Genomic DNA, 115343 nt, shown 5'->3' with positions numbered 1-115343 from the left:
TTATCCGGGGCTATAAGGACGCGCATGGTTCCATCCTGCCAGCCGCCTCGCAGCCGGCACAGCCAGGACAGCTGGCGCCGGGAGTGTCAGTCCGCTGCGCCCTGCGGCCAAACACCCCGGGAGGAAAGGACCGCCGCCAGCTCATCGGCACGGTCTGAGACCAGCCCGTCGACGCCGAGATCCAGCAGGCCCATCATCAGTTCCCTGTCATTGACGGTCCAGACGTGCACCTGGACTCCTGCCCGATGGCAGCGGCGCAGGAAGCCCGGAGTCACCACGGGAAGCCTGCGGAAGCGCAGCGGCACCTGCACGCACTGGAACCGGCCCACCCGGGCCACGATCCGGCCCAGCCCGAAGGGCGACAGCAGCAGCATCAGCGCCATGGCAGCGGAACCGGCGGAACTGGCAGCCGGCCGGGTCAGCCGGCGCAGGCACCGCAGCCGGCGGCGGTCGGAGAAAGACGTAACCAGGACCCGGTCATGCGCCTGGTGCTTTTCGATCAGCGCGGCGAGTGCCTCTGCTCCGGCGGTGTCCTTGAGGTCCACGTTCAGGCGCATCCGGGGCCAGCGGACCAGCAGTTCCTCAAACGTGGGAACGGATTCAGTTCCTCCCACCCGGACCTCCCTCAGTTCCCGCAGGCTCCTGGCGGACAGCGGACCCCGGGCGTTGGTCACCCGGTCCAGCGTCTCATCGTGGAAGGCCATCAGGACACCGTCGCTGGTGGTCCGCACGTCCGTCTCCAGGTACCCGAATCCCAACTCGGCGGCGGCTTCGAAAGCCACCATGGTGTTTTCCAGGCCTTCCGGAGAGAAACCGCGGTGGGACAGGCCAAGCGGACCGGGCACGGCCCCGGCCGCTGGCGGGACGTAATACGGCAGTGTGTACGGCAGGGCAGGATTCACAGGGTGTACTTTATCCCCAGACACCGCGCCGGGACGGCCGGCAGGTCCGCTGTGCCGGGACCGTCACTACAATGGCCGCACCGGTACGGGCTGCGGAGCCCTGCGGCACCGCAGCCATGGAGGTGGCCGAATGCATAGTGGAGTTCCTGCCCGGCGCCGGGTCCCGCGGCTGGTCCGGTGGTTTGCCGACGCGCTGCGCGGAAGCCTGCGCCGGGCACCGGTGACGCTGGGTTTCGTGGTTTTGTTCTGGGTGCTCGGCCTCCTGACTTCGACCATCGCCTCCGGCCCGGAAGAACCGCTGCTGGACTGGGTCAGCGTATCCTCCGAGTCCCTGCCGGAATACTGGCCCTCCCTGCTGCTCTCCGCTCTGTGGGCGAACGGTCTGTCCGGGTACATCAGCGGGACGATCCTTGCCCTGGTGATGGGGCTGGCCGCGGAGGAAATCCTCGGGAGCCGGCGGTTTCTCGCGGCGGCTGCCGGCACCCAGGTGGCAGGTGCCCTGTTCGCCACCGGCTTCGCTGCCGTCTCAGGGTTTTTCTTCGGCGACTGGGGGCGGGAGCTGACAGCCGAGTCGTTTGTGGGCCCGGTGGCGTTCCTATGCGGGGCCGCCGCAGCAGCCAGCGCCGGGCTGGAAACCCTCTGGCGCCGACGCCTCCGCCTGTTCCTCTTCACCGTGCTGATTCTGCTGGCCCTGTATTCGGGTTCCTTCCAGGACGTGATGGCACTGGGCGCTGCCCTGGCGGGCGGATTCTGCGGCCCGCTGCTGTTCGGCCGCCGGCCCCGGATGCTGCGCAGAATTGCTTCCACCCGCCGGGAAGCCCGTGTGCTGGTGGCCCTGGCGGTGCTGGCTTCCGCCGTGGGCCCTGTCCTCGCTGCGTTGAGCGCCCACGCCGTGGGTCCGCTGTCGGTGCTTCGTTACCTCTTCACCTATGTGGAGACAACCAGCCCCCAGGATCTCGCTGACCTGTGTGCCGATGCCTCGCGCCGGACCGAATGCAGCGCTGCGCGCTTCGAGCTGCGTGCCGGACCCGCAGGGTTCTTCCTGGCCACTCTCCCGCAGGTCCTGCTGGTGGTTTTCTCGGACGGGCTGCGCCGGGGCCGCCGCTTCGCCTGGCTGGCCGCCCTGATCCTGCAGGCCGGCCTGACGCTGGCGGCGGGTTTCCGGATCTACCGCTATCTGACGGGAAATCCTGCCGGGGAACGGTACGAGTTTGGTGCCGTGGAACAACCGCTGGCCTTGCTGCTGCCCATGCTGGTGCCGGTTGCGGTCATGATCCTGCTGGCCGCCACCGGGAAGCTGTTTACCGTTTCAGCACCACCCGGGACCTACCGGCGGCTCACGGCCATCGTTGTTCTTTCCGCAGCGGTGCTCGCCGCTTGCTACGTTGCCGGCGGGTATCTGGTCCGCACCGGTTTTACTCCGGAGGCGACGGCCCGGGCCCTGGTGGCTGATCTGCCCCAACGGTTCCTGCCTCTTCTGGAACTGCGGAACCATTCTCCGGTGCTGCTTCCCCGGACCCTTCCGGCAGCCATCCTGTACGAGGGAGTTGGCGTGGTGTTCTGGGCGCTCACCTGCGTCCTGCTCATCCGGTCCTTCCTCCTTCCGGCGCCGGAGAGACACCCTGAGGATGTGGACCGCGCCCGGGCGCTGCTGACCAGCCAAGGCGGGAGCACACTGTCCTGGATGACGTTGTGGACCGGGAACTCCTACTGGTTCGCCCCCACGGGAAACTCCTACATCGCCTACCGGGAGGGCTTTGGCGTAGCGCTGACCGTCGGCGATCCGGTGGGTCCGGAAGCTGAACGCCGGGAGGTCATTGATGGCTTTACTGCGTTCTGCAGTGAGCAGGGCACAACCCCCTGCTTCTACTCGGTGGGTGCAGGCACGGAGGACATCACATCCTCGCTGGGATTTGCCAGCCTCCAGGTCGCTGAAGAAACAGTCCTGGAGCTCGGCTCACTGGCCTTCAAAGGGAAGAAATTCCAGGACCTGCGGACGGCCCTGAACCGAGCGGAGAAGTCCGGGGTCCGGGCCGAATGGACAACCTTCGCCACGGCGCCGCTGTCCGTGATTGACCAGCTGCACGTTATTTCCGAGGAGTGGGTGGCGGACAAGCACATGCCGGAGATGGGCTTTACCCTGGGCGGATTGGAGGAGATGGAGGATCCCAGCGTTCGCCTGCTCGTCGCCGTCGACCAAGACCGGACCGTCCACGGTGTCACGTCATGGCTGCCCGTTTACCGGGACGGAGAAATCCGTGGCTGGACCCTGGACTTTATGCGGCGGCGCAGCCGCGGGTTCCCGGCTGCAATGGATTTCCTGATCGCCTCGGCCGCCCTGTCCCTGCAGGAGGAGGGCTATCGGTTCCTCAGCCTCTCGGGCGTGCCGCTTGCACGGGCCCGGGACGGTGCAGGGGGTGAGGACAACCCTCCGGCACTGGACTGGCTGCTGGACCGGCTCGGCGCTGCCCTGGAACCGGTATACGGCTTTCGGTCACTGCTGGCGTTCAAGGCGAAGTTCCAGCCGCACTACGTCCCGCTTTACATGGCCTACCCGGACGCAGCGTCCCTGCCGGCCATTGGAAATGCCCTCAGCCGCGCCTATCTCCCCCGCGTCTCCGTGGGCCAGGGGCTGAGCCTTGCCCGCCGGATCGTCGGTACTCCGCGGTGAAGGGCTGGCCTCGATGAATATCCCGCTGACAACCGGGGTTGTTCCGGTGGCCGCACTATTGCTGGGGGTGCTCTCGGTGGCCTGGCTCTGCTGGGGGCGCAGGCGGCACTTTTCCAGGGTGATTCCGCTGGCTGCGCTGACCGCAGCTGCCTTCACCCTCCTGCTGTTCGTCCTCGCTGAGCTCGTTTTCCTGTGGTGGGACGCTTCCCTGCCGCGCTACCTCTACGTATATGCCTTTCTGGCCATATTTGCCGAGTTCCTCGCGGTGCGCCGGTTCCTCACCGCCCAGGGCTTCGCGGCGCGGGTCCTGCCGGTGCTCGCAGCGTTCCTGGTCCTCCTAGCCCTGTTCACCGGCGTAAACGTGGCCTACGGCCAGTACCCCACCATTGCCTCGCTCCTGGAACGGCCCGGCACAAGCGCTCCCCTGCCCACCCGCACACCCCCCGATCCCGTGCCGCCCCCGGCCACTGAATCATCGTGGCAGCCACCACCCGGGATGCCGGCGGAAGGCAGCGTCTACTCGGCAAGCATTTCGGAGTCAGGGTCCGGCTACCGCTCGAACCCTGCGCTGATCTACCTTCCACCGGCATACCTGGCTTCGCCGCCGGCGGAGAACCTTCCCGTCCTGGTCCTGCTCCATGGCCAGCCGGGGTCTCCCTCCGACTGGTTCACCGCGGGGCAGCTGGCGCAGGTGATGGATGATTTCGCCGCGGCCCACAACGGACTGGCGCCCGTCGTCGTCGTTCCGGATCTTTCGGCAGCAGGGGCTGCCAACTGGCCGCTGTGCCTGGACTCCGCGGCGGGCCAATCGGCGACCTACCTGGCTGTCGACCTTCCTGCCTGGGTCAAAGCGAACCTGGCATCGGGCCTCACGGATGCCAGCCAGTGGGCGGTGGGCGGCTACTCCTACGGCGGGACCTGCTCGGTGCAGCTGGCGGTGAACTTCCCGGAGGTTTATCCAACGTTCCTGGACATCGCCGGAGAGAGCGAACCAACAGTTCCCGGCGGACGCGGCGCACTGGTGGACACCTATTTCGGCGGGGACACCGCAGCATTCACGGCACAAAACGCCCTGGACAAGCTGAAGGTCCAGAGCTTCCCGGACACTGCGGGAATTGTGGTGGTGGGCCGGGACGATTCCGTTTACGCACCCCAGGGCCAGCAGGTGTACGACGCCGCCAAAGCCGCCGGGATGGACGTCCAGTTCCAGGAACTCGACGGCGGGCACTCCTGGGCGGTCTGGAAGGCGGGGCTGGTCAACAACCTCGACTGGCTGGGCGGGCGTCTTGGCATACTTGGACAATGATCGAGGCCGTCCGCAACCAGCTCCAGCGTCTCCTGGCGGCTGCCACCGGAGTGCTGGGCCGGCACGCCGTACTGGTGCTCACCCTCGTGGCCGGCCTGGTTCCGGCGCTGCTCCTGGCCCTTGCCGCCGCAGGCGTTTACGAGGCCGTTGCGGAAGAGGACGGTGTGGCCGGCCTGGACCAGCCGGTGCTGGAAGCCGCCATGGCAGCCCGCAGCCCGGCAGTGGATACCGCCGTCACCTGGCTGACCAACCTGGGCGGCACTGTGGGGCTGCCGCTGATCGCCGGCGCGGCGGTGCTGGCGCTGTGCTGGTGGAAACGCACCTGGACGCCCCTGGTCCTGGTGGCCACGGCCGCCGCCGGGTCCCTGCTGATCACCGTGGTGGGAAAGTCGATTGTGGGCCGGCACCGGCCATCCCTGGAAGACGCCGTCCCGCCCTACGAATACTCTGCGTCGTTTCCGAGCGGCCATTCCCTGAACACCCTGGCAGTCATCGGGACCCTGGCCTACCTTCTGGTCCTGTATCTTCCCTCACCCCGGGCGAGGACCGCGGTGATTACCGGCACCTCACTGTTTATTGCGGCGGTGGGTTTGAGCCGGGTCTACCTGGGCCATCACTGGCTCACGGACGTGCTGGTTGCGTGGACCCTGGGGCTGGCGTGGCTGGCCATCATTATCACCGTCCACCAGGTGCTGCACCGGCGGAACGCCGGAGGTGCAGGATCCGCAGCGGCGCCGCCGGCGGATAAAGGGGACAGAACCTAGAGCTCCCGGAGAAGATCCTCCAGGACCTGTGCCACACCGTCTTCGGCAAAGGGCGGCGCGATGGCGGACGCTGCGGCCCGCACCTGCGGGTGTCCGGAGGCCATGGCATAACCGCGGCCCGCCCAGCCCAGCATCCGCAGATCATTAGGCATATCGCCGAAGGCCACCACATCGGCGGGCTTGATTCCCAGCGACCCGGCGTATTCGGCGAGGGTCACCACCTTGTCCAGCCCGGACGCGGACATCTCCAGCAGCGGAACCGACGGTGCCGAGTGAGTGGTGGAAACCAGGTGGGCGACCGCCGGCTGGACGGCCCCCAGGAACTCATCCGGGTGGACGTCGTCCACCCGGGCCAGGAACTTCACCACGCGCGCATCGGCACCCAGGGAGGTTCTCAGCGGCGCCGGGGTCACTTCACCCAGCAGGTCAGCGCCCGTGGATTCCAGGAACCCGGGCTCCAGATGGAACCCCTCCACCGTCTCCGCGGCGAAGCGGACAGCGGGATACAGGCTGCGGATGATGCCCGCGGCCTCGAACATTCCGTCCAGTTCCAGCGAACGGGACCAGGTGATTTCGCCAGCTTCCAGGTCGTAGAGGATGGCTCCGTTGGAGCAGATGACGGTGCCGGTATGGCCCATCTGTTCCCGCAGCGGATTAAGCCAGCGCGGCGGACGGCCCGTGACGAAAACGACTTCGACTCCGGCGTCCACGCATTTCTGGAACGCGTTGACCGTCCGGTCACTGATCCTGTTGTCCGGTCCCACAATGGTCCCGTCCAGGTCACTTGCCACCAGCCGCATGCCCGCCCTTCCGTCGGCTTCCAGACTAGCCCGGCCGGCGTGGTTATGCGTCGGGCGCGCTGGCGTCCCGGCCGGACCGCCGATTCGCTAAAGCAGTTCGGAACGGTAGGGCGGGTCGGCCCCCGGGCGCGAGACGGTGATGGCAGCGGCCCGGGCGGCGTAGGTAAGGATTGCTTCGAGGTCCGCGACGCCGATCTTCCGCAGTTCCGGCCGGCGCGCCGCGCCGTCGAAGTCCCGGTCCATCAGCCCGGCCAGCAGCGCCGCCATAAAGGAATCCCCCGCGCCTACGGTGTCAGCGACGCTCACGGTGACGGCGGGAACCTCGCACACCCCGGCGGCAGCGACGGCCCAGGGACCCCGGGATCCGCGGGTCACAACAACGATTCCCGGGCCCATCCCCAGCCACCGCCGCGCCGAGGACTCCACCGGCTCGTCCGGGTAGAGCCAGGCGAGGTCTTCATCGGAGGCTTTGACGACGTCGGCCAGGCGGACAAACTTCTCCGCCTGGTCCCGTGCGTAGGACGCGTCGGTGATGATCGTGGGGCGGCAGTTCGGATCATAGGTGATGGTGGCCTGGGGATGCGCCCGCCCGACGGCGGTCAGGACCTCATCGGAGCCGGGGGAGAGCATAGTGGCGATGGATCCGGTGTGCAGCAGCGTGGTGCCCTCCAGCAGCCGGGGCAGTGCGTCGGCCAGTCCGGGAAGCGCCCACTCCAGGTCGAAGGTGTACCGCGCGCCACCGGCCGGATCAAGGGTGGCGGTTGCGACGCTGGTCGGCCGGTCATCGGCGGGAAACGCGTTCAGGACGGAGTTCGCCTTGAGGTGCTCCGCGATCAGCAGCCCATAGGCGTCCCGGCCGAACCTGCCCACGAACTGGACCGGGCGTCCCAGCCGCGCCACGCCCACGGCAACATTCATGGGGCTGCCGCCGGGATGGGATCTGCGGGGCGCGGTATCGCTGAGGACTTCGTCGACCAGGGCTTCGCCGATGACTGTGAGCACGCCCTCAACCTACCGACCGAACGGGGGCGGCGCTACCCGGCTGCGGCTTTGGCGGCGTCGGCGAGCCCCTGGAGCACGCCGTTCCACGCCGGTGTCCCGGGGGTGATCATGGCGTAGTGGTCGCCGGGAACCAGGCGCAGTTCCGCGGATCCGCCCGCGGCCACCGCCGCCGCGGCGTAGGACTCTGACAGTTCCAGCGGCACCGTCGTGTCCCGGTCACCGTGCAGGACGAAAACCGGGGCGCCCGCCGGGACCTGCAGCTTGGGATCGGCCAGCCGGTAACGCTCCGGATCCTCCTCCGGGGCGGCACCGAGGAAGCTGCTGACCGCGCCGGAGCTCAACCCCAGGTCCTGGGCCCGGCGCAGGTCCAGCAGCCCGGATTGACTGACGACTGCGGCCAGGGGCACCCGGATGCCCGCACTGCTGCCTCCTGCGCTGTGATCCCCTGTGCTGCGGGTACCGGCCGCCCAGACCGCGAGGTGGCCGCCGGCGGAGTGGCCCAGGGCGATGACCGGAGCCGGAATGGCTCCGCTTGCCTCCAGGAGGGCCGGCAGGTCCGCCAGCTTCTCGATCCCGGCCGCGATGTCCTGGAAGGTTTCCGGCCAGCCGCCGCCGTTTCCTGCCCTGCGGTACTCGAGGTTGACGGCGGCCCAGCCGCGGGCGGCGAGGTCGGCTGCCGCTGGACGGCCGAGGTCCAGGGTGTACCCGGAGCGCCAGTAACCGCCGTGGATGATCACCACGGTTCCCCGGAGGGGCCGCCCGGCCGGCAGGGTCAGCTCCCCGAACTGATCGGGGTGATCCCCGTAGTCAAACCGTTCCGGCATGCTGTCCCCTGTCCGTGGCGCCTGTTCCGCTGCCGGCCCCACCCGTGTCTCCGCCTCGCCCGGCCCCTGCAGCGGGTGCCGGGCAGGCGCGCCGCCCGGGCCGCCGTCGTCCTAATCTGGAGAGGAGCCTATCCGCACAGGGCGGGGCCAGCACTGCTCCGTCACCGGCGTGGCCTAGGCTGGCAGAAACGGCGAAAGGATAATCGTGAGCGCGTGGGACACCCTGGATGACCGGCTGCGGCCGATAGTCCAGGCCAGTACGGATGAGTACGCCCGGGTCCGCCCGGCACTGGAATCCGTGACGGCGGAGATGGAAGCCAGCCTGCGGGCCGTCTTCACGGACAGCCCGGTCAAGCCGCTGTTCATTGCTTCCCGGACCAAAACCGTGGAGTCCTTCCGGGATAAGGCGTCCCGGACCCTTCCTGCCGAAGACCCCACCGAAGTTCCGACCCTGCTCTTCCCTGATCCGCTGCGGAACCTGACGGACCTGGTGGGTGTCCGCATCATCATGACCCTGCCGCACGAGGTCGATGAGGCTGCGAACCTGATCAAGCGGCAGCGTGCCGAGTTCGACTGCCGGGGGGACCGGGAGAAGGACATCGGTTCGATCGAATCCGGGACCTACGGCTATTCCAGCCGGCACCTGATCCTGCGCACCATCCAGAATGAGACAGTGCGGGAGTTCCACCGGCTGCTGGAACCCACACAGAAGCCCAACGGCAGTTATCTCTTCGAAGTGCAGATCCGCACCGTGCTGGCGCACGCGTGGTCTGAAATCGAACATGACATCCGGTTCAAGGCCGGGGATCCGCGGGCCTGGAGCCCCTACTTTGACCGGCAGTTCATCGCCACGGCCGCCATGCTGGAAACGGTGGAGAACGAGTTCGCCGAACTTCACGAGCGGTATGAAACGGTCACCGGTTTCTGGGACGAGGAGGGCGAAGGCAGTGCGCCCCTGACGCCTAACCGGATCCGCGACGTCTGGATGACTCTCCTGCCCCACGTCAACCGCAAAGCCGGTGACGATTGGGGCTGGGCTGCCGAACTGCTGGCCGCCCACGGGCTGAAGACCACCATGGACCTGGCCGGCCTGCTGCAGGCCGACGCCATCACCCAGGTCCGCGAAGCGCTGGACCACCGCTACTCCCCAGGACCGGACCGCCTGCTGGATGACCTTCTGCTCTGGCGGTTCGGCAAGGCGCACATCGACCTCACCGCCGAACCGGAGGACGCCCCGGTCAAACCGCGGCGCGAGTCGCTGGGCAGGCGGTACCGGCAGATGCAGCTCTACCGGGCGCGGGAGAACTGACTTTCGGGATTCTGCGGCGGTGTGAGGCGCTGTCCCGGGAGGATCCTAGGCGGAGCCGCGTCTGACGAGAGTCGCTGGAGGCAGCAGCTGGTCTGCGGCCGCGGTTTGTCCGGCCGGAGGCTGCGCTTCCTCTGCCTGGCTGGCCGCGCCTCCCGCCAGGGGGGCTGTTGCGAGCTGAGCGAAGCGCTCCCCCAGCCGCCGGGCATCCACGCGCACCGTGGTGAGCGGCGGGACAGCCAGGCCTGCCAGCGGGATGTCCTCGGCTCCGATGACGGCCAGGTCCGCGGGAGCGGACAGGCCGTGCACTGCCAGGCCCGCCAGCAGGGCGAAAGCATATTCGTCGTCGAAGCCGCAGGCAGCAGTCACCGGATCCGGCCCTTGCCGCCAGCGCTCGATGATTGGCGCCGCACTCTCCGGGGAAAGGCTCATCGGCTCAACCGCGGGGTGTGGAAGACCGAGCCGGCCGCACGCCTCCCGGATGGCCGCCAGCCTGACCTCAACCCGCCATCCGTAACTGGGATCCTCCGGCACGGCCACCCCGATCCGCCGATGCCCGGCGGCTGCCAGATGCGTGATCTGCAGACCGCCGATCCCGAGGTCAGGGGCATTCGGATCCGCCAGCTGGCCCTGCATCGTTGCGACCGGAATTCCGGTGGCCCGCAGGGCTTTCAGCTCGGTGTCACCGAGCGGGGTGGTGAGGATCAGCGCGGCCGGCGCCAGTGAACGCACCAGGTCCACGGCACCTCCTTGGGCGGGCAGCCGGTGCGCGATCAGACGCAGCCCCTGCCGTTCCACCCAGTCGCTGGCGGCGTCGAGGACCATTGCCAGTGCCCGGCCCAGGGGCTCCGGCGGCAGGAGCATGAGCACCAGGTCGCTGCGTCCGCGGCGAAGGGTGCGGGCGGCTGCGGAGGGGGTATATCCCAGGTCCTGCGCCGCTGACAGCACCCGCTGCCGTGTGGCTGGCGAAATGCTCTGGGCTGAGCGGCCGTTCAGCACGTAGCTGACGGTGGCCCTTGAGACCCCCGCGGCTCGTGCGACGTCGTGCGATGTGACCTTGCGGTGCAATGGATTCCCTTATCTGCACTGGGCTTCTCTTGGACCTGCCCGGCCGTGCTCTTTTACCCTCCTGACGATACACTTTAGACACACGTTACTTACACGTGTAAGTAACGTTAATCAGACGGCCGCGCATCCACGGCTGCCCTTCGTGAAAGGAACGTTCCCGGTGGCAAACAATCCCCTGACAGCACAGAACACCATAGATGAGTGGCTTACCCACCCCGAGGGCGGTCCCATCCTGCGCGGTTTCCTTGCACAGAGCGGCAGCGACGAAGCCTCACTTGGCCCCGCCCGGAGCCTGAAGCTCCAGCAGCTCGTGGATCTCAGCCAGGGACAGATGCCGCAGGCCGCGGTGGATGAACTGGTTCGGCAGGCCAACGGTGGAGTGATGCCGGAGCTCGAAGAAACCGTCCTGCCCACCGTCGAAGGCCGTTTCGAAGGGCGCACCGTCATCGTGACCGGCGCCGGCTCCGGCATCGGGCGTGCCACTGCCGCCCGCATCGTCCGGGAAGGCGGCCGCGTGATCGCGGTGGATATTGCCGAAGACCGCATCAAGGAACTCGCCGGCGAACTGGGAGAAGCAGTTGTTCCCGTCGCCGCGGACCTCACCGACCTGGCTGCCGTTGACCGGATCATCTCCGCTGCTGGCGGCTCCATCGACGCCCTGGCCAACGTGGCCGGCATCAACGACGATTTCAGCCCGCTGCACGAGGTCTCCGATGCCATGTGGCAGCGCGTGTTCGCAGTGAATGTCGACGGCCTGGTCCGCCTGACCCGGGCCGTGCTGCCGACGATGCTGGAGGCCGGCCGCGGCTCGATCGTCAACGTCACCTCCGAGGCCGGCCTGCGCGGCTCCGCCTCGGGTGTGGCCTACACCGCCTCCAAGCACGCCGTTGTGGGCATCACCCGCAGCACCGCGTTTATGTATGCCAAGGAAGGCATACGTATCAATGCTGTTGCGCCCGGCGGCGTTGCGACCGGCATTCCGATGCAGGGAAAGACCTCCGAGTACGGTGAAGCCCGCCTCGGCCCTGCCCGGGTAAACATCCCGAGCATCGCTTCCGCCGAGGAACTCGCGGCGTCGATCACCTTCCTGCTCAGCGACGATGCCGTGAACATCAACGGCGCGATCCTGCCTTCCGACGGCGGCTGGTCCGCGGTCTAAAGACCCATAACGACGGCGGCCGGTTCCCCCCGCAGTGAAGGGAACCGGCCGCCGTCGTACCGCCGTCGAACATTGTGCGTTAGCCGGCGACAGCAGCCGCCAGCTTGTTCAGCGACTCCTCCAGCTCATCCTTGCTGATCATCGGGAAGGACACCTTCTTCAGGGTCTCCTTGTCGGTGACCTTGCTCCAGTCGTAGGTGAGCGTTACTTCAGTGGAATCCGGGCCCAATGAGGTCAGCTCCCACATCCACTCCCAGCCCGCCGGCTCGGTGCCGGCCACGGCGGTCTGCCAGGCCAGGAGCTTGTTGTGGTCAAACCCGGTGACGTGGTTGTCCGTCTTGTAGTCGCCCATTTTCTGGTTGTTCATGTTCATCGTGAACACATCGCCCACCTTGGCGATGCGGTCGGTCTTCTCATCCGAAACCACCATGCCGGCACCGTCGAGCTCGTGGTGCCGTTCGGGGTTGGACAGCAGGTGGAAAAGGTCCCCTGCCGCTGCGTCGATGACGCGGGAAACGGAAATGGTTGACTGCTCGGTGGACATATTTCTCCTTCGTGTAGACGGATCATGCCATCCCGGCACGGGCGGTTGCCCGGCGCGGGAAATCTAATCGGTGGTTGACCGCTGCGCCTCTTCGAGGTTCCAGCCGCTGATAAAGGGCGGGTCCTGGCCCTCGTCCCGGGTGTACTGGCAGCAGCGCTCCCGCTCATCCTGCAGCCACTGCCGGAATCCGGCCTGCGTGGATCCCAGCGACGGTACCCGGTCCAGCACGTCGATGGCCAGCTGAAACCGGTCGATCTGGTTCAGCATGGCCATGTCGAACGGCGTGGTGGTGGTGCCCTCTTCCTTGTAACCGCGCACGTGCAGATTGCCGTGGTTGGTTCGGCGGTAGGTCAGGCGGTGGATCAGCCAGGGATACCCGTGATAGGCGAAAATGACCGGCCGGTCCTTGGTGAACAGGGTGTCGAAGTCGCGGTCGGACAGGCCGTGCGGATGCTCGGCGGCGTCCTGCAGCCGCATCAGGTCCACCACGTTGACCACCCGGATCCGCAGCTGGGGCAGCCGCTCCTTGAGCAGGGCGGCGGCGGCCACGGTTTCCAGCGTGGGTACGTCACCGGCACAGCCCATAACGACGTCGGGATCCGGTTTCGCGCCCGGCCCGCTGTCCTCGCTGCCGGCGAAGTCCCAGACACCGATGCCGCGTTTGACGTGCAGCTTCGCTTGCTCGGGGTCCAGCCAGACCGGGGCCGGCTGCTTGCCGGAGATCACCACGTTCACCCGGTTCCGCGTCCCCAGGATGTGCTGCGCGACGGCCAGCAGGGTGTTGGCATCCGGTGGCAGGTAGACCCGGATGACGTCCGCCTTTTTGTTGACCACGTGGTCGATGAAGCCGGGATCCTGATGCGAGAAGCCGTTATGGTCCTGCTGCCAGACATGGCTGGAGAGCAGGTAGTTCAGCGAGGCGATCGGCTGGCGCCAGGGCAGCTCGCGGCTGACCTTCAGCCATTTGGCGTGCTGGTTGAACATGGAGTCGACAATGTGGACGAAGGCCTCGTAGCAGTTGAACACCCCGTGCCGGCCGGTGAGCAGGTAGCCCTCCAGCCAGCCTTCGCAGAGGTGTTCGCTGAGGACCTCGAGGACCCGGCCGCTGCGGGCCAGGTGTTCGTCAACCGCTTCAATGCGCTGCTGCCAGACCTTATCCGTGACGCCGTAGACCTCCTGCAGCCGGTTCGACGCCGTCTCATCCGGTCCGAAGATGCGGAAGTTCTCCGGGTTCAGCCGGATGATCTCGGCGAGGTAGCGGCCCAGGTTCAGCATGGGGCTGACCCGCTCGCTGCCCGGCCGGGCAGTCTCCACCGCAAAACCGGCGTAATCCGGCAGCCGCAGGTCACGCAGCAGGTGCCCGCCATTGGCATACGGGGTGGCGCTCATCCGGGCATCCCCCGCCGGCGCAAGCGCGGCGATTGTTTCGCGAAGCCGGCCCGCGCCGTCGAACAGTTCCTCCGGCCGGTAGGAGCGCATCCACTCCTCCAGCTGCTCCAGGTGCTCCGGATTGTCGTGGACCTCGGAGAGCGGCACCTGGTGGGCGCGCCAGGTGCCCTCGACCTGTTTGCCGTCCACGGTCTGCGGCCCGGTCCAGCCTTTGGGTGACCGGAAAACGATCATGGGCCAGCGCGGGGCATGCTCCCGGGTACCGGCGGCCTGCGGTGCACCAGCCTGCCCGTCCGCCGGCGGAACCGTTTTGGCGCCGGAGCGGTACGGCTCCTGGATCGCCCGGATCTCCGCAAGGCAGGTGCTCAGCGCGGCTGCGAAGTCCTCATGTGCGGCCATCACCGCCGCAGGATCCTCCACGGTGACCACGTGGGGGTGGAACCCGTAGCCCTCCAGCAGCTTGAGCAGCTGGGCTTCGGGCATCCGCGCCAGGACCGTGGGATTGGCGATTTTGTAGCCGTTCAGGTGCAGGATCGGCAGCACGGCGCCGTCCGCGGCAGGGTCCAGGAAGCTGTTCGAGTGCCAGCTGGCGGCGAGCGGTCCGGTTTCCGCCTCGCCGTCCCCTATGACGGTGGCGGCGATGAGGTCCGGATTGTCGAAGACGGCGCCATAGGCGTGGGCCAGCGAGTAGCCGAGTTCCCCGCCTTCGTGGATGGATCCCGGGGTTTCCGGAGCGGCATGGCTGGGGACTCCGCCGGGGTAGGAGAACTGCTTGAAGAGTGTGCGCATGCCCTCTTCATCCAGGCCCACATGGCTGTAGATCTCGGAGTAGGTGCCTTCCAGCCAGGCATTGGCAACGTTCGCCGGTCCGCCATGGCCGGGTCCGGTGATGAACAGGAATTGCTGCCCGGATTCGTTGATCAGCCGGTTCAGGTGGGCGTAGATGAAATTCAGGCCAGGTGTGGTTCCCCAGTGGCCCAGCAGCCGGGCCTTAACGTCAGCGGGTTCCAGCGGGCGGCGCAGCAGCGGATTGTCCCGCAGGTAGATCTGCCCTGCGGAAAGGTAGTTGGCGGCCCGCCACCACGCATCAACGCCGTCCAGTTCGGGTTCCGGCGGCACTGCTGTCCCGGGCAGCCGGGTCTGGGGTGTTCCGGTCTCGGTCATCGTGTGCGTTTCCTCCCGTTGCGGACGTGTGGACGGTTCGTGAAACTTCGGGGCCCTAGGGATCTTTCGCAGCTGCGGCTGCCGGCACTTCGGGCACCACGTCGGAGGGCCGCTTGTCCGGCCGCAGCCCGCGCCAGACCGGGTGGCGGAGTTTGCCGGTGCCGGTGCGCTCCGCATAGGTCACCTCTCCGACCAGGACCGGGCGCACCCAGCGGGCGTCGGAGGCGTCGGCACGGGGCACATCGTCCAGCGGCGGGGTTTTGCGGCCGAGCTTTTTCAGCCGGGCGCCGACGGCGGCCAGGTCCCGTTCGCTGAGCCCGGAACCCACCCGGCCGATGTATTTGAGGTCGGTTCCCTCCGGGACCGCGACCAGCAGGGAGCCCACCTTGTTCGCCCGGTTGCCCTGCCCGGGACGCCAGCCGACCACCACCACTTCCTGGGTGAGCTGGTTCTTGAGTTTGATCCAGCTCCGTGAGCGCCGGCCGGAGGAATAGTCCGAGGCCCGCCGCTTGGCCACCACACCCTCCAGCCCCAGCTCCTTGCTGGCAGCCACGGCCTCGTCCAGGGAGAGGTCCAGCGCGGGCGGCACCTGGATATGGCCGTGTGCATCGGCGGTTTCCACGGCCTGTTCCAGGATTTCCCGGCGCTGCTCGTAGGTGAGGTCCACCAGGGAGTTCCCATCCAGCCACAGCAGGTCGAAGGCCATAAACTGCACCGGCGTTTTGGCAGCAGCCGCCTCAGCGTCCTTGGCCCGGGACAGGTTCATCCGGGGCTGGAGCAGCCCGAAGTCGGGCCGGCCAGCCTTGTTTAAGGCCACAATTTCGCCGTCGAGCACCGCCCGCTCTCCGTTCAACCGGCCCCCCAGTTCCTGCAGCTCCGGATAGGCGGTGGTCATGTCGTTTCCGTTCCGGCTGATCAGCCGGGTTCCTTCCGGAGTGACTTCGGCGATGGCGCGCACCCCGTCCCATTTCATTTCGAACGCCCATTCGGCGTCGTCGTTTACGTCCGCCCGGGTACCCAGCGTGGCAAGCATCGGCTTCAGCCCGGGCATTCCGGACTCCCGGATGTCCGCCCTCACCGCCGCAGCGTCCGGCAGGGGCAGGGGACCGGGACGGGATTTCGCTGCGTCGGATACCGTCTGCACCGGATTTTCGTCCGAAGGCTCCGGCGTCCTTCCGCCGTGGGAGGAGCTGCTCTCCGGCTCGCCGGAGTGCTCCGCGGGCCCGGGCCGCTGGTCCTTCATCAGGTGCAGCAGCCAGTTGTTTTTTCCGTCCTCACCGCCGGTGTGGATGAAGGCGAAGCGCCGGTCCGCCGAACCGTCCCGGGCCAGTCCGCCGTCCGGCTGGCCGTGCACGGTGGCGATCACTTCCTCGCCCGGACGCCACTTCTCCGCTTCGTAGGTTCCGTGGTCCCAAATTAGAACTTCCCCGGCACCGTATTCACCTTTGGGGATGGTGCCCTCGAAACCGCCGTAGTCCAGCGGGTGGTCCTCGGTCTGCACCGCCAGGTGGTTCCTGCTCGGTGTGGTGGGCGGACCCTTGGGCACGGCCCAGGAAACCAGCACACCGTCCCGCTCCAGCCGGAAGTCCCAGTGCAGGCGCCGGGCGTGATGCTCCTGGATGACAAAGCTGTTGCCGTTTCCTTCCACGGCCACCGGCTCATGCGGCACGGGCTCGGGCGTCTTCGCCGCGTCCCGCATGCTGCGGTACTTGTGCAGCTTGTCCTGCGGACCTTCCGCAGGCAGGGCAGCCGCGTCCGCTTCCCCGCCGCGCATTCCCCCGAGCGGATCGCCGATGTCCTCGATCCGGTCCAGGACCTGCTCGTAGGTCAGCTGGTCCAGCTCCGGGTCCTCGAGCTCCGCCCAGGTGCGGGGCGCGGCAACCGTGGGGTGGAACCGTCCGCGCAGCGAGTACGGACAGATGGTGGTTTTGTTTGCGTTGTTCTGGCTCCAGTCCACCAGGACCTTGCCTTTGCGCAGCGTCTTCCTCATATCGCTGACCACCAGATCTGGGTGGTCGGCTTCCAGCGCCCGCGCCAGTTCATGGGCGACGGCGCTGACGTCTTCGGAGGTCTGGCTGCGGTCCAGCGCGGCATAGAGATGGATGCCCTTGGAACCGCTGGTGACCGGCCGGGCATCCAGGCCCATATCTGTCAGGATGCCGCGGGCCAGCCGGGCGACCTCGGCGCACTCGGCCAGCGAGGTCCCTTCCCCGGGATCAAGGTCCAGCACCAGCCGGTCGGGATTCTGCCTGACCCCGCGCGGACCAAACTGCCACTGCGGAACATGGATTTCCAGGGCGGCAAGCTGCGCCAGCCAGGTGAGCGTCGCCAGGTCGTTGACCAGCGGGTAAACGGTGGCGTGGTCCTTATGTTCAATCGAGTACCGTTTCACCCAGCTGGGCGCGGAATCGTCGATGTTCTTCTGGAAGAACACCTCTCCGGGCTTCTCCGGGGTTCCGACGCCGTTGACCCAGCGCTTGCGGGTCGCCGGCCGGTCCCGGGCATACGGGATCAGTTGGTCTGCGATGGCAGCGTAGTAGGACAGCACGTCAGCCTTGGTGGTCCCGGTTTCCGGGTAGAGCACCTTCTCCAGCGAGGTTAGGCGCAGGCGGTGCCCGTCCACATTGACCGTTTCCCGCTGCTGCGGGCCCGTTCCCGTTCTCGCCATGCCCCCTAGTCTTACCGGGATTGGGGCCCAAATGCCAGTAGACATCAGCATGCTTACAAAATGTTGCAGTGGTTTTCCCGGCTGCACCGTCAGCAGGCCCGCACCCCGCGCCGCGGTGTGTATGTTGGGAAAATGACTGATGCGCAGCGGGTCCTGGTTACCGGCGCCACCGGCTACATCGGCGGGCGGCTGGTGCCCCTGCTGCTGGCGGACGGCCATAAAGTACGGGTACTGGTCCGTTCCCCGGAGAAACTCAACGATGTGCCCTGGCATAACGACGTCGAGATCGTGAAGGGGGACCTGTCCGACCTCCGATCGGTGGAGTCGGCCTTCGCGGACGTGGATACGGTGTACTTCCTGGTTCATTCCATGGCCTCGGGCAAGGGGTTCGCTGCCCAGGAGGAAGCAATCGCCCACAACGTTGCGGCGGCGGCGGAACGGGCCGGCGTGAAACGCATCGTTTATCTCGGCGGCCTGCATCCGGATACGGGCGGACTTTCACCGCATATGGCCTCACGGACCGCCGTGGGGAAAATCCTGCTGGACGGCGCGGTACCGGCCGTCGTTTTCCAAGCCGGAGTCGTCATAGGTTCCGGTTCCGCCTCCTTCGAGATGATCCGGCACCTGACCGAGACCCTCCCGGTCATGCCGGCCCCCAGCTGGGTGCGCCGCCGGATCGAACCGATTGCCGTCCGGGACGTCCTGCACTATCTGACCCGCGCCGTCGACCTCCCCGATGGAATGAACCGCACCTTCGACATCGGAGACCGGGAGGTGCTGGAGTACGCGGACATCATGAACGGTTACGCCGAAGTGGCGGGCCTTCCCCGGCGCCGGATCTATGCACTGCCGCTTCCCGCCCCCAAGCTGGCCGGATTGTGGGTGGCACTGGTGACCCCGATTCCGCTGTCCATGTCCCGGCCCCTGGTGGAATCGCTGCAGCACGACGCGGTGGCCAAGGAATGGGACATCGACGAGTACATCCCGGCACCGGAAGGCGGTCTCACCAGCTACCGCGACGCCGTCACCCGTGCCCTGGGAAAGGAGGCGCGTGGTGAGGTGGAGACCACCTGGGCCAGTGCCTCTTCCGCTGCTGACCTGGCCTCGGAACCGCTGCCTTCGGACCCGGACTGGGCAGGGCAGACCGTCTACGTGGACCAGCGGCGGCGGCATTCCGCCGTCGACCCGGCGCACGTGTGGCAGGTGATCGAGGGCATCGGCGGCAAGAACGGCTGGTACTCGCTGCCCATGGCCTGGGCCATCCGCGGCGTGCTGGATAAAACGGTTGGCGGTGCCGGGCTGACGCGCGGACGCCGCAACCAGGCAACCCTGCTGACCGGCGACGTTGTGGACTGGTGGCGGGTCGAGCTTCTGGAACGCGGAACCCTGCTGCGCCTGCGGGCCGAGATGCGGGTGCCCGGCAAGGCCTGGCTGGAACTGCGGGTGGACCCCGACGGCGACGGCAGCGTCTACAGCCAGCGCGCCATCTACTTCCCGCGCGGGCTGCTGGGCCGGTTGTACTGGTGGCTGATCTATCCCTTCCACGGGCTGATCTTCCCGTCCATGGCCAAAAACATCACCCGTCAGGCAGCCCGGCTGGCGGAGCAGGAGTAAGGAACGGGCGGCTTGCGTATCGGCGCACTGTCAGGATGTCTGGCTAACGTAGGATAACTTTCAGCCAGACAAGAACGTAGGGGAACAATAGTGCAGGAAAAGAGCAACCGTAAGCGGTGGATAGCACTGGCCGCAGCGGCAGCAGTACTGGTGGTCGGCGGCGCAGTGGGTGTGGCCGTTGCCAGCGGTGCTTTCGACGGCGGAAGCTCCTCTGCACAGACACCTGGCCCGTCCTCCTCTCCCAGCGAATCTGCAGCACCGGCCGTTCCCGTCAAGTTCACGGCCGAACCCGCTGACCAGTCGGTGGAGGTCAACCCCATCACGGTTCCTGCGCTCAAGGTGGAGCACGGGACCATCGATTCCGTAAGCCTGGCGCCGCTGGGCGGAGGCGCAGAGGTCAGCGGCGACCTGGCGGGCGGGAAGACCGAATGGACGGCGTCCGAACCCCTGAAGTTCGACACGGAGTACACCTTCGAGTTCACCCTGGCGGACGCCAACGGCAAAACCACCACCTCTTCGCAGACGTTCCATACGGTGACCGCGCCGCATGAGGCCAACGCCTTCATGGGACCGCTGGACAAATCAGTGGTCGGCGTCGGGCATCCCATCGAAATCAACTTCAGCGAACCGGTGACCAACAAGACCGCGGTCGAAGAGGCCATCACCATCACCAGCTCGAGTGGTCAGGCCGGAGCGTTCTACTGGATTACGGACAACAAGGTCCGCTACCGCCCGGAGACCTTCTGGGAACCGAACTCCACCGTCACCGTGGACATGGCACTGTTCGGTGTGGACTTCGGCAACTCGATGATTGGCAACTTCAACGAGACGCGGACCTTCTCGGTGCATAACAGCAGGGTCGCCGTCGTCGATAACGCAACCAAGACCATGCAGGTCTTCATTGACGGGCAGCTCACCCGCACCTTCCCGGTAACCCTCGGCGACGAACAGTGGCCCTCACCCAGCGGCTATCAGGTGGTGATGAGCCAGCACGCCACGCTGCCCTTCCGGGCCGAGAGTATTGGCCTGAAACCCGGCGACCCGGACTATTACGAGCCTTTCGACGCGTCCTGGGCCAGCCGGCTGACCAACAGCGGCGTGTTCGTCCACCAGGCACTGCCGGGCGCATTGGGCGCATTGGGTGTCATTAATGTCTCCCACGGCTGCGTCGGAATGTCTCCCGAGGGCGCGAAGTACTTCTACGACACCTTTGAGCCCGGTGACCTGGTGCAGGTGCTGAACACAGGTATTGGCCCGGCAGCGGTGTGGGACGGCTACGGCGACTGGAATGTCCCCTGGACTGAGTATTCCACCCAGCCCAAGGCCTAATCCCGGCGGCGCCCGAACACGAAGTAGGAGATCGGGCCCACGAAGTTCACGGCGCAGGCAGCGCTCCACGCGGCCCGCGAACCGCGGATCTCGCTGCGGGGCCGGCGCCAGATATCCACCAGGGCGGCACCGGCCAGCAGGAACTGGACGGCGGAGAGTATGCCCAGGCCCTTCTTCTGCTCTGCGCTGAGGTCCTGGAAGGACTTTTTCTTACTCATGGGTTCTCCTTGTTGCAGTTCGGTAAGCGGTTAAGTCAGGGCGGCTGATCACCGGCCGGTGCGGAGCTTGAAAGCCTGCACCTGTTCGAGGACCAGCTGCACAACGGCGGTGAGGACTCCCAGGTTAATCAGGCTTGGGGCCGCATAGCGCAGTCTTTGGCTCCAAGGTTCAGTCACGTAACCGTAGCTGTTGGGCTGCAGGTAGGAAGGTTCGGGCGGGAAGATCAGGTCCGCGAAAAAACCGAACAAGCCCAGGAACAATAAGCCACCCGCCAGCACCCAGGCCACCATCCGGTATTTGCGCTGCCGAAGCTCCAGGTCCGCCCAGGCCTTCGGTGTGGCTCCCGGCTGGTGCTGCGGGGCATCACTGATTTCCACCACCTGCGGCGCCTCATCGACGGCGTCCCGGAAAACCCCGTCACCGCCGCCGCGCTGGTAGGCCTCGTCATACCGTGGATCGAAGTCGCTTTGTTTGCTGGTCATGGCGCGGCCATCCCCTCATTTGTGCGGACCTGGGCGGTCGAGGCGGCGGGCGGCAGAACCTTCCTGCCACCCGCCGTCGTCCGACCCTGCCCTCCCCCATTGATGCAGCAAACTGTAACCGATCCTCTCCCGGCCAGGCCGGAGCGGCGGCCCTACTTGGCCAGGAAGGCCAGCAGGGCTTCGTTGACCTCGGCAGCGTGGGTCCACAGCAGGCCGTGTGGGGCTCCCTCGATTTCCACATAGTCGGCGGACGGCAGGGCCTTGGCGAACTGCCGGCCGGTCGCATCGATGGGAAGGATGTTATCTGCCGTGCCGTGCACGATCAGGGCCGGAACATCGATCTTCGGAATGTCCTGCCGGAAGTCGGTCAGCCAGGTCGGCTGCGCTGCGGCCGCGGCCACCGGACTCGCCGAAACCGCCAGGTTCCAACCGGCGTTGATGACCTCCTGGCTGAGCCGCGGGGTGCCCAGCAGGTCATCGGCGTTGTAGAAATTCTTGAAGAATTCGGTGAAGAACGCGTACCGGTCCGCGGTCACCGCCGCCAGCAGGCCGTCAAACACCTCCTGCGGAACGCCCGTGGGGTTGTCATCCGCCTGCAGCAGGTACGGTTCCAGCGAACCCAGGAAGACGGCTTTGGCGATCCGTGCCGAACCGTAGGTCCCCAGGTACCGCCCTACCTCACCCGTGCCCATGGAGAAGCCGGCCAGGACGACGTCCTGCAGCTCCAAGGTGGTCAGGATGGTGTCCAGATCGGCGGCGAAGGTGTCGTAGTCGTAGCCGGTGGCCGGTTTGGAGGACTTCCCGAAGCCGCGCCGGTCATAGGTGATAACCCGGTAGCCGGCCTCCAGCAGCGCCGCCGTCTGCTTTTCCCAGGACGCCCCGTCGAGCGGATAGCCGTGGATCAGGACCACGGGCTGTCCCGCACCGTGGTCCTCGTAGTAAAGGTCGATGGAGGTGCTGTTCTCGCTGCCAACACTGATGTGGCCCATGGTGTTACTCCTGTCCTCGACGGCGGCGGAAACGGTCCTTCCCGCCGGTATCCCCACTGTAGGCAATGCTTGCCCTAGGGTTTGGTGTCCAGTTCCCGGACGACGCGGGCCGGATTGCCCACGGCGACGGCGTTCGCCGGCAGATCCTTCGTGACAACGGCGCCCGCACCCACCACTGTGTTCTCTCCGATGCTCACCCCCGGCAGCACGATCACTCCGCCGCCGAGCCAGACGTTGTTCCCGATGGTGATCGGCTTCGCGGCCTCCAGCTTGTCCCGCCGGGGTCCCGGCTCGAGCGGATGGGTGGGGGTCAGCAGCTGGACGTTCGGTCCGATCTGCACGTCGTCGCCTATGGTGATGGGTGCGACGTCCAGGGCGGTGAAGTTGTAGTTGATAAAGGTCCGTGCGCCGATGCTGATGTATTTGCCGTAATCGACGTAGAGCGGCGGCCGCACCTCGGAGCCTGCGCCAAGTGCTCCGAGCAGTTCGGTCAGGAGTCCTGCGGCCGCCTCTGGTTCCTGCGGCCAAAGGCGGGTGTAGCGGTCGGCCAGGGAGATGGCCCGCCGGCTGTCTGCGGCCAGTTCCGCGTCGTCGGCGATATACAGGTCTCCTGCCTGCATCCGCTCCCGCATGGACCGGTTATCTCCCTCGAAGTAGTCGGTCATGGCACTCCTTCCGGACGTTCTGAAGAGAAATCACTCCCTTCAAACCTATCTGTCAGGCAGGCTGAGGAAAATGTCAGGGGAGGGACATTCCGCCTTTGACCAGCACGTTTTCGTGCAGCTGCTGCCATCCTTCTTCGGTTATGTCATTCCGGTCGGTGTAGCCATCCACCACCAGGGCTGCTGTGCCGGCTCCGGGGACGCTGTGGGCGAGGACCAGGCCCTGCCCAAGCCCGCCGCTGCACCCGGCGGACCAGCTTTCATCCCGGTCCTCGAAGACGATGACCAGGCAGTGGTCGGTGCTGCTGCGGGAAACGTAATAACGCTCTGTCCCCCTGGTGGTGAGGTACCGGACCTCGTCGCCGCCGGTTTCCAGCCTCACCCAGCTGGGAAGAATGTCCTGTTCGCCGGCGTCGGCGTCGAAAATGCCGAACGGGGGCGGCGGCGCCGAACAGCCGCCCAGCGCCAGGGCACCCGCTGCAGAGAGGGCAGTCCACCCCGCCAAAACCGCGTTTCGGCGCCAGTGCGCACGCCGTACCGCCTCCTGTGATGTCCCCATTTCTGCTCCCCCTTTTGATGCCGCCCCCAACGGCCGCAGATTACCGGGAGACTACCACCGTTCCGCTGCGGTTTCCGGAGCCCCGTTACAGGGAGCTGCCAACCAGGCTGAGTGCCAGGACCACCATAAAAACACCGATAGCCAGGTCCAGGACCCGCCAGGCGGCGGGCCGGGCGAACACGGGGGCCAGGAGGCGCGCCCCGAAACCGAGGGCGCTGAACCACAGGATGCTGGCCGCGACGGCTCCGGCCGCGAAGACCCACCGGCCATCCGGGCCGTGGGAGGAGGCCAGGGAGCCGAGCAGCACCACGGTGTCCAGGTAGACGTGCGGGTTAAGCCAGGTCAGGCTCAGGCAGGTGAGGACCGCCGCGGCCAGTGTGCCCCGGCCCCCGCCCGTTGCCTCCAGTGCGGCCGGCCGAAAGGCACGTTTGAAGGACAGCACCGCATAAGCCAGCAGGAAAGCGGCTCCGGCCCAGCGGATGGCGTCCAGGGCCAGAGGGGCGGTTTCCGTGAGTTTTCCAATCCCAGCCGTACCCAGCAGGATCAGCACCGCATCGCTGAGGATGCAGACGGTGAGGACGGGGAGCAGGTACTCCCGGCGGATGCCCTGCCGCAGCACGAAGGCGTTCTGCGCCCCGATCGCGATAATGAGGGCCAGGCCGCTGCCGAGGCCGGTGAAGAAGGGGGACAAATCTACTGTGCTCACCCCTTGACGCTAGGCGGTGCGAGCCTCATGAATCCAACTAAAACTTCTAACGAAAGTTTAGAATTGTTAATGTGGATCTGAATTCCGAGCAGCTGCGTGCCCTTTCCGCCGTGATCGACCACGGCGGTTTCGAAGCGGCAGCTGCCTCCCTGCACGTCACCCCATCGGCGATCAGCCAGCGGATCAAGGCTTTGGAGAAGCAGGTGGGTGCTGTCCTGGTCCGCCGCGGCAGACCGGCCGCAGTCACGGAACCGGGGGCTGTCCTGCTGCGGCTGGCCCGGCAGGTGGCGGCCCTGGAAAGCGACGCCGCGCGGCGGCTGGGACTGGACGAATATGCAGGCCGGCCCCGGGTCCAGCTGGTCATCAACGCGGACTCAATGGCCACATGGGTCCTGCCGGCCCTTGCGCCCCTGCAGGACATCAGCTTCGAGTTCACCCTGGAGGACCAGGACTACTCAGCCGAGAGCCTGCGCAATGGCACCGCCATGGGGGCCGTAACCTCCAGTTCCACAGCGGTGCAGGGCTGCTCGGTGGAGCCGCTGGGCATTATGCGCTACCAGCCGGTGGCCAGCCCGGACTTCGCCCGGCGCTGGCTGGCGGAAGGATGGACCCGCGTTTCCGCCGCTGCGGCGCCCATGGTGGTGTTCAATCGGAGAGACTCCCTGCAGCAGAGATTCCTGTCGGATTGCTTCGGGCCCGGCATCGCCCCACCCCACCATTTCGTTCCGGCATCCTGGGATTTCCTGCAGGCAACCCGGCTGGGCTTCGGCTGGGCCGTTCTGCCGGATCTGCAGGCAGCACCGCTGCTGGCCGACGGTTCGCTGGTGCTGCTCGCGCCCGGGCGCACCCTGGATGTCCCGCTGTTCTGGCAACAGTGGCGGGTGGATCTGCCGGCCCTCTCCCGGGTTGCCGGAGCGCTGACCGGTGCTGCGGCCAGGGAACTGGCCTAGAACGGATTCACTGCAGGGCAGACTCACCGCTCAGCCGATGGTAGGTGCGGTCGTGGTAAACCAGGGGCGCGGCGGCCGGCCCGGTGTGAATATCCAGCACAGCGGCGGCGATCAGCGTCGAGCTGCCGGCCTGGGTGAGGGACAGCACCCGGCAGACAAGTGCCCGGGGCACTCCCTTGAGCAGCGGCTCGCCGCCCGGCAGTGTTTCCCATTCCAGGTCCGGCCCAAACCGCTCCGACCCACGGGCGGCAAAGAGGGCAGCCAGCCCGGCGTTTTCAGCGCCGAGCAGGTGCACCACGATGGTGCCGGCGGCGGCAATAACACCAGCCGAGCCCTCGGTCGAGGCCAGCGAGAACGCCAGGATGGGCGGAACCGCGGACACCGAGGTGACTGAGGACGCCGTCAATCCCACGGGCCCGGTGGGCCCTGCGGCGGTAATGATCGCGACGCCGGCGGGGTGGCCCCGGAACGCGTCCTTGAATTCATCCACCACAGGGTTGGTAACTGCCGTTGAAGTCATAACCCAAGCGTAGAACCTCAACAATAGTTGAGGTCAAATCTACGGTTCCAGATCTACGGTTCCAGCAGCGGTGCACCGTGCGAATGCAGCCCGGAAGCATCGTCCGGATTGACGAAGCTGCACTCGGCCAGGGTCAGGCAGCCGCAGCCGATACAGCCGCCCAGCCGGTCCCGCAGGGCCTCAAGCTGGTGGATCCGGCTGTCGAGGTCCTGGCGCCAGGCCATGGAGAGGCGCTGCCAGTCAGCTTGGTCCGGAACGCCGTCGTGAGGCAGTTCCGCGAGGGCGGAGGCAATATGCGACAAGGGAATACCGGCCCGCTGGGCAGCACGGATAACCGCCACCCTGCGCAGCACCGAGCGGTCGAAACGGCGCTGGTTTCCCGCCGTCCGGCGGCTCTGGATCAGGCCCTGCCGCTCATAGAAATGCAGGGCGGACACGGCCACTCCGCTGCGTTCAGCGACCTGTCCTACTGTCAGTTCACCGGGAACCCGGGTTTGTCCGTCCATATACCTGCACTGCCCTGCCTGCCGACACCGCCGGCTGCAGCTCAGCCGGTTGCTGAGTCCATTAAACCAAGGGGCGGGACGGCATGGCCGTACCGGAAGAGATTCTGCGGATCCCAGGCGGCCTTGGCCGAGCGCAGCCGCTCGTAGGCCTCCGGTTCCCACGCGCGGGCCCTGTCCTGTTCATCACCCGCGGGTCCATGGAAATTGATCAGGCTACCGGCGGCGTAGGGTTCAAAACCCGTGGCGAGGCGAACCAGCGCTGCCTCGACGGCATCCTCCGCAGGGAGCCCCGGAACCCCAAGGATGAAGAGGTGGAAGCCGGCACTCCGGCCGGATACTGCGTCCGGTACCGCGGGATCCGAGGCCAGGGCTCCACCCAACAGGCGAAGTTCGGCCATCACCAGGGGCGTGTCCGAGCCGGGACCGATGTGCCTGAGCAATTCCGCTGCACCCTCCTCACTGAAGTCAGCGAGCAGCATGCCGCGTTCCATGCTGGGCATCGGGCCCGCGGGATCGTCATGAATGGAATCCACGGCCCCGTAATCCATCGGGCCAACGGTGTCCCTGAGCAGCGGAAGCGCACGCATCGGCCCGATCAGTGCCTCGCCCTCTTCCCGGCCGCCAAAAAACCCAAAGCGCAGCAGGACCGGCGCGCTTCCCCGGAGCTCCTCCGGAACGAACGGAACATCCGGAAGGTGCATAAAGGCCAGCGACGCCGATGCCTCGTGGGGCAGGCCCGGTGCCCACTGCCGGAAAGCCTCCAGCACGTCTCCGGCGGCTGCTTCCGGGAACACCATCTGCCCGCCGTAGAAGTCCCCCAGCGGCACTGCCCCAAAAGTCATTTCCGTGACTATTCCGTAGTTGCCCTTTCCACCGCGCAGCACGGCGAACAGTTCCGGCTCCTGGTCCGGATCGACGCGGCGCACTGTTCCGTCCGGTGTCACGACTTCGAGGCTGCGCACATGGTCCGCAGCGAATCCGAGGGACCTGCCCATCAGCGGGAGCCCGCCGCCGAGGGTGTATCCGACTACTCCCACGCGCGAACTGGACCCATGGGCAGCGGTGAGTCCCAGGGGCACCAGTTGGTCCAGGACAGCGGACCACCGGACTCCCGCTCCCACTGTGACTGTCCCCGCCGTCTGGTCCACTGCGACGTCCTGCAGGCGTGAGGTGTTGATCAGCAGGCCTTCGTCCATGGGTGCCGCAACGCTGTGCCCGGTCGCCTGCACCGCGAGGGGGATGCCGCGCTGCGCGGCCCAGGCCACAGCGCCGGCAACGTCACCGGCGTCGAGCACGCCCAGGGCTGCGTCTGGCCGGTGGACCTGGGCCAGGTTGTAGGACGCAGTGTCCTCCGCGTACGCGGCGTCACCGGGCAGGCTCACGATGCCGCGGACGCTGCCGCGGAGTGCTTCAAGGTCTGGTTCCTGGATCATGGCTGCTCCCGGCGGTTGCGGTGGTTATCTTCGGTGCTGGCGGATACGCCCGGCCTGAGCACCGGAAATCTGCTCACAGGGTATGCACGCTCTCCGCGCACGCCAAGGGTGGGCGGGAAAGACCGTGCCGCCGCCGCCCGGGCCGCCCGCACCCGCGCCCGCGCGCACCAAAGTCTGGTATCTCTCAGCCTGCTTGGTGTTCACTTGGTACATGAGAGCCATCTGGAAGGGTGCCATAGCGTTTGGGCTGGTCAACGTGCCGGTCAAGGTCTATTCCGCCACCGAGGACCACGATGTCAGCCTCCATCAGGTGCACGAAAAGGACGGCGGCCGCATCCGGTACCAGCGCCGCTGCGAAATCTGCGGTGAAGTGGTGGAGTACAAGAACATTGCCAAGGCGTACGACGACGGCGAGCAGACCGTCGTCCTGACCGACGAAGACCTCGCTTCGCTGCCGGTGGAGAAAAGCCGGGAGATCGAGGTGGTGGAGTTCGTGCCCAGCGACCAGGTGGACCCGATTCTCTTCGACCGGACCTATTATCTGGAGCCGGACTCCAAGTCCACCAAGTCCTATGTGCTGCTCCGCCGGACTCTGGAGGAATCCGAGCGCACCGCGATCGTCCAGTTCTCCCTTCGGCAGAAAAGCCGGCTGGGTGCACTCCGGGTCCGCGGCGATGTCCTGACCCTGCAGACCCTGCTCTGGGAGGACGAGGTGCGCGAGGCCGCGTTCCCCTCCCTGGAAGAAAGCGTCCGCATTTCGGCAAAGGAGCTGGAAATGTCCTCGGCACTGGTGGAATCGTTCAGCTCCGATTTCGATCCCTCCGGCTTCACCGACGAGTACCAGGAGCAGCTGCGCACACTGATTGAAGCCAAGCTGGAAAAGGGTGAGGCCCTGGATACCCAGGAAACCTTTGGCGAAGAGCCCGAGGAAGAGGGCGGCAAGGTACTCGACCTGATGGAGGCCCTGCGCCGCAGCGTGGAGAAAAACCGCGGCAGGAAGGCTGGGTCCGCTGAGCAGAAGGACAGCGGGGGCAAGAAACCTGCGGCGAAGTCCGCCGGCAAAAAAACCAGGAAAGGTGCCTAGGCATGGCCATCACCAGATTCTTCCGCGACCGCACCGGGAGGCAGACTGTGTTCCAGCTGCCCAACCTGCCGCTGCTGGCCTGGGCCGGTTTCGGCGCGGCCTCCGGCATGGCCCTCACACCGCGCTACCGCACCCTGCTGCACCGGGCGAGCCAGGGCTCCATGCTGTGGTGGGCCGCCGGGGAAGCCTTCCGCGGCCGCAGCCCGTTCCGCCGGACGATAGGCGCCGCGGCGCTCGTGCGGTCACTGACCCGCTGACGGCCCAGCCCTACTGGCGGTAACCCTCGACTTCACTCACGGGCCTCACGGCCGCGTCGTCCGGGTTCTCTCCCACCTCCAGGCGGGCACGGCGCTGCCGGAGCAGGTCCCAGCACTGGTCCAGCTGTTCACCAACCCGGCGGAGCTGCTCGGCGTGCTGTTCCGGGTCTGTTGCGGGACCGGCGTCGCGCAGTGCCTGTTCGCGCTCCACCAGTTCCTGGATCTGCTGCTGAATTTCTGAAGTGTCCATCCACCAACGCTAGCCAGCAGCGAAGTCCTGCACCAGAGCCGGCTCCCTGGGCGGATCAGTTGAGCAGTTGCCGGAGAAAGCCCGAAAACCCTTCGGGTGTTCTGCCGTCACGTCTCCCGGAGGTCACCGCCCGGATCCAGTCGGTGGCAATCCAGGCCACACCCGCTGCTTTCATCCGTTCGGCCAGGTGGATGTCCTCGTGGGCCGCTTCGGGCCTAAAACCGCCGGCCGCGGAATACGCTGCGGCGGAAAAACCCAGGTTGGCACCGTTCACGTGCGGATGGCCTTCGATGAGCTGATGGCGTGAGTGCCACCTGGTCAGGTGCTCGGCGGTCAGATCGGCGGCGTCCGGGACGACGGTGCCCAGGATCAGCCCGTGCCCCGCGGCGGCCAGCTGATGCTGCGTCAGCAGCCAGTTGCCGGGGACCACGGTGTCAGCGTCGGTATTAGCGATCCACCCGGCACCCGCCCGCAGCATCGCGTCGACGCCAAGCGCCCGCGCTGCCCCGACATTTCCGGCGGCGGTCTCCAGCAGGTGCAGCTCCAGGCCGAGCCCGGCGCCTGCCTGCGCGGCTGCCTCCGCTGAGCCGTCAGTGCAGGAATCAAGGACGACGGCGACGCTCACCCGGAGGGGACCTTCGGCTGCCACTGTTTCGACGGCCGCCGCCACTGCGGCCAGGCAACGCGGCAGGAGTTCTTCCTCGTTACGGGCTGGAATGACGACGCCGGTGTGGCGTGGGGTCACAGCAGCCCTTCTCGTTGGGCCAGTGAGCGCACCGACGAGGCCGGCCCTGGGACCAGGACATCAATCCGGAAGTCAGCTTCGACGTGCTCGGAGAGCAGCGTCAGTCCGCTGCCGGTGCGGAACGCGTTATGCACGGTATCGCCGGTCAGCGGCCAGCCGTTATTCGGATGCCGCCAGTGGCACAGCAGCAGCACACCGTCCTTCGTCAGGGATGCGGCTGCCTGCTTTACTGTTTCCTTCAGCTGGCCGGCAGTCAGGAAATAGCCGATTTCGGAAATGAGCACCAGATCAAAGGTGTCCCGGGGCCAGTCAACCGGAATGCTCCCTTGGACAAACTCCACGCCGCCGGTCCCGGCGAGACGCGCCCGGGCAAGGTCCAGGGCACGGTCACTGATGTCCATGGCCAGCACCGAATCTGCACGTCTTGCCAGCTCGGCGGTAAGGACACCGATCGAGCATCCTGGTTCGAAGACTGAGTGGAAACGTTCCTGCGGCAGCATGGCCAGGGTCAGCGCGCGTTTGCGGTGCTCATAGAAACTGCCCTCGAAGTTCCATGGATCCTGCGAAGCGGAGTAGAGCTCATCGAAAACCCTGCGCGGCGGGCGCGGTGCCGTGACGATGAAACTCTCGAACGGCCGCTGGAAATGCGCCAGCACCTCAGGTGCCAGCAGCGCCTCATCTCCCGGTTCCTCCGACAGCCGGGATACCTGGCTGCGGTGCGCGGCCATTGCGCGTGCCTTGCGGTCCGCCGCTTCGGCATCCAGCGGGAAAAGCCGGAGTCCTTCGGGCAGATCCCGGGCGGTGCCCCAGTGCCAGAGCCAGATGGGATATTCCAGCAACGGCATACGCGCGGCCTCGGCCACCTCAGCGGCAACGGCACCCGCTGTGTCGTGGTCCGTGTGTCCGTCTGCCCGCGCCGGTGCCACAAGCCAGGTCTCGCCGTCGTGCTGTTCCAGGACCGCTTTGAGGGCCCGGGCCAGCTCTTCACGGTGGGCGCTCAGTTGACCGTCAGGAAGCCCCAGCAGGTGGACTGCCGCCCCGGGTGCCAGCTGGGCGACGGCGTCACCCAGCTCCTTCTCCCTGAGGTTGGAGAGCATCCTGGGCGTATGTGTCGGTGAGTGCGGATGCGAGGCTTCGCCGGCCGTCGCCACCACCACGTCGACGGCTGCACCGGCAGCTCCCATGGCCGCGATTAACCCGCCGGAACCCAGGGTTTCGTCGTCCGGATGCGCTGCAAGCACCACCAGCCGGCGGGGATTCCCCGGCAGGATCTCATGAACGCCGGGCACGCCTCTCAACAGGGGCAGCCAGGCTTCCTCGGTGCGGGTCGGATCCTGATGCGTGAAAGTCACCATGGTTCTCCCCCGCCGGCCAGGAGCGCCTTCCCCAGGGCCGCGTGGTCCCGTTCGGCGTGGTGCTGCCGCACATACACCTGAAGGTCAGCAACCCGCCTGGCGTACTCCTCGTCGGCGGTCAACGGACCCGGACCCAATCCATGCGCGGCCGCTGCGAGCACCCGCTCAGCAGCCCCGGCTGCCACGGCGCGGACACGATGCGCCAGGATGGCACCGGTGGCACCGTCCGCCCGGCCGGCGTCAACGTCCTCCGCTGCTGCGGCCAGCACCCGGCGGGCAGCATGCAGGGACGCATCCGCCTGGCCGATCAGCATGTGGGCGATCTGGTCCGGTTTCCGGTCCCGGCTGGCACTGACCAATCGGCGGGCAACTCCCACGGCACCGCCGTACCAGCAGGCGGCCACCCCCATCCCGCCCCAGGCGAATCCGCTGCGGTCCAGATACCAGTTGTCACCACCCACCGGAACGGCGGGAACGCCGTTAAAATCGACCGCGGTGCTTTCCACCGAGGCCAGGCCGCGGCTGACCCACAGCCCGCGCCCTTCCCGGACACCGGGAAGCCGGAGGTCGACGGCGAAGGCGCGGCGGGCCTGCGGTCCGGTGTGGGCGGTGACAACCGCGTAGTCCAGCTGCCCTGCCAGGGAGCACCATGGTTTTGTGCCGGTGAGGTGCCAGCTGCCGTCGTCGTGCTCCCGTGCGGACAGGACCGCCCCTGGTGCCTCCGCCGCATAAACACCCCAGGCGCCGGCAAAGGAATCCATTCCGTCTGCGGCATATCTCCCGTCCGATTCTTCCTCGGCAGCCTGCGCCAGGATGGCAGCGGCATCCAGATGGGGTTCAACCACGCGGGCCGCGGTAAGGTCCGCTGCGCCGAGGGTGGCCAGCAGCTCCCATAGCCGGAACGTGGACCCCTGCCCCGGCAGGGGGGCGAGAGCGCCTGCCGGCTTAATCAGCGACAGGGCCGCTACGGCTGAACCATTGGTGTCAACAGCCAGTGTTCCCAGGTCCGCGAGGGCAGCCACCTCATCGTCCGGAAGCGGGTCGAGCCGGAGCTGGACGGGGCGGATCATGAACCACCTCCGGTGCTGCGGCTTCCAGCGAGGGGCATCATGGACCCCATTGCCCGGGGAAAAGCAAGAGTCGGCTCGTTCGGCACGGACCCAGCTCCTTTCTAAGCGTGCTTCCTAATTTACAACCTGGAGAGGCAGGACGCCGAAACTGAGGTAACACTAAAATTGCCGGACCCCCGCCGGGAAATACACACATACGGAAGGCACGGCTTTCCAGCCGTGCCTTCCGTTGAACCTGCTGCTAGTTCGGAATGCTGCCTTCTCCGGGGGAGCCCCGGCTGCCGCTTCCGCTGCGGACGCGCTGATCCCCGAGAACGAAACCGAGAATGATCATCACGGCTCCCAGTCCAAGGTGCAGCCAGTTGTCCGCCCAGTTAAACGGCACAAAGTTCCAGGCCCCGTTCAGCGGAATGATCAATCCGTAAATAAACAGGAGCAGGTACAGGACGCCAGCACCGATGAGGTACGTCTTGGCGGATGAATGTGTTCTGGCCATCCACAACCCCAGGAATCCAAGGAGGAGGTGAACCACATTGTGCAGCACGGAAACCTGGAAAACTCCAAGCAGGACGGCCTCGGAATCGTAGCCGGAAAAGTAGAGCGCACTGTAGTTAGTGGTTATTCCGGGGATAAAACCAAGGACGCCGATCACCAGGAAAACAATGCCAAAAACAAGGGCTGCCACTTGGGCGGTTGTCCTTCGGGCGGAAAGCCCTTGACTGCTGCTTGCGTATGACATGGCCAACTCCTATCTCCGGCGGAGAGTGTGGACTCCGGCCATACGGAGGCCCGTAATCGTACGCATTAAACTGTGGCACAGTCACTGCCGGTTGGGAAGTAGGCTTACTATCTCCCTTCGGGGGTGGCGACCGGAGCGGGCAGGAACCTTGACGGATGGCCTCCGAACCTGTGGGCTGGAGGCCCGCCCAGGAAGGACCGTCATGGAGTCCCTTTGGATCGATACCGCGCCAGCCATTCCCACGGACCCCTTCGCCCCGGGCACGTCCTATGACACGGTGGTTATCGGAGCCGGACTCACCGGCCTGGTGTGCGCCGTCCTGCTGGCCCGGGGCGGCCAGCGGGTGGCGGTGCTTGAGGCACGCCAGGCCGGGGCGGTCACCACCGGCCACACGACGGCAAAAGTCAGCCTGCTGCAGGGCAGTGTGGTTTCCGCGGTGGCAAAGCATCACAACACCGGAACCGCTACCGAATACCTCGACGCAAACCGGCGGGGAAAGGATTGGCTGCTGCAGTTCTGCACCGATGCAGGGGTCAGTTATGAGGTGCGAGATGCCTGGACCTACGCCGTCACGGACCAGGGTGCGTCCGTCCTGGCGGAGGAACGGGATGCCTGCCGTGCTGCGGGCCTGACTGTTCAAAGCAGCAAGGAAACCGGGCTCCCCTTCCCCGTCCAGGCTGCCCTGAAACTCCCTGGCCAGGCCCAGTTCCACCCGATCGAAGCACTGGCTGCACTTGCCGCGGAATTGAGGCGGCGGTCGGGGGTGCTGGTGCAGGGAATCCGCGTCACGGATGTGAGGCATACCGGCGACCGGATACGGGTCGTGACTGCCGCGGGCGATCTGGAGGCCGATTCTGCCGTCCTGGCAACAGGAATTCCGATTCTGGACCGCGGCGGATACTTCGCCGTTGTGAAGCCGATGCGTTCCTACGCCGCAGCTTTCCCCGTGACCGGCCCGGTGCCGGAAGGCATGTACCTCTCCGTGGATCAGCCGGCCAGATCACTGCGGACGGCGGAAGCAGGAGGCGGCAGGTACCTCCTGGTTGGCGGGAATGGGCATCCTGTGGGCCGGGCCGCCCACACCAGGGACCGGCTGGCGGATATCTCCCGCTGGACCCGCGGGCACTTTGCTGTGGAGGAAGCGCACTATCAGTGGTCTGCGCAGGACTACCAGCCGGCGGCGGCCGTCCCGTACGTGGGAGAGCTCCCGGTGCTTGGACGGCGGATCTACGCTGCGACCGGGTTCAACAAATGGGGAATGACCAACGGCGTGGCTGCTGCCCTCTCAATCAGCTCCCGGATCCTGGGCGGGCCGGATCCTGCCGGGAATCTCTTTAAAGCCAGGATCAGCGTCCCCGATGCCGTGACGACCATGAAAGACAACACCGAAGTGGCACTGCAGATGATCAGCGGCTGGGCCGGTGGGCTGGCCCGCAGCACCGATGCCGCGCCAGGTGAAGGGCTTGGCATTGTTGTGCGGGAAGGCGGGTCCCCGGTAGCAGTTTGTACTATCAACGGCGTGACAACCCGGCGGTCCGCCATCTGCCCGCATCTGCATGGCATCCTTAGCTGGAATGACGCCGAAACTTCCTGGGACTGCCCACTGCATGGCTCGCGCTTCAGCGCCTCGGGTGAGCTGCTGGAAGGCCCGGCTGTCCGGGACCTGGACCCGGCCTGATGCCGAGTGCCCCTGATTACGACGGCCTGTGACCTGCGAATTCACCTTAAATCCGCAATTTTAGCGCAAGATACGGTAAAGCCCGGTTCATAATACAGATCAACCCCTGCACCCCTCGTAGAATAGTGCTGTTTGTATCCAAACCGCTCTTTGAACCTAACAAATTGCGGAATTTTTCTGGGGGCCCCTTTTGCGCAGGTTGCTTGCTCTGCTGCTGTCCTTTTCCGTTCTGGTAACCGGACTGGTGGTGCCGGCCCTGCCGGCCGCAGCTGCCGACACCGGGTTGTCCCTGGGGAAGGAGGCACCGGACACCGTCCTCGTTAATGGGTCCATGCCCTACACCCTCACGGCCACCAACACAGGCAGCGCAGCGCAGTACAACGTCTCCTTCCGGGATGTCCTGCCCGCAGGCGTCGGTTACGTCCCGGGGAGCACCACACCGGCAGGCAACGAGCCGCTGGTGATCGCAGACAAGCCCCTCCCAGGGTAAACCACCCTCATTTGGCGTGATGCCTTCGACCTGCAGCCCAACGATTCAAACGGAATCAGCTTCAGCGTTACCGTGGACCCCGCCAGCCATCCGGTGGGCAACACGTTCAGCAACAATGCCGATGTGTACTCCAACACGAACCCGCGCACGGTGCCCGCCTTCGCCCCGGACGGCACGGCCCGGACCACAAGCTTCTCCGCCTCAGCAGCCAGCGGCCCGGTATCAACGGCCGTGACTGCCCTGGAAGTTGCCAAGTCCGAGCCCAGCCCTGAAGCGGAACTCCTTCGCGGAGTGCATACCCAGACCACCGTGTACACGGTCAAGGTCACCAATAACTCCTTCGCTGCTACCGACGGTGTACTGGTCACGGACTATCTGCCCGCAAACCTCGAATTCCTCGGATGCGGAGCCGTGGATAACAGCGGATCGATCGAATATTCCGGAGCCCCCTGGCTGACCGGAACACCCGTTGTTGCCTCCTGCATCGTCCCGAAGTCGGTGGAGACGGTCCAGAATCCTGCGGGATACCCGGCCGGTGTTTACACGAAGGTTGTCTGGGAACTGGGCACCATGGCTACCGGCCAGGTCACCGAGATCCGTTATGCCGCCGGCGTACCGCTGCTGGAGAACACCCTGTTCACAAATGCTGCCGCCCCTGAAAGCCTGCTTCAGGCCGCCAACCTGGACAACAACACCGGCGCCCCGACCCGTCAGGTGGATGGTGGCGACGAGGCCACCAACTATGTGGAAGCCGCCGGCCGGTACTCCGGCAAGGTGGAAGCCGATGGTCCGCCCGCGGTGACGACAAAGGCCCAGCACACCGTGACCGTGCACGACCTGCGCATCCTCAAGTCCTCCAACGTGCAGAAATTCGATGCCGGCGAGGTCGTCACCTATACACTCCGGCTCGATGCCAGCGAGTACGCGTCCAGCAACGGCATCGTCATCACCGACGTCCTTCCTGACGGATTGTGCCCACTGGGTACCTACACCGGACAACCCGCTGATTGCGGGCTGAGCGGTCATGAGCCCTCGGTTCCCTACACCTCTGTCACCCATGACCCGGCGGCCGGCACCTTCACGCTGAAATTCGAACCGAACGTCCAGGTTGATGCCAACGGCAGCATCACGCTGACGTACAAAGCCCTCATGCGGAAGGACTACAGCGGCGGCTCGCTGAACAATACTCCGACCTCCGCCGGCGACTCCTTCGAAAACAAGGTCTCCCAGACAGCGGACACCACCCCGATCCCGGCGAATACCGTGGATGCCGGAACAATCAGCGTGACCGATCCGTCGTCGGCTGGCCTGAACACCGACGCCGAGTCGCTGACTAAGAGGATCGGACTCGATTCCGCTCCGATGACGTGTTCGAGCGCCGAGTACCGTGCCGACCCGACCGGGGCAGAGGACGTCACGTTCGCCAAGGGTGACCGCGTCTGCTTTGAGATCCAGGTGAAGTTCTCCAGCGCCGTGGAAACCCGCAACGCCGTTGTAACTGACTTCCTGCCCGCCAACCTCACCTACGAGGATGGCTCCGCCACGGTGTCCGGGTTCACCCCCCGGGCACAGTTCAGTGCGGACCAGGGCCTGCTCACCTGGACCTTGGGCGATGACGTCAGCGGAAGCCGGGTAGTTCCGGCCGGCAGCGTCTTCACCGTTGTCTTCAGCGCGATCGTTAATGCCGCTCCGGCCCAGACCGGGGACAAGACCGGGAACCTGGCCAAGCTGCGTGCCACTAACACCGCGGGCCAGGCCCGTTCGCACCGCGATGAGGTCAATTTCCTGACCGAAAAAACCCCGGTGAGCATCGCGAAGTCAGCGTCCTCGGCCCAGGTGCGGCAGGGAGACAACGTGACCTACACGCTTGCAGTGGGTAACACCTCCTCCCGTGCTGTGAGCAACGTTCAGGTCTGGGATGTGCTCCCGGAAGAAATCCGCTGCACCGACGTCACCAATCCGGGCGGCGGCACCTGCACCGACCCCGGAGCAGCCGGACACCCCACCTTCGCGGGCAATGCGGACCACAGCGCCTTGACCTGGAATATCGCTGACATCGCACCGCGTGCCAGCCATGATCTGACCTACGAGGTCACGATGCCCTCCTACCTGGGCGTTTCCGAGCGGTTGACGAACACGGCTCACGTCCGTTCCTACGAAGCAGCCACCAACCTGGGCGGCACCGTCACGCACTACCCCGGCGAGAACATTGACACTTCTGTGGACAAGTTGGATCAGGATCCCGACCCGGTCCGGGACGATGCGCTGGTCCAGGTTCCGTCTGCTGCCGTTGCCAAGGGCGTGACTTCGGCAGTAGGCGAAGCAGGCAACACCGGTTCGGAACCGGTGCCCGGGTCCACAACCCAGGCAACCATCGGGGAAAAGGTGACGTACACCGTCACCGCCCGCATTCCGGCAGGCACCACTGTGTACAACGGAGTGCTCAAGGACACCATGCCCGCTGGCCTCGCAGTGCTGCAGGACAACGGCCAGCCGAAGGTCAGCGCCACCGTTCCGGCGGGCTACACCGGGAGCACCACTCCAGCGGTGGGAACCGATGGCACGGTCACGCTGAACCTTGGGACCTATCAGAACAGCACACCCCAGGAGCAGGTTTTCACCCTGCTCATTGAGGCCGTGGTTACCGATCTCCAGGCCAATGCGGCCGGCACCATCCGGACCAACACCGCGACCCTCTCGAGCGGCGCCGGAACGTACCCGGGGGCGACCGGCCCGGCAGACCGGACCGCCACCGCCCAGACCGGCATTGTGGAACCGGCACCAGGAGTCACCAAAACCAACGACCGCCCCGCCTCCAGCCAGACGGTCAAGGGCGGCGATGTCATCACCTACACCGTTACCGGGCGCAACGCTTCCGGATCGGTGCTGCACAATGCGGTCCTGACGGATTGCCTGCCGGAAGGACTGCGGCTGACCAGCACCGGTTTGGACAACCGGGTCCTCACTGCCGCGGAGGCCGGCTGCGCGGCCGGCAGCACCCTCATCAGCTGGAATCTCGGCGACCTGGCCCCCGGAGCTTCGGAAGTGCGCACTTACACGGCCGAGGTGGAAAACGCGACGGCCGGGTCACTGATCTACACCAACACCGTCCGGCTCGCGGGCAGCAGCCTGACTGCTCCCCAGGCAGACGGCGATGTCCGGACCTACACCACCCAGGCAACAAGCGCAGTCAAGGTGGCTGGCGCAACCGTAACGAAGACGGCGAACCCTGCCTCAGCGCGCAAGGGTGAAACCGTTACGTACACGGTCACAACCACGGTTCCCGCCAACATCAACTTCTACAACCTCACAGTCCTGGATACCCTCCCGGCCGGAATCGACATCAACAGCATCACGCCTGTGGGTGCGAATACGACCTATCTGGGCGCCGACGGACAAAAGGCCGGCTTCCTGCTGGGCGATTTCACGGCAAGCCCCCAGGAACGGCTCCTCGTTGTGCAGTACACGGCAAAGCTGGCCACCACCGCAGCACCAGCAGCCGGGACAATCCTGACCAACACGGCCTACCCGGTCTGGGACACGGTCAGCCAGCCGGCGCCCACAACCCCGGCCTATCCCTTCGATGAGGAGGGCCCGAAGGCTTCGGCCACCGTCAAGGTCCTGGAGCCCAAGGTCAGCATCACCAAGGTGGTCTCCGACACCACGCCGGAACCCGGCGAGAACTTCACCTACACCGTCCGGGCAACCAACTGGAGCGGCGCCAACGCCAGCACCGCCCACAACGTGGTGGTCACCGACGTCGTACCTTCCAATGTCCTGGTCGACGCTGCCTCGCTGGGCAACGGCGGGACCCTGCAAGGCGCCGACCCCCAGACCGGGGGCGGAACCATCACCTGGACCATCTCCCAGATCGCACCTGGAGCAACGGTCCAGCTCACCTACAACGCCACGCTGGCGGCATCCGGGAAGCTGACCGCGGCGGGCCTGAGGAACACCGCCAAGGTTTCGTCCTACACGTCGCTGCCGGGAACGGACCCGGCTGACACTGGACAAACCTATACAGGCCCCGAAGCGACGGCGACCGTCACACCGGACTTCCCGAAGCTGGCCGCCGCCAAGACCACTCCCGGCGGCGGCATCGCTTACCGGGGACAGCCTTTCACCTGGCAGGTCACGGTAACCAACTCCGGCCGGGGAACGGCCTTCGCCGCCGGCGCCACCGACACGCTTCCGGAGAACTGGACCTACGTTGCCGACAGCGCGCGGGTCAGCGTCAACACCGGCGCTGCAGCCGCCGTCGAACCCAATATTTCCGGAGTCCGGAACCTGACCTGGGCAAGGCTCGGTGATCTGCCCTCCGGGCGGTCGCTGACGATCACCTACCAGGCCGTCCCGGCGACCGAGGCAGCGGTCGGCATGGCAACCGCACACCGCAACACGGCAACGCCCACAGGCACCGACCGGACAGGTGAACCCGGCAACCAGCCCGGGAGCTACTCCGGACCGCCCACCAGCGCGGAAGCGAAGATTGCCTCTGCTGACCTCTCGATCGAGAAGACGGTCGGCACGGCCCCTGTGGCCGGTTTGAACGGCTCCTGGGTCCTGACCGTGACCAACAACGGCCCTGATACAGCAGCCGGACCGTTCACAGTGAAGGACACTTTCGACCTGCAGAATACCGCCACGGTCACCGGTATGTCCGGTACGGGCTGGACCTGCCAGATCGGAACGATGGAGTGCACACGGACAGGGACACTGGCATCCGGTGCCTCGTTCCAGCCGATCACGGTCACCTACTCGGTCATCGGAGGCGGCCAGGGCGCCGTCCTGACAAACACCGCACGGGTCACCGGGCAAACCCATGACCCGGTCCCGGAAAACAACACCGATACCGCCACGGCAACCGTCACCGCCCATGCGGACCTGGTCCTCAGCAAGGAGCTGACCGGTTCCATGGTGGCCGGGCAGCAGGCCACGTACAAGCTGAGCGTCAGCAATGCGGGGCCGTCCGTTTCCCGTGGCGGGTTTACGGTCACGGATACCATTCCGGCCGGCACCAGTTTCGTTTCGGCCTCCGGAACTTACTGGACCTGTGGAGCGCTGACGGACAGCAAGGTCATCTGCAGCTATGGATCCGATCTGCGGGCCGGAGACAAGGCCAACGATCTGAGCCTCGTGCTGGCAGTGGATTCCAGCACGACGGCGGCGGTCACCAACACGGCCACCGTCACTCCGGTCACCCCTGAAGCTCCGGACGGAGAACCCCAGCCGACTGGAAACAACACGGATACCGCCACGGCAACTCCCGGACAGGTCACAGACCTTGGCATCACCAAGGTCCTGTCCTCCCAGGACCTGGTCGCCGGCCAGCAGGCCACCTACACCGTTGCCGTCACGAACTACGGGCCCTCCGCGGCCCGGGACGTGGTGGTCACAGATCAGCTGGATCCCCGCCTGACTTTTGTCTCCGCTTCAGGAAGTGACTGGACGTGCTCCGCCGTGGACCAGGATGTCTCCTGTGCCTACACGGCAAATGGAGGTGTGCTGACCCCGGCGTCACCGGCGGTCCCCACCAGCTTCGATCTGACCGTCCTGGTCTCCGCGTCCAGCGGCGGCGCCAGCATTGCCAACACGGCGTCGGTTTCCACCAGCACCCCGGAGACCGGTCCCGCGCCGAACACCAGCACCAGCACCGGGCCCACCACGGCCCGCGCCGATCTTGCGCTGGCCAAATCGCACACCGACGCAGCGGTAGCCGGACAAAACCTGGCGTACACCCTGGTGGTCAGCAACAACGGGCCGTCGAATTCGAGCCTTGCTGCCGGTGGCGGTTCCCTGGCCGTCACGGATACCCTGCCGGCTGGCATGTCCTTCGTATCCGCCAGCGCCGGCTGGAGCTGCACTACCGCAGGCCAGCTGGTTGCCTGCAACTATCCGGGCAGCCTGGCGCCCGGCGGGACAATCTCGCTGGTCATGACGGTGGCCATCGCCGCGGATGTCCAGGGCCAGCTTTCCAACACCGCCTATGTGACCGGTGACGGTACGGTTCCGGACCCGGATCCGGCCAACAACCACAGCACTGATCCGACCACAGTTCTCCGGGAGTCTGCGCTCTCGCTGGTCAAGACCCTGGACACGCCCGCACCGGTCGTCGCCGGAACCACCGCCCAGTTCACCCTGCAGGCGGCGAACGCCGGCCCCGGCAACGCCGAATCGGTGACAGTCCGGGACACCCTCCCGCAGTACCTGACCTTTGTCTCGGCGTCGGGTGCAGGCTGGTCCTGCGAGGCTCACGGCCAGGATGTCCTGTGTGAACGGCCGACGGCGGCGCTCGGCGCCCAGCCGCCGATCACGGTGCTGGCCGCAGTGGATCCGGCGGTTCCGGTATCCCCCGCCAACGGGGTCCTGACCGTCCAGAACGTTGCCGAACTGACCAGCGGCACGCCGTCGACCGTCACCAATCCCGCGCCGGTGGATGTACCGATCATTGCCAGCGCCGACCTGGAACTGACCAAGGCGCCTTCGGCCGCGGTCGTCGAGGCCGGAACAACCATGGACTGGGCCCTGGCTGTCAGCAACAACGGGCCAAGCACGGCAACCGGTCCGCTGACTGTCACCGATACGCTGCCCGCGGGCCAGAGCTTTGTGTCCGCAGCCGGCACCGGATGGATCTGCACTCCTGGTGCGGCGCCCACCGGCCACGATCCCCAGCAGTCCATCTCCTGCACCTATGCCGGTTCGCTGGCGCCAGGTGAGTCCGCGGAACCGCTGGTCCTGACCGTGATGGTTGCGGCGGACGCAGCGGAAGCGGACATGGTGAATACCGCCGTTGTCTCCTCACCCACGCCCGATCCCGCGCCGGCGAACAACACCGGAACGGCCACGGTATCTGTGGACCGGGTCCTCTCCCTGGACATTGCCAAGTCTCACGTCGGCAACGGCACGGTCGGAGAGGTGAAGGACTTCCGGCTCACGGTAACCAACACCGGAACGTCCGACGTCCAGGACGTCCAGGTCACTGACGTCCTCCCGGACGGACTGACGTTTGAATCCGCCACGGGGAACGGCTGGACCTGTACTGAGGCCAGCGGCACCATTTCCTGTGACCATCCGGGGACCCTCGCTCCCGGAGAGTCCGCGGATGACATTATCGTCACCGTGATGGTGGAACCGGCTGCCTACCCCTCGGCAGTCAATACGGCAGCGGCTTCCTCCACGGACCCGGACCTGCCCGGCAGCGTAACAACGGACGACCGGCTCGACGTCGATCCTTCAGCCGCGCTGGCACTGAACAAGGTCCACAACGACGGGTTCGCCGTCGGCAGCCAGGGAACGTACACCCTGACGGTTACCAACACGGGACCGACAGCAACTCCCGGGCCGGTGGTTCTTTCCGACGACCTGCCGGATTCCCTCCGGTTTGTCTCCGCGGCCGGTGACGGCTGGTCCTGCACCGCCACAGACCAGCTGCTTGACTGCGCGCTGCCGGGCGAGCTTGCCGTCGGTGCCTCGGCCGAACTGGTGCTGACTGTCGATGTTCTGGCCGCCGCGTATCCAGAGGTTGAGAACACGGCCACGGCCAGCGCTCCGGGCTCTCCTCCGGTGAGCTCCACCGACACGGCACCCGTCCTTCCGCTGGTGGACTGGAACATCAAGAAGGAACTGGCGGGCTACTCCAACCACCAGGCCGACTACCTGATCACCGTGACAAACACCGGCCAGAACACCTCCGTATCTCCGGTGCGTGTGACGGACAATCTGCCCGCGGGACTGGAGTTTGTTTCCGCAGAGGGAACCGGGTGGACCTGTCCGCCCGCCGGTTCACTGGTTGAATGTCTCCACGATGCCGGGATCGCGCCGGGCGAGAGCCGGGAGTTGACGGTGTCCGCGAAGGTAACCGCCGCGCCGGGAACCGTGGTCGAGAACGTTGCGTCCATCACCGGCGGCGGCGGGTCCTCGGCAGGCTTCCCGGTGCCGCCGGTGGAACCCGGGCCGGCGCTGCCGCTCGATAAGGATCCGTCAGCCGAAAGCGGTCCGGCGCTCGTGGAGGCTACCACCGACGGCAAGCTGGCGGACACCGGCAGCTCTGGAATGCTGATGCTCTGGGCCGGGCTGCTGATCCTGCTTGCAGGAGCCGGAGTCCTCTGGCTGGAACGCCGCCGGAGGGGAACACCCGCCTAGCCGGTCTTCCGGAGAAAGCCTCGGCACCGTGCGGTTGAGACCGCAGGTGCCGAGGCCCACCGTCTGAGCCGGCACACAAAAAGCCCGGTGTCCTTCCCTGAATCAGGGAGGGGCACCGGGCTTTTCGTTCCGGTTCGGGCAGGCTGCCGGCTAAATGCCGGCTGCCCTGGGGCCGCCCGACTCCGGATCATCGAGCGAGGGGTCGGCCGTTGGGGCAGCCTTCAGGCCCGGATCACCCGTGGCCGCCGTTGGGGCAGCGTCCACGTTTCCACGCCAGGAACCTGTCTCAGTTCCCCTTGACTCAATGAAGTCTTTGAACCGCTTAAGGTCTCCCTTAACCCGGTGGTCGTCAGCACCTATAACGGCGCCGACTTTTTCTGCGAAGGATTCCGGATCCCAGTCCAGCTGGACCGTCACCCGTGTTTCGGTATCGCTCAGGCGGTGGAATGTCACCACACCGGCGTGTGACTTACCGTCAGTGCTCTTCCAGGCGACACGCTCATCCGGGTGCTGCTCGGTAACGATGGTGTCGAAGGTCCGTTCCACCCCGCCCACCTTGGTGACCCACCGGGATTCCTTTTCGGTGACCTGGGTAACGGACTCGACACCCTTCATGAAGTGCGGAAAGGTCTCAAACTGCGTCCACTGGTTGTAGGCGGTGTTCACGGGTACTGCAACGTCAATGGATTCTTCTACGGTGCTCATACTGTCCCTTCGATCGCGGTTGCGACATTCCTGATGGAGCGAAAGTTCGATAGTGCTGTCCGATAGTAAGGGACCTTATGTGACCCTGATCCCCCACCTTAACGAACTGGACAACGGATCACAAACTGAAGGTAAGCTTGCTTATAGCGGCCCCGGCGGGGACGGAAGATTTCGCTCCCGGCCTTGGCCGGAAGTCAACATTTTTCGTCAACACTGGAGGAAACATGAAGGCATCAAAGCAGCTGACCACCAACCTGCAGTCCATCCTGGTGGACTTGATCGAGCTTCATCTGCAGGGCAAGCAGGCCCACTGGAATGTGGTCGGCAAAAACTTCCGGGACCTCCACCTGCAGCTGGATGAGATCATCGAGGACGCCCGCCTGTTCGCCGACGAGCTTGCCGAACGTATGCGCGCACTGCAGGCGGTTCCGGACGGGCGCAGCCAGGCCGTAGCCGAAGGCACCTCCCTTCCCCCCTTCCCGTCAGGCCTGGTTGACACCAAGGACACTGTGACGCTCGTCGTCGCCCTGCTGGAGGGCACCGTCAAGACCATGCGGGACGTCCATGACCAGGTTGACGAAGAGGATCCGACGACGGCGGATATCCTGCACGGATTCATCGGCAAGCTGGAGCAGTACGCCTGGATGGTCGACGCAGAGAACATCAAGCCGACCGCCAGTGTGGTGACGGCGAAGGGCGCCAACAAGGACGCAACCGTCTAGTCCGCACTGCCTCCCCGGCCGGGCCCCGCACACCGCGGGACCCGGCCGGTTCTCATTGGAGGGTCAGCCGTGAAGCCGGATCGCTTCCTCAACCTCAACGAGCAGCTCAGCCATCTGCGCGCGGGCCGCAGCCGGATCCTCCCGCCCGACGGCGTCAGCCACGCCGGCGTGCAGGTCCAGGGCTTCAGGGCGGGGGCCTGCCGGCATCAGGTTCTGCCGGCTCCGGCCGGACAGCACCTCCGCAAAGACCTCGCGGAGTGAGGCAAACATTTCGTTGCCGCTGGCCTGCAGAATCAGCGTGTGGAAGGCGATGTCTGCTGCGAGGAAGGCTTCAGGATCATGTGCGTCCCGGCGCATCCGCTCCGCTAAATCCTGCAGGGACCGGCGCTGCTCTTCGCTCGCAGCACGTGCCGCTCCAGCCGCGGCAAGGGGTTCGACGGCGATGCGCAGTTCAGTCAGCGAGCGGAACTGGCTGCTGCGTCCCGGCCCGGCCAGCCGCCACCGGATAATCCGCGGATCGTAGACATTCCAGCGTTCCGGCTCCAGGACCACAATTCCGATCCGCCGCTTCGAATAGACCAGGTTCATGGCCTCAAGGATCTGCATGCAGTCGCGAACCACGGTGCGGGAGACACCAAACTGTTCCTGGAGGCCAACAAGTGTGAGCCGTTTCCCGGGAGCAAGCACTCCGGTCACGATGTCACGGCCAACCACCTCGATGATCCGGCTGTTCATCACCTCGGCTGCAGGGCTGTCCTGCTCAAAAACTCCATTGTCCTGCAAGGCGCATCCTTTGCGGTCCGGCAAGGTCCGTGACCAGCCTCATCCAGCGTAGCCCTCAGGGGGCGTAACCCTCCCAGTCTATGGTGATACCTTTGACAGCACCATGGATCGAAGCGTGGGCATCCCATCTTCGGCGACAACGGCGTCCTGAGGAGCAGTACCGTGAATCACCCCACCCAGCATCTGGTCATTATGGGTGTCGCCGGTTCGGGAAAAACCACCACCGCCACCCTGCTCTCCGAACACCTCGGCTGGATCGCCGCCGAGGCAGACGAATTTCATCCCGCCGCCAATATCGACAAAATGACCTCCGGGATACCCCTGACTGACGACGACCGCTGGCCGTGGCTCGGCGCCATCACCGGCTGGATGAGCACCCAGGCCCGGAACGGACGCTGCACCATCATCACCTGTTCCGCACTGAAGCGCAGCTACCGCGAGATACTGGCGCAGGCGGACGGGCAGGTCCACTTCGTGCATCTGCACGGCGACACCGAACTGCTTGCCGAGCGGATGCAGTCCCGCCGCGGACACTTCATGCCCGCTTCCCTGCTGCCCTCCCAGCTCTCCGCCCTGGAGCCGCTGGCCGCGGACGAGCCGGGCATCACCGTCGACATCCTCAGGACTCCGGCCCAGATCACCGCTGAAATCCTGGACCAGCTCCTTCTGGACAACGCATAAGGGACCCTGAAGCACATCCGCATCGACCGTGCCGGACCACCTGCCGCTGCAATGTCAGTGGCAGGTGACAGCATGTAACACTGCCGGGATTCCGGCGCATGAACTGCCCGGAAGGAACGCAACACACCATGATGGGTGGCCATCACGCCGCGAGCGGCGCAGCGGCATGGGTAGCCGTAGCCTCAACCGCCCCCTACGCACTGGGCTGGTACCCGGTCACTCCGCTTGGCGTAGTCAGCGGAGCCCTCCTGACTGCCGGAGCCGCGCTGCTCCCGGACCTCGACCACCACAGTGGCACCATCGCGAATTCCCTCCCACCCCTGACCCGGATCCTGGCCCGCATCACAGAGCGGATCAGCGGCGGTCACCGCCGGGGAACCCATTCCCTGCTCGGGCTCGCCGTTTTCGTCGCACTGGCCGGTGCACTGGGCGAAATGACCACGGAGATTCCCGGACTCGGAACCGTGGAAATCGGCGCAGGCCTGCTTTCTGTCCTGCTGATGGGTTTCGCCCTGAAAGCCCTCAAAATCGCCGGCGGAGCGGCCCGCAGCTGGCTGCTGGCCATCCTTCTCTCACTGTTTATCGCGTTGTACGCGCCGGAAAACAACGGCTGGCTCCCCATCGCCGTCGGACTCGGTGTCGGAGTGCACATCATCGGCGATCTGCTGACCCATCAGGGCGTGATGGTGCTGTGGCCGCTGCGGATCAAACGCCCCCGGAAAATTGCCTCAATGCCGCTGCTATCCAAACTGTGGAAGGCCAGCGGCTCCCTTTCCCTGCCGATCATCGGCCGCGCCGGTTCCTGGCGGGAATGGGCAATCATGGTTCCGGTCTCCGTTTATGCCATCTACGGGGTCATTGAAGCCGGGTTCACTTCGCTCCGCGGGTGGCTGACCTAGGAACCGGGCAGGAAAGTCCGGGACAGGGCGCGCTAACTGCGTCCCTTCCCCGGGCGGCGCCGGGACCTGCTGCCGGCCTTATCCGATGTGCCGTGCTGGTTCTTCCCGCTTTTCTTAGCGGGCTTGCCTGCTCCGGGCCGGCCTCCGGTGGTTCTGGGAGCCGACTTTCCCTCGGCAGACTTTCCGGCCTTGGCTTTCCGGGTCTTCGCCGGCTCTGACTGTGCCGAAGGCTGGCGGGAGCTGTTAGCCGTGCGTCCGCGGACTATCCCGATGAACTCCTCAATGTCCGGGTCCTCGGCGTCCTCGCGCCAGGCCACGGCAATCCGGGTCCCTTCCACGCCATGCACCGGCCGGCTGATGATGTCCCGGCGCGAGTGGATCCGCGCCACGGGCATGGGCAGGATCAGCAATCCGGCTCCGGAAGCCACAACCTCCAGTGCCATTGCGGTTCCACCCAGTTCTGCTGCATCCATGAGGTTCTCGCCGGCGAGGTCGGCCAGCTCCACCTCTTCGAACGCGGCCACAGGATGGTCTTTGGGTGCTGCCACGACCGGCTGCTCGAGGTAAAGCGGAATTGCGTGCCGGCCCTCCGGCCGCTGGAATCCAGCTTCCGGGATCCGAAGGAACACCAGGTCCGCTGAAGCGCTTTCCAGACGCGCCAGAACAGCTGTTTCGTCAACCTGTTCGGCTTCGAGGCTCCGCTGGCGGCGTTCCATCCAGCGAGAGATCCATTTGCCCGGGGTCACTCCGGGAACATAGGCGATTTTCAGCGGCGGGGCTGCCGAACCGGACGGCTGCGGGGACTCTTGGGACACCTGTTCACACTAGCCCACCACCACCCGCGGGGACGCCGGATACCCTTAAGCCATGACGCCCCAAAAATCTTCCCAATCCATGAAGCCTGAGACGGCTGCCAAGAAGTTGGGCATTTACCTTCCCGCCGCGCCCAAGGAGTTCCAGGAGAACCCTGTTACCCGCGCCGAACTCGACGAACTACTGGCCACGCCTCCGGAATGGCTGACGGAACTCCGCCGCAACGGGCCGCATCCCCGTCCGGTGGTAGCCCAGAAGCTCAACATCTCCATCGGCGGCCTGGCCCGGGGCGGCATCACTGATCCGCTGACCACCGCGCAGATCACCGAACTGCTTGCAGCGCCGCCCCAGTGGCTCGTCGCCGAGCGTGCCAGCTTCGCTGCGGTCCGTGCCGAAGCCAAGCGGGTCAAGGAAGAAGCAGCCAAGAAGCCCAGCGCCTAGCGCTCCCTCTCCCGGCCGCCGCCTGTGTCTCTGTCTCTGCTGTCTCTCTCTGCGGAACTCTCCCAGGTGTGCGGCCGGCAGGCCCGGGTTAGGCGGCTTCAAGCCCTGTCACCCTGTCCCTGCCCCGCAAGTTGCCGGGAAACCAGGGGGCCGGGAGGCCCGGGTTAGGCGGCTCCAACGCCCGTCACCAAGTCCCTGCCCCTGTCCTTGCCCCGCAAGTTTCCGGGAAAGCAGGGGACCGGGAGGCCCGGGTTAGGCGGCTTTAATATTCCGGCGAGCTCTGCGAGCAAGGAATTTCGTTGCCGCCGTTCCGGGTCTCCCGGACCCCGGGCCCCGGGCCCCGGGTCACCAAGTTAGCCCAGGCAACGGGCCCGGCAGCGGACACAAAAAAATCACCCCGGCCAATTGACCGGGGTGATTTTCATAACGTGCGCGAGGGGGGATTTGAACCCCCACGCCCTTTCGGACACTGGCACCTGAAGCCAGCGCGTCTGCCGTTCCGCCACTCGCGCAAAGTGTCTTCCCGTGGAGGTAATGCGGTGAATGTCACCTTCAAAGATGAGATTCAGCATTCCGATTCCTCGGGAACAGCAGAATCAAGCATACCGGCATTTGCGCCAAACACCTAAACGGGGCTCCGACGGGTCTCCATGGCCCTTCCCCGGGGGCGCAGCGGGCCCGGAAGTCCGCCGAAAATCCGGGCTCCGGCGCCCCGTTGGTCCCGCACCGGCCAGGGCCACCGTCCGGGAAGCCGGAAATCAACGCTCCGGGACACCGCTAGGGTGTTAAGACATTTATCAGCTGACCCCAGTAGTATCGGATTGGATAGACATGGGTCCTGTCTGCACGCCTGCATTCCGGCGGGTTGGCAGGGCATGGCGCAGATACGTTTACGGATCACCACCGGGAGATTGGGTCGGAAGCAGGGCAGGACCAGGTCTTCAGCAGGCAGTGCAAACTCTAGGCATAGGGAAGGAGGCGGAGATGGGCCTACTCGACAACGTCGAACGCGGCATTGAACGGATAGTCCGGGGAGCGTTTTCCAGCGGCTCCTCAGGGCGCGTTGAACCGCTCGAACTGGCGATCGCCCTCCGCCGCGAACTGGACGAGAAGTCCATGACGCTGGGCCAGGGCCGCACGCTCGCGCCGAATGTCTTCACCGCCCGCCTTTCCGACGAAGACTTTGCCCGCGCCCAGGAATGGGGCGCGCCGCTCGCCGAGGAGCTCTGCGACGTCGTCATCAAGCACGCACGCAGCCAGACCTACACGCTGCAGGGTCCAGTCCGGGTTTCCTTCACCAGGGACTCTTCCCTTAAGCCCGGTTCGCTCGAGGTTGATTCCGCCACGGAGAAGTCCGGCGCAGCCGCCCCCCGCCACCCCCAGCCTCCGGCGCCGCGGCAAAGCCCCACCCGCATGCAGCCCGTGCTGGACATAGACGGCCAGCGCTATTCCCTGAATGCTGCCTCAGTTGTCCTCGGCCGATCCTCGGAAGCCGACATCCTTGTGGACGACACCGGGGTTTCCCGGCGCCACCTCGAGATTCGGACCGAGGGTGGCACCGTCCGGGCCGTGGATCTCGGTTCCACCAACGGCAGCTACGTCAATGGCCAAAAAGTACAGGGAGAAACCATCCTCACCGACGGCTCCACCATTGCCATGGGACGGACGCGCATTACCTTCCGTCTCCTTCCGATCCGGCCCGGGGGGCGCTGATGGACGGCTCCCTGACATTGACCCTGCTGCGCTATGGATTCCTGATTCTGCTGTGGGCCATGGTCCTGGGTGTCGTCGGCGCGATCCGGCGCGACCTGGTGCTGGGCCTGCGGAACCGCACCGGAACTCCCTCCGCACGCCAGGTCCGCAAGAATCCGGCGCTTGAACGTGAAGCTCCGGCGCCGGCGCGAGTCCAGGCCCGCCAGATGGTTGTCACCGAAGGGCCGCTTCGCGGAACAACCCTGGAACTCGCGTCCAGCCCCATTCTGCTGGGCCGTGCGCAGGAAGCAACCCTTGTGCTGGAGGACGACTACGCTTCCGGCCGGCACGCCCGCCTTTTCCCGCAGGGCAGCCGCTGGTTCATTGAAGATCTCGGTTCCACCAACGGAACATTCCTGGGTGGTTCCCAGCTGACCCGTGCCCAGCCCGTGGACCCGGGCGTGCCGATCCGCATCGGCAAAACGGTCATCGAATTGAGGCCTTAGCAGTGGCTTTGGTCCTTCGATACGCTGCCCGCTCGGACGTGGGTATGGTGCGGCTCAAGAATGACGATTCGGCCTACGTCGGACGCTACCTCGCTGTCGTCGCAGACGGTATGGGCGGCCACGCCGGTGGAAACGTTGCTTCTGCCTCCACTGTGCTGGACCTCGTCCACCTGGACCGGCCGGACCTGGATGACGAAGCCGTGACCGTACTGGCTGACGAGATCCAGGCGGCCAACTCGCTGCTGTCCGAACTTGTCACCACCTCCCCGGAGCTTTCCGGCATGGGCACCACCGTGACCGCCATGCTCCTGCAGGGAAACCGCGCCGCTCTTGCGCACATCGGCGATTCCCGGGCGTACCGGCTCAAGGACGGCGTCTTCGAGCAGATCAGTGTTGACCACACCTTTGTCCAGCGGCTCATCGATGAAGGCCGGCTGAAGCCTGAGGAAGCGGAGATCCATCCGCACAAGAACGTTCTGATGCGGGTCCTGGGCGACGTTGACGCCAGCCCGGAACTTGACCTGGCCACCTTCGAGGTCGCCGCCGGGGAAAAGTGGCTGCTCTGTTCGGACGGACTCAACGCCGTGCTGCGCGACAGCGACATCGAGTCCGTTCTCCGCGGATCGGCAGACATTGACGACGCCGTCGACACCCTGGTGGACCTGACGCTTGCCGGCGGCTCTCCGGACAACGTCACGGTGGCCATCGTGGAGATTACTGAGGAAACCGCGGCTGAGGTCAAGCACCCGCAGCGGGAGCCCGCGCCGGTCACCGGCGGAACAGTTATCCAGCACGCTGCTGCATCTTCCTCAGCCGAGGCGTCAGGGAACACGGCTGTCCCCGGTCCGGCCGCAGCTGACGGGCCGGCGAAGTCGGTTCCCGAGAATGACGGGGACCGAGACGTCGACAATCCTGTCCGGGCTGAGCTGATCCGCCAGGACCTGGCCTCCCGTCCGCATGTCCTGGTTGGCGCTGCCTCCCTGGCGACGGAAACCGGCCAGATCCCCATCGTCACCGAACGGACCGCGGAGCGCCGCGCTGCACGCATGCTGATGCATAAGGCGGACGACGCCGGTTCCCCGGACACTCCGGTGGAAACCGAGGCGCCGCCCAAGCGCAGGCGGTGGATCCTCGTGGTAGTGCTGGCGGTCCTGGCTGCCCTGTTGGCATCGGTGCTGTGGGTGGGGTACGCCTGGACCCAGACCCGCTATTACGTCGGTTCTTCGGATAACCGCGTCGCGATCTTCAATGGGGTCTCGCAGACACTTGGGCCGATCAAGCTCTCGCAGGTAACGGAGACAACCAACATTCCTGTCGACAGCCTGCCCGAGTACTGGCGCAGCCGGGTGAACGACACCGTCCCTGCCCGGGACCTCGTCCATGCCGAAGAGATCGTTGACCAGCTTCGGGGCACCGCCAAAGCGATCCTCTGCCCGGCCCCCTCGGAAACGGAACCTGCGCCGTCGCCGTCGGCCACCGTGCTCGCCGATGCTCTGGAGGCTACCGCGGACCCGGATTCCGTTCCCTCGGTCACCAACCCGTGCGGAGGACAGGAATGATGTCCGAACTCGCCGCTCCCGCCAAGTCCCGCCGCAACGTCGAGGCCGTTCTCCTGCTCCTCGCCCTCGGCGTGGGTGTAGGCGCCAACATGCTGGTCGGCATCGACGAAGACCGTGCCTTCGACTCAGATTTCTGGGTCCAGGGGGGCACACTCGTAGCCCTGGTCCTGGCATTTCACATAGTCCTTCGGTTCCGGGCCAAATATGCCGACCCGGTAATACTTCCCATCGTCACGGCTCTGAACGGCATCGGCCTGGCCATGATCCACCGGCTGGACATCGTCGAGGGAGACACGGCCGCCGACCGCCAGCTGCTCTGGAGCGCCGTCGCCGTCGCTGCGGCCATCGGTGTGCTGTTTGTGGTCAAGGACCACCGCATCCTGCGGCGGTACACGTACATCTCGCTGATTGTCAGCGCCGTCCTGCTCCTGCTGCCGCTCACGCCGCTCGGCTTGACCATCAACGGTGCCCGGATCTGGATCAATGTGGGCTTCGGAACCTTCCAGCCCGGCGAAATTGCCAAAATCACGCTTGCTATATTCTTTGCCGGGTATCTTTCCACGAACCGGGACCTGATCCTGCTCGCCGGCCGGAAGGTCGGCCCGCTGCAGTTCCCCAGGTTCAAGGACCTGGGGCCCATGATGGCTGCCTGGGGCGTGAGCATCGGTGTCCTCGTCTTCCAGCGCGATCTGGGTTCGTCGATCCTGTTCTTCGGTCTTTTTATGGCCATGATCTACGTTGCGACCAGCCGCGTCAGCTGGGTCCTGATCGGCCTGGCGCTGATCGGAGCAGGCGGACTCGTCGCCGTCCAGCTGTTCAGCCATGTGGCACTGCGCATCGACAGCTGGATCAACGCCTTCAATCCTGAAGTGATCGACCGTAATCCCGGCGGCAGCTGGCAGGTGGTGCAGGGACTCTTCGGCCTGGCCAGCGGAGGTATGACCGGAACCGGGCTCGGCCAGGGCCGCCCGGACCTGGTGACCTATGCGAACTCGGACATGATCATCGCCGCCCTCGGCGAGGAACTCGGGCTGATCGGCGTTTTCGCGATCGTGCTGCTCTTCGTGCTGCTGGTTTCGCGTGGATTCCGGGCCGCGCTTGGCACACGGGACGGGTTCGGCAAGCTGCTGGCTTGCGGATTGTCCTTCACCATCGCCCTGCAGTGTTTCGTGGTGATCGGCGGAGTCACGCGGATTATCCCGCTGACCGGCCTGACCACGCCGTTTATGTCTGCCGGCGGCTCCTCGCTGCTGGCCAACTGGATCATCGTTGCCCTGCTGCTGCTGATCTCCAACGCCGCCCGGCGCCCCGCCGCCACCGGCCTGATGAATGATATGGAGCCTGCTCTGGCCTCTCCAGCCGGCACCGGAAACCCGCTGCGCCGCCCCAGCACCGACACCACAGAGGTGAGGCGCGCATGAACCAGGCCATCCGCAACAGCTGGGTCGTGGCCCTGGCCATGTTCCTGGCCATCCTGGGGTCGCTGACCTATGTCCAGTTCTTTGCCGCCGAGGAGCTCAACGACAACCCGATCAACGTCCGCAGCCTCTACCAGGACTTCGGCCAGAACCGCGGGTCCATCCTGGTGGACGGTGTCCCTATCGCTGAATCCGTTCCCTCGAACGACCAGTTCAACTTCCAGCGGGTCTACAACGATGCGGAGCTCTACTCGGCCGTCACCGGCTACTTCTCCCTGGTCTATGGCGTGACCCAGCTGGAACAGGCCATGAATGACGAGCTGACCGGCAACAGCGACCAGCAGTTCTACGACCGCCTGGTCCAGCTGCTCTCCGGCGCCCAGGCCGAGGGGGCTTCCGTCGAGCTCACCATCGATCCTGACCTGCAGCAGATGGCCTACGACCTGATTCCCGACGGCCAGAAGGGCTCGATCGTGATGATGGATCCTAAGACCGGCGATATCCTGGCCATGGTGTCGAAACCCTCGTATGACACAAATCTGCTGGCAGGGCACAACACCGCCGAGGTAGAGGCCAACATGGAAGCGCTGCTGGGTGTTCCAGGGCTCTCCCCCTACATAAATCCGGCAACCCAGTCCCTTCTGGCCCCGGGATCGACCTTCAAATTGGTGGTCGCAGCAGCCGCGCTGGAAACGGGTAAGTACAACGCGGAGTCGGTCATTCCGAACCCTGCGGCCTTGCCCCTGCCGGGCACCACGATTTCGCTTCCGAACTTCACCAACGGTTTGTGCTCAACCCGCAGCGAAGCTGACCTCCAGTTCGCCCTCGAACAGTCCTGCAACACTGTCTTCGCCCAGGTCGCCTGGGACGTCGGCGAGGACGCCCTGGCTCAGCAGGCGGAGAAGTTCGGTTTCGGACAGTCGCTGAACATCCCGACGGATGTCACTGCCAGCCAGTTCCCCGACACGGAGGGCCAGGCCGAACTCGCTCTGTCCTCCATCGGACAGGGCAGCGTGACTACAACCCCGCTGCAGGTGGCCATGATCTCTGCGGCGATCGCCAATAACGGCGTGCAGATGACCCCAAACCTGATCAAGGCGGTCCGTGCGCCCGACCTGTCCATCATCGATGAGCCTGAACCCACGGTGCTCAACACCTCTGTCAGCCCGGGCACTGCCGCCCAGCTGACGGACTGGATGGTGAGCGTTGTGGACAACGGATCTGCCTCAGCCGCCCGTGTTCCGGGGTTCAAGGTGGCCGGCAAGACCGGCACCGCCGAAGTCGAGGGACGCGGCGACAATGCCTGGTTCACCGGCTTCGCCCCGGCAGATGACCCCCAGGTGGCCATTTCAATCGTCATGGAAGACGTTGACCTGACCACCGGATCCCAATTGACCACTCCAAGCGCGCAAAAACTCCTAGAGGCGGTGTTGAATAAGTGAGGCCTACTTCGGGTATCACCTTAGGCGGCAGGTTCCAGCTGACCGATCGTATAGCCATCGGCGGCATGGGCGAGGTCTGGAAGGCCCGGGACCTTGTCCTCGGCCGGATCGTTGCCATCAAGATCCTCAAGGAGGAGTACACCGGCGATCCGGGTTTCCTGAACCGTTTCCGCGCCGAGGCACGCCACACGGCCCTGCTGAACCACGAAGGCATCGCCAACGTGTTCGATTACGGCGAGGAGGAGGGATCGGCCTACCTGGTGATGGAACTTGTTCCGGGCCAGCCGCTCTCCAGCATTATCGAACGCGAAAAGGTCCTTTCCCCGGACCGGACCCTTTCCATCATTGGCCAGACGGCCACGGCACTGGCTGTTGCCCACCGCCAGGGCCTGGTACACCGCGATGTGAAGCCCGGCAACCTGCTGATCATGCCCGATGGGCGGGTGAAGATCACCGACTTCGGCATTGCGCGCCTTGCCGACCAGGTGCCGCTCACCGCCACCGGCCAGGTCATGGGGACCGCCCAGTACCTGGCACCCGAACAGGCAACCGGCCAGCAGGCCACCGGCTCCAGCGACATTTACGCCCTCGGTGTCATCGGTTATGAATTGCTGGCCGGCACCCGTCCGTTCTCCGGAGAATCCCAGATCGCCATTGCCCTGGCCCAGGTCAATGACACCCCGCCTCCGCTGCCGGAATCCATCCCCGCTCCGGTGCGTGCCCTGATCATGTCCATGCTGGCCAAGGACCCGGCGGACCGGCCGGCCGACGCCGAGGCCCTGGCCCGTGCCGTCGCGGCCATCCGCCGCGGCGATATCGGCGCCGCAGAGCAAGCCGTCCCGGGAATGCTCCTCTTCGGTGCCGCCGGCACAGCTGCCACCAGCACCGTCACGGCACCGGTTCCGATGCCGGGCAATACCTCCGCCACCCGCGTGGTGGACACGTCCCCCTCGACCTCCGCGCTTCCGGTGGCAGCCTCCGCAGCCAATGGCCAGGCAACCGGCGCGCTGGCCGCGTCCCGCGAATGGACCGACGAGGACGTCGATAACGACGGCGACGGCTACGGCAGCGATGACGACTATGATGACCAGCCCCGCCGCAAGAAGTGGCTGATCCCGCTGATCGTGTTCCTGTCCCTGGTCCTGATCGCCATCATTGCCGTGATCGCCGTGAACCTGAACTCCGATCCGGCAGGCGACAACCAGAGCACGAAGTCACCTTCGACGTCGAACTCCCCGTCCACATCGGCCAGTTCACCGCGCAGCAGCGCGTCACCGACCTCGAGCTCGCCCTCACCGACTACTCCGTCCGGCAGCCCCAGCACTACGGCACCGGAGATCACCATCAACGCCTCCCAATACCAGGGCCGCGATGTGAATGCCGTGTCGCAGGAACTCAGCGCACTCGGTTTGGCCGTGAGCCGCAACCCTGTGGCCTCTGACCAGCCGGAAGGCACCGTCCTCGACGTCAACCCCGTCGGCCCGCTGTCCCGCGGCGATGCCATAGCCATCACTTATTCCAGCGGCCCGGCAATGGTTACCGTCCCCGGTGGCCTGATGGATTCGCAGGCGTCGGCTGCCAGCCAGGCAATCGTGAATGCCGGGCTGGTTCCTAACCGGGTTACCCAGCCGGATCCCAAGCCCGAGGGCACCGTCATCAGCGTCAATCCAGGTGAGGGTGCCACCGTTGCCCAGGGATCGACAGTGACAATCGTGGTTTCCAGCGGGCCTCCCGCTGAAACCGCACAACCAGGTGCGGGAGCCTCCGGCCCCGCCAGCCCGTAACGACCATGAGCGCGGACTTCCTGAAAGGACACCCCACACTGAACACTGACCGTATCCTCAACGGGCGGTATGAGGTAGGTGAACTCATCGGCCGCGGCGGTATGGCTGATGTCTACCTCGGCCGTGACTCCCGGCTGGGACGCTCAGTGGCGATTAAGGTGCTCCGCCCGGACCTGGCACGTGATCCGCTGTTCCAGTCCAGGTTCCGGCGGGAAGCACAGGCGGTCGCCGGCTTGAACCACCCCTCCATCGTCTCCGTGTATGACACCGGTGACCAGGAGGCGGAAGACGGATCCCGCGACGAGGTCCGCCTGCCGTTCATCGTGATGGAATACGTTTCCGGACGCACCCTCCGGGACCTCATCAAAGCCGGCGAGATCAGCATTGATGCGGCTGTGGACTACACGCTGGGTGTCCTTGCTGCCCTCGATTACAGCCACCGCTCCGGGATTGTGCACCGCGACATTAAACCGGCCAACGTTATGGTCGCCGCTGATGGGCGGGTCAAGGTCATGGACTTCGGGATAGCCCGTGCCATCGCTGACTCGGCTGCGACGATGACGCAGACCCAGGCGGTCATTGGCACCGCGCAGTACCTCTCTCCTGAACAGGCGCGCGGCGAAACTGTCGATGCACGCAGCGACCTGTATTCCGCAGCCTGCCTGTTCTTTGAGATGCTGGCCGGACGACCGCCCTTTGTGGGGGACAGCCCGGTGTCTGTGGCGTACCAGCATGTACGTGAGCAGCCGCCCAAGGCCAGCAGCTTCAACCACGAGGTTTCGCCGGCACTGGATTCGGTGCTGGAACGCGGGCTGGCCAAGGACCGCGACGAGCGGTACCAGAGCGCCCATGCCTTCAGCGAGGCGCTGCAGGCCGCGCGCCGTGGCCAGCTGGAACCGGAACGAACCGGCGCCACCGAGGCCATCCAGATCCCCAAAACGACTGTGCAGCCCTGGCCCGACGAGGAACCACGGACCCGTGCCATGGCCCGGGTCATGGAGGGTGGGCCGCTGACGAGCATGTCCGCCGACGACCTCCAGGAAGAAGAAGGGCCGTCCCGGCTGTCCGTGGGCAATGAACAGGAGCGCGACCCCAAACAGAAGAAGCGCCGCCGGGCCTGGATGATCACGCTGTTCCTTGCCCTGGCGCTGCTTCTCACGGCCGGAGGCATCTTCGCCTACAACCTGGCCAACCAGCCGCCGCCTCCACCCGTGGCCGGGAGCATCCCGGACGTGGAAAACATGACCCAGACCGAAGCCATCAACGCCATAACCAGTGAAGGCTTCCGGGCACCCGTAATCGAGCCGCAGTACAGCGACACGGTCGAATCGGGCCTGGCCATCGGAACCTCTCCCTCTGCTGGCACGAACACGCTGTTCGACGCCGATATCACGCTGTTCGTGTCCCAGGGGCCGTCAGCGGTCGCGATCCCGGATACCCTGCCTGGCATGAGCGAAGCCCAGGCCAGGGATGTCCTGCGCCTTATGGGGCTGCAGGGCGGGAATACCGTCACCGCTAACAGCCCGGTAGTTCCCGAGGGGCGGGTCATCGAAACAAGGCCCGGAATCGGAACCTCGGTGCAGGTCGGCAGCACGGTGGACCTGGTGCTCTCCTCCGGGAAGGTCACCGTTCCCAATCTCGTGGACGTGAGCATCGAAGAGGCCAGGGCCTATCTGGCAGATCCTGCCTACGGGCTGGAAGTGACAGTGGAGGAAGTCGAAAACTCGGTGGTGAAACCGGGTACTGTCACGGCTCAAAGCGCCCCGCCAGGATCGGACGTTCCGCAGGGCAGCATCATCACGTTGACGGTTGCCAAAGAGCCGGCGAGCCCGTCGCCGTCGGCGTCGCCCAGTTCGTCTTCATCGCCGTCGAGCTCCGGTAACCGGCGGGACGACTAGCAGCGGCAGGCGCTATGAACCCGAACTGATCAGCGGGCTCAGCGTCGCTGCGTGTGCTGCGGCGCCTTCGAGGCCAAGGCCTTCCAGCCAGTTGCCCAGCATCTGGTAGCCGCCCTCGGTGAGCACCGATTCCGGGTGGAACTGCACACCGGACAGCGGGGCTGTCCGGTGCCGCAGTCCCATGATGATGCCGCTGGCGGTCCGTGCGGTGACTTCGAGCTCCGCCGGAATCCGGTCCGCGACTGCAGCCAGGGAGTGGTAGCGGGTGGCCGTCAGCGGGCTGGGCAGCCCGGTGAAGACATCCGTCCCGTGGTGCTCCACTTCCGAGGTTTTTCCGTGCATCAGTTCCGGGGCGTGGGTGACGGTGCCGCCGAAGGCTTCGGCCAGTGCCTGGTGCCCCAGGCAAACTCCCAGCATCGGCTTTGCGTTCTCCTTGCACCAGCGGATCAGGTCGATGCAGACCCCGGCGTCCGCCGGGGCCCCGGGGCCGGGGGAGACGAGCACGCCGTCCCGGGCTGCCGCCAGCTCTTTGGCTTCCGCCAGGCTCAGGTCGTCGTTGCGCACCACAGTTGTCTGGGCGCCCAGCTGCTGCAGATAGCCCACAAGGGTATAGACAAAGCTGTCGTAGTTATCGACCACGAGAATACGCGTGCTCATTGCCTCAGGAACCGCCAATCGTTGAATCCGTCAGTGGGCCCAGGAAACTGAATTCCGAGAACCAGGGAAAAACATAGACCATCAGTGCCAGCACCACGCCCGCGGCCAGCACTACGGACGTGATGATGCGTACCCACAGCGGGCCGGGCAGATGCCGGAAGATCCAAGCGTACATTTTATCCTTGTCCTCCTGTCTTGGCGGCTGCAATTTCTGCTATCTCAGCCGGAGGTCCCGCCGACGCAGGCTGCCAGGACTCCATCACTGCGTACGCAATAAAGCGTTCCTGCGAGCCGAACCGCGGGTTACACGTAGTCAGTGTCAGGATCCGTTCTGAGGGCGCTGTGCCGGGTTGAGTGGGGACCGGGGCCAGAACGTCCACCTGGTCCGGCAGGACAATCTGGCTGTTCCGGTAGACGTAGGTGTAATAACCCTCCGCTGTCTGCACATATATGCGATCCCCGGGAACCAGGGTGTCGACGGCGTCAAGGACCTGGCCGTGGGTTTGCCGGTGGCCCGCCAGGGCGAAATTGCCGACTTCGCCGGGCATGGCAGTTTCCGGGTAGTGGCCAAGGCCCAGGGTATCCAGGACCTCCGTTCCCACGCCCTGGGTAACCGGCCTGGCATGTTCCGGGCCGAACCGGGGGATATAGATCGCGGCAAAGGTATCGCCTTCAGCACCGGGGACGGGCAGCACCGACGGATCACCGTAGTTTTCCGGAGCCGCCGCGCCGGCGGAGGCAGGCGGGGTGTCGAACCCGGAAAAGAGTTGCTCCATCGCCTGTTCCTGCCGGCGGTCTGACTCGATATTGGTCCACCACAATTCCCAGACCACAAACAGGACCAGCACCAACCCTGCGGTGATCAGCAGTTCGCCAATCACCTGGACTGTCAGGGAGCCCCGTCCTCGCTTAGCTCCCTTCAAGGAGTTCCGCCGTGTCCGGCGGGTTTCGGGCGCTCTGGTTTCGATTCCCGCGATGTCATCCGTTGAACTGTGCAACCGGTCCCGGTCCTCTCTCTGCTCTGCCGGTGGTACCGGGCACTTTGGTGCTGGTCATTCGCTACGATTGGCAGAGGGGAACCTGCAAGCCACCCAGCTCACCGCCGATACCCAGCCAGGATATCGCTGCACCGGTCTGAGGGGCGAGGCACGCGGACCTTCCCACAGACCATAACCGCACCGGCATGAAGTGAGCCGGTTCCGCTAGGAGGATCCGTGCCCGAGTCAAAGTCCCGCAAGAAGCCGTCAGCCGCCGAGGCACCCGTTGCTGCCAAGGGAAAAACCGCACCGAAACCCAATCCGGTTTGGTACAAGCCGGTGATGTTCGGCCTGATGCTGATCGGACTGATCTGGATCATCGTCTTTTACATCTCCGAGGGCGTGTATCCGGTCCCAGCACTGGGATCAGGCAACATCCTGGTCGGTTTCGGACTCGCAATCGTCGGCTTCCTGATGACTACCCGCTGGCGCTAACCCTCCCACACACTAACCAGAACTCCCGGTACGCGGTCCTCCGCCTGCCGGGATTTCGTGTTTTAAACAGCCTTACCCACAGTGGGGCAACTTCTCCACAGGGCGTTATCCACAGGCGTGCATAAGCTGTTCAGAACGGCGCCGGCTGACTGGCAGCCACTCCGGCCGCCCCATCCCCAGCTTTTCCACAGGACGAGGTGGAAAAGCTGGGGATAACTTGAGTGAAACCAAGGCGAGGTTGTACCCACCATGTGCACAGAGTTATCCACAACTGTGGGTAACTCTGTGGTCAGTTCGAGCAGATTTGCCGTGTTTACGGGGAATATAGTTATCCACAGCTGTGGAATTACATGTGTGTAACTCAGACACAGCACTGGATAACTTCGGAAGAGAGTTACCCACCGAGTGTGCATAACTCTCAGCCAAGCCTGTGGATAACGTGGTCGGGTCCACAGAATGACCCGAATGGTGCCAGTTTCGGCACCTGCGGAGCGCTGAGTTACACGCCTGTAAGTTATTAACAATGTGGGTATCTCTGTGGATAACCATCCGGCTGTGGGGGGCAGGGCAGGGATGAGGCGGTTAACCCGCAGCAGGCCCCCGGCTTTACCGGAGGCCTGCTGAGAGAAGCGCGGCGGGCAGCTAGAAGCTGGGTGTCCAGAAGAAGGCGAGGCCAAGCAGCACCAGGGCGATCGCGGCGAGGCCGCCGAACTGCACCAGCGGCCTGCGCGGGCCCTTGGGCGCATACGCCAGCACCGCGGCACATGCAGCACCTGTCACCAATCCGCCCAGGTGCGCCTGCCAGGAAATACTCGGATAGACGAACCCCAGAACGAGGTTGATCCCAATGAGGATCAGCAGTGCCTTAACATCGCCGCCGCGCTGACGCTGTATGACGAACAGTGCGCCGAACAGCCCAAAGATGGCGCCTGAAGCGCCCACCACGGCTTGGAAGGCCGGTGCCAGCATGAGGACACCGATAGAGCCGCCAAGCGCAGAAATCAGGTACAGGAGGATAAACCGGACCCGCCCAAGCAGTGGTTCCAGGGTCCGGCCCAGGAGCCACAGCGCATAGAGGTTGAACGCGATGTGCAGGATAAACCCGGGGGAGTGCAGGAACGCAGCGCTGATCAGCCGCCACGGTTCGGACGCTGCGAGGATGGGAGCGAACAGGAACTGCTCCGCGAAGCCCGGCACCAGCCATTGAAGGGCGTAGGCGACTCCGCACAGGATCATGAGCGTTGTGGTGACCACCGGTTTTCCGGTCCGGGCGGCGCCGCCGTAGGGAGTCCGGTAGGCGGGGGTGTTCCGGCGGCTGTCCTGGAAACAGTCCACGCACTGGATGCCCACCGGCGCGCTGTGCTGGCACTCAGGGCAGGCGGCCCGCCCGCAGCGCTGGCAGCGGATATAACTGACGCGGTCGGGATGCCGCGGGCAGACAGGTACTTCAGGGGCCGGCGGGCCGGCCGGAATTCCGTAGGACATGTTGGGTTGGGCTCCAGGGCTTTTATGGGAAAACCCCGGCCGGAGGCCCGGCCGGGGTGTACTGCCAAACAGGTTAGAGCTGCTCCACGGTAACGCTGTTGATAACAACATCTTCAGTGGGCTTGTCGCGCATGTCAGTGGCAACTGCGTTCAGTTCGTCGACCAGGGCCTTGGACTCATCGTCGGCTACTTCACCGAAGATGGTGTGCTTGCCCTGCAGCCAGGTGGTGGGAACGGAGGTGATGAAGAACTGGGAACCGTTCGTGCCGCGGCCCATCTGGATGCCGGCGTTGGCCATGGCCAGCTTGTACGGGCTGGTGAAGTCCAGGTCGGGGCTGATCTCGTCGTCGAACTGGTAGCCCGGTCCGCCGGTGCCGCGGCCCAGCGGGTCGCCGCCCTGGATCATGAAGTCTTTGATGATGCGGTGGAAAATGGTGCCGTCGTAGAGCGGCCGGCTGGTCTTCTCGCCGGTGGCCGGATCGGTCCACTCGATCTCACCCGTTGCCAGGCCGACGAAGTTCTTGACCGTCTTCGGGGCATGGTTGCCGAAGAGATTGATCCGGATATCGCCCTTGGAGGTATGGAGGGTCGCTTTTGCGGTAGGAATAGCAGTCATGACCTCATTCTTCCACGGCAGCCCTTTGAGCGCGCGGAAACCGGCCTGTTCAGCGCACAGTGAAAACTTCGGGCCCAGCGGTCCGCTGATAGCACAGAACAGCCATTGCACGTAGGCTAAGGCTGAACCGTCACTATCCCGGGAGGTAGTTTTGAATAAGAAGGACCGCATTGCCCGTGACTTCGAAGCGAATGTCACCGCAGGCGTGGAATCGGCACGTGACTGGGCAACCCCCAAGGTAGAGGCCGCCGTCGGTTGGGCAGTTCCCCGCATCGAAAAGGGGATCGAAACCGCTTCACCGAAAATTCAGGACGGGCTCAAACGTGCTGCAGACGAGATCGCTCAGGGTGTTGCAGTCGTGACTCCCCGGCTCCAGGACGGACTCCACAAGGTCGGCCCCAGGATCAGCCAGGTTGTTGACGACGCCACTCCGCGGATCCAGACCACCCTCGACAAGGCGACACCGGCCCTGACCCATGCCAAGGACAAGGTCGTGGACAGCTACATCCCCACGATCTCCACCCGGCTTGGCGACGCCGCTGACTCCGTCTCCCGCGGACTCGGAAATGCCTCTGTGCCCGTACAGACGGCCGTGGCCAAAGCCACCGGCAACAAGAAGGCACTGAAGCAGGCTCAGAAGGCCGCGGCCAAGGCTGCCAAGGAACTGAAGAAGCAGCAGAAGAGCGGCGGCAAGGGCTGGCTGGTCTTCGGCATCATCGCTTCAGCAGTGGTAGCGGCAGTTGCTGCGTGGCGGGCTTCCCGCCCGGTCGAAGATCCCTGGAAGACGCCCGCACCTGCCCAGCCCAAGCCCGCCGCAGTTCCGGTCCCCGCACCGGCACCGGCTGCTCCGGCCGAGGGCAGCAAGCCCGCAGCTCCCAAGCCCACCGCTCCCGCTGAGAAGGCCAAGGAGAGCCTCTCAACGGCTGCTGAGAAGGCGAAGGAAGCCGCGCAGGGTGTGAAGGAGGCTGCCGCCTCTTCCGCGGCCAAGGCCGGTGAAAAGGTGGCCGACGCCGCCAAGCACAGCAAGGACGCCGCAGCCACGGCTGCGAAGCCGGGCGCCCACGCGGATACCTCCGCTGAGGCGAAGGCTGAGAAGCCGGAGAAGTAACAGCGCAGGCAGCGCAGCGGAAGGACCCCGGGTATCCGGGGTCCTTCCTTTTTAAGCCGGTTTCCGCACTTGGACGGACACTATTTTTCGATGTCTCCGCCCAGCGCCGGCGGCGCCGGAGGAAGCTGGTTTTCCGGCGCTCCCCGGGAGGCCGGGGAGCGTCCCCGGGCCTGTCCCCAGAGGACGACCGCGAGCCCGGCCAGAATGATCCCCAGTCCGGCGTATGTGCCGCCGGGCAGCTCTTCTGCCAGGAAGACAGCTGCCAGGATGGCGGCACCGGGGATCTCAAGCAGGATGATCATCGACACCACCAAGGGGCTGATGACAGCAAGCAGATGGTTGAACACCGTGTGGCCGAGCAGCTGTGCCATCACTGTCACTGCCAGGATTCCGGCCCAGGCCGCCGGCTCGAACCCAATCAGGGGCTCCTGGAAAACCGCGCACATAATCAGCAGAATCACGGCACAGGCACCGTAGCAGAGGGTGGTGTAGGTACCGGTGGACATGGTCCGGCGGGCTTTGCCGCCGGCCAGGGTGTACAGACCGGCCAGGGCGCCGCCGGCCAGCGCCAGCGCATCACCCATCAGGGCCTCGGGCGAGAGCGCCACATCGAAGCCGGTGATGACCACGACGCCGGTGAAGGCCACCAGCAAGCCGGCGAGGGTCTGCCGCGCGACCCGTCTTCCGCGGAATACGTCGAAGAGCGCGATCCATCCGGCCTGCAGGCAGACAAGGGCGGTGGCCGCCGCGACGGATGTGAGCCGCAGGGACGTGATGAAGCAGGCGAAGTGCAGTGCGAGGGCGAGGGCCGCCAGCGCTGCCCACTTCACCTCGGCGCGGCTGAGACTGCGGAAGCTGTTACGGTCCCGCAGGCCGGCGGGTACGCCCATGATGACGGCGCCCAGGGCGTTGCGCCAGAAAGCGATGGCCAGGGCGGGGGCTGCTGTTGCCGCCATGATGGGGCCGGAGGCAGAGACGCCGAGCACGCCGACCACCGCAAGGAAAAAGGTCATGGGAAAAGGTTATTGCTTGGTGCCGTGTCGGGGCGGGAGCCCAGGGGCCGTCGGCTGACCGGTTCTTTAACGCAGAAAGTCCCGGCCGCTGTGGCCGGGACTTTCTTTCGGTGGAGGCACGGGGACTCGAACCCCGAACCCCCTGCTTGCAAAGCAGGTGCGCTACCAATTGCGCCATGCCCCCGAATTGGAACTGATTCAGTATATCCCACCCGCGGGGGTGTTCAAAACCAATCCAGTCCGTGCGGAGCTATTCGACCTTGTCGGTCGAAGCCTTCCAGACGGATTTCTCCGCGGCAGTTTCCTGCCATTTCCGGAAGACGAAGACGCCTGCTGCTGCGGCTGCTGCAATTGCGAACAACTTCTTCACAGTGTCTCCTTGCCGTTGTGGCCGATCAATTTTCATGATCGTCCGTGGGCGTACCAGGACTTGAACCTGGGACCTCTTCGTTATCAGCGAAGCGCTCTAACCGCCTGAGCTATACGCCCCGATACCTCACCGGGCCGAGATATGACTTTACCGTACCCCCGGCCGGAACCCAAATCGGGCCCTTCGGGCCCCCGGCGCAGGACAGGATCCTGCGCCGGAAACCCGGAAAATCAGTCGTCGGTGAGGGTGACGCCGATGCCGCCGACCAGGGTCGAGGCAATGTTGTACAGCACGGCTGACAGCATCGACAGGGCCGTCAGCAGCAGAACGTTGACCACGGCGATGATGGTCGCAAAGGACACCACCTGGCCCAGCGAGGCGAACTCCCGAAGGTCGAATCCACCGGACTCGGACCCGGCAATTTCGCCCAGCAGGTCATTTACCCGGTCAAAGATGCCGGTGAGGTCCAGGACGGTCCACAGGACGATTGCTGCGACCACCGTAACCACGCCGAGGGCGACGGAGAGCAGGAAGGACATCTTCAGCACCGACCACGGGTCGATCTTGCTGACCAGCAGGCGGGCCTTGCGGGCTTTGGCCTTGGGAGCCGGCTTAACCAGTGGCTGCCGGTTGCCGGACGCGCTCTGACCCGTTCCAGGCCGCTGCGCGGGCCGTGCCGGGGTCTTCACCCGCGGGCCGCCGCTGGGCCTGGCATTTGAGTTGGTCGAGCTCACTCGCTACCTCCATCGTCTGCTGACTGCGCGTCGGGCCCAGCCATTTCCTCTGTTGACAACGGTACTTCATCCACAGGTGCCTCCACAGACTCGCCGCCGGAGCCGGCTTCGCCGTCCGCAGCGTCCACCGGCAGGTCCCGTTCGGAGTTCCGGGCCACAGCGATGATCCTGTCGTTCTTGTCCGGCTTGGCGAAAATGACGCCCATGGTGTCACGGCCCTTGGCCGGAACACCGGCGACAGCGGAGCGGACAACCTTGCCACCCTGCATGACCACCAGGACCTCGTCCTCTTCCTGCACAATCATTGCGCCGACCAGGTGTCCGCGGTCCTCGTTGTACTTGCCAACCTTGATGCCAAGGCCGCCGCGTCCCTGCACACGGTATTCCTCGACGCTGGTGCGTTTGGCGTAGCCGCCCTCAGTGACGATAAACACGTAGGAGTCCTCGGTGATGACATCCGCTGCGAGCAGCTCATCGTCCTCCCGGAACTTCATGCCGGTCACGCCGGAGGTCGCGCGGCCCATCGGGCGCAGGGCCTCGTCGGTGGCGGTGAAGCGCAGGGACTGCCCCTTGCGGGAAACGAGCATCAGGTCATCGGTCTCACTGACGAGCTGGGCTGACACAACTTCGTCGCCCTCACGCAGGTTGATGGCGATAACACCGGCGGACCGGTTCGTGTCGTAGTCCCGGAGCTGGGTTTTCTTGACCAGCCCGCGCTTGGTGGCGAGCACCAGGTAGGGAGCGGCGTCGTAGTCGGGCAGGTCCAGCACCTGGGCGATGTGCTCGCCGGGCTGGAAGGCCAGCAGGTTCGCCACGTGCTGGCCCTTGGCATCACGGCCGGCTTCAGCCAGTTCGTAGGCCTTGGCGCGGTAGACGCGGCCGAGGTTCGTGAAGAACAGCAGCCAGTGGTGGGTGGTGGTGACGAAGAAGTGCTCGACGACGTCGTCACCGCGCAGCTGGGCGCCGCGGATTCCCTTGCCGCCGCGGTGCTGGGCCCGGTAGTTATCGCTCCGGGTCCGCTTGACGTAGCCGCCGCGGGTGATGGTGATGACCATTTCCTCTTCAGGAATGAGGTCTTCCATGCTCATGTCGCCGTCGTAGCCCATCAGGACCTTTGTGCGGCGGTCATCGCCGTGCTTGTCGACGATCTCCGCTAGTTCATCGCTGACGATCTGCCGCTGGCGCTCCTCGGAGGCCAGGATCGAGTTGTATTCGGCGATCTCGAGTTCCAGCTTGGCGTGCTGGTCCTGGATCTTCTGCCGTTCCAGCGCAGCGAGGCGGCGCAGCTGCATATCCAGGATGGCCTGGGACTGCAGCTCATCAATATCGAGCAGCTGGATCAGGCCGTTGCGGGCTTCCTCCACCGTGGAGGAGCGGCGGATCAGGGCAATAACCTCGTCCAGGGCGTCCAGGGCCTTGAGCAGGCCGCGCAGGATGTGCGCAACTTCCTCGGCCTTGCGCAGCCGGTACCGGGTGCGGCGGACGATGACTTCGAGCTGGTGCGTGACCCAGTGGCGGATGAACGCGTCCAGGCTCAGGGTACGCGGCACACCGTCAACGATCGCCAGCATGTTGGCGCCGAAGTTTTCCTGCAGCTGGGTGTGCTTGTAAAGGTTGTTCAGCACCACCTTCGCCACGGCGTCGCGCTTGAGCACGATGACCAGGCGCTGTCCGGTGCGGCCGGAGGTCTCATCGCGCATATCGGCGATGCCGGTGATCTTCCCGTCCTTCACCAGTTCGGCGATCTTGATGGCCAGGTTGTCCGGATTAGCCATGTACGGCAGTTCCGTCACCACCAGGCAGGTGCGGCCCTGGAACTCTTCGACGTTGACCACGGCACGCATGGTGATCGACCCACGGCCGGTGCGGTAGGCATCTTCGATGCCCTTGTGGCCCAGGATGGTGGCACCCGTGGGGAAGTCGGGTCCCTTGACCCGCTTGATCAGCTCTTCGAGCAGTTCCTCGTTCGATGCCTCCGGATGCTGCAGGTACCACTGCACGCCGTCAGCAACCTCGCGCAGGTTGTGCGGCGGAATGTTGGTGGCCATGCCGACGGCGATGCCGGAGGAACCATTAACTAGCAGGTTGGGGAAACGGGCCGGCAGGATCGTGGGTTCCTGGTTGCGGCCGTCGTAGTTGTCCATGAAGTCGACGGTTTCCTCGTCGATGTCACGGACCATTTCCATGGCCAGCGGCGCCATCTTGGTTTCGGTGTAACGCGGTGCGGCAGCGCCGTCATTACCGGGGGAACCGAAGTTGCCCTGACCCAGCGCCAGCGGGGCACGCATAACCCAGTCCTGGATGAGACGCACGAGCGCATCGTAGATCGCCGAGTCACCGTGCGGGTGGTACTGGCCCATGACTTCGCCGACTACGCGCGCGCATTTGTTGAAGGCACGGTCGGGGCGGTAGCCGCCGTCGTACATGGCGTAGAGCACCCGGCGGTGCACCGGCTTCAGGCCGTCGCGCACATCCGGAAGCGCACGCCCCACGATGACCGCCATGGCGTAGTCAAGGTAGGAGCGCTGCATCTCGGTCTGCAGGTCGATCTGCTCTACGCGGTCGGAGAGGACGTTCCCGCTGACGGGTTCGAGTTCGCCGCCGGGAACTTCCGGGGTCTCATCACTCATTGGTTCTGTTCCGTTCTAAGTTCAAGTCCATGTGCGTTACCTGGGCCGGACAATTCGCTCCGGCTGCCGCTGCGTCCGGGCCGCCGGAGCGGCCCGAAGGCATCAGATGTCGAGGAAGCGCACGTCCTTGGCGTTCTGCTGGATGAAGTTTCGGCGGGATTCGACGTCCTCACCCATAAGCACCGAGAAGATCTGGTCCGCCGAGGCGGCGTCGTCCATGGTGACCTGGAGGAGGGTGCGGTGATCCGGGTCCATGGTGGTATCCCAGAGTTCGGTGTAGTCCATTTCACCCAGGCCCTTGTAGCGCTGGATTCCGTTTTCCTTCGGGAGGCGCTGGTTGTTCGCCAGGCCGCGGGCCACGGTCTCATCGCGTTCCCGGTCGCTGTAGACGTAGTCATGCGGGTGGTTGGACCACTTGATCCGGTACAGCGGCGGCTGCGCCAGGTACACGTAGCCCTGTTCGATCAGGGGCCGCATGTAGCGGAAGAGCAGGGTCAGCAGCAGGGTGGTGATGTGCTGGCCGTCAACGTCGGCATCGGCCATCAGCACGATCTTGTGGTACCTGGCCTTTTCGACGTCGAAGTCCTCGCCGATTCCGGCGCCGAAAGCCGTGATCATGGACTGGACTTCGGCGTTGCCGAGCGCCCGGTCCAGCCGGGCCCGCTCCACGTTAAGGATCTTGCCGCGCAGGGGCAGGATTGCCTGGGTTTCGGGGTTCCGGCCGCGGACAGCCGAACCACCGGCCGAGTCACCCTCCACGATGTAGATTTCAGACTTCGAGGGGTCCTTGGAGGAGCAGTCCTTGAGCTTGCCAGGCATACCGCCGGATTCCAGCAGGCCCTTGCGGCGGGTGGATTCGCGGGCCTTGCGTGCGGCCAGCCGGGCCTGGGAGGCCTGGATGGATTTGCGGATGACGTCGCGGGCGGGGCCGGGGTTGCGTTCCAGCCAGTCGCCCAGCTGGTCGGTGACCACGCGCTGCACAAAACCCTTAACCTCGGAGTTGCCGAGTTTGGTTTTGGTCTGGCCTTCGAACTGCGGTTCGGCGATCTTCACGGAGATGACAGCGGTGAGGCCCTCACGGATGTCGTCTCCGGTGAGGTTGTCGTCCTTTTCCTTGATGATGTTCTTCTCGCGCGCGTACCGGTTGATCAGTGAGGTCATGGCTGCACGGAAACCTTCTTCGTGCGTGCCGCCCTCATGGGTGTTAATCGTGTTCGCGTAAGTGTGGACGCTCTCTGAGTACGCTGTGGTCCACTGCAGGGCCATTTCCACGGCCATTTTCTTGTCATTGTCTTCGGTTTCGAAGGCAATGATGTCGTCGTGGATGACCTCGACCTTTTTGGAGCTGTTCAGGTGCTGGACGTAGTCCAGCAGTCCGTTGGCGTACATGTAGTCCACGGTGCGGTGCTTGGGCGCAGCGTCCTCGGACCCGGTATCCGCTTCGGCGATTTCCGTGGCTGTCTCGTCCAGGGCACGCTCATCGGTGAGCACGATGCGCAGGCCCTTGTTGAGGAAGGCCATCTGCTGGAACCGTGCGCGCAGGGTCTCAAAGTCAAACTCCGTCGACTCGAAGATCTCCGGGTCCGGGTAGAACGTCTGCGTGGTGCCGGTTTCGTCGGTGGGATCGCCCTGCCGCAGCCCGCCCACGGGGTGGCCGCCGTTTTCGAAACTCTGCTGCCAGGTGAAACCCTGACGCTTGATTTCGGTTTCCACGCGCGCGCTCAGAGCGTTGACAACGGAGATGCCGACGCCGTGCAGGCCGCCGGACACGGCGTACCCGCCGCCGCCGAATTTGCCGCCGGCGTGCAGGATGGTCATTACCACCTGGACGGTGGGCATGTTCTCCGTCGGGTGCATGTCAACAGGGATACCGCGGCCATTGTCAGAGACCCGGACGCCGCCGTCGGCCTGGAGCGTCACATCGATGCGGTCGCAGAAACCCGCCAGGGCTTCGTCAACCGAGTTGTCCACCACCTCGTAAACCAGGTGGTGCAGGCCGCGGGGACCGGTGGAGCCGATGTACATGCCCGGACGCTTGCGAACGGCCTCGAGGCCTTCCAGCACAGTGATCTCGTTGGCGCCGTATTCATGCGGGGCCGGCTGGTCGCTGCGTTCCTGGGGTGCGGACTCCGTGTTGTCTAGCTCTTTGTCGTTAGCCACAGGTGCTGTCGACTCCTCTTGTGTCGGTCAGAATTTGGCACCCTGTCCAGCGGGAGAGGGTGCCTCTGTACCAATTCTACCGTGCTGCGGGTATCTTTGCGCGCCAAAACACCCTACCAGCGGCCACCAAAGCAGGTTTTGAGCCAGTTTCCTGCGGTCCGATGAGGCCCGATACGTCCGGAGGGTTTTTCACCCCGCTACGCACCTCCCAGCGGGTGTGAACGGGAGCACAAATACGGCTATATATCAACAACTTTTTTCCCTCAGGCAACACCGGGCAGGTTAGCCGTAGGTGTCCCGCGGTCCCCTGCCCTTGACGCTGCGCAGTCCCTTGCGCCAGTTGGGTGCTGCCGGACCGATGACCTCAATCCGGGTGACGACGCCGGGCCCCAGTTCGGCATCAAATCGGGCAATCAGCGTGGAGCGGAGCAGCCGCAGCTGCGTGGCCCAGGCGGTGGAGTCGCAGCGGACCTGGACGGTGGTGTCGGAGAAGGACTCCGGCTTGCAGTGCGCACTGACATCAGGGCCCACCAGCTCCTCCCAGCGCGAAATCACGGATCCCACCGCCACGGGGGAGTTCCAGCCGCGCTCGTTGACGAAACGGGTGAAGACCTTGCCGAGTCCCTGGGGATCCCGCCCGGTGTATTCCCCGGGAACGAAGGGGGTCTGACGGCGCTGGCCCGGTTTGCGCCGGCTCACCGGGGCCCGCTGGTTGCCGCGGGCCTGGGCTGCCTGCCGCATCCGGTTCAGCTGCTCCCTGGCGGCGTCCGGGCGGTCGTCACCGGAACCGGCCGGCTGCGGGGTCTCATCCGGCGGCAACACTGACGCCTCCCGGAATAACCGGAATCTGCTCTCCGGCCAATGCAGCGGGGATGTCCTCCGCGACCGCCGCGGTCACCAGCACCTGTTCGGCGCCGGCAACAATCGCCGACAGCCGCTCCCTGCGTCCGGTATCGAGTTCGGCGAACACATCATCCAGGATCAGGATGGGCCCGGCGCCCGGAGAATCGTCGTCATCCCGCAGCAGGTAGAAGGAAGCCAGCCGCATGGCCAGCGCCAGCGACCAGGTCTCCCCGTGCGAGGCATAACCTTTGGCCGGCGCCTGTCCCAGGACGAGCTCGACTTCGTCCCGGTGCGGTCCGACCAGGGAAATCCCCCGTTCCACTTCGCGTTTCCGGTTTGCGGCGAAGGCCTGCAGGAAACGTTCCTGCAGTTCCTCCTGGCTGAGCCCCAGCAGATCGGCGGCGTCCGCGGCTCCCTCCGCGGCGCCGTCGTCGTCCACCTGCCCCAGCAGCGTCGAGCGGTAGATGCCGCGGGCAGCCTTTGAACCGTCGGTCAGGTCTTTGTAAGCCCCGGCGAGATGCGGACTGAGCTGGTCCAGGGCCTGCAGGCGTGCAGCCACCAGCTGAGCTCCGGCAGCTGCCATGTGGTGGTCCCAGACATCCAGCGTTGCCTCGTGGGCAGAGGTGAACCGCCCGCTGGCCCTGGCCGATTTCAACAGGGCGTTCCGCTGCTTCAGCACGCGCTCATAATCGGCGCGGGTGGCAGCATGCCTCGGCACCAGGGACACGATCAGGTCGTCTAGGAAACGGCGCCGGGCGGAGGGATCACCCTTGACCAGGGCCAGGTCCTCGGGTGCGAAAAGCACCGTGCGGCAGATGCCGAGGATGTCCCGCGCGCGGACGGGATTGGCCCGGTTGATCCTGGCCCGGTTCGCCCGGCCCGGATTGATTTCAAGTTCCAGGGCCGTGGCCTGGTTTCCGCGGACCACGCGGGCCCGGACCAGGGCCTGTTCGGCGTCGAAGGCCACCAGCGGGGCATCCGAACTCACCCGGTGGGAGGAGAGCGAAGCGAGGTAGCCGATGGATTCGACAATGTTGGTTTTGCCGGTGCCGTTAGGGCCGACAAAAACGCTCACTCCGGGTTTCAGGCTCAGATCAAGCTGCCCGTAGCTGCGGAATCCCGTCAGCGAAAGGTAATCAACGTACACGCTGCTCCACCTGGTATTTCCGTCCTGTCAGTGTCCTCAAGTCCTGTCCTGCCGGTGCCGTTCCGGGTCTGTTCCCAGCCTACCGCCCAGCTATTCCGGCCCGCCCGCGTCCCCTACTGCCTGCTCGGCAGCGTTCGGAGGCCCGCCGTTTTGTCCTGGTGCCGCGGAATCGGCTGCCCTCACGGCATGCCCGCCAAACTGTCCGCGCAGCGCTGCCACCAGTTTCATGGCTGGGGAATCCTCCTGTCTGGAGGCAAACCGGGCAAAAACGGCGGCCGTGAGCGCCGGCGCCGGGACTTCAGCTGACAGGGCTTCTTCGATGGCCCACCGGCCTTCCCCGGAATCTTCCACGAACCCGGTGATCCGGGTCAGGCCCGGGTCCTCCTCGACAGCACGTACTGCCAGTTCCAGGAGCCAGGAGCGGATGACAGTTCCGTCCTGCCAGGCGCGGAGGACCCCCGGAACATCGCCGATGATCTTCTGGGCAGCAAGCAGCTCATAACCCTCGGCATACGCCTGCATCAGGCCGTATTCAATGCCGTTGTGCACCATTTTGGCGTAGTGCCCGGCTCCCGTGACTCCGGCGTGGACGAAGCTGTCGGCCCGCAGTCCGGATGGCCGCAGCGCGTCGAAAACCGGCATGGCCTCAGCCACATCTGCCGGATCACCGCCGACCATCAGCCCGTAACCGTTGTCCTTGCCCCAGATCCCTCCGGAAACCCCGCAGTCGAGGTACCGGATCCCGTTGGCCGCCAACAGGTCCGCGTGCCGGCTGTCCTCGGTATACCGGGAGTTGCCTCCCTCGATCACCAGGTCTCCGCTGCTCAGCAGTACAGCGAGGTCGCCGATGACTGCAGCCGTCGTTTCGCCGCTGGGAACCATGATCCATACGATGCGCGGCGGCGGCAGTTCAGCAGCGAGCTCCGCGAGGGACCCGACGTCGCTGATTACCGGGTCCCGGTCGAAGCCGGTGACCTGGATTCCGTTCTGCCTCAGCCGCTCGCGCATGCTGAAACCCATTTTTCCCAGTCCGATAAGGCCAATATGCATGTCGGTTCCTCTCTCCGTCGTCCACGTCAGTGGACGGAAAGGCTCTCGAAATGCAGATGAAAGCCTTTACTGGTTCGGAAGCCTTACCGGCATCAGAAGGTACCGGTAGTCTTCCTGGTCATCTCCGGTGAGTTCTTCCTGCGCGGAAATTACTGCAGGCTTCGGCGGGGTGGTGAAGGAAAAGCGGACGTACTTGCTGGGGAAAGCCCCCAGGCCCTCGCTGAGATAGTGCGGGTTGAAGGCGACGGTGATCTCGTCGCCGACCAGGGAAGCTTCGAGGGCCTCGGAGGCCTGGGCATCTTCACCGGTTCCGGCGTCGAGAGTTACCTGTCCGTCAGTGAATGCGAGGCGCACCGGGGTGTTGCGTTCCGCAACCAGGGAAACGCGGCGGACAGCTTCGACCAGCGCGTGGGTTTCCACCGTTGCGTGAATGGGCGTGTTCTCCGGGAAGAGAGAGCGGATCTTGGGGTAGTCGCCGTCGACCAGCAGCGAGGTCGTGCGGCGTCCGCCGCTTTCAAACCCGATCAGTTCGCTGTCTTCGGAGAGCGCGATGTTCAGGTCTCCGCCGCCGCCGAGAGTCTTGGCAACCTCATTCAGGGTCTTGGCCTTGACCAGGGCACTCGTGGAAATCCCCGGCGTTGCCGGCTTCCAGGAAAGCTCACGGAGGGCGAGACGGTACCGGTCGGTCGCCAGGAAGGTGATGAGATCGTCTTCGATTTCCATCCGGACACCGGTCAGGATGGGCAGGGTGTCGTCGCGGCTGGCGGCAATGATCACCTGGGAAACTGCCTGGGCGAATGCGTCGCCGTCGACGACGCCGCTGACGTCGGGAAGGGCTGGAAGTTCCGGGTATTCCGAAACCGGCATCGTAGCCAGGTTGAAACGGCTGTTGCGGCAGGTGAGAGTCACCTTCGATCCGTCGGTTTCGACTTCAACCGGTGCTGACGGGAGGCTGCGGCAGATCTCTGCCAGCAGGCGTCCGGAGACCAGGATGGTTCCTTCGTCGGAAATATCGGCCGGGATCTGGAGGCGGGCTGAGATCTCGTAGTCGAAGCTGGCGATGCTCAAGGCACCGGCTTCGGCCTTGATCAACAGCCCGGAAAGGACGGGAACCGGCGGACGGGGTGAGAGGGACCGTGCTGTCCACGTAACCGCCTCGGCCAGGACATCCCGCTCAACTCTGAACTTCACTGCAGGGTGCCGCCTTTCACAACGTACTTATCAGTACTACTGAACTTTCATGAACACGTGAGGGAGCATTTCGGGCTGCCAGGACGCCCGGTCTGCCCGCTGGGAATCACAACAATACCCTGTGCCAGCTTACCGCCGGCAGGTTGTCATTTACCGGGGGACGAGGATCCGTTCACAGCGGGCATTGTGCCAATGCCCAAAGGGGTTCACCCCACCCGTTCCAGGACCTGCGGAGCAGGCAGATGGAACATCGGATGTTTGGTCCGGAAGGTCGGATGTTATTTGGTGGAACCCAATTTCTTAAGATTCGTAGTGTTAATAACTGCTGTGGATACTGTGGATAACTCGACCCTGCCGGGCGTTCCGGCGTTTTAAGCCTGTTGATAACCTGTGGACGCTCAGCCTACGTGCAGGGCGGGGCTGTTGGGAACTATTTTGCAGTTCCGCGTATCCACAGGGCAATACCCGCTGAGAGGTGTTATCCACCGAGTTATCCACACCCTTGTCCACACGTGTTAATTTCGAGCCCCTGCGGGGCCCTCTAATCCGCGCGCTGACGCGGATCTAAGCCTCGCGCTGCTGCTGCTTGATTCGGTTGGTCAGCTCAGTGACCTGGTTGTAGATGGCCCGCCGCTCGGCCATCAGTTCCCGGATCTTGCGGTCCGCGTGAATCACAGTGGTGTGATCCCGCCCGCCAAGCTCCTGCCCGATCTTCGGCAGCGACATGTCAGTCAGCTCACGGCAGAGGTACATGGCGATCTGCCGGGCTGTGACCAGAGTCCGCGTCCGCGACTTGCTGCACAGCTCCTCGAGGCTGATCTGGAAGTAGGCTGCCGTCTGACCGAGGATCGAGGCGGCCGTAATCTCCTGGGCGCCGTCGTCGGTGATCAGGTCCTTGAGCACAATCTCAGCCAGACCGACGTCGACCTGCTGGCGATTCAGGCTGGCGAAGGCGGTCACCCGGATCAGGGCGCCTTCCAGCTCACGGATGTTGGTGGAGATTTTTGAGGCGATGTACTCCAGCACATCATCGGGGGCGCTCAGGGAATCGCCAATCGCCTTCTTCCGGAGGATGGCGATCCGGGTTTCCAGTTCCGGAGGCTGAACGTCGGTCAGCAGACCCCACTCGAAGCGTGAGCGCATCCGTTCCTCGAACCCGGAGAGCTGCTTGGGCGGCAGGTCGGAGGTGATGACCACCTGTTTGTTGTGGTTGTGGAGCGCATTAAAGGTGTGGAAGAACTCCTCCTGCGTCGCGTCCTTGTTCGCCAGGAACTGGATGTCGTCAATCAGCAGGATGTCCACGTTGCGGTAGAGCTGCTTGAAGCTGGCGCCCTCGTCGTACCGGATGGAGTTGATGAAATCGTTGGTGAACTCTTCGGAGTTCACGTACCGCACACGGATCCCCGTATAGAGGTGGCGGGCGTAATGCCCGATTGCGTGCAGCAGGTGGGTCTTGCCCAGCCCGGAATCCCCGTAGATGAACAGCGGGTTGTAGGCCTTCGCCGGAGCTTCGGCCACGGCAACGGCAGCGGCGTGGGCAAACCGGTTGGAGGATCCGATGACAAATGTCTCAAAAACGTATTTGGGGTTCAGCCGGCCAAATTCCTGCGAGGTGCTCGGCGGTGTGGGCGACGGAGCGCTTTCGCCGGTCGGCACGGGCGAGGGGGCTGCTTCTTCGGGCTCGGGCTCCGGTTCGGCCTGGGCGACGGGAGTCAGATCCGCGTCAATCACGAAGGCACACTGGATGTCCGCCTGGAAGACAGTCTTGAGGACTTCGTCAAGGATGTTCTTGAGCTGGGTCTGCAGCACTTCGCGCGTCAGCTCATTGGGAACAGCCACAAGCAGGGTCGTGCCAATCAGGCCCTGGGCCTGGGCAAGAACCACGAATCCGCGCTGCCGGGGTGAAACCCTGTCATCGGTCTCCAGCGTCCTGATGACCTTGCGCCAGGAACTGCCGACGTCGTTGATTTCGTCCGTACCCACAAAAACCTCTCGTGACGCCCGCAGGGGGCGGTTTAAGAAACCGGAATCCAGGCCTGGATCCGGAAGAGTCATCCACAGAGTTATACACAGTCGTGGATAAACACCCAGCGCCAAGCCTAGAGCATCAGTTCGGCTGTCGGTAGCCGGAATCCGGCGCCCCTGCTTGACTTGGGGCGGGACTCACATTTGACTGTGAAAGGCCCATACGGGAACTTGTCCACAGGTGTGGAAAATTCTGTATGAACAGGCCCCGCGGCCCCCGGTTTGACTGCAAACGGGGTCTCACCTAACGTTGAGTAGTCCTTTGTGTCTGCTATCTGCACTCATTCATGCCCATCAGGGTTCTGGGAATCAGGGTCCAGGTCCGGGTTGAGTGTAGTCAGTCACATGAAAAGAGCGCCGCTTGTGCTTTCCCCTTGATGCAGCAAGCGCCAGCGCAGATTGTCTTGGAGTAACCACCGTGAGCAAGCGGACTTTTCAGCCGAATAACCGCCGTCGTGCCAAGAAGCACGGCTTCCGCCTTCGCATGCGTACCCGTGCCGGCCGTGCCATTCTTTCCGCACGCCGTGGCAAGGGCCGTACCGAACTGTCGGCATAAAACAGACTTAGGTTTGCCGATGCTGCCTCAGCAGCTCTGTCCCACCCTCCTGGCGTCCTGAATGCTGGCCGCGAGGAACCGGGTGCGTTCGGCGGCGGATTTTTCCCATACCGTACGTTCCGGTGCCCGTTGCGGGCGCCGGAACGTAGTCTTATACGCAGTGTCTAACCCGGCCGCGCCAACGCGCGTCGGGTTCATTGTGTCGAAGGCGGTCGGGAACGCCGTGACACGTAACCTCGTTAAGAGAAGACTGAGAGAAGCAGCAGCGCAGAGCCTGGCCGACCACCCTACGGGGCTGGACATTGTGGTCAGGGCACTGCCGCCGGCGGCATCGGCATCGTGGGCGCAATTAAGCGCCGACTACGCTGGTGCCCTCTCTGCATGCATAGGCAAGCTTTCGCGGCAGTGACCACAAAGGTGAGGGAGGGGCTAAAGATGGGCCGAACCGGTAGCAAACCGGCGAAGGCTTCTCTTCCCGCTGCCTTTTTCCTGCCCATCATGCTTTTTTTCTGGCACCTTCCCCGGAACGTCCTGATTGGACTTCTGATGGGTTACCGCAAGGTGGTGTCCCCGCTCTACGGGCCGGTGTGCCGGTTTTTTCCATCATGCTCGGCGTACGCCCTTGAAGCCGTCACCGTTCACGGTGCCGTCAAGGGAACGTGGCTTGCCGCGCGCCGGCTTGTCCGCTGCCATCCGTGGAACGACGGCGGAGTGGACCACGTGCCCGAAGGCCGCAGGACGTGGCCGCAGGAATCGGTCCCCAGGATCATTGTGCTGAATCATCCCGTGATTCCGGCAGACGAAGACAGCCGCTCGGCGGCTTAGGAGAGTAAATGGGTTTCTTCGACACGATACTGTTCCCCTTCAAGTGGGTGGTGTCATGGATCATGTGGATCTTCCACGAGGGATTCGTTTTCCTCGGGATGGATGCCGCATCGGGTTGGACCTGGACGCTGTCCATCATCGGTCTGGTGATTGTCATCCGGGCCGCCCTCATTCCTGTTTTCGTCAAGCAGATCAAGGCGCAGCGCGGTATGCAGTCGCTGCAGCCGGACCTGCGCAAGCTCCAGCAGAAGTACAAGGGCAAGACTGACCAGCTCTCGCGCCAGGCTATGACGCAGGAGCAGATGGCGCTGTACAAGAAGCACGGGACCAACCCGTTTGCTGCCTGTCTGCCGATGCTGATCCAGATGCCGTTCTTCTTCGCCCTGTTCCAGGTACTGAACGGCGTCTCCAGCGCCAGCGCAGGCGGAGAGGGTATTGGTGCCCTGACTCCGGCGGCCATCACGCAGTTCGATGAAGCGACCATCCTCGGCGCGCCGCTTTCCTCTTCGCTGCTTCACGGCTTCGGCACCGAAGGCCACGTATCCGTCGTCGTCCTCTCGGTCATCATGATCATCGCCATGACCGCGTCGCAGTTCATCACGCAGAAGCAGATCATGTCGAAGAACATGTCTGAAGAGGCGCTGCAGAGCCCGTTCATGCGCCAGCAGAAGATGATGCTCTATGTACTGCCCCTGGTCTTCGGCATCGGCGGCATCAACTTCCCCATTGGTGTCCTCATCTACTGGACCACCACCAACCTGTGGACCATGGCGCAGCAGTTCTTTGTCATCCGCCGGATGCCCACACCGGGTTCCCCCGCAGCGAAGGCACTCGCCGAGCGCCGTGCCCGGAAGGGACTGCCGATGGTTCCCCTGCTGGGTGAGAAGAAGGCCGAGCCGGTTGAAGAAGTTCCCGCACTGTCCAAGGCCCAGCGCCAGCAGCCCCAGCGCAAGAACAGGAAGAAAAGATGAGCACTGAGCACGTCGAAGAGTCTGTGGAAGAACTGCCGGAGCCCGCGGAAAGCGGAGCAGCGGGCCGCCTCGAGGAAGAAGGCGACGTCGCAGCCGACTACCTGGAAGAACTGCTGGACATTGCCGACATCGATGGCGATATCGACATCGAGGTACGCAGCGGACGGACCTACATTTCCGTAGTCTCCGAAGAAGGCGACGACTCCGGGCTGCAGTCCCTGGTGGGACAGGACGGAGAGGTCCTGGAAGCCCTCCAGGAGCTCACCAGGCTCTCGGTGCTGACGGCTACGGATAACCGCTCCCGGCTGGTCCTGGACATCTCCGGCTACCGCAAGGAGCGCAGCGAAGAGCTGCACCGGATTGCGGAAGACGCCGTTTCCCGGGCCAAGACCGCCGGCAAGGACATCGCGCTGGCGCCGATGAGCGCCTATGAGCGGAAGATCGTCCATGACGCCGTTGCGGAGCTCGGCCTCATCAGCGAGTCCGAGGGCGAAGGTCCTTCCCGGCATATTGTGGTCTCCCTCGCCGATTCCTAGGCTTGCGGGCCGGAACATCCCTCAGACTCGCTAAGACAAGGATCTGTTTTCGTGGTTGAAATTACGCCTGCCGAGCATGCTGCAGCGGTCAGGGTATTCGGTTCCCGGCTGCCGCTGGCGGAACGCTATGTGGAGCACCTGGCCACATCCGGCATGGAACGCGGGCTGCTGGGTCCGCGCGAAGTTCCTCGCCTGTGGAGCCGGCACGTGTTGAACTGTGCTGTCGTCGCTGATCTGATCCCGGATTCAAGCAAGGTGGCCGACGTCGGTTCCGGCGCCGGCCTTCCGGGGCTGTGCCTGGCCATTGCCCGGCCGGATCTGCACATGACGCTGATCGAACCGCTGGAGCGCCGGGTCACCTGGCTCAACGAGGTTGTTGAAGATCTGGGGCTGGAGAACGTCGAGGTGATCCGCGGCCGCGCGGAGCAGGTGGTTGGCAAGGTAAAGGTCGACGTAGTTACGGCGCGGGCTGTCTCCGCCCTGTCCGGTCTTGCCGGGCTGACCATCCCGCTGCTGCAGGGCCACGGCGAGGTGCTGGCTATCAAGGGCCGCAGTGCTGCGGAAGAGATCGAAAAGGCCGCCAAGCAGATCCGTAAGCTCGGCGGGAAGGAAACCTCAGTGGTGACGGCTGGGGAGGACGTGCTGGAAGAACACACCACGGTCGTCCGGATTGTGGTTTAGGGACTAAACGCGTTGTGTACATACCCCGGTCGATCCGGGGTTTTGGCGGGGCAGCCGATAGGCTGGTGGCTGTAATGCCTTATGTTGTGAAAGTGAGCATGTCCAGGTGAGTGTGCGCGATTCTGCCGCAAAACGAATTCCCCCCTTTGCTGCGCTGGGTTCTGCCTTCTCATCCACGTTTTCAAGGAATCAACCCGAAAAAGTTGCAGAACCACAGCCGCCCTTGCCTGTTTCACGTGAAACAGGACATGCTGTTGCAACATTGTCTGCCGGCGCATCCCATGTGCCTGTTTCCGAGACCAGCGAAGGTGGTGTAGCCGGCCAGGCGGTCGTTCCGTCCGAGTCGGTAGACGTTATGGACCTGATGGATGAAAGCACCCCACTGGCCCGCGAGCTTGCCAGTGAAAACCGGCGGCGCGAACGGCTCCGCGGACGCGTTCTGCCGCGTCCGGCCGAAACGCGCGTTATGACGGTCAGCAACCAGAAAGGCGGCGTGGGTAAAACCACCACCACCGTCAACCTGGCCGCCGCTCTGGCGTCGGCCGGATTGAATGTCCTGGTTATCGACATTGACCCGCAGGGAAATGCTTCCACCGCCCTTGGCATTGACCACCGGGCAGAGGTTGAGAGCATCTACGATGTGCTCATTGATGACCTGCCGCTGGGCAGGGTGGTTGCGCAGTGCCCGGACATCCAGAACCTGATCTGCGCGCCTGCGACGATCCACCTGGCCGGAGCGGAGATTGAACTTGTTTCGTTGGTTGCCCGGGAACAGCGCCTCCGCCGCGCCATTGACGTCTACGCTGCTGAACGCAAAAAAGCCGGTGAAGAGCGCCTGGACTACATCTTCATCGACTGCCCGCCGAGTCTGGGCCTGCTGACTGTCAACGCTTTTGTGGCTGCCAAGGAAGTTCTGATTCCGATCCAGTGCGAGTACTACGCACTGGAAGGGCTGAGCCAGCTGCTGAAGAACATTGAGATGATCCAGAAACACCTGAATGCAGATTTGGTTGTTTCTACGATCCTGCTCACCATGTATGACGGCCGCACCAACCTGGCCGCCCAGGTAGCTGCCGAGGTCCGGGAGCATTTCCCGCAGCAGGTCCTGGCTGCAGTTGTGCCGCGATCCGTACGAATTTCCGAGGCGCCCAGCTACCAGCAGACCGTTATGACCTACGATCCGTCCTCAACCGGCGCTCTTTCGTATCTCGAGGCCGCTGCTGAGATCGCTCAGCGTTCTTAGACACCCCCTTCAGGGTTGCCGGATGATCCTGCCGGCGAACCGTAGAATACTCTCACAATCAATCCATGCCGCTTGCTGTGTGCATAAGGGAAGGACTTACCCATGACCGAGAAGCGTCGGGGTTTGGGCCGGGGTCTGGGTGCGTTGATTCCCAGTACTGCCGAGGCTTCTGAGACAACTGAAACCGCGCAGGGATCCCGTGCCGGGAGGCCTGTAGACCTGTTCTTCGCGGCGGCGAGTGATGAAGTTGCTCCCGGACGTGCCGGCGGCAGCCGCCGGGGTGCGGGAATCAACAAGGATGCACTACGGGCTCCTGTGCCCAAAAAGTCTGCGGGCCGCGGCACGGCAACCCGGTCGGCAAGTGCCCGGGCCAAGGCAGCGGCCGAGCCAGCCGAGGCACCTGAAGCTGCAGAGGCTTCCACCGTTACGGCCAAGGAAGCACCTAAAGCCGCTGCAAAGCCAGCCAAGCGCCCTGCAGCGGCATCTAAGCGCCCTGCAGCCACCCGGTCCCCAGCTGAGCCGTCTGAGGCGACAGGGGACGCGGCAGCGGTCGCTGAGATAGTGGAACCAACGCCCGGCGACGTACCTTCCGCAGCGGATACGTCCGTTGATGACGTTTCACGTGAAACGCTTCTGGAAGTTCCGGGCGCGCGCTTTGCTGAACTGCCCATTGATTCCATTCATCCCAACCGCAAGCAGCCGCGCAGCGTCTTCGATGAAGAAGACATGTCCGAGCTGGTGCACTCTATCCGTGAGATCGGCGTCCTGCAGCCCATTGTGGTTCGTCCGTCCGCCGAAGGCGATGCCGATCATCCCTATGAGCTTGTTATGGGTGAACGGCGTTGGCGTGCCAGCCGCGAGGCTGGGCTTGATTTCGTTCCTGCGATCATCCGTTCCACCCAGGACGTGGATCTGCTTCGTGATGCGCTTCTGGAGAACCTGCACCGCAGCCAACTGAATCCGCTTGAAGAGGCCGCTGCGTACCAGCAGCTCCTGGACGACTTCGGGTGTTCGCACGAAGAACTGGCGGAACGGATTGGACGCTCCCGTCCGCAGATCTCCAACACTCTCCGGTTGATGAAGCTGCCTCCGCTCGTGCAGCGTCGCCTGGCGGCCGGTGTCCTGTCTGCCGGCCACGCCCGCGCGCTCCTGGGGCTCAACGACCCAGCCGAAATGGAGAAGCTCGCTCAGAAAATCGTCGCTGAGGGTATGTCTGTTCGGGCGACGGAAGAGGTTGTATCCCTTTCCGACGGTATCCGCCGGCCAGCAAAGGAAGCGAAGCCGAAAGCAGGCGCACGGCATGAGCGTCTCGACTACTTTGCAAATTCCCTCTCAGACCGCCTGGATACCAGCGTGAAGATCACTCTGGGTGCACGGAAGGGCAAAGTCAGCATTGAGTTTGCCAGTGTTGAGGACCTGAACCGGATCATGGGAGTTCTGAACCCCGCGCCAGCGGAGTAGTTTTGACTCGAAAGGCCGCCTGTTTCACGTGAAACAGGCGGCCTTTTTCGTCTCTTGGCACTGCAGACCCACGACAGCTCTATGTCTGGAGATGTGAAGCGGTTCGGTTCGACCATATCGGTCCTGAATTCGATCAGTTTCTACCTGCTGCAGACGTGATCCTCGCATTCGAATCAAATTGGAAGACTTCAGAAGGCCTCTAGACGCGAGTTCAGCATTACAACATGTTCATACTGCGGACGTTTCACGTGAAACATGGACGGGTGACCGATCCGAATCTTTGTTGTTGGGTCAGATACTGACGGCCTTCTGCGCAGGGAAGCGCTCGTCTCCGCGCACTGCGTTCTTAGAGTCTCGCAGGTCCGCTGCCGCCCTCAGGCGATAGCGGAGGGGGACGCTACTCAAACTTCTCTGCTCGCGGGCCGTTCCGGTTTGACTGGCGTCGGCTACCCGAAAGGACTGCCCGGTAATCCACAAGCACCGTTAGTACAAACGAAAACAGCTGTCCCGATTGAAAAATGGGGTACACAAGAGCAATTGCAAGAAGAAACAAGAAAGAAGCAAGGAGCTGTGGAACCTCGGGCAAGGGATCGTGGGCTGGGCTGCAGCGTAGACAACGGGCTTGACGTAGTGCCCAGGCGGAGACTTACCGCCTTCATATAATCCTCCACGTACCGCGCTCTCAGCTAGCCGATTCACCGGTCGAACAGGCAGTATCGATGCTTGGGTTGAGTCTGATGATCACTGGAGAACGGGTGCGATTCGTTGTCCCGTTTCACGTGAAACAAGTGTCTGGTCATGTACGGCGGGGCATAACGAAGAGATGGGCGGAGACTAGGGGTGTCTTGAGGCCCTAGCCGATTACTGGAGGGAGAATAGGCGCTTGCCTTAGAAGCTCTTATCTTGGGTATCAACCCTTATTGATAAGCAATCGCTAAACACCTAAGAACACCGCTTGATGCAGAAGTCTCTGGCTACAGGTTACCCACTCGGGAGTGTACGGTTCCATGAAGCGACCCTGTATGAAATGTCAGCCAATATGCAGAGCATCGGCATGCAGTCAAAGTTCCTGACAGTAAGCCCCTCTGGAAACTGCCGTCGCCATTACATGCGCTTGGATGACGGCAAGAAAGAGTTCAGTTTCACGTGAAACACGAAAGTCTCGGCGCTGATTTGGCGAAACTAAGCATGGGCTCCCAGAACTCGCGCTCATAGATTCTGCGGAACCTTGGGCATGGAAGCATGGCTCACCGGATTCCACTGGGCTCTCCGTCCAGTAGACGCGCAGGACGCAAATCTAAAAGACTTCATCACTTTATCGTCCATAAACAAAAACCGTTCCCGTTGCTGTTCAAGGAACGACTATCAGTGATGGAATGCCTTGACCTTGAAGAGTGGGAGGACCGCCCTCGATTCCAGAGATGCCCTGCGCGCCAGTCTCTGCTTGTCTGGGCCACCGCTGTAGCAAGTGGCTCCCTTCTCAGTACGGGGGCTCAGTGCCGCCAAAGGCTGCGGGGCGATTATCGCCGAGGCATGCTCCTGGGGTTCACTGCCTAAGGATTCCTTCCTGCCGCCAGAGATGTGTACTGAGGCTTCTGCGCAGTCCCGAGCAGTCCCGAGCAGTCCCACGCAGTCCCGAGCAGGACAGTGCGGTGCGGCGGAGTAGAGCAGTTGAGAGCGGAGCGGAGCGGAGCAGAGCAAAGCAGAGTGTGGGTGAGCCGACGCACCACGCTGGACCACGGGTGCACTGCATTGTGGACCGCCGCGTTTGCCCGCTGTTTCACGTGAAACATTGTCGCGCTTGGTCCGGGCGTTGCCCTGGCCAGTGCTCCGCAACAAACCACTTATGACCAGGGTCGCCACCTTGTACCGACCGTCTTGTCAGGATCACCGTCCTTCGTATTCTCCTGCGCCGGAAGCAGAATCCACCACAAGGTTGTTTGCCAGGTCTACTCGCTGGGGATATGCGCCGGCGAGTAGGGAATTGGCTTGGACTCCCACGTGCTGACCACCATAAGGAGCACTCAGTTGAAAGCACAGAGTTTCACTGAGCAGGCAAATGTTTCACGTGAAACGCTTGGCGGCAGCATTGCCGCTTCTAGCGATGGGGCGGTTAAAGCGGGGTAACAACGGGGATCGACTTGATACTGGTAGGGGCGGGGACGCGGGGACGCGGGGAGATATGGGGCATGGGGCGGGAGGTATGGCTGATGCCAGGTGGTTGTCCCCTCCGGCTTCCGCGGGCTATCGAACAGGGGGGGCGAGAGTGCTAGGGGTGCGTCGACATCGCGAGGAGCGAAGTGTTGGAATACTGAGGCGACCTACCCCCCCCGAGTCAGGCTCGGAGGAGCCTCGGGGAATGGTGCACTCGACATAAGAGAATCCCTTGCTGTGGGCACTGTTGCGATGGGTGTCGCATTCACGTGGGAGCAAATGGCCGGGTACGAGGCGATGGTTAACCATCCAGGCCAGCCCTTGCTTGGGATCAGCCTGCACGTGGGGTCCTGCAGGCAAGCACGTGGCCGTGGCCGGCAGCGTTCATGCCGACGGTTCTGGGTAGCGGTGGAAGCTGGCAACAAGCGATATGCAGATCCTTTGTGGTCCCGATGTCGTCCCAGAGTGACTCAGCGGGCTGAGGCCATCTGGTTGAGCTTTTCACGGACCGGTCGCCCAGGGATATCGGATAGTGGTGAATAACTGTCCTACTCGGTGGCATCCGGCATGGACCCCGCGGAGTATTCCATAGACCGAGAGAGAATTTAGGGGTGTCAGGCCAGCCGTGGTGGATCGGAGGGGAAACGGCCGCCCAGTCTCAGAAAGCACTCGTCACTGTCATGATCTCGCGACTCATCAACCATCTCTAAAGGTGTCCCATGCTGACCGAGAGGGAGTCGGGGTCAAGGCCGCAGAGCAAGTCAGCTCATAAAAGCAGCGGAGGACCATCCGCGCTGTGGGGAGTTCTAGGCTTCCAGAGCGCAGCAACGGGAGGAAAGAGGTTGTCAGCTGGTGGAATCGGTACTCAGGGCAAATCCTTGGAGCAGGCAACATGGTCATCAAGATGTTCAACGGGCGCAGGCTGACGCCGGTTCAAGATGCCGGAGACCGTACTCCTCTCGATGGGTTGCCGTCATGGGCTGGCGCAAGGCCTCCTGGAACCCTCTTCACTCGCTCTGCGAGGCACGGTACCCGAGCGGCCACTGCATTTGAACGCCACTGCATTTGAACACGGTGGCCGCCGTGCACTCCACGCCACAGGATTTCCCACGCATCACCCAGGCTGACCGCTGCGCCGGAGAAACACTACACCGAGGTAGTGAGAATACCGGTAGCCGTTGTGAGTGCACTTCTGGTGCGGACGGCGAGCAGCTGGAGAGCGGGACCGAAGATCGGACTGCTCGATAGACCCAGCCCACCAATCACCACCTGTAGTGGACCCCGGGAATGGTTGTGCCCAATCAAGGGAGGTGTCGTTTCACGTGAAACGGGAATCCTAAGACAGCAGGCTCTTGGTGCCGGGGCAGTAACCGTAGCCCAAGAATTCCGCGGCTAACTGGTTGCCTACTTGCAATGAACGGAGCGGCCTGGGAGTGCGGGAACATCCTTTAGGCAGGTCTGCGGTTGTGGCGATGATCCGGCAGCTCAATTACTGCAACGCTCCGTTTGCCTTTTCGACTGTTGGTTGGAGATCAGTCAGCGCCGAACCCGATAGCGCATGTGTTGCACCCGGTTGCCCTGGATCACGACATCGGGATCCTCCAGCAGGTGCTGTGCGTGGACCGACCCGAAGTAGCGCTTGCCCGACCCAAATACGACGGGCACAACGTCCATGCGCACCTCGTCGACCAGGCCGGCGGCAAACACCTGGCCACCGACGTCGCCCGCGGCAACCTCAACGATACGCTCACCCGCAAGCTCCTGCGCCTTGGCCACGGCTGCCTTGATGCTGTCTACGAAGTGAAACGGCGCCTCGGGGTCCCAGCCCTCAGGCTTCGGCCGGTGTGTCACGACGACCACGTGGGCGACCCCGCCCGGAGGCTTCCCATCCCAGCCGTCCGTCAGGTCGAAGACTCGGCGGCCGGCGATTGTCGCCCCGATTTGGTCCCAATACGGCCGGATGTAGTCGTAGGACGTCTGCGAGACCAACACCACGCCGCTCTCGTCCAACGGGACGTCACCGTTGAGTAACCAGTCAAACAGTGGTCCGGACTGTTCGTGCTCGTTCGCGATGAAACCGTCCACCGACACGGAGGCATACATAACCACCTTGCCCACGGGGCTCTCCTTTGCACGGGTGCCCCATATTAGTCCTGGTATGGAGAACGAGGCTCCGCGCCTGAGAGTTTTCATGTTGCCATCCGAAAGGCAAGGGTGTGCCGGACACCCCTCCCTGGGGCAGGCATTTCCTGCACTTATCTGACCCGTGCTGCTTTGGCCTGTCAGCCCATTTGGCCTGTCAGCCCATCTGGCCTGACAGTACGGGCGAGGGGGGCAACAGCGACATCAAAAGCTGTTGCTCATGCATTGGGCCGTTGCGGACCCCGAATGAAGCGCGAAGAGGGCGGGTCCCCGAATGGAAACCCGCCCTATGAACTAGAAAGGTCAGCTACTTCGCATTCTCCGAGAAGCTGGAGTCGACATAGCTGTCCTGCTTAATCGGATCTGCGTACTCGATCGCGCCGGACGCCATCCACACTTCCTCCATCTTGGCCAGCTGCTCAGGGAGGGGTGCCAGGTTGGGGAGCCAGGTGTAGAGCGGGACGGCCTTGACTTCCTCGGCAGTCTGTCCGGTGGCGTCACCGATGATCTTCAGGTTCTCGTCCGAGTAGCGATCATCACCCTGGAGGTCCTTGGCCGCGCGCGCTACGGCATTAAAGAACTTCTGCGCGTTGTCAGAGCCTGCGAAGTGCCCGCCGAAGATCATTCCGGTACCGGAGGTACCTGCCGGGGGAACACTGAGCTGGACAGCCGTCTCGTCGCTGATGGCCAGCGTAGAGAACGGAGCGGAGATCAAGCCTGCATCGAGGCTGCCGTTGGCAATGGCCGTAGGCATATCCGGGTTGCCGAGGTTGACGACCTCGACGTCGTTGATGCCCAGGCCTGCTTCCTCCAGTGCCAAGGCCAGGAGGAACGCGCCGGTTCCACCGGCACCGCCGGCAGCGCCGACCTTCCGGTCACGCAGGTCTTCGACTCCGTTGATCTGGTTGTCATCGGCCAATGCCTTCGAAACGACCAGGCTGGTAGGGCTCTCTTCAGTATTACCGTCTGCAACACCCATCGAACCTACAACCTTGATGTCGAGGCCGGTTTCGATGGCGCTGAACATTCCAGCCGAGAAACCGGCGGCTACGACGTCGAGCTTGCCGCTGGAAGCCAAAGGAATGGCATCCTGGCCGGACTTAACCGTTTCCAGGGTCACTTCCAGGCCTTCGTCTTCGAAGTATCCCTTGGCATCGGCAACGTAGATGGGAGCAAAGATGGGCAGCTGCACGATGCCGACGCTCACCCCCGTCATTTCGGGTCCTTCGGCTTCCGCACCGGATTCGGCGCTGCATCCGGTCGTCACGAGGGCTGCCAGCACCATTGCGGCAGAAAGTTTCAGTCTGATTTTCACTTCTTATCCTTCTTTTTTGATCCATTGGAATATTTCCAGGGAAGTACTGCCCGCTCGAGGAGAAGCACCAGTGCTGTCACCAGCGCGCCCACGAGGGAAACAACAATCAGCCCGACGTACATCTTGGCGGGCTGGAACAGCTGCCAGGAATTCCAGATGAGGTAACCGAGACCGTCGTTCGACGCCACAAACTCCACAGCGGTAATAACGATGACGGACATTCCAGCAGCGACTCGGAGGCCGGTGATAATCGCCGGCGTTGCTCCAGGGAGCAGCACATGCCGGAACAACTTAAACCCGGTGGCCTTGTAGGCGCGGGCAGCTTCCAGCACGCGCGCATCGATCTGGACAATGCCGGCGAGGGTGTTGATTTGGATGACGAAAAATACCGAAATGGCAACGCTGAGCACTTTAGGAGTCTCGGTGAGGCCGAAGATGAGCAGCAGCAGCGGAAGGATCGCGATCTTGGGCAGGGCGTAGAGGGCCGTGAAAGTCGGGCCGAGTGCGGCGCGCAGAGGCCGCCAGACACCCATCAACAGGCCGACGGCGATGCCTGCCACGGCGCCACACGCGAAACCAACGCTCAGCCGCGCCACGGTGGCTCCTGTGTGCTTCCAGAGTTCGTTGCTTTCCATCATGCTCCACGCCTGTACCGCGATCTGGGTGGGCGGGGTAAACAGTCGTGCATCGACGGCACCGCTGCGGGCCAGCAGTTCCCAGAGGGCAAGGAGCAGGACCGGAGTCAGGATGGAGAGGGAGAGGTCACGGAAGCGGAGCCGCTGCTCCCGGGAGAACTCACGCTGAATAGCACCCTGAAGTTCGACGTCGGCCGGGGCTTTGGTTTGGTCGTGGATGGTTGTAGTCATGTTAGGAATACCTCAGAGATGCTTGGACTTCGTCGCGCAATGAATCCCAGATATCCTGCTTCATTGACGCGAACTCGGGGCTTGCTTCGATCTGCATGCTGCGGGGGCGTCCGAACGGGACGTCAATGATTTCCTTGACCCGGCCGGGGCGGGCGGACATCATCACGATCTGGTCGCCCAGCAGGAGCGCTTCTTCAATTGAGTGGGTGACAAGAACAACCGTTTTGCGCTCCAGCTCCCATAGCTTCACCAGCTGTTCCTGCATCAGCATCCGTGTCTGTGCGTCAAGGGCACCCAGCGGCTCATCCATCAGCAGTGCGGGGGATCCGGTGGCAAACGCGCGGGCGATGGCAATGCGCTGGCGCATACCGCCGGACAGCTGATGCGGATAGGAGTTCTCGAACCCGGTCAATCCGGCTTCGGCAATCCAGTGCCGGGCGTGCTCCTCGCGTTCACGTCGGCCCACACCGGCCATTTGCTCGCCGAACGCGACGTTCTGCAGGACGTTGAACCAGGGAAACACGCCGTGTTCCTGGAATACGAACGCTGAGGTCGGAACCTTGTCTGCTCGAAGGCTTGTGGAGATATGGCCGGAAGTTGCTGTTTCCAGGTCGCCCAGGATGCGAAGTAGGGTTGACTTTCCGCAGCCGGAAGGACCCACGATACAAGTGAAGGAGCCCTCCTTCAGCTTCAGATTGATGTCATCGAGGGCATGGACACCGGTGGAACCGGGGAATACCTTGTGTACGGAGTTGACCTCGAAGGCATAGTCCGTCGAAGTTTCTGGGGTCATCTTGTTTCCTGAATGTCGGAGGACTGTGAGGGTTGGCGGGGAGGGAGTGGGGAGCAGAAGATCCCTCCAATGAACTGCTGGTCCCATTCGGAGGCCTGCAGGTATTCCGGGGCATGTGGGCCGATCAGGCCCGGTGCCCAGAGTTCGGCGTCGTCATCCGGCTCGTAGCCGATTGCGGAGCCGCCGGTAGCGGACAAGTAGCCACGGGTGTTGGCCGAGACCCCCCAGATGATGCGGTAACCGTTTGAGGGCTTATCCAGGGCATGGAGGAACAGGGAACCCGCATCTCCGGGGGAGAGCCAGGTGCTCAGCATCCTGGCGTCCCGGGGCTGTTCGAAGCGCGACGCGATACGCAGGCAAATTACGTCCATGCCGTGCCGGTCATGGTAGTAACTGCCCAGGGCCTCCAATGCAGCTTTGGAGACTCCGTAAAAGGTATTGGGGCGCACCGGAGTATCGTCGGGGACCGCTGTGCCGTCGGTGGGGACCGGAGTAAAGCCGGCGGCATGAATCGAACTTGCCAGCACTGCTTTGGTGATGCCCTGCAGCCGTGCGCTTTCAAGCACTGCCTGGGTGCCGTCTATGTTGGCCCGGAGGATCCGGTCCCAGTCGTCCTCCAGCGGTATACCAGCGAGATGGATTAAGGCGTCACATCCTGACAAAGCGGTGCTGAGAGCCGAGCGGTCATTGACGTCGCAGATCGCCCAGTCAGCGCCGAAATCCCGTTCGGGACGGACCCGGTCGATGCAGCGCAGCTCTATCCCTGCGTCCTGCAGCGCCGGGATGATGTCGGACGCCAGAGAGCCGGCGGCTCCGGTCAGCGCGACCCGCTGCGGCAGCTGGATCCAGGGCCCCCTCACAGCAGTGCCCCCTGACCGACGAGTGCTTCCTGCAGCCGCAGGACATCAACTGTGCTGTCCCGGACGTAGAGGGCCGCCGCGAGCCCGGCTGCCTGACCGGTCGCAAAGGACGTACCCATGACCCGGAGGGAAGCAAATGCCCGGTTGTCGGAGCTGACCAGGCGTCCAGCGGCCCAGAGATTCGTCACGTCGGAGGAAGCCAGGGCGCCGTAGGGAATGTGGTACCAGCTCTTCCCCGCAATCCGATGGTAGGAAGTGGATCCGGCTACGGCGTGATCCTCCATGGGCCAGCCACAGCGGGCAATTGCATCCTCGGGGCGCCGCCGCGCTCCGCTCACGTCCGAGGCCCGCACCGTTTCCTGTCCCAGAAGCCTGCGTCCCTCGCGGATTCCCAGTTGCGGGCCCGTGGCTGCCAGGTAGGCATCCCGCCAGCCAGGCAGGAAGGATACGAAGGCGTCCAGATAGTCGTGGCACAGTGCCCTGGCCCGGCTCTCCGCGCCGCTGAGCTGCTGGACATCAAGTATGTCGATGTGTTCGTCAGCCAGGAGCAGCATCAATTCGCGGGAGAGGGGCAGCCGTACACAGGTACCGTTGCTGCGGCCGAGTTCCACGCCCGTCCGGGCGGCATAGCGGGCCAGTGCATCATCCATTGCCTGGGACGACGTCTCGGCGTCTTCCGCCACCCCGCCAACCCTCATCACAAGAGTGCTGGCCTGACGCTGGTCAGTCGGTGAGAGATGATGGTCGGCGCCCGCGGCGGCCAGGAGCGCCCCGTCGCCGCTGCAGTCGACGAAGGCCTTGGCCGTGAGCTCCAGATTCCCTCCGCGGTGGGAGATCAGGACGCTTTCGATTCCGCCTGGACCGCGGCGTGCGGAGTGGAGCGTGCTGTGGAACAGGACGTCGATGCCGGCCGAGGCCACGAGCTTGTCCAGGATGAGTTTGGTGGTTTCGAGGTCGAGGAGGACGACCGTGTTGCCGGAGTTGCTGAAGGTTTCCCGGCGGTAGAGGTCATGGCGGTGGAGTTCTTGGAGGAACTCGTCGCCGAAGCCGTAGACCACCTGCTCACCCTGCTGGTCGTAGAAACCGCAGTACGCGAGCACCGAGCTGTTAGTGGCCGCTCCGCCGAGGAAACCGTACTGTTCGACAAGACAAACCGCAGCGCCACTGCGTGCTGCGCTGACGGCCGCAGCCACGCCAGCCGCTCCGCCTCCTACAACGACAACGTCATAAGCTGTACGGCCCGGAGTGTGGGGCATGGAGATATTTCCTTAAAGCTTGAAATTGATAACCCTGCCAGAAAAGGCATCGGTAGAATTTCATTCTCGTTGTGATGGGCGTCATAATTCAAATGCCTAATAAGCTGTTCAGTCATTACCACCAGGCATGGGAGTAGCAATGGAGTTCAGGCAGATCGAGTATTTTGTCCGGGCCGCGTCAACGGGTTCGGTGAGCAGCGCTGCCGCAGAGCTTCACATGACCCAGCCCGCGCTGAGCCGGCAGATTGCCGAGTTGGAGCGGGAAGTCGGGAGCCGGCTTTTTGTCCGGACGGCCAAGGGGGTCACATTGACGGAGGCTGGCGAAGCGCTCTACAGCCATGCGCATCAGCTGATTGGTCATATGGAGAAAATTCCCGAGATTGTTCGGGTTGCGGCATCGGGAAACCGCGTCCTGCGGATCGGAGCCCCTCCGGGGTTGCCACACGACTGGTTCCGCCGGATCTCCACCCGGGTGCGTGCGGCAGACCAGAGGGTGCAGCTCTCTCTATTCGAGGCCAGCAGCGATGAGCAGCGCAGGCTCCTGCGGAACGGCGCGTTGGATGTGGGCCTCCTGCACGCCCGTCCGCGTGAGGGGCATGCCAAGCACGTCCTGACGCAGCCGCTGGGGGCCGTCCTCCCCCCAGGCTCCCCCCTTGCCGGGCGAAGCAGCCTCAGGTTGGCAGACCTGGACACCCTGACTGTCATGGCACACGCCGTCGGCGAGATCAAGGCCCAGGAGGTCAAGCTGCGTGCGGCTGCGGACGCCGCGGGAATTAGGGCACGCTGGGTCTTTAGACGGTTCAGCCATCACGCGCTGCTGATCGCGGATCTCGCATCCGCTGATGCCGCCCTGACTACTCAGGCGTCAGCGGCGATCAATTTCCCTGACTGGCCCTGGGTTCCGCTGGATGCCCTGGATGAAGAAGGCATGGAGATGCTTGTGCGCACCTGGGTGACCTGGCCTTCCGCGGTCCAATCCGGGCCCGTAGAGGTATTGGTACAAGCGATGATGGAGGAAGCAGGAAACCCGTACGCCAGCGCCTAGAATCAGCCGTCAAGCATTTAGAGCCCGGACACCCTGCGGGCGTCCGCGTCCGGGTTAAAGCGGCTGACGTCGTCTAGAGCCAGTGTGCCGGTCGGCTGGTCTTCTTCTTCCAGCAGGTACAGCCGCTGGATCGCGATGACAATGGAATCGGCGACGGTCTGCCGGAAGACGGGATCGGCCAGCCGGTGTGCATCGTGGAAGTTGCTGAGGTAGCCCAGATCGATTCCCACGGATGGGATGCCGGGCAGCTTCAGTGTGTCCCAGGTGCGGGCGTGGATACCGAGGTTGCCCATATCGGTCCGGGCCGCAAGTTCCTTGATCATCAGGATGGCAGCCCGCTGGCCGATGGGGGAGCGGGGCTCTCCGGAGGAGGGCAGGCCCCAGTAATAGGCGGCTATGCCGGAGGCTGCCGGCTGGTCCAGCCAGTCGCAGTGAATGTTGACGTTCAGGCTCGGCAGCTTGCCGGCCGGGTCGTTGCCGTTGGCTTCGGCGTCGTAGGCAACCACCTCTGCCCCGAATTCGTTGAGGATGCGTTCCACCCGTGCGCTGACATCGGAGGCGACCAGCACTTCGGTAAGCGGCTGGCCGGTCAGGCGCTCCGTGACGTGGGCGGAAGGGGTTTCCGAACGGCCGATATTCAGGGTGATGGTCCGTCCGCGCAGGGCTGCCGTCGAACGGTCCAACCGCTCGTAATCGCGCAGCGCAAAGGCCTGGCTGGGGGAGAGGGCACGGTTTACGCGCAGCATGGCCGTCATCGTATCGGTGTCGCATACCCCGGTCCCGGGGATCCCAAGGTTCAGCTGCAGCTCGGCGACGGCGTAGCGGGTGCGGACACCGAATTCGCCGTCAATGTGCCCGTAGTAGAAGCCCAGGTGGGAGAGATGGCGCTGCAGTTCCGCGACGTCGTCGCCCCGCACGGCAGGCTCATCTTCGGCATAGGCCAGGGCGCGGTCGCCGAAGCGGAACTGGGCTTCGGCGAGGGCGCGCTGGGTGTCCGGTCCAGCGACGCCGTCGACGATCAGGCCGCGGCTCTGCTGGAAGGCACGGACCGCCGCATCGACGTGGTCATCGAAGACGGTGGGATCGTTAACGGCGTCCGGGGAGAGATAGGACATGGAAATGCCGGCGCGCAGCAGTGCTTCGCGAAGCGTTACTACGCGCCGGCTGGAATCCAGTCTCCGCAGACTTTCGTCCGCCGAGTGCATGGTCATGAAACCTACTTCAGGAAGGCCGCGAATTCCTGCTCGAGGACCTGCTTCGGCTTCGCACCGATCGACGTGGCAGCAACCTCACCGCCCTTGAAAACGTAGACGGCAGGGATGGACGTGATGCCGTACTTGGCTGCGATCGCAGGGTTGTCGTCTACGTTGACCTTCACCACGTCGACCTTCTCCGCGTACTCCGCGGCGATGTCATCGAGGATCGGGGAAAGCATCCGGCACGGACCGCACCATTCAGCCCAGAAGTCCACAATGACCGGCTTGTCTGCGGCCAGCACATCGGTGCTGAACGAGGAATCCGTTACGTCCTTGGCATTGCTCATGGTTTTGCTCCTTGTGGATCTCTAGACGGCGGCGTTTTCGGAAACAGTTTCCGACGCCGGGGTGGGAACGGTGGCAGCAGTGGCGGCTGAACCAAGGTCTGCCAGGTAATGCTCGACGTCGAGGGCAGCAGCGCAGCCCGATCCCGCTGCCGTGATGGCCTGGCGGTAGGTCGGGTCAATAACGTCGCCGGCTGCGAACACACCGGGCAGGGAGGTCTTGGAGGTGCGTCCCTGGACGGCGATGGTGCCGGCTTCGGTCAGCTCCAGCTGGCCGCGGACCAGATCGATGCGCGGATCGTTGCCGATCGCGACGAAGATGCCGGTGACCTCGAGGTCCGATTCGGAGCCGTCGACGGTGTTGCGCAGCCGCAGTCCGGTGGCCTTGTCCGCGCCATGGATCGCCACAACTTCGGAATCCCAGATGAAGCGGATCTTCTCATTGGCCAGCGCACGGTCCTGCATGATCTTCGAGGCACGCAGCGTGTTGCGGCGGTGCACCACGGTCACCGAATCAGCGAACTTGGTCAGGAACAGCGCCTCCTCCAGTGCGGAGTCTCCGCCGCCGATGACGGCGATGTTCTGCCCCTTGAAGAAGAAACCATCGCAGGTGGCGCACCAGCTGACGCCGCGGCCGGACAGCCGCTTCTCGTCCTCGAGGCCCAGCTCGCGGTAAGCCGATCCGGTGGAAATGATCACGGCGCGGGCCAGGAAGGTCTCCCCGGTGCCGATGGTGACCTTCTTGATGTCCCCGGTGAGGTCAACGGAGGTGACATCCTCGAAGAGGATCTCGGTGCCGAACCGGGCGGCCTGCTTCTCGAGGTTGGCCATGAGATCCGGGCCCATGATCCCTTCAGGGAAGCCCGGGAAGTTCTCCACGTCAGTGGTGTTCATCAGTTCACCGCCGGCGGTGACGGAGCTGGCGATCAGCAGCGGCTTCAGGTTGGCCCGCGCGGTGTAGACGGCAGCGGTGTAGCCGGAGGGCCCGGAACCAACGATGATGACGTCCCGGATTTCGGGCGCGGAACCTGCGGCATCGGGGAGAATTTCGGTGCTCACGTGCTGTGAACCTCTTTCTTTGGAGAAACGGGCGTGATCCGGTGATGGAACGCTCGGGGACTCTAACCACCCGGCACAACACTGACAGAGAACAGCTTATTCCGAATGGCTCCTGCGTCACACGTTGAGCCGCCGGGCCGGTTGCCGGCGGCTCAAATGGCTGGAATCAGGACACTGCGATCTCTGCGATGCGCAGGCCCCAGGGGTATTCGGCCTGCACTCCGCTGAGGCGGGGCAGCTGGGTGAAGTTGATGATGACGTAGCTGGCCGATGCCGGCTCACCGTCCACCTTAGGCACCGTGATGCTGGTGGTGGGTCCGGTGAAGCCGGACTGGGCCACGGTGGAGGCGCCTTCCAGGGTGGGCTGGTCATTGAGCATCACGGAGAAGCTGCCGCCGCTGCCGTTCAGCTGCGTGATGTCCACCTTGCTGATGGCAGATTCGTCTTCAAGTTCGACGACGAGCGCCAGGCTGGGCGCCAGTCCGCCGAAGGTCTCCGAAGCGTAGACGTAGCTGGACCAGTAGCTGGCCGGGTTGCCGTCGATGATCTGCGGCAGCGCGGCGTCGTTCACCGAGTCCAGGGACTGGTTGCCGGGAACCAGACGCGTGACACCTGCGGTCGCCGGAGCGGGCAGGGCGGCTCCGGTTTCCTCGGCTGCACCCTCTTCCGGTGCCGGGACTACCGCCTCCGGGGAGGTGGAGACCTCGTCGGAGGCGAACATGTCCCCGACCTTGCCGAGGTTGGTAAAGGCGAGAACCACGGCGACGATCAGCACCAGGCTGAGGAAGCCGCCGACCAGCAGCCGGCCGTACTTGCGGTCGCCGCCTTCCCGGGGCTCGGCGTCGTCTTCCTGGTCGTAGTCCTCGTAGGTATCGGACTCATAGCCGGCACCCAGGGCAGTGCGCGGGAAGCTGGAGGCCCGGCGCTCGTTCTCGCCGGCAGGCCGGTAGCCCTCCGCAGGGAAGTCATCCTCATCTTCCCAGCGGCTCACCTTGGGGGCGGCAACCGGGGCCGTCTCCGGCGTGGGCGTGGAGTAGGCGGCTGTGCGCGGGCTCTGGCGGGGCGGCGGGGGAACGGCTGCGGCGCCAGTGGCCGCTTCCGCCGGGGCTCCCTGGGATCCGCCGAACTCCAGGTCACGCTCAGCATTGGCAGCAGCGGAGGCACCTGCCGCTCCGGAAGCTGCGGCACCGCGGCCGAAGCGGGGGAGCTGGGGCTTGGAGAGGCCTGAGAGCAGAGGTTTGCGGTCCCGTTCCGGGGATTCCTCGACATAGCGGTCTGCTTCGACCGTCTCGGGTTCGCGCGAACGCGGTTCGCCAAAGATTTCCGAGCCAAGCGTGTCGGTGAAGAAGGGCTCCACATAGGGGGCGTCCCGTTCAATGACGAGGTCAAGGAGGTCCGCGGCGTTGCCGGTGGAGGTAATCAGATAGGTGCAGCCGTCGCTGACGCCCAGGTCCAGGATCTGAACGGTGGAATGACGCTCACCGATGGCGATTTCCCGCGCGCTGGCACTAACCTGGCTGGCGTTCTGCGGTGCGGCAACGAGGATGCTTACGGCACGGTTCAGCACCTGGTCCACGCCGTCGAGGACAAGGTCGTTCTCTGCCGAGGCCAGTACCTGGGCGGTGACCTTGTATCGGCCGCCCAGCACTGAACCAACGTTTACCGGTTGTGGCACGTGTTCCTCCCGTGGAAACGGCTGTAACTTCTGCAAGATGTAGCCACCGGCGGGCGTGGGGCTGCCGGTGCGGTTAACACAGTACGCGCACGCCACCATGGACTTTCCCGTACCGCCCGCCTTATTCCATGCTACCCGCGGCGGCGGCCAAACCTGAGTTTGGTGTCTCAGGCCCCGCGTTTGAGGCGTGCGAGGATGGGCGCCATGAACTCGTCCAGTTCCCTGACCTTCAGCCCGCGCAGCATCGCGGCGTAAGCCGCAGCCATCAGCGTGCCGCAGACCGCCAGGACGACGACGGCGCTGGCCAGGGAGCTCCAGGCAAACCCGTCGGAGGTGTAGCCGCCAAGCATTGCCAGGGCTGCTGCTCCCACGGCGGAGGCGCCGAGCGCTGCGACGGTCAACCGGACGTGCAGATCGAACACCCGCCCGGCCCCGTAGTGGCCAAGTTTGCGGTTCAGGAAGATGTGGCTGAGCACCACGGCGGCAATGTTGCCGATCGAGTAGGCCACGGCCAGGCCAAAAACGATCCTGTCCGCCGGAAGGGCGGCCGCCCCAAGGGCCAGGGACACGCCCAGGATGGAGAGGACAACCTGCATGATCAGTGGCGTTTTGGCGTCTTCATTGGCGTAGAAGGCCCGGTTCATCAGGAAGGTTGCGCTGAGGAAGGGGGCGCTGGCTGCCAGCAGGACCAGCACCTGCGCCTGGATCACGGCCGAGGCGTTGGACCCGCCGCTGAACCACATGCTGATGGGACCTGCCAGCACCACCAGGACAGCCGCGCAGAAAACGGTTGCCACGCCGATGGCCCGCAGTCCGCGGGCAATGGTGTCCCGGACGCCGTCCAGGTCCTGTTCCACGTAGGCGTGGGACATCCGGTTAAAGAGGACGGTCGCGAGCGAAAGCGTGATGACCGAGTGCGGAATGATGTAGAGCATCGCCGCCGTCTCCAGGTTGAGGTGACCGGCGATTTCCTGGGGAGGCGTCATGGCCTGGTAGGCCGGCCGCGCCGCGGAGGCGATGGTCGCGACTTTGGTGTAGACGAGGTAGGCCCCGTTGCCAACGAGCATGGTGAGGACGGTCCATTTGGCCACCTTGCCGGTCTGCCCGAGGCCGACCCCGCGCAGCCCGAAGGACGGACGCAGCCCAAGCCCCAGCTTCTTCAGCGGGAAGAGCAGCACAACGGCCTGCAGCACGATTCCGAGGGTGGTGCTGCCGGCAAGGATCAGGGTTGCCGTGGAGGTCCAGGTTTCCGGAGAGAACTGTTCGCTCTCCTGCCGGCCGATGAAGGTGATGAAGACGATTAGGCCGGCGATGGCCACCAGGTTGTTGACCACCGGTGCCCACATGTAGGCACCGAACCGCCCGTTGGCGTTCAGGATCTGGCCAATCACGGCGTAGGCGCCGTAGAAGAAGATCTGCGGGAAGAGCCAGTAGGCAAACACGGTGGCCAGCGGCAGCTGGTCCGGGTTGAGCGCTGTCACCAGGGGCAGGATCAGCGGCGCCGCGATGGTGGCCAGGGCAGCGATGACAGCCAGGAACACCAGGCTCAGGGTCAGGATTCGTGAAACGTAATCCGCCCCGCGGTCCTCGCGTTTGCTGGCCTTGATGATCTGCGGCACCAGCACGGCATTGAAGACGCCGCCTGCCACCAGGAGGTAGATGAAGTTGGGCAGGACATTCGCGGAACTGAAAATGTCCGTGACCAGCCCGGTATTGCCGATGGCCACGGCCAGCAGCGCGGTACGGACCAATCCGAGTACGCGGGAAACCATGGTTCCCGCTGCCATGACGGCGCTGGAGCGGGCAGTGCTGGGAGCGGTTTTCTGTGCGGCCATTATGTCCTTATGCTCTCACCTTCGCGCACTAATCCCTCAAAACCTGGAGGTCCGGGCATCCGCCGGGCTCCGCCGCCGGTCACAGGTGCTTGGGCAGGATCTCACGGGCGAGGTCCGCAATACGCCGTTCATTAGGGAAGGAAAGCCGCCGGCTCAGGACTGAAAGGGGTACCCACGCGACGTCAACGGCCTCGTGGTCAGGATCATTCTCAATCGTGAGCTCGCCGCCGACGGCGACCAGCAGATAGTGGTGCACGGTCTTGTGCACCCGGTGGCCGCTGACGGTGAACCAGTAGTCGATGCTGCCCAGCGGACTGAGGATACGGCCGCTGATGCCGGTTTCCTCGGCAATCTCGCGGATGGCTGCCTGCTGATTGTCCTCGTCGTTCTCCGGGTGGCCCTTGGGCAGGCACCACTCCAGCCGTCCGCCGCGGTTAAGCCGCGCGATGATGGCCACGGGCAGCTGGGAATCACTGGTATCCACCACAATGCCGCCGGCCGACACCTCTTCGACGGTGGGCAGGGCCGCATGCGCCGGGTGCGCGCCGGAACTGCCCATTGACGCAGTCAATGGGGTCCGCTTGGGCGCACTCGGGACAGGATGGGCCATACCCCCACTGTAACTACCTTTCCCCAGCGATGATGACTGTTCCCAGCCCGCCCCCGCCCGGCCGCGCCAACCCCGGCGTGTCCGGGTCACAGGCGGGCTCTGTTGTCCGCTGCGGCCGGTTTATCTGGCACGCTTAAAGCACTATGGCGCACCTTTTTGACAGCTCTGTCCCGCATCCCCCGCTTCCTGGCGTGATCCCGCAGCTGGGAGAGAAGTTCCAGGCGGCCGGGTTTGAACTCTCCCTGGTCGGCGGACCGGTGCGCGACCTGTTCCTGGGCCGGGTCTCTCCGGACCTGGACTTCACCACGAATGCGCGGCCGGATGACATCCTTGCCGTGGTCCGCGGCTGGTGCGATGCGTACTGGGAGATCGGCCGGGAGTTCGGCACGATCGGGATGCGCAAGGACGGCTTCCAGATCGAAATCACCACCTACCGCGCCGAAGCCTACGATCCGGACTCCCGCAAGCCGGTGGTTGCTTTCGGCGAGAAGCTCGAGGATGACCTGTACCGCAGGGATTTCACCATGAACGCGATGGCCCTGCGGCTGCCGCAGCTCGAACTGGTGGACCCCTATGGCGGAGTCCGTGACCTGCAGGCCGGAGTGGTGCGCACCCCCGGCGCGCCGTCGTCGTCCTTCTCCGATGACCCGCTGCGCATGATGCGCGCGGCCCGGTTCGCGTCCCAGCTCGACGTGCGCGTTGCGCCGGAGGTGTTCGCGGCCATGAAGGATATGGCCGGGCGGATCGAAATCATTTCGGCTGAACGGGTCCGCGATGAGCTGGTGAAGCTGATCAACGGCAAATCACCGGCGGCGGGCATGGACCTGCTCGTGGAGAGCGGCCTGGCTGACCATGTGCTGCCCGAAGTCGCCGCGCTGAAGCTGGAGATGGACGAGCATCACCGGCACAAGGACGTCTACCAGCACTCGCTGACCGTGCTGCGGCAGGCCTGCGAACAGGAAACCGGCCCTGACGGACCGGTGCCGGGCCCCGACTTCATCCTGCGCTTCGCGGCGCTGATGCACGACGTCGGGAAGCCCGCCACCCGCCGCTTCGAACCCGCTGGATCGGTCAGCTTCCTGCACCACGACGTCGTTGGCGCCAAGCTCACCGCAAAACGGATGAAGGCGCTGCGTTTTGACAATGACACGATCAAAGCCGTCGCCCGCCTGGTGGAACTGCACATGCGCTTCTACGGCTACGGCGACGCAGGCTGGAGCGACTCCGCGGTGCGCCGGTACGTCACGGATGCCGGCCCGCTGCTGGAGCGCCTGCACCGGTTGACCCGCTCCGATGTCACCACCCGGAACCGGCGCAAGGCCGAACGCCTGGCCTTCGCCTACGATGACCTCGAAGCCCGGATCGCCAAGCTGGCCGAGCAGGAGGAACTGGCTTCGATCCGTCCGGACCTCGACGGCAGCCAGATCATGGAACTGCTTGGCATCCGGCCGGGACCGGTGGTGGGCCGTGCCTACCGTTTCCTCCTGGAGGAACGGATGGAGAATGGTCCGTCGAATCCGGAAGAGGCGGCGGCCAAGCTGCGCGCCTGGTGGCAGGAACAGCCGGAAAGCCGGCAGGACACCGGGAGCGCGGAGCAGCCGGCGCAGCCCAACGAGACGGAGGAACAGTCATGACCGCAGGGAACTTTGGACCGGCAGTTCCGGATCTGACCCCCGCCGGAACTCCGCTGCCCATCCTTTGGCTGGTCCGGCATGGGGAGACTGAATGGTCCCGGGAAGGAAACTACACCGGACTGACCGACATCCCCCTCACTGCCGAAGGGGAAGCGCAGGCTGCCGCTGCGCGCGGAAAGATCGGCGACTTCAGCTTCGACCGGGTTTTCACCTCCCCGCTGGTCAGGGCCCGGCGCACTGCCGAACTCCTGGGCTACCCGGACGCCGAGATCCTGCCCCACGCCCACGAATGGGACTACGGACGGAACGAAGGCCGGAAGAGCACCGAGGTGCGCGCGGAGAACCCGGGCTACATCATCTGGAACGACGGTGTTCCGGGCGGCGAAGCACTGGACGCCGTCGCAGCCCGCGCCGACCGCATTATCTCCACCGTCCAGGCCGGCTGCGGAACGCCGATGGACCAGGACCCGGACGCCGTTCCGCTGCAGCGGGCACTGCTGGTGGCCCACGGACACTTCCTGCGGATCCTCGCCGCCCGCTGGCTGGGTCTTGCCCCCGATCAGGGGCGGCATCTGGTGCTGGGAACTGCGGCCGTCTGCGTCCTGGGCTGGGATAAGCACACTCCGGCCCTGCTGAAATGGAATATCTAGAAAGAATTCCGAAAAAGTTTTACTTTGGGGCTTGGCAATCCCCAGGTAAGTCGGCTATATTTTTTTCAGCGGCCGGCTCGGCCGCCCAGCAAAGTGCATAAGCAAAGTGCATGAGCTAAGCAAAGTGCATGCAGTCCGTACTTGTAGAACCCAGCGCAGCGGCCCTTCAGTGGCCCCGGACGAACAACGGAGGTGGAAAATGGATACGAATATTGCGGGTACATCCCGGCGGTCCCATTCGCAGTTCCATTTCCGTGCAGCCATGTCCGGCCTGCCGCTTGGAATGCAGTACCGGACCTGCGGCCAGCTCCTTGGCGCCGGCAGGCAGCCCGGCGGTTTCGGACAAGTCCGGGAAGCCGCTGTGCATCCGCGGATTGCCGCGTAGCCAGCCAGGTTCCACTGGGTCCCGGTCTGCGGGACCGCACTCCATGCAGCTCACCCAGGTTTTCGGGGACCGCACGGTTTCGATTCCTGGCCCTGACTGGTAATCCCGGTCTCCGGTGCCTGCCCGATTAATGCGGGCACAGATCAGCACGCGGAGCCCAATCACCTATTTCAGTGGCCATTGAATCGGACTGCACTTTTCCTTTCTTAGCCTTTTCATTTCCGTGCTTTTAGCGCGCCATTTTTCGGAGTATTCCCATGCCTTATATCAACCTGCCCTTTTTAGGGTTGAATGACGAGAAGTCTGTTCAAGCTTCAGCGCAGCCGCCTCCGCCCTCGAGGAAAGTAGTCCGGCGTGCCGTCGGGACGGATGCGCGCCGTGCCGGGCCAGCCAGGCTGGCGCGCAGGGTGGCCGGCGCCCTCCGCCGCCGCGGAGCCATCAAGCTTCTGGCTATCAAACTTGCAGCAAGCCAGGAGTCGCTGCAGGAGCAGGAAGAACGCCAGTTCAACCTCCTCACCCACTACGTCAACAGCCGCAGCAGGCTGTGACGGTGCCTGCCAGGCCTCGGTGGCCGTTGTCATCAGGCAGCGGCCACCCGGTCAGGAAACAAAGCCGGGCCTTCTCGCGTTGTATGGTCGATAGGTAGGGAACACAGGCCAGCGACGAAGGGAGTGCTGTGCCCCAGGTTAACCGGGTGGCCATGCTCTCGCTGCATACCTCTCCACTCGAACAACCTGGTTCCGGCGACGCAGGCGGGATGAACGTTTACGTTCGTTCCGTGGCCGTCCAGATGGCCAAGATGGGCGTGCAGGTGGACATTTTCACCCGCGCCTCGGCCCCGGACCAGCCGCCGGCAGTGGAGATTGCTCCGGGAGCTACCGTTCGCCACATCACCGCCGGACCCCGGCGCCGCCTCCCCAAGGAAGTGCTGCCCGGGCTGGCTGAAGAGCTGGCCGAGGGGATCAGTGCAGCTGCACGCGGCCTGCAGGAGCATGGACGCTACGACGTCCTCCACTCCCATTACTGGGTCTCCGGGATTGCCGGACTGGCGCTGGCACGCCAATGGGACGTCCCCCTGGTCCACACCATGCACACCATGGCCAGGGTGAAGAACGTCCAGCTGCAGCCCGGTGAGCGTGCCGAACCGCAGGTGCGGATCCAGGGGGAGCAGGACATTGTTGACTCCGCGGCCCGCCTGATCGCCAACACCACCACCGAAGCCTCGGAACTTGCCACCTGGTACGGGGCCAGCGAGTCAGACATCGACGTGGTGGCGCCCGGCGTCGACCTTGAGGTGTTCTCCCCGGCCGGCCGTGCGCTGGCGAAACCGCTGCACGGGATCCGCCGGGATGAGTTCCACGTGGTGTTCGCCGGGCGGATCCAGCGGATGAAGGGGCCCCAGGTGCTGGTGGAAGCTGCTGCAAAACTGCGGACCGCCCGCCCGGACATTCCGCTCCGGATCAGCATCCTCGGTGCCCCCAGCGGGTCCGAGGTCCTGGACTTGGAAGCCGCCGTCGCATCCCTGGCACTGGAGGGAACGGTGCAGCTGCGTCCACCCATCGCAGCGGGCGGGCTCGCCGGCTGGTTCCGCTCCGCCGATGTCGTTGCGGTGCCTTCCTACAGCGAATCCTTTGGCCTGGTGGCACTCGAGGCCCAGGCCTGCGGGACCCCGGTCATCGCAGCCGACGTCGGTGGGCTGCCCAAGGCGGTCAGCTCCGGCCGGACCGGAATCCTGGTCCAGGGACATGATCCGGCGCGCTGGGCAGCGGAGCTCGAAACGCTTTACGACCACCAGTCCTGGCGGGCAGAACTGGGCCGCTCAGCTGCCGTGCACGCCCGGGCGTTCGGCTGGCAGCGCACTGCGATGCTCACCACGCAGGGCTACCGGCGGGCTGCCGGTCAGGCCTCGGCGCAGTCCGTCCGAAACTGACGCTCCGACGCGCCACGGCTTGGATTGACGCACAACGGGGCTGGTGCGAGCGTTGTCCTATGGCCAACGACCTCGATATTTCCCGCGCCGCGACCCTGCAGCCGATCACATCCATCGCCGCCGCCGCCGGCATTCCCGATGAGGCGCTTGAACTCTACGGCCGGTACAAGGCCAAGGTGGATCCGCACCTGATCCCGGCCCGCGAGGAAAAGGGGAAGGTTGTCCTGGTCACCGCCATGAGCCCAACGCCGGCGGGGGAGGGCAAATCCACGGTCACTGTCGGCCTGGGCGACGCCTTGGCGCGTGCCGGCCGCCGGACTGTCATCGCGTTGCGGGAACCGTCCCTGGGTCCGGTCCTGGGCATGAAAGGCGGCGCCACCGGGGGCGGGTATTCCCAGGTCATACCGATGGAGGAAATCAACCTGCACTTCACGGGGGACTTCCACGCCATCACCAGCGCCAACAACGCTCTGGCCGCCTTGGTGGACAACCACATTTACCAGGGCAACGAGCTTGGGATCGACCCCCGCCGCATCACGTTCCGCCGCGTCCTGGACATGAATGACCGGTCCCTGCGCAACGTGGTGATCGGACTCGGCGGTCCCGGCCAGGGCACACCGCGCGAGGACGGGTTCGACATCACCGTGGCGTCCGAGGTGATGGCCATTTTTTGCCTTGCCACGGGAATCGAGGACCTCACCAGCAGGCTCGCCCTGGTCACGGTCGGCTACACCTACGACCGCCGGCCGGTGACCGTAGCGGACCTGGGGGTCCAGGGTGCCTTGGCTCTGCTGCTCAAGGATGCGCTGAAGCCCAACCTGGTGCAGACCATCGCGGGGACGCCGGCCCTGGTGCACGGCGGTCCTTTTGCGAACATCGCGCACGGCTGCAACTCGGTGATCGCCACGTCGCTGGCCCGGGACCTGGCCGACGTCGTCGTGACCGAAGCCGGTTTCGGCGCCGATCTGGGGGCGGAGAAGTACATGGACATCACCTCCCGCGCAGCGGACGTGGCTCCCGACGCCGTGGTGGTCGTGGCGACCATCCGGGCGCTGAAGATGCACGGAGGTGTGCCGCGGGACCGGCTGGGCGAAGCCAACCAGGCGGGCCTCGAGGCCGGGACGGCCAACCTGCGCCGGCATCTGCGCAACATTGCCAAGTTCGGGCTGAATCCCGTGGTGGCGGTCAACCGCTTCACCTCCGACACCCAGCAGGAACTGGACTGGCTGCTGGAGTGGTGTTCACAGGAAGGAGTGGAAGCGGCCGTCGCTGATGTGTGGGCCGGCGGGGGCGGCGGTCCGGGCGGGGATGAGCTTGCGGGGAAGGTCCTGGCTGCCCTGGAGAAGCCGTCCGCTTTCAGCCCGCTGTATCCGCTGCAGATGAGCGTTGAGGAGAAGATCCGCACGGTGGTCCAGGAGATCTACGGTGCGGACGGCGTGGAGTTCTCCGTGCCCGCGCTGCGCCGGCTGGAGGAGATCAGGGCCAACGGCTGGGAGCATTTCCCGGTCTGCATGGCCAAAACGCAGTACTCCTTCTCGGACGACGTGACGAAGCTCGGTGCACCCGAAGGATTCACCGTGCATGTCAGGGACCTGGTGCCCAAAACCGGTGCCGGCTTCATCGTGGCCCTGACCGGGGCGGTCATGACCATGCCGGGCCTGCCGAAGTCACCGGCGGCACTGCGGATGGGCGTGGCGCCGGACGGCACGCCGTCGGGCCTGTTCTAGGCCTCCCGACGCCGATCGGAACAGCAAAAAGGTGGTCCTCCCGCTGGGAGGGCCACCTTTTTGCTGGTTTGTTGAGCTTGGGGAGCGGGGCTTAGCGCTCGACCTCGCCGCGGATGAACTGCTCCACCTTGTCGCGGGCGATGTCATCGTTGTACTGCTCCGGCGGGGACTTCATGAAGTAGCTCGACGCCGAGAGGATCGGGCCGCCGACACCGCGGTCCAGGGCAATCTTCGCCGCGCGGACGGCGTCGATGATCACACCGGCCGAGTTGGGGGAGTCCCAGACTTCCAGCTTGTATTCCAGGGACACCGGTGCATCGCCGAAGTTGCGGCCTTCGAGCCGGACGAAGGCCCACTTGCGGTCATCGAGCCAGGCGACGAAGTCCGACGGGCCGATGTGCACGTCGTTCTCGGAGAGCTCGGCCTCCACATTGGAGGTGACAGCCTGGGTCTTGGAGATCTTCTTGGATTCCAGCCGCTCCCGCTCCAGCATGTTCTTGAAGTCCATGTTGCCGCCGACGTTGAGCTGGTAGGTGCGGTCCAGCGTGACGCCGCGGTCTTCGAAGAGCTTGGCCATCACCCGGTGGGTGATGGTGGCGCCGATCTGGCTCTTGATGTCATCGCCGACGATCGGAACGCCGGCATCCGTGAACTTATCCGCCCACTCCTTGGTCCCGGCAATGAAGACGGGCAGCGCGTTGACGAAGGCGACGCCGGCATCAATGGCGCACTGGGCGTAGAACTTGGCCGCTGCCTCGGAACCGACGGGCAGGTAGCAGACCATCACGTCGACGTCGGCGGCCTTGAGCTCAGCCACAATGTCCACCGGCTCCTCATCGGATTCGGTGATGGTTTCCCGGTAGTACTTGCCCAGGCCGTCGAGGGTATGGCCGCGCTGGACCTTGACGCCCGTCTCCGGGACGTCACAGATCTTGATCGTGTTGTTCTCGCTTGCGCCGATGGCGTCCGCGAGGTCAAGACCGACCTTCTTCGCGTCAACGTCGAATGCGGCCGCGAACTGCACATCGTTGACGTGGTACTTGCCGAACTGGACATGCATCAGGCCCGGGACGGTTGCTGTCGGGTCGGCATCGCGGTAGTAGCGGACGCCCTGCACCAGCGATGCAGCGCAGTTTCCAACACCAACGATTGCCACCCGGATGGGATTCTTTGCCACTGTTCTCCTTTGAAGACATTCATATGCCGCCGCACGCGGCGCAGGCAACTGCCTCAGTCTACTTTGTTAATCTGGTCACATGCGGCCCGCTTCCAGCTGCCCTGGCCTGCTGGCCCCTCCAGGGCGCGGCAGGCTGCCCGGCGGCTGCCTGGTCACGAAGCAGGAGGCAACGTCACAGAAGCGGGATAACGACGGCGGCAGCCCCCAGGACTGCGACGGCCGAGTGCCCTGCCAGCGAGAGGCCGCGCTGCACCGCAGGGCTGGCCCGGCCCCGCAGGAATGCGCCGGAAAAGACCAGACCCAGCTGCCAGGTGAGGGACGCCGCCGCCACTCCCGTGATGAACGCGGCAGGGCCGGCAGGCGGTGCCAGGAGGTCCCGGAGGCCGGCCGCCAGGGCCGCGAAATACAGCAGGGTCACCGGGTTGACCGCGGTTAATGCCACGAAGAGCACAAAACGCCCCCGGTGGGCTGGCCGGTGTTTGGCTGTCAGGACTTTGGCCGCACGCCCTTCGGCCTCCTCCGGAGCCTCCTCCGTCCGAGCCGCGGCACCGGCGGCGGCCGGCCGGGGGACGCCCCGGCAGGTCTGCCGGATGCCGGCCAGGCCCAGCAGAATGAGCGCCGTTCCGCCAGCCACGGCCGGCAGGTGGCCCCAGGACGCGGCGAGGGGCGCGGCGGCGGCACCGGCGAAGACGGCCAGGGTGCAGTACACCGTGTCAACGAGTGCGACGGCAAACGCCGCCGGTGCGGCTGCCCGGAAGCCCGCCGCCAGCCCTTCGCGCAGCAGCAGGATGCCGATGGCGCCCAGCGGTGCGGCCACGCCAAACCCGGCGATCACACCCGCTGCCAGTGATGAGAGAACGTCCATCCCTGCACTGTGCGGCTCACCGCCGGGCAGCACCTCACTTTGAGCGGTCGGGTGGTTAGAATCGCGGCGTGGACGATACAGACAGCAAAATACTCAGCATCCTGCAGAGCGAAGCGCGGATCACGTACAGCGAGCTGGGGCGCCGGATCGGCCTGAGCACCAACGCGGCCGCAGCACGCGTCCGCCGGTTGGAAGCCAGCGGCATCATTCTCGGCTACCGGGCCATCCTCGGCTCGGAGGCCCCGGACGCGGGCCCGGGACTGCAGGCCTTCATCGACGTGCGGCTCAAGCCGGAGACGGATTCACGCTCCTTCCTGGAGTGGTCCCGGAATGACCCGGCGGTCCAGGAGGCAGTGCATGTGACAGGTCCCTATGACTACCTCCTGCGGGTCGGGGTGCCCACCATGAAGGCCTTGGATGAGCTGCTGCACCGGCTCAAGGCGGGTTCCGGGGCCATTCAGACCCAAACCCGGCTGGCCCTGCGCTGAACGGCACGCCTGCATACTGGTAGGCATGGATCCCAAGCTCCGCCGGCGGCCGCTGCGCATCGTCGTCCCCAGCCGAAATGACCGGCTGCTGCGCCGCTTCACCGAAGGTATCGGCGGGCCGCTGGGCCGCTTTACCGCCCCGGGCGTCGTTTCCCCGGGCTTCTTCACCGTGGAGCGGGTGCTCATCCTCCTGACCACCGGGGCAGCCCTGGTTGCCCTGCTGGCCAAAACCCCCTGCCGGCTCAGCGGCTGGTCCAACCAGTTCTACATGGCCTGTTATTCGGACTGGCCTGCTCTGTTCAGCGCACGCGGCCTGGGGGAGGGGATCTACCCGTTCATCAGCGCCGGCTCCGAATTCGAGTATCCGGTGCTGCTTGGTCTCCTGGCCGGTTTCGTGGCCTGGCTGGTTCCGGCCGGCGCCGAATCCCGTGGCCTGCTGTACTTCGACCTGAACGCCGTTTTTGCCACCATCGCCTGGATCGTGACGGTCGTGGCGACCATGCGGATGGCCAACCGGCGCCCCTGGGACGCGGCCATGGTGGCCGTGGCCCCGGCCGTGATCCTGTCTGTCTTCATTAACTGGGATATCTGGGCGGTGATGCTCGCTGCCCTTGGAATGCTGGCGTTCGCGCGGAACAAGCCGGTGGCAGCGGGGATCTTCCTGGGCCTGGGAACGGCTTTGAAGCTCTATCCGGTGCTGATCCTGGGAGCCGTGCTGGTGCTGGCGCTGCGGACGCTCAAGTTCCGGGCCGCCCTCCTGGCCTTTACTGCCACCGCTGTGACCTGGCTGGTGGTGAACGTGCCCTTTATGCTGCGGGACTATCCGGGCTGGAAACATTTCTATGAGTTCTCCCGGGACCGCGGCTCAGGGAACTCCAGCGTCTGGCAGGCCTGGGACATCACCTTTCCCGAGCGGGCCGTCAGCCCGGAGTTCATCACCTTCTGGGCCTACTTCCTGTTCGCCCTGGCCTGCGCGGGGATCGCCGTCCTGGCCCTGGCCGCCCCGCGCAGGCCCCGGCTGGCCCAGCTCGCCTTCCTGATCGTCGCGGCGTTCATCCTCACCAACAAGGTCTATTCCCCACAGTTTGTGCTGTGGCTTGTTCCCCTGCTGGCCCTGGCGCGGCCGCGCTGGCGCGACTTCCTCATCTGGCAGTTCTTCGAGGTGATGCACTGGTGGGCCATCTGGCTCTACCTGGCCGCAGTGATCGGCGGCGGCCCGCCGGAGAACAACCTGGACTCGGGGTGGTTCGTCCTGTCCGTCATCGGACACATGGGCGCCACCCTGTACCTGATGGGCCGCGTCGTGGCGGACATCCTGGATCCGCGGACAGATCCGGTCCGCCGGCTGGACATCGACGACCCGCAGGGCGGGCCTTTCGACCATGCAGCGGACCGCTGGCGGATCAGGCTCCGGCGCCGCCCTCGGGTACCCTTGGAAACGGACGAAGCCCCGGCGAAAGAAGCACTGTGACACCCGCTCCCTACCGTTTCCAGCAGTTGTCCCGTGAGGACTTCGATGCCCTGGCAGAACGGCATCCCGACGTTGTAATACCGCTGGAGCAGACCCCGTACTGGGCGGATTTCGAGACCCGGCTCGGCCGCGATCCCTACGGGATCTGGGCCTACTACGACGGCGGCAAGCTGGTCGCCACCGCAAGTTTCCTGCGTTCCTCCCGCCGTTTCCGCCCGTCCCTGGTTGCCGTGAACGGCCCCACCTGGTTCAGCGAACGGACGCCGGAGGCCGAAGCCAGGCTGGTGCAGACCGTGCAGGACCAGTTCCGGGCGGACCCGGCGGTGGATCCGCTGTACGTCCGTATGCAGGTGGAGCACCAGCAGCCGCCGGTCACCGGACCGCTGGAACACGGCTGGTACGAGCGCGAGATCGTCGTCGACCTGTCACCTGAGACCGAGAAAATCTTCGCCGCGTTCCGCCCGAATGCCCGCAACCTGATCCGCAAGGCCGAGAAGCTGGGCGTGGATGTGCGCACGGTGGAGCGGGAGCAGTGGACCACGGTCTTCCGCACCGAGCTGTTCCCGATCATGCAGGAAACCGCGGCGCGCGACGGTTTCTCCAGCTTCGACTCCGCGTTTTACGAAACGCTGCTGGACGAGCTCGGTGACTACCTGCGCCTGATGGTCGCCTACGTCGACGGCAAACCGGTGTCCTGGCTGATCACCACCGAGTACCGCGGCTACGCCGTCTACTATTTCGCCGCCAGTTCCCGGGATGCCCGCAAGACCAATGCGCCGTATCTGCTGCTCTGGGAAGCCTTTAAGGTACTCAAGGAAGCCGGGAACACTGCCTGCGGCCTGACCGGCATCGAGAGCGAAAATTACCCTTCGCTGGCGAACGTCACCACCTTCAAGCGGAACTTCTCCAAGACCATTGTCACCGTGCCCACCACCTACGACATTCCGCTGAAACCGGCCCGCTACCGGATCCTCGCCAGTGCCCTGCGCATTCGGCGGGAAGCTCCGTCCGCCGTCAAGGCAGCCCTGGGGCGGCTGAAGCAGCTGCCGGCCGCAGCAAAGGCCCGCCGTGACTGATGTGACAGTGGTGGGATCCGGGCCGAACGGCCTGGCCGCAGCTGTGACCATGGCCCGCGCCGGACTTTCCGTGCAGGTCCTGGACACGGCGCCCACCGCGGGCGGGGGCACCCGCACCCAGGAACTGATCCGCCCCGGACACTTCCACGACGTCTGCTCGGCCGTCCACCCCATGGCGCTGGCGGCACCGTTCTTCCGCGCTTTCGGCCTGGCGGAGCGGATCCGGCTCACCATTCCGGAGGCGTCCTACGCGCAGCCGCTCGACGGCGGCCGCGCCGCCGTCGCCTACCGCAGCCTGGAGCGCACCATCCTGGGCCTGGGACCGGACGGGCAGGCATTTGGTGAACTGATGCGCCCCCTGGTCCGGCATTCGGAAGACATCACCGCACTGTTGATGAATCCGCTGCTGAGCCTGCCGCGGAATCCTGCCGCTGCCCTGCGGTTCGGCCTGGCAGCCCTGGAACAGGGAAGCCCGGCCTGGAACCGCCGCTTTTCCGGCGACGCTGCCCCGGCACTGCTGACCGGCGTGATGGCCCATCCCGTGGGCCGGCTTCCGTCCCTTCCGTCCGCCGGAGGCGGCCTGCTCCTGGCACTGCTGGCCCACACCGTGGGCTGGCCCATCCCGGAAGGCGGATCGCAGGCGATCTCCGACGCCCTGGTGGCGGACCTGCGGGAGCACGGGGGAGACCTGGAAACCGGGCACCGGGTGAACTCGCTTGCCGAGGTTGCCGGATCCCGCGCAGTCATCCTGGACACCTCACCGGCGGGGCTGCTGCGCCTCGCCGGGGACCGGCTGCCGCCCCGGTATGCGCACCGGCTGGAGAACTTCCGCTACGGCAACGCCGCCTGCAAAGTCGATTACATCCTCTCCGGACCGGTGCCCTGGTCCAATCCGGAAGTGGCCGCCGCCGGAACCGTGCACCTGGGCGGAACCCGCGCCGAGACGGCGGTGTCCGAGGCGGAGGTAGCCGCCGGCCGGCATCCGGAACGCCCGTACGTACTGCTTTCCCAGCCCAGCAGCTTCGACGCCTCGCGCGCACCGGAGGGCCGGCATGTCCTCTGGTCCTACTGCCATGTGCCGGCGGGTTCCGAGCGGGACATGACCGCGGCGGTTACTGCCCAGATCGAGCGGTTCGCACCGGGATTCCGGGACCTCATCGTGGACTCGCAGGCGACGACGGCGGCCGGACTCGCCGCGTATAACGAGAACTATGTGGGCGGGGACTTCGGGGCTGGCGCGGTGACGCTGCCGCAGATGATCCGGCGGCCCGTGGCGTCCCGGGCACCCTGGGGCACGCCGGTGCCCGGGGTGTATCTGTGCTCCGCGTCCACTCCGCCGGGACCCGGCGTCCACGGAATGGGCGGTTACCATGCGGCCGCGCTGGCCCTGCGGCAGGTTTTTGACCTGCCCGTTCCGGACCTTGCTCCTGCCCGTTGACGGCCGGCCCTGACGGGGCCTGCCGTCAGGCCGGCGCACACTCCGGCACGGCGAAGCGCCGGGGACGGGCCTGCGGGGATTCCGGTGTCCACAGGCTGTATCTTGAAAGGTGCCGCCGCTGCCTGGGACGGCAGCCAGAGCTTGACCGGGGGACCAGCCGATGACCGTTTCAACACCAGAGCGCCCGCGGAGCCGCCCCGGTGATGGAACACCCGCCACCGGCCTTCGGCCGCGCAGCCGCCGGCGGGCCCGCCGCGCTGGCCGGAATGCCGCCGTCGTGCTGACCGCTGCGGGGGTGGTGCTGCTGGCAGCTGCTGGGATCATCGGGTTCCGTTTCCTCAGCCACGATGTTTTCAGCCCGCAGGCCCAGGTGAAGGCGTATCTGGCTGCCCTGGCCTCGGGCGACCAGGCTGCGGCCATCGAGCTGCTGCCGCCGTCGGAAGCCCTGACTCCGGCGGACGAGGGCATCTACGCCGCGGCGGAGAACCGGATTACCGGGTATGAAGTGTTCGGCGAAGAAATCAACGGCAGCGAAGCGGTGGTCCGCGCTGAGATTGAGCAGAACGGCGGCCGCTCCACGGTGGATTTTGAGCTCAGTGACGACGGACAGCGGTTGCTGGTCTTCACCGGCTGGCAGCTGCAGCACACTGCAGCGCGGACGGTGGCGGTAACGGTCCCGGAGGGAGCCGGGGCGGTCAGGATCAACGGGCGGGACGTCCAGCTGCCGCAGCCCGGCGCCGGCACGGTCGAGGTGAGGCTGCTCCCGGGACGCTACCGGCTCCAGGGCCCCGACAGCCGCTTTCTCACCTACGGAAGCCCGCATACTGTCCTGGTGGAACCCGGTATGGCCGGGGATCCCGGGCCGGTCCGCCTGGTTGCGGCCGTGACGCCGGAACTTGCTGCCGAGGTGCAGGCCCAGGCAGACGCCTACCTTCAGGACTGCCTGCACCGGGCCGAGACAGCTCCGGCGGCCTGCCCGAATTCGGCCTACACGTCCGGCGGCGGCACCGCAGGCCACCGTGCCGTGGAGTGGACGGCGGAGAAGGCCCCCGTTTACCGGATCATGGGCTCACCGGCATCCGGCCTGTCCGTCTACGCCACCGGCGGTAAAGCCCGGGTGACGTACCAGGAGGACGCCGCCGGAGACGGGCGCTGGGAGACCCGGTCCGACCTGGTGAATATTCCCTTCAGCTCGGAGCTCGAGCTGGCCGGGGACTCGGTGAAGCTCGACTTCCGGCCTTAGCCCCTTGCACTGCCGCCCGGCGCGTGGCGAACTTGAGGAAGGAGGTTGCCATGACGGAAACACCGGAGCATCTGAACAACCATCACCGGGACACGCTGAACCAGATCCTGCGCCACCCCGTATCCCACAACATCGAGTGGAAACGGGTGCGTTCCCTGCTTGAGGCGGTCGCTGACACCACCCGGGAACATAACGGCAAGTACGAGGTCACCCTGGCGGGCCGCACCGATGTCCTCACCCCGCCGCGGGGCAAGGACATCGATGAACAGACCGTGGTGGACCTGCGGGAAATGCTGGAGCGGGCGGGATACACGCCGGAGGAGTAAACCCTCCGGATGTTCCCACCCGCCGGGGCAGCCGGCTGAGAGTTTTCCGCTGGCCGCCCAGGCGGGCTGGTGCCTTGCCCGAGAGCCCTAATCGACGGTGAGTTCGCCCATCCGGGACCAGTCCTCGCCCTCGATGACCGTGTTGATGATCTGCGGGGTTTCCTCCAGGGCCTGGACCATATCCTTCATGGCCTGCTGGAAGTGGCTGCTGTTCACGTGGGCTGCTGCGGCGTCGTCCTTAAACGCCTCCACCAGGACATACTCGTTCGGATCCTCCAGGCTGCGGGACCAGTCGAACCACAGGTTCCCGGGTTCGGACC

Annotated in this window: 101 protein-coding genes, 3 tRNA genes and 1 pseudogene (2 of these 105 cut by a window edge); 46 read left to right on the top strand and 59 right to left on the bottom strand. The window is 64.8% G+C overall.

Going from position 1 to position 115343, the window contains the following annotated elements:
- Positions 1 to 26, bottom strand: the 5' end (the start) of a protein-coding gene (locus tag AL3_RS11010; protein WP_066300616.1) for a glycerate kinase. Its footprint begins 1084 nt before the window's first position; 26 of the gene's 1110 nt are visible here — the first part of the coding sequence; its start codon is at positions 24 to 26; the stop codon falls past the left edge of the window.
- A 60-nt stretch (positions 27 to 86) separates the two neighbouring features.
- The gene (locus AL3_RS11005) at positions 87 to 902 is read right to left on the bottom strand and encodes a glycerophosphodiester phosphodiesterase family protein (RefSeq protein ID WP_246168358.1); all 816 of its coding nucleotides are present in this window, start codon (positions 900 to 902) and stop codon (positions 87 to 89) included.
- A 130-nt stretch (positions 903 to 1032) separates the two neighbouring features.
- Between AL3_RS11005 and AL3_RS11000 the strand changes: the two genes are divergently transcribed.
- Genes AL3_RS11000 through AL3_RS10990 form a run of 3 tightly spaced genes read left to right on the top strand, consistent with a single transcriptional unit; the run spans position 1033 to position 5643 of the window.
- The gene (locus AL3_RS11000; RefSeq protein WP_066300615.1) at positions 1033 to 3573 is read left to right on the top strand and encodes a bifunctional lysylphosphatidylglycerol flippase/synthetase MprF; all 2541 of its coding nucleotides are present in this window, start codon (positions 1033 to 1035) and stop codon (positions 3571 to 3573) included.
- Positions 3542 to 4879, top strand: coding sequence for an alpha/beta hydrolase (locus tag AL3_RS10995; RefSeq protein WP_205054065.1), 1338 nt, complete (start codon positions 3542 to 3544; stop codon positions 4877 to 4879). Before AL3_RS11000 ends, AL3_RS10995 begins: the two co-directional genes overlap by 32 nt.
- Entirely contained in the window at positions 4876 to 5643 is a 768-nt protein-coding gene (locus tag AL3_RS10990; RefSeq protein WP_066300613.1) for a phosphatase PAP2 family protein, read from the top strand. The genes AL3_RS10995 and AL3_RS10990 overlap by 4 nt, the downstream gene beginning before the upstream one ends.
- Here AL3_RS10990 and AL3_RS10985 read toward each other — a convergent pair.
- From AL3_RS10985 to AL3_RS10975, 3 genes are all read right to left on the bottom strand, one after another.
- Positions 5640 to 6443 (bottom strand): HAD family hydrolase, encoded by an 804-nt coding sequence (locus tag AL3_RS10985; protein ID WP_066300612.1) that lies wholly within the window; start codon positions 6441 to 6443, stop codon positions 5640 to 5642. The genes AL3_RS10990 and AL3_RS10985 overlap by 4 nt on opposite strands.
- 87 nt (positions 6444 to 6530) lie before the next feature.
- Positions 6531 to 7445: a carbohydrate kinase family protein gene (locus AL3_RS10980; protein WP_066300611.1), complete on the bottom strand. Its 915-nt coding sequence runs from the start codon at positions 7443 to 7445 to the stop codon at positions 6531 to 6533.
- A 32-nt stretch (positions 7446 to 7477) separates the two neighbouring features.
- Entirely contained in the window at positions 7478 to 8269 is a 792-nt protein-coding gene (locus AL3_RS10975; RefSeq protein WP_066300609.1) for an alpha/beta hydrolase family protein, read from the bottom strand.
- Positions 8270 to 8471: 202 nt separating this feature from the next.
- Between AL3_RS10975 and AL3_RS10970 the strand changes: the two genes are divergently transcribed.
- A complete protein-coding gene (locus AL3_RS10970; protein WP_066300608.1) occupies positions 8472 to 9578 on the top strand; it encodes a GTP pyrophosphokinase in 1107 nt (368 codons plus the stop codon).
- A gap of 45 nt (positions 9579 to 9623) precedes the next feature.
- Here AL3_RS10970 and AL3_RS10965 read toward each other — a convergent pair whose 3' ends face one another.
- Positions 9624 to 10643 (bottom strand): LacI family DNA-binding transcriptional regulator, encoded by a 1020-nt coding sequence (locus AL3_RS10965; protein ID WP_066300607.1) that lies wholly within the window; start codon positions 10641 to 10643, stop codon positions 9624 to 9626.
- Between the two features lie 160 nt (positions 10644 to 10803).
- Between AL3_RS10965 and AL3_RS10960 the strand changes: the two genes are divergently transcribed.
- Complete coding sequence (locus AL3_RS10960; protein WP_066300605.1) at positions 10804 to 11802, top strand: SDR family NAD(P)-dependent oxidoreductase; 999 nt, start codon at positions 10804 to 10806, stop codon at positions 11800 to 11802.
- 79 nt (positions 11803 to 11881) lie between these two features.
- On the opposite strand, the gene AL3_RS10955 is transcribed toward AL3_RS10960, so the two are convergent.
- From AL3_RS10955 to AL3_RS10945, 3 genes are all read right to left on the bottom strand, one after another.
- On the bottom strand, positions 11882 to 12346 hold the full coding sequence (locus AL3_RS10955; RefSeq protein WP_066300602.1) for an SRPBCC family protein: 465 nt from the start codon (positions 12344 to 12346) through the stop codon (positions 11882 to 11884).
- Between the two features lie 63 nt (positions 12347 to 12409).
- On the bottom strand, positions 12410 to 14899 hold the full coding sequence (locus AL3_RS10950; RefSeq protein ID WP_066300599.1) for a phosphoketolase family protein: 2490 nt from the start codon (positions 14897 to 14899) through the stop codon (positions 12410 to 12412).
- Positions 14900 to 14954: 55 nt separating this feature from the next.
- Positions 14955 to 17567 (bottom strand): ATP-dependent DNA ligase, encoded by a 2613-nt coding sequence (locus AL3_RS10945; protein WP_066300596.1) that lies wholly within the window; start codon positions 17565 to 17567, stop codon positions 14955 to 14957.
- A 132-nt stretch (positions 17568 to 17699) separates the two neighbouring features.
- Between AL3_RS10945 and AL3_RS10940 the strand changes: the two genes are divergently transcribed.
- Both AL3_RS10940 and AL3_RS10935 read left to right on the top strand, forming a co-directional pair.
- Positions 17700 to 19181, top strand: coding sequence for an SDR family oxidoreductase (locus tag AL3_RS10940; RefSeq protein ID WP_066301047.1), 1482 nt, complete (start codon positions 17700 to 17702; stop codon positions 19179 to 19181).
- Between the two features lie 90 nt (positions 19182 to 19271).
- Entirely contained in the window at positions 19272 to 20510 is a 1239-nt protein-coding gene (locus tag AL3_RS10935; RefSeq protein WP_066300592.1) for a L,D-transpeptidase, read from the top strand.
- On the opposite strand, the gene AL3_RS10930 is transcribed toward AL3_RS10935, so the two are convergent.
- The 6 genes from AL3_RS10930 to AL3_RS10905 all read right to left on the bottom strand — a co-directional run bounded on the left by AL3_RS10930 (position 20507) and on the right by AL3_RS10905 (position 24127).
- Positions 20507 to 20728: a PLD nuclease N-terminal domain-containing protein gene (locus tag AL3_RS10930; RefSeq protein WP_066300590.1), complete on the bottom strand. Its 222-nt coding sequence runs from the start codon at positions 20726 to 20728 to the stop codon at positions 20507 to 20509. The genes AL3_RS10935 and AL3_RS10930 overlap by 4 nt on opposite strands.
- A gap of 48 nt (positions 20729 to 20776) precedes the next feature.
- Positions 20777 to 21211, bottom strand: a complete 435-nt coding sequence (locus tag AL3_RS10925) for a hypothetical protein (protein WP_066300587.1) — start codon at positions 21209 to 21211, stop codon at positions 20777 to 20779.
- A gap of 152 nt (positions 21212 to 21363) precedes the next feature.
- Complete coding sequence (locus AL3_RS10920) at positions 21364 to 22200, bottom strand: alpha/beta fold hydrolase (RefSeq protein WP_066300585.1); 837 nt, start codon at positions 22198 to 22200, stop codon at positions 21364 to 21366.
- Positions 22201 to 22274: 74 nt separating this feature from the next.
- On the bottom strand, positions 22275 to 22865 hold the full coding sequence (locus AL3_RS10915) for a sugar O-acetyltransferase (protein WP_066300583.1): 591 nt from the start codon (positions 22863 to 22865) through the stop codon (positions 22275 to 22277).
- Positions 22866 to 22938: 73 nt separating this feature from the next.
- Complete coding sequence (locus tag AL3_RS10910; protein ID WP_157075267.1) at positions 22939 to 23421, bottom strand: hypothetical protein; 483 nt, start codon at positions 23419 to 23421, stop codon at positions 22939 to 22941.
- Between the two features lie 85 nt (positions 23422 to 23506).
- Positions 23507 to 24127, bottom strand: coding sequence for a LysE/ArgO family amino acid transporter (locus tag AL3_RS10905; protein ID WP_246168359.1), 621 nt, complete (start codon positions 24125 to 24127; stop codon positions 23507 to 23509).
- A 71-nt stretch (positions 24128 to 24198) separates the two neighbouring features.
- Between AL3_RS10905 and AL3_RS10900 the strand changes: the two genes are divergently transcribed.
- A complete protein-coding gene (locus AL3_RS10900; RefSeq protein ID WP_066300571.1) occupies positions 24199 to 25077 on the top strand; it encodes a LysR family transcriptional regulator ArgP in 879 nt (292 codons plus the stop codon).
- Positions 25078 to 25084: 7 nt separating this feature from the next.
- Here AL3_RS10900 and AL3_RS10895 read toward each other — a convergent pair whose 3' ends face one another.
- From AL3_RS10895 to AL3_RS10885, 3 genes are read right to left on the bottom strand one after another with little or no spacing between them, the layout of a single operon-like run.
- Entirely contained in the window at positions 25085 to 25597 is a 513-nt protein-coding gene (locus AL3_RS10895; protein WP_066300568.1) for a flavin reductase family protein, read from the bottom strand.
- Between the two features lie 53 nt (positions 25598 to 25650).
- Positions 25651 to 26103, bottom strand: coding sequence for a redox-sensitive transcriptional activator SoxR (gene soxR / locus AL3_RS10890; RefSeq protein WP_066300565.1), 453 nt, complete (start codon positions 26101 to 26103; stop codon positions 25651 to 25653).
- A 41-nt stretch (positions 26104 to 26144) separates the two neighbouring features.
- A complete protein-coding gene (locus AL3_RS10885; protein ID WP_066300560.1) occupies positions 26145 to 27536 on the bottom strand; it encodes an FAD-binding oxidoreductase in 1392 nt (463 codons plus the stop codon).
- Positions 27537 to 27747: 211 nt separating this feature from the next.
- Here AL3_RS10885 and ku point away from each other — a divergent pair, with 211 nt between their 5' ends.
- Positions 27748 to 28620, top strand: coding sequence for a non-homologous end joining protein Ku (gene ku / locus AL3_RS10880; protein WP_066300556.1), 873 nt, complete (start codon positions 27748 to 27750; stop codon positions 28618 to 28620).
- Positions 28621 to 28622: 2 nt separating this feature from the next.
- A complete protein-coding gene (locus AL3_RS10875) occupies positions 28623 to 28877 on the top strand; it encodes a hypothetical protein (RefSeq protein ID WP_066300550.1) in 255 nt (84 codons plus the stop codon).
- A 10-nt stretch (positions 28878 to 28887) separates the two neighbouring features.
- Here AL3_RS10875 and AL3_RS10870 read toward each other — a convergent pair whose 3' ends face one another.
- The 5 genes from AL3_RS10870 to AL3_RS10850 form a co-directional block, all read right to left on the bottom strand.
- Positions 28888 to 29127, bottom strand: coding sequence for a DUF2630 family protein (locus AL3_RS10870; protein ID WP_066300548.1), 240 nt, complete (start codon positions 29125 to 29127; stop codon positions 28888 to 28890).
- A gap of 55 nt (positions 29128 to 29182) precedes the next feature.
- Positions 29183 to 29872: a glycosyltransferase family A protein gene (locus AL3_RS10865; RefSeq protein WP_066300546.1), complete on the bottom strand. Its 690-nt coding sequence runs from the start codon at positions 29870 to 29872 to the stop codon at positions 29183 to 29185.
- Positions 29869 to 31227, bottom strand: coding sequence for a bifunctional PIG-L family deacetylase/class I SAM-dependent methyltransferase (locus AL3_RS10860; protein ID WP_066300544.1), 1359 nt, complete (start codon positions 31225 to 31227; stop codon positions 29869 to 29871). Before AL3_RS10860 ends, AL3_RS10865 begins: the two co-directional genes overlap by 4 nt.
- Positions 31221 to 32297 (bottom strand): acyl-CoA dehydrogenase family protein, encoded by a 1077-nt coding sequence (locus AL3_RS10855; protein WP_066300542.1) that lies wholly within the window; start codon positions 32295 to 32297, stop codon positions 31221 to 31223. The genes AL3_RS10860 and AL3_RS10855 overlap by 7 nt, the downstream gene beginning before the upstream one ends.
- 241 nt (positions 32298 to 32538) lie before the next feature.
- A complete protein-coding gene (locus AL3_RS10850) occupies positions 32539 to 33036 on the bottom strand; it encodes a DUF4383 domain-containing protein (protein ID WP_066300540.1) in 498 nt (165 codons plus the stop codon).
- Between the two features lie 202 nt (positions 33037 to 33238).
- Here AL3_RS10850 and AL3_RS10845 point away from each other — a divergent pair, with 202 nt between their 5' ends.
- The 3 genes from AL3_RS10845 (at position 33239) to AL3_RS10835 (ending at position 43346) form a co-directional block, all read left to right on the top strand.
- On the top strand, positions 33239 to 34714 hold the full coding sequence (locus AL3_RS10845) for an FAD-dependent oxidoreductase (RefSeq protein ID WP_066300539.1): 1476 nt from the start codon (positions 33239 to 33241) through the stop codon (positions 34712 to 34714).
- A gap of 190 nt (positions 34715 to 34904) precedes the next feature.
- Positions 34905 to 35204, top strand: coding sequence for a DUF11 domain-containing protein (locus AL3_RS10840; RefSeq protein ID WP_151723841.1), 300 nt, complete (start codon positions 34905 to 34907; stop codon positions 35202 to 35204).
- 72 nt (positions 35205 to 35276) lie between these two features.
- A complete protein-coding gene (locus AL3_RS10835; protein WP_066300535.1) occupies positions 35277 to 43346 on the top strand; it encodes an isopeptide-forming domain-containing fimbrial protein in 8070 nt (2689 codons plus the stop codon).
- A 255-nt stretch (positions 43347 to 43601) separates the two neighbouring features.
- Here AL3_RS10835 and AL3_RS10830 read toward each other — a convergent pair.
- Positions 43602 to 44051 (bottom strand): annotated as a pseudogene (locus AL3_RS10830) (SRPBCC family protein); the annotation flags it as partial.
- Between the two features lie 224 nt (positions 44052 to 44275).
- Between AL3_RS10830 and AL3_RS10825 the strand changes: the two are divergent.
- Positions 44276 to 44773, top strand: a complete 498-nt coding sequence (locus AL3_RS10825) for a Dps family protein (RefSeq protein ID WP_066300529.1) — start codon at positions 44276 to 44278, stop codon at positions 44771 to 44773.
- Positions 44774 to 44836: 63 nt separating this feature from the next.
- Here the strand turns inward: AL3_RS10825 and AL3_RS10820 are convergent, their stop codons facing one another.
- Positions 44837 to 45556, bottom strand: coding sequence for a FadR/GntR family transcriptional regulator (locus tag AL3_RS10820; protein ID WP_246168360.1), 720 nt, complete (start codon positions 45554 to 45556; stop codon positions 44837 to 44839).
- A gap of 162 nt (positions 45557 to 45718) precedes the next feature.
- On the opposite strand from AL3_RS10820, the gene AL3_RS10815 reads away from it, so the two are divergent.
- Entirely contained in the window at positions 45719 to 46237 is a 519-nt protein-coding gene (locus AL3_RS10815; protein ID WP_066300527.1) for a gluconokinase, read from the top strand.
- Between the two features lie 128 nt (positions 46238 to 46365).
- A complete protein-coding gene (locus AL3_RS10810) occupies positions 46366 to 47136 on the top strand; it encodes a metal-dependent hydrolase (protein ID WP_066300523.1) in 771 nt (256 codons plus the stop codon).
- Between the two features lie 32 nt (positions 47137 to 47168).
- Here the strand turns inward: AL3_RS10810 and AL3_RS10805 are convergent, their stop codons facing one another.
- A complete protein-coding gene (locus AL3_RS10805) occupies positions 47169 to 47951 on the bottom strand; it encodes a substrate-binding domain-containing protein (protein WP_246168361.1) in 783 nt (260 codons plus the stop codon).
- A gap of 79 nt (positions 47952 to 48030) precedes the next feature.
- Between AL3_RS10805 and AL3_RS10800 the strand changes: the two genes are divergently transcribed.
- Positions 48031 to 48390: a DUF5997 family protein gene (locus AL3_RS10800; RefSeq protein ID WP_174522137.1), complete on the top strand. Its 360-nt coding sequence runs from the start codon at positions 48031 to 48033 to the stop codon at positions 48388 to 48390.
- Between the two features lie 429 nt (positions 48391 to 48819).
- Here the strand turns inward: AL3_RS10800 and AL3_RS10795 are convergent.
- Positions 48820 to 48902 (bottom strand) — tRNA-Leu (locus AL3_RS10795).
- A 472-nt stretch (positions 48903 to 49374) separates the two neighbouring features.
- Between AL3_RS10795 and AL3_RS10790 the strand changes: the two genes are divergently transcribed.
- From AL3_RS10790 to pknB, 7 genes are read left to right on the top strand one after another with little or no spacing between them, the layout of a single operon-like run.
- On the top strand, positions 49375 to 50103 hold the full coding sequence (locus AL3_RS10790; RefSeq protein WP_066300511.1) for an FHA domain-containing protein: 729 nt from the start codon (positions 49375 to 49377) through the stop codon (positions 50101 to 50103).
- Entirely contained in the window at positions 50103 to 50588 is a 486-nt protein-coding gene (locus AL3_RS10785; RefSeq protein ID WP_066300510.1) for an FHA domain-containing protein FhaB/FipA, read from the top strand. The genes AL3_RS10790 and AL3_RS10785 overlap by 1 nt, the downstream gene beginning before the upstream one ends.
- Positions 50589 to 50590: 2 nt before the next feature.
- On the top strand, positions 50591 to 52147 hold the full coding sequence (locus AL3_RS10780; protein WP_246168362.1) for a PP2C family protein-serine/threonine phosphatase: 1557 nt from the start codon (positions 50591 to 50593) through the stop codon (positions 52145 to 52147).
- The gene (locus AL3_RS10775; protein ID WP_174522143.1) at positions 52147 to 53568 is read left to right on the top strand and encodes an FtsW/RodA/SpoVE family cell cycle protein; all 1422 of its coding nucleotides are present in this window, start codon (positions 52147 to 52149) and stop codon (positions 53566 to 53568) included. Before AL3_RS10780 ends, AL3_RS10775 begins: the two co-directional genes overlap by 1 nt.
- Complete coding sequence (locus tag AL3_RS10770; RefSeq protein WP_066300501.1) at positions 53565 to 55007, top strand: peptidoglycan D,D-transpeptidase FtsI family protein; 1443 nt, start codon at positions 53565 to 53567, stop codon at positions 55005 to 55007. The genes AL3_RS10775 and AL3_RS10770 overlap by 4 nt, the downstream gene beginning before the upstream one ends.
- The gene (locus tag AL3_RS10765) at positions 55004 to 56791 is read left to right on the top strand and encodes a protein kinase domain-containing protein (RefSeq protein ID WP_066300498.1); all 1788 of its coding nucleotides are present in this window, start codon (positions 55004 to 55006) and stop codon (positions 56789 to 56791) included. Before AL3_RS10770 ends, AL3_RS10765 begins: the two co-directional genes overlap by 4 nt.
- Positions 56792 to 56796: 5 nt before the next feature.
- Complete coding sequence (gene pknB / locus AL3_RS10760; RefSeq protein ID WP_246168363.1) at positions 56797 to 58689, top strand: Stk1 family PASTA domain-containing Ser/Thr kinase; 1893 nt, start codon at positions 56797 to 56799, stop codon at positions 58687 to 58689.
- Positions 58690 to 58701: 12 nt separating this feature from the next.
- Here pknB and AL3_RS10755 read toward each other — a convergent pair whose 3' ends face one another.
- From AL3_RS10755 to AL3_RS10750, 3 genes are read right to left on the bottom strand one after another with little or no spacing between them, the layout of a single operon-like run.
- A complete protein-coding gene (locus AL3_RS10755) occupies positions 58702 to 59346 on the bottom strand; it encodes an aminodeoxychorismate/anthranilate synthase component II (protein ID WP_066300495.1) in 645 nt (214 codons plus the stop codon).
- 4 nt (positions 59347 to 59350) lie between these two features.
- Complete coding sequence (locus AL3_RS18660) at positions 59351 to 59521, bottom strand: hypothetical protein (RefSeq protein WP_169795750.1); 171 nt, start codon at positions 59519 to 59521, stop codon at positions 59351 to 59353.
- A 1-nt stretch (position 59522) separates the two neighbouring features.
- Complete coding sequence (locus tag AL3_RS10750; protein ID WP_370665279.1) at positions 59523 to 60227, bottom strand: class E sortase; 705 nt, start codon at positions 60225 to 60227, stop codon at positions 59523 to 59525.
- A 333-nt stretch (positions 60228 to 60560) separates the two neighbouring features.
- On the opposite strand from AL3_RS10750, the gene AL3_RS10745 reads away from it, so the two are divergent.
- Positions 60561 to 60818 carry a cell division protein CrgA gene (locus AL3_RS10745; RefSeq protein WP_066300492.1) on the top strand — a complete coding sequence of 86 codons (258 nt, stop codon included), beginning with the start codon at positions 60561 to 60563 and terminating at the stop codon, positions 60816 to 60818.
- Positions 60819 to 61460: 642 nt separating this feature from the next.
- Here the strand turns inward: AL3_RS10745 and AL3_RS10740 are convergent.
- Positions 61461 to 62168, bottom strand: a complete 708-nt coding sequence (locus tag AL3_RS10740; RefSeq protein WP_306303030.1) for a rhomboid family intramembrane serine protease — start codon at positions 62166 to 62168, stop codon at positions 61461 to 61463.
- Positions 62169 to 62376: 208 nt separating this feature from the next.
- Positions 62377 to 62919: a peptidylprolyl isomerase gene (locus tag AL3_RS10735; RefSeq protein WP_066301039.1), complete on the bottom strand. Its 543-nt coding sequence runs from the start codon at positions 62917 to 62919 to the stop codon at positions 62377 to 62379.
- 151 nt (positions 62920 to 63070) lie between these two features.
- Between AL3_RS10735 and AL3_RS10730 the strand changes: the two genes are divergently transcribed.
- Positions 63071 to 64027 (top strand): hypothetical protein, encoded by a 957-nt coding sequence (locus tag AL3_RS10730; protein WP_083521676.1) that lies wholly within the window; start codon positions 63071 to 63073, stop codon positions 64025 to 64027.
- 80 nt (positions 64028 to 64107) lie between these two features.
- On the opposite strand, the gene AL3_RS10725 is transcribed toward AL3_RS10730, so the two are convergent.
- From AL3_RS10725 to dnaA, 12 genes are all read right to left on the bottom strand, one after another.
- Positions 64108 to 65040, bottom strand: coding sequence for a DMT family transporter (locus AL3_RS10725; RefSeq protein WP_066300486.1), 933 nt, complete (start codon positions 65038 to 65040; stop codon positions 64108 to 64110).
- A gap of 111 nt (positions 65041 to 65151) precedes the next feature.
- Positions 65152 to 65224 (bottom strand) — tRNA-Ala (locus AL3_RS10720).
- A gap of 66 nt (positions 65225 to 65290) precedes the next feature.
- The gene (locus tag AL3_RS18810) at positions 65291 to 65410 is read right to left on the bottom strand and encodes a DLW-39 family protein (protein ID WP_215727394.1); all 120 of its coding nucleotides are present in this window, start codon (positions 65408 to 65410) and stop codon (positions 65291 to 65293) included.
- 45 nt (positions 65411 to 65455) lie between these two features.
- Positions 65456 to 65529: transfer RNA gene (locus tag AL3_RS10715), tRNA-Ile, on the bottom strand.
- Positions 65530 to 65640: 111 nt separating this feature from the next.
- Entirely contained in the window at positions 65641 to 66144 is a 504-nt protein-coding gene (locus AL3_RS10710) for a DUF3566 domain-containing protein (RefSeq protein WP_066300483.1), read from the bottom strand.
- Positions 66141 to 68774, bottom strand: a complete 2634-nt coding sequence (gyrA, locus tag AL3_RS10705; protein ID WP_066300482.1) for a DNA gyrase subunit A — start codon at positions 68772 to 68774, stop codon at positions 66141 to 66143. Before gyrA ends, AL3_RS10710 begins: the two co-directional genes overlap by 4 nt.
- A 102-nt stretch (positions 68775 to 68876) precedes the next feature.
- The gene (gyrB, locus tag AL3_RS10700; protein WP_246168451.1) at positions 68877 to 70838 is read right to left on the bottom strand and encodes a DNA topoisomerase (ATP-hydrolyzing) subunit B; all 1962 of its coding nucleotides are present in this window, start codon (positions 70836 to 70838) and stop codon (positions 68877 to 68879) included.
- A 378-nt stretch (positions 70839 to 71216) separates the two neighbouring features.
- Positions 71217 to 71756 carry a DciA family protein gene (locus tag AL3_RS10695; protein ID WP_066300476.1) on the bottom strand — a complete coding sequence of 180 codons (540 nt, stop codon included), beginning with the start codon at positions 71754 to 71756 and terminating at the stop codon, positions 71217 to 71219.
- Entirely contained in the window at positions 71740 to 72924 is a 1185-nt protein-coding gene (gene recF / locus AL3_RS10690; RefSeq protein ID WP_066300474.1) for a DNA replication/repair protein RecF, read from the bottom strand. Before recF ends, AL3_RS10695 begins: the two co-directional genes overlap by 17 nt.
- Positions 72925 to 73014: 90 nt before the next feature.
- The gene (gene gnd / locus AL3_RS10685; protein ID WP_083521675.1) at positions 73015 to 73974 is read right to left on the bottom strand and encodes a phosphogluconate dehydrogenase (NAD(+)-dependent, decarboxylating); all 960 of its coding nucleotides are present in this window, start codon (positions 73972 to 73974) and stop codon (positions 73015 to 73017) included.
- A 66-nt stretch (positions 73975 to 74040) separates the two neighbouring features.
- Positions 74041 to 75165, bottom strand: a complete 1125-nt coding sequence (gene dnaN, locus AL3_RS10680) for a DNA polymerase III subunit beta (RefSeq protein WP_066300472.1) — start codon at positions 75163 to 75165, stop codon at positions 74041 to 74043.
- A gap of 564 nt (positions 75166 to 75729) precedes the next feature.
- The gene (gene dnaA, locus AL3_RS10675) at positions 75730 to 77148 is read right to left on the bottom strand and encodes a chromosomal replication initiator protein DnaA (protein WP_066300466.1); all 1419 of its coding nucleotides are present in this window, start codon (positions 77146 to 77148) and stop codon (positions 75730 to 75732) included.
- Between the two features lie 460 nt (positions 77149 to 77608).
- On the opposite strand from dnaA, the gene rpmH reads away from it, so the two are divergent.
- From rpmH to AL3_RS10645, 8 genes are all read left to right on the top strand, one after another.
- Positions 77609 to 77746 (top strand): 50S ribosomal protein L34, encoded by a 138-nt coding sequence (gene rpmH, locus AL3_RS18100; protein WP_022892375.1) that lies wholly within the window; start codon positions 77609 to 77611, stop codon positions 77744 to 77746.
- 61 nt (positions 77747 to 77807) lie between these two features.
- The gene (gene rnpA / locus AL3_RS18095; protein ID WP_083521673.1) at positions 77808 to 78155 is read left to right on the top strand and encodes a ribonuclease P protein component; all 348 of its coding nucleotides are present in this window, start codon (positions 77808 to 77810) and stop codon (positions 78153 to 78155) included.
- Positions 78156 to 78244: 89 nt separating this feature from the next.
- Positions 78245 to 78571: a membrane protein insertion efficiency factor YidD gene (gene yidD / locus AL3_RS10670; protein WP_066301037.1), complete on the top strand. Its 327-nt coding sequence runs from the start codon at positions 78245 to 78247 to the stop codon at positions 78569 to 78571.
- An 8-nt stretch (positions 78572 to 78579) separates the two neighbouring features.
- Positions 78580 to 79542 (top strand): membrane protein insertase YidC, encoded by a 963-nt coding sequence (gene yidC, locus AL3_RS10665; protein ID WP_066300464.1) that lies wholly within the window; start codon positions 78580 to 78582, stop codon positions 79540 to 79542.
- A complete protein-coding gene (locus tag AL3_RS10660) occupies positions 79539 to 80078 on the top strand; it encodes a Jag family protein (RefSeq protein ID WP_066300463.1) in 540 nt (179 codons plus the stop codon). Before yidC ends, AL3_RS10660 begins: the two co-directional genes overlap by 4 nt.
- A gap of 51 nt (positions 80079 to 80129) precedes the next feature.
- Positions 80130 to 80759, top strand: a complete 630-nt coding sequence (rsmG, locus tag AL3_RS10655; RefSeq protein ID WP_066300462.1) for a 16S rRNA (guanine(527)-N(7))-methyltransferase RsmG — start codon at positions 80130 to 80132, stop codon at positions 80757 to 80759.
- Positions 80760 to 80865: 106 nt separating this feature from the next.
- Complete coding sequence (locus AL3_RS10650; RefSeq protein ID WP_246168365.1) at positions 80866 to 82002, top strand: ParA family protein; 1137 nt, start codon at positions 80866 to 80868, stop codon at positions 82000 to 82002.
- 102 nt (positions 82003 to 82104) lie between these two features.
- Entirely contained in the window at positions 82105 to 83463 is a 1359-nt protein-coding gene (locus tag AL3_RS10645; protein WP_066300460.1) for a ParB/RepB/Spo0J family partition protein, read from the top strand.
- Positions 83464 to 87153: 3690 nt separating this feature from the next.
- On the opposite strand, the gene AL3_RS10640 is transcribed toward AL3_RS10645, so the two are convergent.
- The 6 genes from AL3_RS10640 to AL3_RS10615 form a co-directional block, all read right to left on the bottom strand.
- Positions 87154 to 87735, bottom strand: coding sequence for a dihydrofolate reductase family protein (locus tag AL3_RS10640; protein WP_066300457.1), 582 nt, complete (start codon positions 87733 to 87735; stop codon positions 87154 to 87156).
- Positions 87736 to 88066: 331 nt separating this feature from the next.
- Positions 88067 to 89074: an ABC transporter substrate-binding protein gene (locus tag AL3_RS10635; protein ID WP_205054067.1), complete on the bottom strand. Its 1008-nt coding sequence runs from the start codon at positions 89072 to 89074 to the stop codon at positions 88067 to 88069.
- Positions 89071 to 89940 carry an ABC transporter permease gene (locus tag AL3_RS10630; RefSeq protein WP_066300455.1) on the bottom strand — a complete coding sequence of 290 codons (870 nt, stop codon included), beginning with the start codon at positions 89938 to 89940 and terminating at the stop codon, positions 89071 to 89073. Before AL3_RS10630 ends, AL3_RS10635 begins: the two co-directional genes overlap by 4 nt.
- 1 nt (position 89941) lies before the next feature.
- Complete coding sequence (locus AL3_RS10625) at positions 89942 to 90733, bottom strand: ABC transporter ATP-binding protein (protein WP_066300453.1); 792 nt, start codon at positions 90731 to 90733, stop codon at positions 89942 to 89944.
- Positions 90730 to 91593, bottom strand: coding sequence for an NAD-dependent epimerase/dehydratase family protein (locus AL3_RS10620; RefSeq protein WP_066300447.1), 864 nt, complete (start codon positions 91591 to 91593; stop codon positions 90730 to 90732). Before AL3_RS10620 ends, AL3_RS10625 begins: the two co-directional genes overlap by 4 nt.
- The gene (locus AL3_RS10615) at positions 91590 to 92849 is read right to left on the bottom strand and encodes an FAD-dependent oxidoreductase (RefSeq protein WP_066300438.1); all 1260 of its coding nucleotides are present in this window, start codon (positions 92847 to 92849) and stop codon (positions 91590 to 91592) included. Before AL3_RS10615 ends, AL3_RS10620 begins: the two co-directional genes overlap by 4 nt.
- A gap of 139 nt (positions 92850 to 92988) precedes the next feature.
- On the opposite strand from AL3_RS10615, the gene AL3_RS10610 reads away from it, so the two are divergent.
- Positions 92989 to 93894, top strand: a complete 906-nt coding sequence (locus AL3_RS10610; RefSeq protein WP_066300432.1) for a LysR family transcriptional regulator — start codon at positions 92989 to 92991, stop codon at positions 93892 to 93894.
- Positions 93895 to 93911: 17 nt separating this feature from the next.
- Here the strand turns inward: AL3_RS10610 and AL3_RS10605 are convergent, their stop codons facing one another.
- The 6 genes from AL3_RS10605 to AL3_RS10580 form a co-directional block, all read right to left on the bottom strand.
- Entirely contained in the window at positions 93912 to 95105 is a 1194-nt protein-coding gene (locus tag AL3_RS10605) for a peptidoglycan-binding protein (protein ID WP_066300430.1), read from the bottom strand.
- Between the two features lie 5 nt (positions 95106 to 95110).
- Entirely contained in the window at positions 95111 to 95437 is a 327-nt protein-coding gene (gene trxA, locus AL3_RS10600) for a thioredoxin (RefSeq protein WP_066300427.1), read from the bottom strand.
- A gap of 21 nt (positions 95438 to 95458) precedes the next feature.
- Entirely contained in the window at positions 95459 to 96493 is a 1035-nt protein-coding gene (trxB, locus tag AL3_RS10595; RefSeq protein ID WP_169795749.1) for a thioredoxin-disulfide reductase, read from the bottom strand.
- Positions 96494 to 96659: 166 nt separating this feature from the next.
- Positions 96660 to 98168: a hypothetical protein gene (locus tag AL3_RS10590; RefSeq protein ID WP_083521670.1), complete on the bottom strand. Its 1509-nt coding sequence runs from the start codon at positions 98166 to 98168 to the stop codon at positions 96660 to 96662.
- Between the two features lie 167 nt (positions 98169 to 98335).
- Positions 98336 to 100003, bottom strand: a complete 1668-nt coding sequence (gene murJ / locus AL3_RS10585; RefSeq protein ID WP_066300424.1) for a murein biosynthesis integral membrane protein MurJ — start codon at positions 100001 to 100003, stop codon at positions 98336 to 98338.
- A 79-nt stretch (positions 100004 to 100082) separates the two neighbouring features.
- Entirely contained in the window at positions 100083 to 100562 is a 480-nt protein-coding gene (locus AL3_RS10580) for an NUDIX hydrolase (protein WP_370665272.1), read from the bottom strand.
- Positions 100563 to 100756: 194 nt separating this feature from the next.
- Between AL3_RS10580 and AL3_RS10575 the strand changes: the two genes are divergently transcribed.
- The 5 genes from AL3_RS10575 (at position 100757) to AL3_RS10555 (ending at position 106939) form a co-directional block, all read left to right on the top strand.
- Entirely contained in the window at positions 100757 to 102247 is a 1491-nt protein-coding gene (locus AL3_RS10575) for a CCA tRNA nucleotidyltransferase (RefSeq protein WP_066300416.1), read from the top strand.
- Positions 102244 to 102897, top strand: coding sequence for a histidine phosphatase family protein (locus AL3_RS10570; RefSeq protein ID WP_066300413.1), 654 nt, complete (start codon positions 102244 to 102246; stop codon positions 102895 to 102897). Before AL3_RS10575 ends, AL3_RS10570 begins: the two co-directional genes overlap by 4 nt.
- 792 nt (positions 102898 to 103689) lie before the next feature.
- On the top strand, positions 103690 to 103830 hold the full coding sequence (locus tag AL3_RS18470; RefSeq protein ID WP_157075266.1) for a hypothetical protein: 141 nt from the start codon (positions 103690 to 103692) through the stop codon (positions 103828 to 103830).
- A gap of 128 nt (positions 103831 to 103958) precedes the next feature.
- Positions 103959 to 105212, top strand: a complete 1254-nt coding sequence (gene mshA / locus AL3_RS10560; RefSeq protein ID WP_151723845.1) for a D-inositol-3-phosphate glycosyltransferase — start codon at positions 103959 to 103961, stop codon at positions 105210 to 105212.
- Between the two features lie 59 nt (positions 105213 to 105271).
- Positions 105272 to 106939: a formate--tetrahydrofolate ligase gene (locus AL3_RS10555; protein WP_066300409.1), complete on the top strand. Its 1668-nt coding sequence runs from the start codon at positions 105272 to 105274 to the stop codon at positions 106937 to 106939.
- A gap of 91 nt (positions 106940 to 107030) precedes the next feature.
- Here the strand turns inward: AL3_RS10555 and AL3_RS10550 are convergent, their stop codons facing one another.
- Both AL3_RS10550 and AL3_RS10545 read right to left on the bottom strand, forming a co-directional pair.
- A complete protein-coding gene (locus AL3_RS10550; protein WP_066300407.1) occupies positions 107031 to 108116 on the bottom strand; it encodes an inositol-3-phosphate synthase in 1086 nt (361 codons plus the stop codon).
- A 172-nt stretch (positions 108117 to 108288) separates the two neighbouring features.
- Complete coding sequence (locus tag AL3_RS10545) at positions 108289 to 108981, bottom strand: LysE family transporter (protein ID WP_066300403.1); 693 nt, start codon at positions 108979 to 108981, stop codon at positions 108289 to 108291.
- 68 nt (positions 108982 to 109049) lie between these two features.
- On the opposite strand from AL3_RS10545, the gene AL3_RS10540 reads away from it, so the two are divergent.
- The 6 genes from AL3_RS10540 (at position 109050) to AL3_RS10515 (ending at position 115023) form a co-directional block, all read left to right on the top strand.
- The gene (locus tag AL3_RS10540; RefSeq protein ID WP_066300401.1) at positions 109050 to 109469 is read left to right on the top strand and encodes an Lrp/AsnC family transcriptional regulator; all 420 of its coding nucleotides are present in this window, start codon (positions 109050 to 109052) and stop codon (positions 109467 to 109469) included.
- A 25-nt stretch (positions 109470 to 109494) separates the two neighbouring features.
- Entirely contained in the window at positions 109495 to 110940 is a 1446-nt protein-coding gene (locus AL3_RS10535; RefSeq protein WP_066300400.1) for a glycosyltransferase family 87 protein, read from the top strand.
- A complete protein-coding gene (locus AL3_RS10530; RefSeq protein WP_066300399.1) occupies positions 110937 to 112016 on the top strand; it encodes a lipid II:glycine glycyltransferase FemX in 1080 nt (359 codons plus the stop codon). Before AL3_RS10535 ends, AL3_RS10530 begins: the two co-directional genes overlap by 4 nt.
- Positions 112009 to 113454 carry a phytoene desaturase family protein gene (locus tag AL3_RS10525; RefSeq protein WP_066300396.1) on the top strand — a complete coding sequence of 482 codons (1446 nt, stop codon included), beginning with the start codon at positions 112009 to 112011 and terminating at the stop codon, positions 113452 to 113454. Before AL3_RS10530 ends, AL3_RS10525 begins: the two co-directional genes overlap by 8 nt.
- 160 nt (positions 113455 to 113614) lie before the next feature.
- Positions 113615 to 114697 carry a zinc ribbon domain-containing protein gene (locus tag AL3_RS10520; RefSeq protein WP_151723846.1) on the top strand — a complete coding sequence of 361 codons (1083 nt, stop codon included), beginning with the start codon at positions 113615 to 113617 and terminating at the stop codon, positions 114695 to 114697.
- A gap of 50 nt (positions 114698 to 114747) precedes the next feature.
- The gene (locus tag AL3_RS10515) at positions 114748 to 115023 is read left to right on the top strand and encodes a hypothetical protein (RefSeq protein WP_066300391.1); all 276 of its coding nucleotides are present in this window, start codon (positions 114748 to 114750) and stop codon (positions 115021 to 115023) included.
- Positions 115024 to 115110: 87 nt separating this feature from the next.
- On the opposite strand, the gene AL3_RS10510 is transcribed toward AL3_RS10515, so the two are convergent.
- Positions 115111 to 115343, bottom strand: the 3' portion of a protein-coding gene (locus AL3_RS10510; RefSeq protein WP_066300389.1) for a putative quinol monooxygenase. It continues 88 nt past the right edge of the window; the window shows 233 of its 321 coding nt (coding positions 89-321); the start codon falls outside the window, past its right edge; the stop codon is at positions 115111 to 115113.

This window comes from Arthrobacter luteolus NBRC 107841 (assembly GCF_001552075.1).
Lineage (GTDB): Bacteria > Actinomycetota > Actinomycetes > Actinomycetales > Micrococcaceae > Arthrobacter_B > Arthrobacter_B luteolus.
Note: the sequence above shows the minus strand (reverse complement) of the source record. Positions and strands in the feature narration are given on the sequence as shown.

What these genes read in the sequence shown, in the direction of transcription:
- AL3_RS11000 (WP_066300615.1), top strand. Translation starts at nt 1,033, where the DNA reads ATGCATAGTGGAGTTCCTGCCCGGCGCCGGGTCCCGCGGCTGGTCCGG.
- AL3_RS10990 (WP_066300613.1), top strand. Translation starts at nt 4,876, where the DNA reads ATGATCGAGGCCGTCCGCAACCAGCTCCAGCGTCTCCTGGCGGCTGCC.
- AL3_RS10985 (WP_066300612.1), bottom strand. Translation starts at nt 6,443, where the DNA reads ATGCGGCTGGTGGCAAGTGACCTGGACGGGACCATTGTGGGACCGGAC.
- AL3_RS10975 (WP_066300609.1), bottom strand. Translation starts at nt 8,269, where the DNA reads ATGCCGGAACGGTTTGACTACGGGGATCACCCCGATCAGTTCGGGGAG.
- AL3_RS10955 (WP_066300602.1), bottom strand. Translation starts at nt 12,346, where the DNA reads ATGTCCACCGAGCAGTCAACCATTTCCGTTTCCCGCGTCATCGACGCA.
- AL3_RS10950 (WP_066300599.1), bottom strand. Translation starts at nt 14,899, where the DNA reads ATGACCGAGACCGGAACACCCCAGACCCGGCTGCCCGGGACAGCAGTG.
- AL3_RS10945 (WP_066300596.1), bottom strand. Translation starts at nt 17,567, where the DNA reads ATGGCGAGAACGGGAACGGGCCCGCAGCAGCGGGAAACGGTCAATGTG.
- AL3_RS10940 (WP_066301047.1), top strand. Translation starts at nt 17,700, where the DNA reads ATGACTGATGCGCAGCGGGTCCTGGTTACCGGCGCCACCGGCTACATC.
- AL3_RS10930 (WP_066300590.1), bottom strand. Translation starts at nt 20,728, where the DNA reads ATGAGTAAGAAAAAGTCCTTCCAGGACCTCAGCGCAGAGCAGAAGAAG.
- AL3_RS10925 (WP_066300587.1), bottom strand. Translation starts at nt 21,211, where the DNA reads ATGACCAGCAAACAAAGCGACTTCGATCCACGGTATGACGAGGCCTAC.
- AL3_RS10920 (WP_066300585.1), bottom strand. Translation starts at nt 22,200, where the DNA reads ATGGGCCACATCAGTGTTGGCAGCGAGAACAGCACCTCCATCGACCTT.
- AL3_RS10915 (WP_066300583.1), bottom strand. Translation starts at nt 22,865, where the DNA reads ATGACCGACTACTTCGAGGGAGATAACCGGTCCATGCGGGAGCGGATG.
- AL3_RS10910 (WP_157075267.1), bottom strand. Translation starts at nt 23,421, where the DNA reads ATGGGGACATCACAGGAGGCGGTACGGCGTGCGCACTGGCGCCGAAAC.
- AL3_RS10895 (WP_066300568.1), bottom strand. Translation starts at nt 25,597, where the DNA reads ATGACTTCAACGGCAGTTACCAACCCTGTGGTGGATGAATTCAAGGAC.
- soxR (WP_066300565.1), bottom strand. Translation starts at nt 26,103, where the DNA reads ATGGACGGACAAACCCGGGTTCCCGGTGAACTGACAGTAGGACAGGTC.
- AL3_RS10885 (WP_066300560.1), bottom strand. Translation starts at nt 27,536, where the DNA reads ATGATCCAGGAACCAGACCTTGAAGCACTCCGCGGCAGCGTCCGCGGC.
- ku (WP_066300556.1), top strand. Translation starts at nt 27,748, where the DNA reads ATGAGAGCCATCTGGAAGGGTGCCATAGCGTTTGGGCTGGTCAACGTG.
- AL3_RS10875 (WP_066300550.1), top strand. Translation starts at nt 28,623, where the DNA reads ATGGCCATCACCAGATTCTTCCGCGACCGCACCGGGAGGCAGACTGTG.
- AL3_RS10870 (WP_066300548.1), bottom strand. Translation starts at nt 29,127, where the DNA reads ATGGACACTTCAGAAATTCAGCAGCAGATCCAGGAACTGGTGGAGCGC.
- AL3_RS10860 (WP_066300544.1), bottom strand. Translation starts at nt 31,227, where the DNA reads ATGGTGACTTTCACGCATCAGGATCCGACCCGCACCGAGGAAGCCTGG.
- AL3_RS10855 (WP_066300542.1), bottom strand. Translation starts at nt 32,297, where the DNA reads ATGATCCGCCCCGTCCAGCTCCGGCTCGACCCGCTTCCGGACGATGAG.
- AL3_RS10850 (WP_066300540.1), bottom strand. Translation starts at nt 33,036, where the DNA reads ATGTCATACGCAAGCAGCAGTCAAGGGCTTTCCGCCCGAAGGACAACC.
- AL3_RS10845 (WP_066300539.1), top strand. Translation starts at nt 33,239, where the DNA reads ATGGAGTCCCTTTGGATCGATACCGCGCCAGCCATTCCCACGGACCCC.
- AL3_RS10825 (WP_066300529.1), top strand. Translation starts at nt 44,276, where the DNA reads ATGAAGGCATCAAAGCAGCTGACCACCAACCTGCAGTCCATCCTGGTG.
- AL3_RS10810 (WP_066300523.1), top strand. Translation starts at nt 46,366, where the DNA reads ATGATGGGTGGCCATCACGCCGCGAGCGGCGCAGCGGCATGGGTAGCC.
- AL3_RS10800 (WP_174522137.1), top strand. Translation starts at nt 48,031, where the DNA reads ATGAAGCCTGAGACGGCTGCCAAGAAGTTGGGCATTTACCTTCCCGCC.
- AL3_RS10790 (WP_066300511.1), top strand. Translation starts at nt 49,375, where the DNA reads ATGGGCCTACTCGACAACGTCGAACGCGGCATTGAACGGATAGTCCGG.
- AL3_RS10785 (WP_066300510.1), top strand. Translation starts at nt 50,103, where the DNA reads ATGGACGGCTCCCTGACATTGACCCTGCTGCGCTATGGATTCCTGATT.
- AL3_RS10775 (WP_174522143.1), top strand. Translation starts at nt 52,147, where the DNA reads ATGTCCGAACTCGCCGCTCCCGCCAAGTCCCGCCGCAACGTCGAGGCC.
- AL3_RS10770 (WP_066300501.1), top strand. Translation starts at nt 53,565, where the DNA reads ATGAACCAGGCCATCCGCAACAGCTGGGTCGTGGCCCTGGCCATGTTC.
- pknB (WP_246168363.1), top strand. Translation starts at nt 56,797, where the DNA reads ATGAGCGCGGACTTCCTGAAAGGACACCCCACACTGAACACTGACCGT.
- AL3_RS10755 (WP_066300495.1), bottom strand. Translation starts at nt 59,346, where the DNA reads ATGAGCACGCGTATTCTCGTGGTCGATAACTACGACAGCTTTGTCTAT.
- AL3_RS18660 (WP_169795750.1), bottom strand. Translation starts at nt 59,521, where the DNA reads ATGTACGCTTGGATCTTCCGGCATCTGCCCGGCCCGCTGTGGGTACGC.
- AL3_RS10735 (WP_066301039.1), bottom strand. Translation starts at nt 62,919, where the DNA reads ATGACTGCTATTCCTACCGCAAAAGCGACCCTCCATACCTCCAAGGGC.
- AL3_RS10725 (WP_066300486.1), bottom strand. Translation starts at nt 65,040, where the DNA reads ATGACCTTTTTCCTTGCGGTGGTCGGCGTGCTCGGCGTCTCTGCCTCC.
- gyrA (WP_066300482.1), bottom strand. Translation starts at nt 68,774, where the DNA reads ATGAGTGATGAGACCCCGGAAGTTCCCGGCGGCGAACTCGAACCCGTC.
- gnd (WP_083521675.1), bottom strand. Translation starts at nt 73,974, where the DNA reads ATGCATATTGGCCTTATCGGACTGGGAAAAATGGGTTTCAGCATGCGC.
- rnpA (WP_083521673.1), top strand. Translation starts at nt 77,808, where the DNA reads ATGCTGGCCGCGAGGAACCGGGTGCGTTCGGCGGCGGATTTTTCCCAT.
- yidD (WP_066301037.1), top strand. Translation starts at nt 78,245, where the DNA reads ATGCTTTTTTTCTGGCACCTTCCCCGGAACGTCCTGATTGGACTTCTG.
- yidC (WP_066300464.1), top strand. Translation starts at nt 78,580, where the DNA reads ATGGGTTTCTTCGACACGATACTGTTCCCCTTCAAGTGGGTGGTGTCA.
- AL3_RS10660 (WP_066300463.1), top strand. Translation starts at nt 79,539, where the DNA reads ATGAGCACTGAGCACGTCGAAGAGTCTGTGGAAGAACTGCCGGAGCCC.
- AL3_RS10645 (WP_066300460.1), top strand. Translation starts at nt 82,105, where the DNA reads ATGACCGAGAAGCGTCGGGGTTTGGGCCGGGGTCTGGGTGCGTTGATT.
- AL3_RS10630 (WP_066300455.1), bottom strand. Translation starts at nt 89,940, where the DNA reads ATGACTACAACCATCCACGACCAAACCAAAGCCCCGGCCGACGTCGAA.
- AL3_RS10625 (WP_066300453.1), bottom strand. Translation starts at nt 90,733, where the DNA reads ATGACCCCAGAAACTTCGACGGACTATGCCTTCGAGGTCAACTCCGTA.
- AL3_RS10615 (WP_066300438.1), bottom strand. Translation starts at nt 92,849, where the DNA reads ATGCCCCACACTCCGGGCCGTACAGCTTATGACGTTGTCGTTGTAGGA.
- AL3_RS10610 (WP_066300432.1), top strand. Translation starts at nt 92,989, where the DNA reads ATGGAGTTCAGGCAGATCGAGTATTTTGTCCGGGCCGCGTCAACGGGT.
- AL3_RS10605 (WP_066300430.1), bottom strand. Translation starts at nt 95,105, where the DNA reads ATGACCATGCACTCGGCGGACGAAAGTCTGCGGAGACTGGATTCCAGC.
- trxA (WP_066300427.1), bottom strand. Translation starts at nt 95,437, where the DNA reads ATGAGCAATGCCAAGGACGTAACGGATTCCTCGTTCAGCACCGATGTG.
- murJ (WP_066300424.1), bottom strand. Translation starts at nt 100,003, where the DNA reads ATGGCCGCACAGAAAACCGCTCCCAGCACTGCCCGCTCCAGCGCCGTC.
- AL3_RS10580 (WP_370665272.1), bottom strand. Translation starts at nt 100,562, where the DNA reads ATGGGCAGTTCCGGCGCGCACCCGGCGCATGCGGCCCTGCCCACCGTC.
- AL3_RS10575 (WP_066300416.1), top strand. Translation starts at nt 100,757, where the DNA reads ATGGCGCACCTTTTTGACAGCTCTGTCCCGCATCCCCCGCTTCCTGGC.
- AL3_RS10570 (WP_066300413.1), top strand. Translation starts at nt 102,244, where the DNA reads ATGACCGCAGGGAACTTTGGACCGGCAGTTCCGGATCTGACCCCCGCC.
- AL3_RS10555 (WP_066300409.1), top strand. Translation starts at nt 105,272, where the DNA reads ATGGCCAACGACCTCGATATTTCCCGCGCCGCGACCCTGCAGCCGATC.
- AL3_RS10545 (WP_066300403.1), bottom strand. Translation starts at nt 108,981, where the DNA reads ATGGACGTTCTCTCATCACTGGCAGCGGGTGTGATCGCCGGGTTTGGC.
- AL3_RS10535 (WP_066300400.1), top strand. Translation starts at nt 109,495, where the DNA reads ATGGATCCCAAGCTCCGCCGGCGGCCGCTGCGCATCGTCGTCCCCAGC.
- AL3_RS10520 (WP_151723846.1), top strand. Translation starts at nt 113,615, where the DNA reads ATGACCGTTTCAACACCAGAGCGCCCGCGGAGCCGCCCCGGTGATGGA.
- AL3_RS10515 (WP_066300391.1), top strand. Translation starts at nt 114,748, where the DNA reads ATGACGGAAACACCGGAGCATCTGAACAACCATCACCGGGACACGCTG.